The sequence below is a fragment of the Paenibacillus alba genome (assembly GCF_013204855.1).
In the GTDB taxonomy this organism is placed as follows: Bacteria; Bacillota; Bacilli; order Paenibacillales; family NBRC-103111; genus Paenibacillus_E; species Paenibacillus_E alba.
Genome location: NZ_JABMKZ010000007.1, coordinates 115,344 through 230,686, shown reverse-complemented (window position 1 = coordinate 230,686; position 115,343 = coordinate 115,344). Strand labels below are relative to the sequence as shown.

Genomic DNA, 115,343 nt, shown 5'->3' with positions numbered 1-115,343 from the left:
TTCCAGTAATATTGATATTTTCCCGACGGTGGCTGCCATTTGCGACGTAGAGCTGTCGGAGAAAACAGATGGCGTCAGTTTGCTGCCGCTGGCCGCAGGAGAATGCGACACTGTCCGAGACGTCGTATGTTCGGTGTACAAAGATATACAGCGGATGGCAACGGACGGGCAGTGGAAGCTCATTCGTTACTACCGCTCGCCGATCTCCGATACGGGGACGGATTGTGTGCAGCTCTTCAATCTTCGAGACGATCCTTGGGAAACGACGGATCTATCAAGCCGTGCTGACTGCGCCGAGCCGATGGAGTGGCTAACTGCTGCACTTGAGAACTGGATGCGGGAAATGAGCGACTTTTTGGGCTAGTTCAGTACTGAAATTGACTAAAATATTTTGCTACAACAATGCTAGAGTCTGGAGGATATACGAATGGTGGACAATTGCTTCATTTCCTTGAGAGAATAATTCTACGGAATGCTTCGCAATTAATGTATTCAATCATGAATTTATCTTCCGACGGCATTGATATTATAGATCTAGATGGGATGATCACAAACAATTATTGGAAAAGCGAAAATCCATACTTATGGTTAAGGCCAAAGGTTATGAGATTTTCGCTTTTTTACGTTGCTTCCCCGAATAAAGGCACGAAGCTCGCGACATTCGCCGCTCGTTGCATCGAGAATGAGATCTTGATGCATCTGCGCTCATTGAAAAAGACGCGTAAAGATGTGTCCTTGCATGATCCGATCGGAACGGATAAAGAGGGGAACGAGATCACTTTGATCGACATCCTCGGCAGCGAGGCGGACGAAGTGGTGGATGCGATGATTAAAGATTTTGACCAAATTTTAAAGTACCATATTCATAGAAAAAGACTTATATTAAAGTATACATGGGAACTTAAACCAATTACATTGGGATGACACACTACATAATTCTGGTGGCACGGTGGGACTGATACATGCTAGTCTCTTTCACTTCGAATAAAGGAGAATATGAAGGCATGAACATAAAATCTTTTTTAGGAGCTAAAGCCTATTTTATAAAAATGGTTCTTTGGATTAGCATGGCTATTTTGATTCTTGTAGTTGTTCTATCTACAGTTGTATATATTAATTCTCAAAATCTTTTGGTCAAAAATGAGTATGCAGCCAATCAAAAAATACTTTTTCAAGTCAAGTATAATATGTCGTTTATGGATCAAACGATTACCAATTTATCTAAATTTCTTTACTTAAACAGCGATGTAACCGCTATTATGTATGCAAAGAATGAAGATATGATTGAGGTGTCAAGCCATTTGACTAAAGTCGTTAGCTCTGTTACTTCGGCTATTCCTTATATTCACTCTGTTGGCATTTATAATCGTAATCTGGATCAAACATATAGTTCGGGTTTTCCTTTATTTTTTAAAGATCAGATGCTCTACGAATTTATTAATTCGGATCAAGCGCTTCCTAAGCTTAAACCGATTTTCCGTGATATCAAAAAACTGGTAAACGGAGTAACCGAGCCTGAGTATGTATTCTCCTATTTTATATACGAAACTCCGGCTAGTGGGGCTAAGCCGGATGGCGTTGTAGTAATTAACGTTAAACCGGAGTGGTTGCTAGAAAATATTAATCAAATCAATATGATAGATAAACAAAAGGGAGATAACGTATTCATTCTGGACCAGGCTGGCGAGTACTTGGATGATGGAACCAATGATTCTGCAATCAAGAATTGGCTGAAAACAGATTTTTTGGCAAATAAAACAGCACATCCACAGGCTGAACGAGAAGGGTTTTTTCAAAGCAAGCGTGGTGGAACGCAATATTTAGTTACTTACACAAATGTCGACAACACGGGGATGACGCTGCTAAAAACGCAGCCTGTTCTTGAAATCTATAAGTATATCAACAGCTTAAGAACGAGTATTATCATAATTACACTCATTTTCTTGGTCATGGCTTTGGTGATATCCATAAGCATCTCTCGAAAGATATATCGACCCTTTGGGAAGTTGGTGAATTCGATCATGTTAGATCGGATTCGGAGATCGGACAAAGACGAGGTCGTTGATGAAATCTCTTATTTGAACACCGTTTACAGACAATCCATGGAAATGCTCGATCATTTTGATAAGGAAAAGGTGCAGTACAAAGATGTTATGAAGCACTATTGGTTAAGCAGATTGATTACGGAGAGTTTATCCATCGGCAGGGCAGAATTGGAAAGCATTTTTAAAGAAATGAGGATTTCTTTAGTCAGGGATGCTTCCTTTGCCATTTGTTTATTGAAAATTGATAACTATAAGGAATTTCAGCATGCGTTCCATGCCAAGGATAAAGATACGATTCGCTTTGCTATGATCAATATTGCATCAGAAATTATGGCAAAAAAATATCCTAACGAAGGATTGGATATGAAGGACGATCATGTCGTATTGATTGTAAGTATTCCGGAAGAAGATGAACACTTTCAATCACATATCCACGCTCTTATAGAAGAAGCTCAAGAGAATGTCTCTCGTTTTTTTAAAATTTCCTTTACGGCATCGATTAGTGAAAAGACGAGTCACATACAGGAATTGAATAGTATCTATAATCAGGCTCTCGATCAGGCTATGTATCGTTTATTATTAGGGCATTCCTCCGTTATAACATACGAAACGATTAAAAAAAATGTGGAAAGTAAAAAAACGGGCTATTCCAGAAATTATGAGGAGTGGCTTGTGGAAGCAATGAAATTGAGCAAAACCGAAGCGAAAGAGGAGGTTTTGGGGAACATTTTTGAAGAGGTGGGCACGCTAAACTATCACAATGCGTTAGTCTCCATCATAAGACTCGTGGATAAGGTTATAGAGACGTTGGAAGAAATGAAAGTGACTACTGCGCCATCTTTGCATATCTCTTCGATCAGTCGCAATATCTTGGAGATGGAGACGATTGCCGAGATCCATCGGATCATTGTAGGTGCCCTGCAAGACTCGTTCAAAAAAGATTTCCAGGGTCATACCACTAAACTAAACTACTTTTTGGTAGATGCGGTCACGGAATATATTCAAAACCATTATCAAGACCCTTCCTTGAGCTTGACTTCCATTGCTTCGATTATGAAAATATCCACAAGAAATTTAAGCAAAACATATAAGGAAGCAACCCATATCTCGATTCCTGATTATATCAACGAGTTTAGGTTAACAAAAGCGGCAGACCTTCTTATCCAAGATGACCTTAGTGTGTATGAAATTGCTGGGAAAGTCGGGATCTTGAATGAAACCTACTTTTTCAGCATGTTCAAAAAGAAATATAAGGTCACACCGAAGGAATATGCCTTGCGGAGAAATATGATTAATTTGATTCAATAGGATTTGAAATCAGCCTGGCATCGGGTGAATATGATTTTACAATTGAAGGAGCTGCGTGCCCATGAATCCAGTGACCCGCCGACAGACTGCGGAAGCATTCATTTTTGTAAAAGAAGAGAACATGTCTATGCGATACCGTCCATTAGCCAAGCTGGCTATGGTATTGCGGAGTCATGCAGATGAGGATCATCCGGGCAATATCATTTACGCAGAGGGAATAGACTATGTCGTCGATTACGATCGGGGTGTCATTCACCGGACGAAGCAAAGCCGGATCCCAGATTGGTCCCGTCACGAATTATACGGCCAAGTGGTGTTTGATCATGCAGCGTTCAAAAACTGCAGCAATCGTGAATTTACCGTGTATGGGGATTATGTGTATGATAACGATCAGTTTAAGGACTGCTTCGTTGCCCACGATAGTGGAAATCGAGCCGGGGTGGAGCGCTGGCTTTCCAAATTGCGAACCAGCGAGGAGAGTTCAATCGTTGTTTTTGGTGACAGCATTAGTGCAGGTGGGGATGCGAGCGAAGAAAAGTTTATGTACTTCAACCGGGTTCATCAATTTCTCAATGAATACTATCCGCGCAGCCGAATCAGTCTGTTGAACAAATCAGTCGGCGGTGAAACGAGCAAAGATGGAAAGAATCGCATACAGCGTGATGTCATTCCTTTGCGCCCCGATCTCGTGATCATCGGATTCGGCATGAACGATCAGAACAAACATGGTGAAGGGGTGGGCGTTTCGCCGGCGGATTTTGAAAGCAATCTATGTCAAATGATCGAGGCCGTCAAGAAGTTGGACAACAGCGATCTTGTGCTCGTGACGCCTTGCCTGCCGAATCCGAAATGGTGGTATTCCAGCGGATTGACTGGCAGGTATGCGGAAATCATCCGCCAGCTTGGCCGGGAATACGGTGTCGGCGTAGCTGACGTCACTGCAGTTTGGGAGCAGGAACTGGCAGCCGGCAAATCGGCGGAAAGTCTGCTCCTGAACAACATCAATCATCCGAATGATTATGGGCACTGGCTTTATTTCCAAGCTTTTGTCCCGCTGTTGAGGGATAACCTGGAAATAATTGAAACGATAAAAGCTTGAGAAATCAAGCTTTTTTGTCATTGGAGTACTTCACAAAACCCGCCGTCCAGCATTGGGAGACAACCCATATTTACTTTTAAAACAACGGATGAAATAAGGCCAGGAATTAAAGCCGGAAGCCATCGCTATGTCCGTAACAGGCAAGATTAAGCGCGTTCGGTGGAGGATACAACTATGTATCCCGTTGATCATAACCAAGGTTAGCGGAACTTACTTGATTTGCAGTGTTCTATCCCCTTTGGAAGAAGCTTTCCTACACATTTTTGAAGGAATATACCTAGATTACAATATACATTTCCTAGGGTAACGCCTACAGTTGGGATATCAACAAAGATGGCCGTCAAAATTTACAAGCTAGGAAGTGTTGAATGGATGGTAAGAATATTCAAGAAAAATTTCGGAGTGACGCTGCTGGCACTGCCAGGATTCCTGTTGATTTTACTCTTTAATTATGTACCGCTTTACGGATTGCTGCTTCCTTTTAAGAATTATAAGTACAATCTTGGCATTTGGAACAGCCCTTGGGTCGGGTTAGACAATTTCGGCTTTCTATTTAATGGGGATGTGCTGTATCGCGTTCTACGCAATACGATCCTGTATAACGCTGTTTTCATTACCTTGGGTACGTTTCTCTCTATCGTTATTGCCCTATTGCTATTTGAACTGAGCCGGAGATTCGTTAAGGTGTATCAAACGATCTTGTTCATCCCTTACTTTATATCGTGGGTGGTGGCTGGATTTGCCTTTCGGGCGCTGTTCGATATGGAGCATGGCGTTATCAACAGTATCTTAGTTGCAGTAGGGAAAGCACCGATCCTCTGGTACAGCGAGCCCCAATATTGGCCGTACATCCTAGTGGCTGCCGCTGTTTGGAAGGGACTTGGCTATGGATCTGTAATCTATTACGCTGCTTTGATGGGCATTGATGCCGAGTATTATGATGCAGCCAAAATTGATGGAGCAAGTAAAATTCGGCAAGCGTTTTCAATATCCGTGCCGATGATTAAACCGATGATTATCATGTTGGTGATCCTGCAAATAGGAAGTATCTGCTACAGTGATTTCGGTTTGTTTTACAATGTGACGTTGAATTCATCCTTGATCTATCAGACAACAGATGTCATTGATACATTCGTTTATAGATCTCTTATTGATATAGGTGATATTGGGATGGCTTCAGCAGCAGGTTTTTTCCAATCGATTGTTGGATTCTGCCTAGTATTGATAACCAATTTTACCGTAAGAAGGATAAATCCAGAAAACTCACTTTTCTAAGGAGAATCGACTATGCATCCTCAAAGATCAATACGAATACGGCCTACCATTACAGCGGGAAAATTAGTAATCCATATCCTATTTATCTTGTTATGTGCGGTATGTATATTTCCTTTTCTTGTCATTATCGGAACCTCCTTTCAAACGGAAAATGACATTATTAAATTTGGATATTCCATGATTCCCAAAAACTTTACTTTCGATGCCTATAAGGTGATCCTGCACGAGCCTAAAGTTCTGCTCAATTCTTATCTGGTTACGATCGGAACGACGGTCATAGGTTCTTTGATTGGGATGTGGGTAACCACAACCTACGCTTATGCCATTTCGCGTAAAGATTATTCTTACCGTTCGTTCCTTGCCTTTTTCATCTTCTTCACGATGCTCTTTCATGGGGGGATGGTTCCTTCTTATATCCTGATGGTGAAATGGTTGGGACTCCGCAACAACATTTTGGCACTCATTTTGCCATATCTGATTAGCGGCTGGTTCGTGCTGCTGATGAAAGGCTTCTTGCAAACGATACCGGAAGCGATTATCGAGTCAGCGAAAATGGATGGCGCAGGCGAGTTAAGAATTTTTGCTCAAATTGTTCTGCAGATATCCAAACCAGCACTGGCGACATTAGGTCTGTTCTTTGCACTCCAATACTGGAATGATTGGTGGCTGACCTTGCTTTATATGGATCAGGATAATTTAATGAAGCTGCAATATTTACTTATTCGTGTTCTCAAAAATATGGAGTATTTAAATTCGAGTGAGGCCATTCAATATGGACTTGTGAAACCAGGTATGCAAGTACCTTCTTTAAGTGCTCGCATGGCGATGTGCATATTGGCTGCAGGACCGATGCTGCTTGTTTTCCCACTGTTTCAAAAGTATTTCATACAGGGGTTAACGGTAGGTTCGGTAAAGGGTTGATAGTTTCAGATGCAGGAAAACCACGCTGCGTCTGTAAATTATATACAAAGACGATATAAGGGAGGTAATCTACGTGAAAGGTCAAAGGACAAAAGCTTTAAAATGGTTTGGACCAGGAACATCCGTCTTGCTTGCAACAACGATTGTGATTAGCGGCTGCAGCACAACTGAAAAAACGAAAGAAACAGCTAGCCCAGCTGCTAGTACGGTGGCGGCGACTACGAATCCAACGAAAGATTTCGTCGATATTAGCTGGTTCATGCCAAAGCCAATCGACAATTTGAAGGACCAAGAAGCGGTCGAAGCGGTAGCGAACAAACTAATTAAGGAAAAACTAAATGCAAACCTGCACTTTAACATGATTGATAACGCAGGTTGGGAAGACAAGATTAAGTTGAAGTCAGCTGCTGGTGAGCCCTACGATCTCGTATTTACCTCAAACTCATCCAATAATTTAAATGCGAATGTGCAAAAAGGCGCCTTTATGCCACTTGATGATCTACTGCAGAAGTATGGACAAAATATTTTGAAGAAAGTAGATCCGCGTGCTTGGAAAGCTGTTACTTATAAAGGGAAGATCATGGCGATTCCTGCTCAGACACCTTACAGTCCGGCATCTTCTTATGTATTTAAAAAAGATTTAGTTGAGAAATATAAATTCGATTATAAAAGTGTCAAGAGTCTCAGCGACTTAGAGCCATTCTTGAAAACGATTAAGGAAAATGAGCCGAACATGATTCCAGTCATTGCAACGGCTAATGGAGCGACTTCTGGCATAGGGTTACCCGACTATACAACCGTCGTAGGTGGCATATCTTTCAGCGAGAAGGAAGGTAAATTCGTCAAAACCCTTGATATCCCGCAAAACTATGAAAATTATAGAGTCATGAATGATTTCTATAAGAAAGGCTATATTGCCAAGGATGCCGCAATCAAAACGGATTATCTGGCTGAAGCGAAATCAGGGAAATATGCAGTGCTTCGTGATTCAGGCGGTTATACCGAGGATGGGTCGAAATCGACAAGCACTTATGGATTCCCAACCGTTGAAACATTCAGCTCACAGCCGACCATTTCAACTGCTTCCATGACTGCTGCTGCGACAGCGATTAGTGCAACTTCGAAGAATTCAGAAAGAGCCATGATGCTGCTCGATTATATTTGGAGTGATAAGTACTTATTGAATACACTTGCTTATGGCGTTGAAGGTAAAAATTACACGGTTAAATCGGGTACGGTTAAAGATCCTAACCCAACAATCGAAGCCAAAAGCGGTGCGGAACAAACATGGGCGATTTGGCATAACTGGCTCGGGCCGCTTTGGGATCAATGGGATTCCAACTGGAATTCAACGAAAGCTTTGGAAGCGATGAGAAAAACGAATGAAAACGGCAAGGCATCTGGTCTGCTCGGATTTGTCTTTAATAACGAGCCGGTCAAAACGGAGATTGCGCAAATCGGTGCTGTCAATAAAGAGGCGAATCCGATCTTTACGACGGGATCCATGCCGGACTACGCGAAATACGTTGAGGATACGAAAAAGAAACTGGTAGACGCTGGCATAGACAAAGTAATGGCAGAGATTCAGAAGCAATATGATGCTTGGAAGGCAGGAAATTAAATAACGACATGATCTTATGAAACAATAACACTGCTGACTGGAGCAGCGTCATTGTTTCCACAAAGCAAATTCATTGGAAAAGGGAGTGTAATGATGGTTAAAAAGCGATTAGGTATTCTCCTTACCTCATTCATTGTGTGCGCTTTCATATTTGTTTTTCAGTCAGCGGATGTTAGCGCGGAAGCCACCAGACCTGATGCAGGTTATGTAATTGATGAGGATTTCTCGTTCTTATCAGCCTTGACACCAGGGAATAGCCAGCCGTCCGGCTGGGATGTTCGCGCTGCAGGAGGGGCGCTGGTCTCCCTATATAACACGAATTTCAAAATCAGCGATACGAGCAAAGACCTGCCCGTTTCAATGAGTAAGAAATTTGTTGCGCAAAGTGCAGGTAATCTGACCATGGAATTTCGCATTAGGCCTATGTCAGTCATTGACGGCTTGAAGTGGCAGTTGCTCAGCAATGATGTCGTAGGCGTCAGCTTAATTACACAAAACAATATGCTTAGTCTGGAAACGTCCCCAACCACTGTGCTTCCCTTGCAAACCTATGTGGCGAACGTAGAGGTTGGGATTAAGATCGACATCAACCTGAGCACGCATACCACAGATGTGTACATCAATGGCGTAAAAAAGGCGAACGGGGCTACTTTCAAGAACGCAGTCTCGAACCTGAACCAGTTTCAAGTGCAGACAGGCGCTGCCTCCTTGGGGGACTTCTTCTTTGGTCCTTTGAAAATGTATAGAGGGTACGCTGTGAACGAAAGACTTATTTCCGTCGTGGCCGGCGGCGCCATCCCGCAGGATTGGTCCGCGGTTACGTCAGGCGGCGCCATCACCGTCGGTAGCATGCTGGGTTCGCCGCAGCCGGATATTAACAGCATGAAGCTGAGCGCGGCTAGTAGCACCGGCAGTATGAGTCTGTCCAAAGCGATATCGCCAATGGCGGATAATTTTACCTACGACTTCAAGGTTCTATACAAGCAGAAAGCGGATGGATTGGAAGCTGAGCTAAAAAGCGGAACGACGAGCGTCATCAAACTAACGACGTTTGGCGATGATTTGGCTTATGTCAACAGCAGCGGGCAACCTGTCTCGCTGAAATACAAGTATTTAGCGAATCTGTGGACGCACATTCAGATCAAAGTGAACTGGGCGACGGCTACAGCGGATATCTATATCAACGATAAGCGCAGCGATCAAGTTGTACCACTGGCTCCGGGCGCGGTTTCCGTCGACACCCTCAAGTTCACGACCTCTTCTTCGTATCGGGGCGAAATGTGGCTGGATGACATTCTTTTGTATAAAACAGTTTCCCTCCCTGCCGATTATGTGCCGGCTCCCCAAGCGGTCAGTAAGGGCGAGGACGATCCGGTTGTAGGCGTCCAAAGCTGCCCGATGTGGCGGGAAGGCCATCACCTGGGCTGGGATATGATTCAGCCTTACCCGGATCGGACGCCTCTTCTAGGGTTCTACGACGAAGGCAGCCCGGAAACGGCGGATTGGGAGACGAAATGGCTGATCGAGCACGGCATCAATTTCCAGATGTCCTGCTGGTTCAGGCCACTTGGCGGAGACACCGATCGGGTGCCGATTAAAGATTCGTATTTATCGCATGCTTTGGATAACGGCTATTTTAATAGCCAATATAGAAATCAAATCGATTTCGCGATTATGTTTGAAAACCTCAATTCCAAGGTCAAGGATGCTGAAGATTTCCGAACGAATCTGATTCCGTACTGGATTGAATATTATTTTAAAGATCCGCGTTATTTGAAAATCGATAATAAACCTGTTTTCACGATCTACAATTATGACGAGTTAGTAAATGCTTTTAAAGGCAGCGAGAACGTGAAGCCGGAGCTGGATAACTTGCGAAGCGAAATGGTAAAAGCGGGGTTTAAGGGTATTATCCTGCTGAACGTGTATAACGGGACGGACCCCCAGCAGTTGGCTAAACGCAAAGCTGCTGGTTTTGATGGGGTGTATGCGTATTCCTGGGGCTCCTTCGGCGGTCATCCGGAGTTTCAGAAGCTGAAGATGACGCAAGAGAAAGACGCAAACGCCATCGATATTATCCCCGGTTTGAGCATGGGCAGAGATGATACGGCTTGGGGTTTGAACTTTGGTTATTATGCGACGCCGTCGGAATTCCAATCCTTGGCGCAGTGGACGAAGGATAGCTTCATGCCTTCGCTGCCGGCAGGCAGTCTAGGTAAGAAGCTGGTTATGCTGGACAACTGGAATGAGTTCGGAGAAGGCCACTTCATTATGCCTGCCGGGCTGGCCGGCTTTGGCTACGTGGATGCCATTCGCAATGTATTTGGCGATAGCGCGTCGCATATCGACAGCGTGCCGACGCAGGCCCAGAAGGATCGGATTAATACCCTGTATCCCGCGGGGAGAGTGGTTCCTAATCTGAACCAACCCCAACCCGTGATGACCAATGTCTACGGGAACATGTGGGAGTTCAATACCCCGGGCGATGCGGAGGGCTGGACCGTCGAGAAACAGATTGTGGGCGTGACTGTGCAGGACGGCACTTTTTCTGGCTTAACGAACAATACCGATCCCGGCATTCGATCCGCAGATCACCTCGGGATTAAGGCGGAGGATATTCCATATCTCGTCATTCGCATGAAGAACGGTACGAACGATATCGATGGCCGATTCTTCTTTACGACGGAGGCGGATGGGACCTGGAATGAGGCCAAGGCCGTCGGCTTCTATGTGAAACCGCAGGATAATGAATATACGGAATACGTGATTGAGGCGTGGCAAAACAAGAACTGGACGGGGACCATCCGGCAATTACGCATCGATCCGACTTCCTCCGTCGGGCCAATCAGTATCGATTACATTCGAACGATTTACTCGCCGCAGCCCGGTATTCGGACTTACGTCGACGGCGTTTACAAACCGTTCAGCCAACCGGCTCTCCTGAAGGACGGCATCGTGATGCTTCCTATGAAAGAGACCTATCTGCAAATCGGGGCGAAGCCGGAATGGGATCCATCGAATGATACCTTGGTGGCCGTGAAGGATAACGTTGTGTATCGACTGAAGGTTGGCGATAGCGTTGCCTATAAGGGAAGCCAAGCGATTACGTTAGAACATGCGCCCGTCAAGCTTGCCAATGGAACGGTGATGGCACCGCTCAGCTATCTTCGTCAAGCATTTGGCGCGATTGCCAAATGGGATGCGCCTTCGCAAATCGTCCGTGTGTACCCGACAGCGATCACTTGGGATTTTACGACGAGCAGCGGTTGGACGGCCAACAGTCAGATCGCGAACCCCGTCGTGGCGAATGGCGTCTTCAGCGGAACTTCAAAAGGGACTTCGGGAAGTATCCAGCCAGCGATTCTTTCACCGGATGATTTGCAAGTTGCAGCTTCGGATATTAGGCGGATTCGCGTCCGAATGAACAACATGACAAGCGGCGATGAGGCGAAGATTTATTTTACGACGACCGCGGACAGCAATTGGAATGAGGCGAAAATGCTCTCGTCTTATATCCTCCCGACCGATGCTGTCTATCGTGAATATGTCTTTGATACGTCGAGTCTAGCTACCTGGACGGGGACCATTAAACAGCTTCAAGTGGTGCCGACGACGGCATCTGGAGCCTTCAGCCTGGATTCCGTTCAATTGGAAATTACGCCGACGGTTGCTGTCAAAGGGGATAATCTGATTGATGATCCGGGTTTTGAGGGAAGTAAAGCATCTCAATTCGCGATGTCGGATGCGACGTATGTCAAAGATCCGAGTCAGTTTCATAGCGGTCATCAGTCGGTTAAAATCATCAAAACGACTCGTTACGGAGGCATTAAATTTCCAGTAAGTGTGGAGAAAGGCAAGTCGTATACGTACTCCGCATGGGCGAAGTTGGCAAATGGTGCGTCAACGAGCGAACCTCTGAGGCTCGGGCTCCAATATAATCTGGACGGGGTCACCAAGCAATTCATTATGTTTACAAGCCCTGGCTTGAAGGCGGGAGATTGGACGCAGGTCGAAGGCACTTACACCATTCAGGAATCAGGGGAAGTAACCAATGTCTTGATGTACCTCTACACAGAAGCCAATAATCCAGGCAGTGTATATTATGTCGATGACGTTGCGGTCAAACCGATTACAAATACGGGAAGTTCAGTTTGGGTTCATCCATTAAGCGTAAGCTTGAATGCAACGTCACTCGCGGTAGGTCGGGATAAAACCAAGGCATTGGTTCCTGCGTTCACACCAGCAAATGTCAGCAATAAAGAGCTGATATGGCGTTCGAGCAATCCAAGTGTCGCAACGGTGGATGTAAATGGAATGGTATATGGCGTAAGCTTGGGTACAGCGACCGTCACGGCAACGACAGTAGATGGCGGAAAAACGGCATCCGTGCTTGTCACCGTAGATGCAACGGTTGCGGTTACGGGACTGTCGCTAACGCCAAGCACGCTTAGCTTGACGCTGGGCGATAAGCAAACGCTTGTCCCGACGGTAACACCGGCCAATGCAACCAATAAGCTCATCAAATGGGAATCCGTGATTCCGACTGTGGCGGCCGTCGATGCCGATGGGACGGTGACAGGCGTGGGCACGGGCTCAACTCAAATTAAAGCAACCTCGGACGATTCGGGCATCCAGACCGTGGCCACAGTTACAGTAACAGCACCGACGAGCGTGGTGAAAGGCAGCAACCTTATTGTAGATCCGGGCATGGAAGGCAGTACATTAGCGGCTCCTAACTACGCTTATCAGGCCGTGCCAACGATGACTTCGGCGGAACATCATTCCGGTCAGCAGTCGTTGCTGTTGACGAAGACAGATCGCTACGGAGGCGTTAAATTTCCTGTCCCACTTGTAAAGGGCAAACCCTATTACTATTCGGCCTGGGCGAAACTAGCATCTGGTTCTACCACGACCGAGACGATCAGAATCGGCTTGCAATATAAGGTAGATGGTAAACCTATTCCTACGCAGTATATTATGTTCACCAGTCCACCCCTAAGTGCTACGGAATGGAAGCAAGTTCAAGGGAGTCTCATCATTAATGAAACAGGTGTTGTAACCGAAACGACCATGTTTTTATATACGGAAATTATAGGTACCGGCAACCCGTTTTATGTCGATGATGTGGAGATCCGACCGTTAACGGTGGATAATATCCCTCCCATTACGGTCAGTGACGCTCCTTCCGGTTGGGTAACGACGGCTCAAGTCGTTCATCTGACGGCCACCGATGGGGAAAGCGGCGTCGCAGGGACGTTCTACAGCTTGGATCATGGGGTCTATACAAGCGGAAATACCGTGTCGATTGCAGGGGAAGGCGTACATACGCTGGACTTCTATAGCAAGGACGTGGCCGGCAATCAGGAAGCGGCGCAAACGGTAACCGTGCGCATTGACGGAACGGCTCCCGTCACGACGGCTGCCGTCCAGCCGTCAACGCCTGACGGAGCGAGCGGCGCTTACGTCAGCCCCGTTACGGTTGCATTAACCGCTGCAGATAACGCGTCTAGCGTAGCGGGAATCGTTTACAGCACCGATAACGGAACAACATGGCTGCCTTATACGGCTGCACTTACCTTCGATAAGCAAGGGGCCTATACGCTCTTATACCGAGCGATCGATGCTGCCGGAAATAGCGAGACAGCGAAGAACGTAAGCTTCAATCTGGCTGCTACAACAGTTAAAGTCCAGCTGAAGGATAGTACCGGCAATCCATTAAGCGGCGGTATTGTGAAATATTTGGACGGTACTTGGAAGGAGTTTGGCGTAACCGATGCCTCCGGCTATGTCTCTAAGTCGTTAGGGGAGAAGAGCTATCTCTTCTCAATGACGTATGAAGGGAAAGCGCAAGAACTTACGCAAAATATTGGTATGAGTGCAAGTGTTGTATTTCAAACGCAGTTGGTTCAAGTACAGCTGCAAGATAGCCAAGGGAACCCTTTAGATGGCGGCAGCGTGAAGTTTTTCTCCTCTGGCAGTTGGCGGGCAGTGGGTACTACGGCAGGAGGGAAAATCAGCATGGAAGTGTTCCCTGAAACGTATACGTTTGGGTTGACGTTTGAAGGGAAATACAAGGAGATTGTTCGAAGTACAGCAGCCAGCAGTACCGTTGTTTTTAACACGGTGAAGGTGAATGTGCAGTTGAAGGACAGCCAAGGCAATCCACTTGATGGAGCTGTTGTCGACTATTATTCAGGCGGCAGTTGGAGGCCGATGGGCACAACGGTTAGTGGAGAAATTAGCCGGGAATTACTTGCCGATTCGTATACGTTCGGTTTGACGTATGCAGGCAAACGCAAAGAAACGATCCAAAATGCAGTCACGAATTCAGTCGTCAGCTTTCAAACGGTGAAGGCTATCCTGCAAGTGAAAGACAGCTTAGGTAATCTGCTCAGCGGTGGTAGTGCAAAGTTGTACTCCGGGGGGAGCTGGCAGAACCTCGGACCTGCAACGTCGGGAGAAGTTAGCAAAGAATTGCTGCCCGGAAGTTATTCGTTCAGCATGACGTATGGCGGTACGACAAAGGAAAGCACGTGGGATATTAGTGTTGATCCGGTCGTTGTTTTTCAATATTGATGTAGGGTAACTGCATAGGGAACTATCAAAAAAGGAGCTTATCAAAGTGACCAAGATAAAAGTAGGAATCATCGGATTAGGAGAAGTTGCGCAAATGGTTCATTTGCCGATTCTAGAGTCTCTGTCTGAACTTTATGAGATCGTAGCATTATGTGATATTTCGCCCAAGCTGTTAGCGAAGATCGGCGAGAAATATCGGGTGGAGCATTTATTTCTGAACATGTCTGATATGCTTGAACAATCTGAGCTTGATGCTGTGTTTGTGCTGAATAACATGGAATATCATACCGAATGTACCGTTGCGGCCTTGAAGAGGAATGTTCATGTTTTCGTTGAGAAGCCAATGTGTGTGACACCAGCGGAGGTTCATGAGATCATTCAAGCTCGCGACGCTTCAAGTGCACAGGTCATGGTAGGTTACATGAGACGGTTTGCTCCCGCATACCTTCAGGCTCTTGAAGAGGTAAAGACGCTAGGACCAATTATTTATGCCCGCGTGCGGGATATCATTGGCCCGAATCCATTTTTCACGCGTCAATCCAGCCCTATCTATCGTTTCAATGATATCCCCGTTGAAGCTGTACAAGATCGCAAGGAGCGGAATGCCAGATTGATGAGAGAGGCGATTGGGGAATTGCCAGATGACATGTATGGCGCCTATGGCTTATTACTCGGATTGAATAGTCATGACATTTCGGCGATGAGAGAGTTGATTGGGATGCCGATTGGGGTAAGGGCAGCATCCGCTTGGCTCGGGGGAAGATTCAAGAATGCGATCTTTGAATATGAAGGTTTTAACGTGACATTTGAAACGGGTATGGATCAACAAGGCAGATTTGATGCTCATATCGAGGTGTACGGCGAGAATAAGTCTATCCTTGTTCAGTACGATACCCCGTATATCAGACAGTTGCCTACGACGCTGCAGATCAGCGAGACGATTGGAGACAGCTTCGATCAATCAACGGTTCGACCGACCTATAAGGACGCTTATGTGGTTGAGCTGGAATATTTCCATGAAGTTGTCTCGAAGGGAACGCTGCCCAAAACGACACCTGAGGATTACTTGCAGGATCTTATCATCTTTCGAATGATAATGGATGCCATTCAGAAGTAACTATGAAAAGACCGAATTCCACCCCATATCAGGTGGTTTCGGTCTTTTATTTAACCCTTTTTAGAAGAATCGACGTAATTCAAAGTATACATTTAGGAGCATAATAGCTACTTTTAAATAAGGACTTGGGCTGCTGCGCATTTGGTTCACAACATACTCGAAATTCAAGTGGAGATGAATGTAACATGGAGACGATTCAGGTTCGAAATGGTTTATCGCAGGTTAGAAATAAGCTGGAAACAGGTCAATTGACATTGGGTTTCATTGGTGGATCTATTACAGAAGATAGCAGCGTGTTGTGGAATTGGCCAGAGCCAGTCGCACGTTGGTTTGTCGAATCGTTCCCCCATGCACGCATTACGGTGGAGAATGCTGCGATTGGTGCGACTGGGAGCGACTTGGCTGTATTTCGTGCAGAGCGAGATTTGATCAGCCGCCAATGTGATCTAATTTTTATTGAATTTGCTGTCAATGACTACCTGACACCATCCGAACAGCGGATGCGGGCAAGAGAGGGATTGATCCGTAAACTGCTGGCAGATGGACGCAGTGAGCTTGTAATTATTTATACTTACAGCCAGAAAATGTACGAGGAGATGTCGCAGGGTAAGGCCCCTGCCAGCATCGCTGAATTCGAACAGTTAGCACAACATTACAGCATCAGCTCAGTTTGGGTGGGACAGCACGCCTGGCAGGAAGTGAAGAAAGGCCGAATGACCTGGGATGAATGGCTGCCGGATGGGCTGCATCCTAACCACAGAGGCAGTCTGAGTTATGGACAGTGTGTAATTGCCTATTTGGAAAAGGAATTGATAACGGCTCCAGATCGGGATAGTGAAGTGACCCCTAGATCGCTCACATCACCGTTAAATGCGCATCATTGGGGGAATGTGAGTACACTCTCCTTCGAAGAGGTCCAATTGGAAGGCCCTTGGCTAATAAGACGAGCAGCGGCTCATATGCCTAGGGTTGATCAGATTTTGACCACAGCAGCAATCGGCGCGAAGCTTTCCTTTTCATTTACAGGTAAGGGATTGGCGTTAGCCTTCGATTTTGGCAAAAAGTCCGCTGAATTCACATATCGGCTCGACGGAGGCCCTGCCATCACGACTCATCGGGATCGGCCTAGCTGGTGCAATGACGGAGGATGGTTTCACATCTACTGGATTGCGGATGATCTGGAGGATGGGCTGCATCATGTTGAGCTGGAGGTTGTTCACGGCAATAGAGAGGACTGCACGGGGACGAATTTTCATTTGGGACTTATCGGAATCTTAAAGTAAGAGGTGCAGGACGATGAAACTACTTATAAATGAAGACTGGCAGCTAACGTCGGAGCCGCTCTATCGTCAGGCTGCCGATCTCTGGTACGTTAAACAGAAAGAGCAGGATTGGCTGCGAACCAATTTACCCTGTGATGTGCATATGCCGCTTATCGAGCAAGGGATTATTGCGGAACCGCTGGTGGCTGATCAGTGCTTTGCGAGTGAATGGACGGAGAACCGCTCTTGGTGGTTTAAGAAAACATTTGTGCTGACGGAGGAACAGTTGTGTTCAGAGCAAATGCTCCTTCAATTTGACTCTTTGGATGTAGAAGCAGATATCTGGTTGAATGATTGTCATCTGGGCCATCATCGCAGTGCTTTTTATCCGTTTGCTTGTGATGTAAAAGGAAAGGCGCAACCAGGAGTTAATCAACTCTTTGTGCGCGTTACTTCTGGTTTGGAGCACTATTCGGAGAACGATCTTGCCCTCATTCGCGAGGCCAAAGTGGTGTATAAGAACGAGCAGATTGGGCATAGAGGCGACCATCGCCGTGGCATGCTGAGAAAACCGCAATATGTATGGGGTTGGGATTGGGGACCAAGGGTAGTGACGTGTGGGATCATGGGTGAGGTTAGTATCACATGTATCCACAGTTTCCATATTCGAGATATTCACGTCACAACGACAAGATTGGATGCTGAGGACACAGCTGCATCCTTACAGTTTCAATTGGAACTGGAGAACCTGCATCCTTTTCAAACCTTAGAAACGGAGCTGAAACTGGAACTGCTTTTCCAGGGGGACCAGGTACAAATCATTCAAAAAGATTGTTGTCTTCGTTCTGGGCTGAACTACGTCACAATCTCGATGCAGGTGTTTGATGCCAAGCTTTGGTGGCCCAATGGGATGGGGGAGCAGCCGCTGTATACGATTCGGGCATCGCTGCAGACTTCCAAGCATGCAGTGGAATATCCGTCCTTTTCATTTGGGATACGCACACTGCACCTTAATATGGATAAAATCCCTGAGAGTGAGGAAGAACGTTCATTCACTTTTGAGATCAACGGTGTTTCCGTTTTCAGCAAAGGTGGCAATTGGATACCTGCTGATGCCATCTATGCGCGGGTCACGGATGCCAAATATAAGGCATTGCTGAGTGAAGCGAAGGAAGCCAACTTCAATATGCTGCGTGTGTGGGGAGGAGGTATCTACGAGAGGGATATTTTCTATGACAAATGTGATGAGTATGGGATTCTCATTTGGCACGACTTCATGTTCACCTGCGCGAAATATCCAGATCACTTGGCTTGGTTTCGGGACGAAGTAGAGCGAGAGATGGACTACCAGACTCGGCGTCTGCGCAATCACTGCGCGCTCGCGCTTTGGTGCGGCAACAATGAGAATCATTGGGGCTTTGAGGAATGGTGGAATGAGACGGAAGCTGCCGACTTCTACGGGGGAGCGGCCTGTTACAATGACATCGCGCCCCGCATTGTGCAGCAGAACAGTCCGACGATTCCTTATTGGAATAGCTCACCATACGGCGGTGCGCACCCGAATGGCACCCAAGCTGGTGATACACATCATTGGAATGATTGCATGATGCATCCCGACATGGAGAGGCGAATTACACCTGAAGAATATGACAAGGTGACCGCTAAATTCGTCTCGGAATATGGTTACATCGGCCCCTGCCGGAAGGCTTCCACAGCTATTTACCATAATGGTCAGAAGCTGGATCGTGAGAGCAAGCTTTGGCAGCTTCATAACAATATTTTCGAAAAAGATACCGTACTTGCTGGCATTAACAAGCACTATGTAGATACCGTACACTTGGAAATCGACGATTACTTGTTGTACGCAGGATTATGTCAGGGCTTCATGCTTGCTTATTCACTTGAGGCGATTCGTGCCAAATTGTTTTGTTCTGGCGCTTTATTTTGGATGTACAATGACTGCTGGGGGGAAGTGGGCTGGTCAATCATTGATTATTATGCAACGCGGAAGATATCGTATTATTTTGTGAAACGGGCATTAGCACCGGTAAAGCTCCTGATCCGCGAGCAGGATGGGATGATTCAGCTTACGGCAATCAATGAAACTAGCACGGTTATCCGTGAAACCCTAGAATATGGACTTGTCTATTATGATGGAAGCGGAATGGAAGCAGATGAGGCAGAAGTTGAACTTTCTCCATTCTCGCGGGAGGTTGTCCTGCAATGGCCTTCACCTTCCTATCCTTCGAGAGAGGCGTGTATCTTCATTAGAGCATTAAGTGAATCCAGCGAGATAATGCCTGCTATCCTGCACAGCGAAGTGTTTCGCAATCTCAATTTACCTGATCCACAATTACAAGTGTCCAACATCCAAGTCATCGAACCTGGGCTAACTCGCTGCACGGTTTCAAACAAAGCCTTTGCGCATTCGGTGTATTTCGGTTTGGATGAGACGATTCAGTTGAGTGACGAATATTTCGATTTGCTCCCAGGTGAGAAGCGGGACATTACAATACGGCACGGGGAGATTGCCCTCATACCCGATCAGATCGTACCACGATCGATCATACTAAATCATAGCGAAGGCGGCCTATAACATGAAACAGAAATTTGCTGTACAGCTGTATACCCTGCGTAACGAATGCGAACAAGATTTCCCAGGCGTACTAAGAGAACTGAAGCAAATGGGTTGGGCAGGGGTTGAACTGGCGGGACTGCACAGTTATTCAGCTGAAGAGATTGCCGAAGTGCTGCAAGAAACAGGCTTACAAACGGCCGGTATGCATGTTTCGTTTCTGCGTTTAAGCAGTGAACTGGAGAGTGTGCTTTCGGAGGCACGACGATTGAATACGACAACTTTGATCTGTCCTTCCGTCCCTCATGAGCTTCGAAACGAAGAAGGTTACCAGCAATTTCGCAACCAATTAAATGATATTGCGAAGGACATACAGCCAGATGGTTTTACACTTAGCTTCCATAACCATGCATTTGAGTTTGAAACAAACGTTAATGGAATGAACGCGTTGGAGTATATACTTGAGCCTTCTGCGGATAATGCTGTTTTGGCCGAAGTTGATGTGTATTGGGTGAAACATGCAGGGCAAGATCCGGCGGCATTTATTCGTCCGTACAGCCATCGGATGCCGACTATGCATGTGAAGGATATGAGCAACGATGAGAGGCGAACGTACGCCGAAATTGGCACGGGAGTAATCAATTTCGATCCTATTTTGATATGGGGAGAGCAGAATGGTGTTGCATGGTATGTTGTGGAGCAGGATGTGTGCCAAGGGAATCCAATGGACTGCGTGAAGCTTAGCTTAACGAACTTACACCGAATAGCGGAAAGACTTGCCGCAAATATATAGTCTTGAAGAGGCTTTCCCATAACGATAAGGGAGAGCCTCTATTTTGTCGTGGATTGGTGTTCTATCGAACAGCCTAAGATTTCCATACCTGAACCTTCTCTTTCCTATAGGTCGAGGGCAGGGTGCACGTACATTTTTTAAAACTTTGTTGAAATAAGACTGCTCATAGAATCCGAGAAAATCGGAGATTTCTCCTACATTCATGCTGTAATAATTCGCTCCTCGGTCATAGCAAGATGCGTTTTGTAGCCGAAGAATGAGGAATCCGCACTCTTGTGACCGACTTTTGCGTCTAGGTCTTCCGAGATCCGAAGCTGTTCGAGGTCATCTGCGACTGTTTCCTTGAGTAGATGTAGTGGTTCTTTGATCTTGGGTAGAGCGCAGACACCACCTTCCGTTTCAATGACATCAATCCGACATGTCCAACACGAACCGTGAGGGAGGATGAAGACGAGATAAACTCTGCGGAAGGCCTATGGATGGCAAGAGGTTAAACCCAATTAGAAGATGAGGAAGTAGAGGAAGAAGGCACATTCATTTTCCGAAGCCAGTATTTTAATTGGTGAATAGTTTGGGTAATGTCTTTGGGATGTATATAGCAACAGAAATGAGAGGGCAAGGTTTAAGAAAATCACTAATCCTTGAACTAATTAGGATTCAAGGTTTATGGTGTGGAACATAACGCATTAAAATACAATGGGCATTATTATGAGGATTTTATGGTTCTAAAAGTTTAATTTTCTTTGAACCACCTCGGACAGTTAAATAAAAACAGGTGATTTTTAAAGGATTATGATATAATAATCGCAAAATTATGGTAGGGGTGTATGTAAATGGGATGCATACAATTAACAAAAAACAATATTGAAAATGAACACATATGTTGTGCTTTAGGTGCTAAACAATATGAGAAAGCAGTAAATGAGAAGAAGAAATGGTTGACGGAGCGTATGGATGAAGGATTAGTTTTTTATCGTTTAAACGAACGTGCAAAAGTATTTATTGAATATTTACCTGCTGAGATGGCATGGATTCCTATTCAAGCACCTAATTATATGTATATCAATTGTTTATGGGTTTCTGGAAGATATAAAAATAGTGGATATGCAAAACAATTATTAGAGTACTGCAAGGAAGATGCAATAGCTCGTGGGATGGATGGGATTGTACATATCGTAGGAAAGAAAAAGTATCCTTATTTAAGTGATAAATGCTTTTTTGAACATTTAGGTTTTGAGGTAGTAGACCAAGCAGAACCCTATTTTCAATTAGTTGCATTAAGGTGGAATGAACGAGATATTGTACCATCATTTAAAAAACAGGAGAGGACTTTCTCGATTGAAGAAGGTATATCCATTTATTACACATCTCAGTGTCCCTTTGCTGTTGGTACTTTGGAAGAACTAAGAAAAGTGGCGGAAAATAGAGGTATTATCTTTACTGCTCATAGGTTAACAACGAAAGATGAAGCACAAAATTCACCTATTATATGGACAACTTATGGTCTGTTTTATAATGGGAAATTCATTACACACGAAATGATGAGTTCAAATCAATTTGATAAACTATTATCAAAACTAATATTAGAAGAATGATACTCTTTGTTCTTTATGAGTCCGTAAAATAGACTGTGTAAACTCCAACACACATGGGACTATAGTCTAAACAGCAGCTTCGTCAGTTTATTAAGGAGAACAAACTAGTCACGGCAAAAGATGCGCAAAATGCGTTGGGAATGAAAGTTAATTATAGTATTCTGACGAGAGAATGCTATACATTTTTGAATCAATATACTCGTTTTCATACTTGAAATCTTCTCTTAAAATTCCTTCTTGGACAAATCCATTTTTAAGGTAAACATGTTCACTACGTGGATTGAAGCTGAAAACCTGTAGTGTTATTTTGTGTAGTTTAAGAATGTCAAATCCATACTTTATAAAAAGCGCAGTAGCTTCACTGCCCAAACCTTTGTTTCGTCCATCTGGTCCAATCAGAATACGGAAATTAACTTTGTTGGCATTATCGTCATATTCATTGAATACGACTTCTCCAACAATTTTGTTTGAAGTTATTTCTACGATTGCTAAGTCAAGGCGGTCACATTGATTATTAAGTGTATGGTACCATTGCGTTGTTTTACGTATTTCTTCTGGAGATGCAGGAGTGTAGGCTTCTTGATCAGTACAAATGGAACCGGTTAGTTTACGAACTTCGTAATCAGACAATATGTTAAGCATAGGTTGAATGTCTTCGGATTGAAACGGGCGAAGTACTATTTTATGGCCCTGAATAGTCGGTTTAATTGAAAAGTCCGGATTAGATTTCATATTCGTTTTCCCCCTCTTAAATATGCAACCAATTTAGTATATCATGCTTCATACCACATTCCTATTTCCGCTAAAAACTGCAGAACCGCAGTGAACACGGTCTCTAGCAGAGCTTTCACAGCCGTACTCAGTCACAGCGAATGAAGTCCTGAATCGTCTATTCGTCCAGTTCCGAAATCCCGGTTGTATCTCGCATTTGCAAAGCCGCCGAATCTTGAATTACATTAGCGGGCATGGTATTCTTACTTTAATTTGAACAGCGGACATCAATTATATGTTCTGAAATACCTAATGACCGCTAATGTTAATTAGCGGTCATTACTATTGTATTAACAGTTGTAGAGAAAATATTACAGAAGTATTCTTTCAACAGGGAGAGATCTAATGAATGAAGCTTTTATGGGTAGAAGACGAGTACCGAATCGTTGAAGAGGTAATACCCTTTTTGGAGCAAGAAGAATGCAAGGTGACCCATGTTCCCAACTCCAGTGAGGCATTATCTATTCTTGAGAAAGAAACGTTTGATTTACTTTTGGTTGATTGGATGCTTCCGGGAATGTCAGGGACTGAATTATGCAAAGAAGTGCAGCGTAGACGGAAAGTTCCCGTTATTATGTTGACTGCCAAATCCGATGAATGGCATAAGGTGGTCGCCCTTGAAATCGGGGCGGATGATTATATCGTAAAACCTTTTGGAACGAGAGAATTGATTGCCAGAATTAAAGCTGTTTTGCGAAGATCAAGATCCGTCAACGTAGCAGAAGATCGTGTTATACAAATCCAATCATTGACGATTGACATGTTGCGTCATGAAGTAAGAAAGAACGACAAGCCTATCACCCTTACTCCTACGGAATTTGATATCTTGGTAACTTTAGCTCAACAACCCGGTCGTGTATTTAGTCGATTACAGCTAATAGATGATGCTTTAGGAGATTCTTTTTACGGATTCGAACGAACGATTGATTCGCACGTCCGTAATCTAAGACGAAAAGTGGAAGATGATCCCGTTGACCCGCAATATATATTAACCGTATACGGAGTCGGTTATAAATTTGGAGGAGGCATTCTATAACATGTGGTTAACCCTAGTTAGGAAGCGCGCTCTCCTAACAGCACTTTTCACAGCTGTTGCCTGCTCGTTGCTTATATTATCTTTTACCACGTGGATACAATTACAAGCTAATCAAAATTATAAACTGCAGCAGACGATCCAAACGGAGACTTTTCTCAGCTCCTATTACGAGCTTTATGGAAACTGGGAAAATGTCATCGATAAGCTTCTAGTGTCCAAATTATTGCAGGATAGCGACCTACAGATATGGTCGTCCACGAATCAACCCTTAAGGCCCCATAAAACGCCAGATCATGGGTCGTATGAGACAGCTTCCCGAAACGCCGATGGGAGTCAACGTCATGTTTTGTTGCTAAATGGACAAGTAATCGGAACCTATGAAGGCTCCTTTGGAAAAGATGTAGCAACAGTTCCTTATTTGATCCTTTTCTCCTTTATCATTGGTTTGATCCTATTTATCATCATGTATAACATAATATTAAAAAAAGAAATAGGTCATAGACAGTCACTTAAGCGAGTATTAACTCAACTAGCCTTTCTTGAACCGCCACAGAGTGAAAATAGCCTTGATTCCTATTCAGACATGGAGCAAGTAGTGGAAACAGAAATAAATAAGATTGCTCAGCGTCTATATCTCCTTGAGACCATTCGGAAATCGATGGTAGCGGATATTGCACATGAACTGCGAACTCCATTAGCAGTGATGCGGGCTAAGCTTGATAATACTTTATGCAACCAAATCCCATTGGAACTTCCCCAGGCTTCATTGCTTCAGGACGAAATATATCGCATGAGTAAGCTTCTTGGCGATTTACAGCAACTTGCCTTGGCGGAATCGGGCCATCTTATATTAAATAAAACTTGGTTTTCGTTACGAAGCGTACTCGAAGGACTGACCGTTTTATTAGCAATGGATTCGGAGGAATCAGGGATTACGGTGAGTTTGCATTGTAAAGATGCTATTCGAGTGTATGCGGACGAAAATCGACTTAGACAAGTATTTATCAATATAATCGGAAATTCATTAAGATATGCTCGCTCTATGGTCAGCATAACGGTGTCTTTTGAGTCCTCTATCTGTATCGTTACGGTAACTGACGACGGAGTAGGGATAGAGCAAGAAGAAATCCCCTATTTATTTGAACGTTTCTATAGGGGAACAGTAAACCGACGGGAAGTACCAGTCGGTTCTTCATCTGGACTTGGTCTAGGGCTTCCCATTGCGAAACAGTTAATGGAAATACATCGTGGAACGATAGATGTAACCAGCAGATGGCAGGAAGGAACCACGTTTCAGATTAAATTCCCTATTTTTTACGAAGCAACTGCAACTTGATCTGCACAACATCTTCATAATTCCTCCATAACCTCTGCAAAATTGTTTGCTACATTGGTAGTACTAATAGGAGAAGAGGTAGGAAGATGATTCAAGCCAAACAATTAACCAAGACATTTGGAGCTGGCGAATCCTTGGTTCGAGCCTTGAAAGAAGTGAATCTGGTCATTGAGCAAGGTGAAATGGTCAGCATTGTAGGTCCATCAGGATGCGGGAAAACAACACTGCTCCATATCCTTTCCGGAATTGATAATCCTACGGAAGGGAAAGTCTATATCGATGGATTTGACCTTTATGGCGCCAAAGAAAAAGCGCGTTCTGCGTTCCGCTTAACCCAAATGGGCTTTGTGTTTCAATCGTTTCATTTGATTCCAGTGTTAACCGCTCTCGAAAATGTGGCGCTTCCGCTCATCGGACAAGGTCTGTCAACAAAGAATGCAAATGATAAGGCGCGAGCAGCGTTAAAGCAAGTGAGCCTTGAAGATAAATTGAATTCTCGCCCCGCTCAATTATCGGGAGGACAAAACCAACGTATTGCGATTGCCCGTGCGATTGTCTCGAAGCCTACCGTGATTTGGGCAGATGAACCTACCGGGTCTCTCGACAGCCATACTTCACAGCAAATTGTCGGATTGCTTCGTCATATTAATGATACGATGGGAACAACGATTGTCATGGTTACACACGATCTGAGCATTTCCAAACAAACCGACCGCATTATTCACATGGAAAATGGGCGAATCATTAATATAGATGCAGATAACAACTCCGATTTATCTCCTTCGGCAAAGTTGGTGCGGGAATGAGGGGTATATCCGCTCTCACCGTCTCTTGGAAAATGGCTTGGCGAAACCTAATGTCACAACGCCGACAGACGCTGTTAACGATAGCGGGGGGCTGTATCGGAGCAGCCCTTATTATGGCGTCTATCGTTTTTTTTCAATCATTTGATGAGAGCGGCAACCGCTGGCTGAAAAAACACTATGGTCCCATTGATTGGGAGTTGCGCCCTCCTACCAACAATCCCTTTTTTACAGCCGAAGAATTGCCTGCCATTGAACAATATTTAAAACCACATAAACTGCAACAATTATCAGCCGTTACATTTGAGACCCGTGTCAGCAAGGTGGACGGTAATCTTCAATCAGTTCGAACGGGAATGCGGTATCTTGGCATTGGACTGGATTTTTCGCAAGCCTCCATATTTGATAAAGATAATTCCCTGTGGAACCTTTCGCTTTCCCCTGATCAGATTGTTCTATCTGATGCGATCGCAACACCACTCGAACTTATCGAAGGAGATACGGTAGCATTAACAGACGTTAAAGGAGAGAAACACCTTTTTCAGGTTAAGAAGATTGTCAAGGAAAAAGGAATTTCGGGTTATAGAGGGAGTTCCTCTACAGAAGGTACGTTATTAATAGGGCTGTCAACTGCCAGGCTTCTTGCCGGAATTCCGGATCATGCGATCACCTCTATTTTAACTGGTATGATCGACAATTCATTGAAAAACACAGAGCCTTCTCATTTTCCAAGCCCATCGCCGTTATTTGAGGTAAGGGAGCAAAAACAATCCGATTTTAATCAAGTCCAACAAATGAAAAAGAAACATGGATTTACCTTTGTCCTTTGCAGCCTAACAGCGGTTATGGCGGGAGCCTTGCTGATGATACAAATCCTTCTTATGCTTGCAGATGCTCGTAAAGAAACAACAGCTGTACTGCGAGCTATTGGGTTTCAACGTAGGCAAACCGAAACTATTTTTTTCATCGAGGCTTTATTAATCAATCTGCTCAGCACAGGTATAGGGCTTGTTTTGGGAATTCCGCTCGGTTGCGGCATCATCGTTTTATTTGAGTGGCTCAATCGTGATCTTATATTCGCCTACAGTGCACATACCGTTCCGATAACACCTTATATTTCTCTGTGGAGTATTTTAGTAACAGGCATAATTATTCTTTGTCTATTGATGCTAACTTCCGTTATCGCTTGTTACAAGCTGGGCAATCTGAAAATTGTATCTGCTTTACGGGGGGATGCGAATAAGGTCGAACCGCGAATGGCTTTTAGGCATGTGAAAATTCGAATCGGCTTAACGTTATGTTCAGCAGTTATCCTGGGGATACACATCGTACAACTAGTGACGGGAAAGGGTATTGCGATAATAATAGGTGAGGGTGATTCTTCCCTGATCCAATCATTATCTGTTTTAGTTTTGTGGTTTGTTTCTTCCCTCTCATCATTATATATAGTCGTACAGATTCTTCCTTTTATTCAAAAGCTGTTAAAACCCTTATTGCAACGATTGGGAATAGGAGAAGCGGCACAAATTCTTGCCTTTCGCTATCCTGCGGGAAACTATCGCCGCACATTTGTCGTGACTCTGTTATTTAGCTGTTGTTTCATGCTACTAACACTTGTTGTCATCATCACACAGCATAATTACCGAAATATAGAACAAAAACCGTATACGGTTCTCGGATATCCTGCTTATATCAAATATGGAACCGATAGCGAAAAACAACGGATTCTATCCATTCTTAATCAGGACCAGGAACTGGGGGGAATCACGCAAAATTCCTCTATTATGGAACCCTATATGATCCAAACAGCCTCAAATGGAGCAATTCTTGCAAAAAGTCAATTGAATTTGACGAGTCCGAGCGATGCTTTTCTTAGCGGCGGCACTCCCAAGCTTTCTGAGCGTTCCGCTAATTTTGCTTCAGATGAAGAGGCTTGGAAAGCAGTGATGAGCAATCCGCAGTATGTCATTTTAGATAAAAAATATAGTTATGCACCTGAGGAGTGGCCTTCCGTATATGGAATGGGAAAGCAGATTTCGAGGAAATTAATCGTGGGTGAACATTTGAAGTTGGATGTATATGAAAAACCTGCCGGGCCGAACACACCTGGGTTTGGAAAGGAACCCCGCACTGTGGATTCCATAGATATCCAGATTATTGGCTTTGCAGATACTTCAACCGGCTTGGAATTTTATAATGTTATGTTCGTTCATCCCCATATTTATGACAAGCTGAAGGCACAAGGATATCGTTGGGAAACTACTCCTGAAAAAGGTTATATTATGCTCCCTCTGCTTTCCAAAGAAACGAGTTATCTACGTAAAATAGAAGAACATGTCGTCACTCTGGGTATTAACGGCTTTACTGCTCCCGGAATCTCCGAAGCCTCAGAGGATATAAGCACCATTCAGATGTTGTGGGTTTTTAACGGTTTCATGATCTTGGCTATGGGTATCGGATTGGCAGGCCTAGCGATTCTTCAGTTTCGTGCAGTAAAGGAACGATCCAAAACAATTGCAATGCTGCGATGTATAGGACTAAGCACACGGTTTGTTCGTCAAATGCTTCTTCTCGAAGGAACAATGATAGGGTGGACTGGTCTCCTTAATGGTTGCTTGTTCGGCTCAACAGGAGGATACATGATCGTAAAATTACTTGAGTCTACCAAAAAACCAACGGACCCTGCTCTATCTTTTTATTATCCCTGGGAGTTTGTTTTACCCATAGCTTGCACTCTCATGCTCTTAACACTTCTGCTAAATTTAGAACCATCAGAACGAATCCTGCGCCTTTCACCAAGTGAAGCGGTCCGTTCAGCAGACGAGTAGGGGAGTCTTATTTCAATGCGAAATAAAAGTTGAATAATTAAAGCCTGTCGTGACGGCTCTCGCATCGGTCAATATGTGCGAACAAGGGGTTGGAGAGTGGGGCCGCATTCGTCATAGTCTTTCGGATTATTCCGATATGTGCAAGATAGTGAAAGAATAATTACTATATTTTCCAATAAAAACACTATGGAGGGAATCAAGTGAAACGTTGGATGTGTACACTTGCTGCCATTACGGTAATGGCTTCGCTGACAGGGTGTAATTTTTCGGTGCAGGCTGATGGTACTTCAAGAGAAGCCGGATCGCTTAAGAAGCTGGGGAAAGACGAGAAAGCAACGATTAAAGTGATGTATTATGACAAGAATTCCTTTTATCAACAGTACGGTAATCTTTTCATGGCCAAAAATCCGAATATTGACGTAGAGGTTATCTCGAATCAAGGCATTTATGGATCTGGTCAAGATCCTCAGGAAGCACTTGATAAACTCATCGATGAAGAAAAACCGGATATTCTCCTTGTTAACGGTACCGACCAGCTTGAAAAGTTTGTACAAAAAGGACGTCTCTATGCACTGGACGATATCATTAAACAGGATAAGTTTGATGTGGAGAATATTCTTCCAGCTACACTGGAAACGATTAAACTCAAAGGCGAAGGCAAGTTATACGGACTTTCACCGGACTTCGACAGTCAGGCTCTTTACTATAATAAGGATCTCTTCGAGCAGTATGGCATAGAACTTCCGAAAAATAAGATGAGCTGGGAAGATGTCATGAACCTCGCCAAACGATTCCCGACCGACGGTCAAGGGGATCAGCGAATTTATGGATTTTCCGCTTATTCTTACATGCGCGAAGGAGTCGCCTATCAATATATGAGCAGCATCGGCACGACGCTGGGTCTGGATTACATCAATCCTGAGCAAATGAAGCTGACGATCCAGACAGATGCCTGGAAGAAAGCTCTCCAGCTTACCGTCGACTCTCTGAAATCAGGTGCGTTGTACATGCCCAAAAATCAAAACACCGATTCTAATGCGCCGCGCATGTACGAGGATTATCTCAAAGAAAATCTGTTCGCTATGGGCAAGGTTGCAATGACGATTGACGGCAACTATATGATGCAAAATCTGCAAGAGGCTAAAGACCGCCTGAAAGATGTGAAGTCTGTCAATTGGGATATCGTCACGGTTCCCGTTGATCCACAAAATCCGGACTTTTCTAACACGGTTTCCGTATCCAATGTATTCGGTATCAATGCCCAATCACCGAATACGCGTGCAGCTTGGGAATTCATTAAATATATCAACAGCGATGAATTCGCTAGAGTCATGTCCAAATCTTCAAACAGCCTGCTGACTCGCACCACATACTCCAAAGAGAAAGACGGCCATAATCTGGAGCCATTTTACCTCCTGAAACCTAATCCTGACAAGAGCTATAAAGGTTACGAGAAAATTCCAGTTGGCTTCTACCAAACATTCAGCACGCTTGCCAATCAAGAAATTCAAGCCGTCATCGATGGGAAGAAATCAGTTGATGAGGCACTTAAGACGATTCAAGATAAAGGACAAGAACAATTACTGCAAGCCAAACAAGCGGATGATGCCCAGAAAGAGACTCAGTCCAAGCAGAAATAAAACTGAACAAAGATATCCGCGATTTTGGTTTGCTTATGCTGTCAAACCAAACAATTTATTGATTAATTCAACTGCAGTGAGGGCAAACGAATGATTGTATTCGACCTGCCCTTTCCTCCTCTGACCCCGTCCGTCCATCATCTCTACTAAATCACGATAACTTAGATTATATTTCAAATACCATCTTACTGTTAGCAAAATTATCTCTGATTCATACTGCTTCCACTTAAACAAATCTAATTCCTTTTCCAGCAATAATCCCTACATTTTTCACGCTTCTCATTTGTTCCAATTTTTTCCATCTCCATTGATTCTTGCCCATTCTAAAATTACAGGTTATTGTAGAATTGGGTCGTTTTTTGTCAAAGAAGGGGGATGCAAATGATCAAATGGATCACAAGTAGCATTCGCAAAAAGCTTATAGTCAGTTTCACGAGCGTCATCTTGCTGCCGTTGATCTTGTCTATTTATTTGTCATATCAAAATTTTGCCCGTGAGCTTGAGCGTAGCTATATTACGGACAATACTGTGATTTTAAACCAGTTGAACAACAGAATGAACGATTATTTCAAACAATTAGAAAATATTGGATTCACATTTTATTCGGATTTGCTTTTTTCTCAGGAGTACCAACTGGCTAACAATGAATTTATTCAGCACAATTTGAAATTGAAAAAGCTAATGAGCATTTACCTTGGAAGCAAGGAAACAAATTCGGTGTTATTTTACACGCCTTCGACGCAAGAAGTATATGTCATCAACAAAGCATTGAATACCTCTTTTTCGAACGCCGCATTCATTGAAGATAAAGTATGGTTCAAGAATGCCCTTCAATCCAAGGGAGATTTGGAGTTGGAGCCTTCTCACCGGCTGCAAGGGTACCCGGCTGACTATCGGATCAATGCGAATGCGAATGTGTTTTCATTAAGCCGAACGATTACTGGATACACCACGGAAATAGGCGTTTTGACGATTAATTACGAGATGGATCAGCTTCGAAAAATTAGCGGCGAAGGAATTATGAATCCCGACGAAGAGGTCACGCTACTCAACAGCCAAGGAGAGCTGATTTACAGCTCCAACCCTGATTTTACGAAGTCCGATGACGATCTTTTGTCACGGATTCAAAGCTATCCTCAGGCCAGTGGCGCCTTCGAATACAAGGAAGCGGGCAGCCGTTCAACCAAACTGCTCGTATACACCAAGTCTGATCAAAATGGAAACATCCTATGCAAATTTATCCCGCTGCAAATCATACTGGCGCAAGCCGAAAAAACAAGGACGATTAATTTACTGCTCGGGCTTATGATTATTGTTATCATTATCGCCACGACGATGTACATTTCCTTCAGACTGACGAAGCCTCTGTTAAAGCTGAAGCGCTTTATGGTCAGAACGGGAGAGGGCAATTTTCAAATTCATATTCCTGTGACGCAGACCGATGAAATCGGACAAATTTCTAATGCCTACAACAAAATGATTCAACAGATTGATACGCTTATCACTGAAAGATACAGAATGAAGCTGGCTAATCAGGAGTCGCAATGGAGGGCGCTGCAAGCCCAGATTAATCCCCACTTTATGTACAATACGCTTCAGACGATTGGCAGTGTCGCTCTTGATGAGGGGATTGACGAAGTGGAAAAAATGACGCACGCTTTATCCGACATGCTGCGCTATAGCATTAAAGCCGGGGGGAAAACGACCATTCAGGACGAAATTCGGAATGTGCAGGATTATTTATACATACAAAAGTGCAGATTCGAGGAAAGGCTCGAATATCAAATCGAGGTTCCAGAAACGATCGGGCATCTGCAAGTTCCCAAGCTTCTGCTCCAGCCGTTGGTTGAGAACGCTATCATGCATGGGACTGAGCCAATGAAGTATACAGGGAAAATATCCATTCAATGCGAATTGGAACAAGGCTACTTGCAAATTCGCATTCGCGACAACGGACTCGGTATCGAGCCGGTCCGTCTTAAGGAAATTCAAAACAATCTGGCTTCGCCCGATGTCATTGAAAATGATGAACGTGACAGCATCGGAATTGTCAACGTTATGCAAAGGCTGCGGTTGATGTTTGGCGGCCAATGCCGAATGATAATTGACAGCCGCCCGTACGAAGGAACGAAAGTTGAAATCTGGATACCGATTTAAAAATGGAGCGCAGCGAAAGGATGTCGGCTATGCATAAGGCGATACTTGCAGATGATGAGAGAAGGATTCGAAATGCGATTCGCAAACTCGGCGATTGGGAGGAAATAGGCATTCAAATCGTCAAGGAGGTTCAGGATGGAGACGAGCTGTGGGAATCCGTAGCGAGCGATGCGCCCGATCTGGTCATAACCGATATGAGAATGCCCGGTCTGAGCGGTGCCAATCTGATCAAAAGGCTGAGCGAAGCGTACCCGGGCATGAAGCTCATTGTGATGAGCGGTTATGACGATTTTGAATATATGAAGCAGGCCATTGCCTCCAAGGTGATTGATTATTTGCTGAAGCCGGTTCATAAAGACGCGCTCAATGAAGCGTTAAGAGCCACCGTCAAAGAAATAGCCTCAAGGAACGACAACCGACAAGCCAGCCTCGATGTGCAGAGGAAGCTGAACGAAAGTTTGCCTTTACTGAATGAGAACATATTGAACCAATTCCTGAACGGCTCCAAAGGGAATGAAGAAGAGTTCATCCGCTGTTTGGACATTTCAAATCTGCCCAGCAAGGAACTCGGTTTTACAACGGTAGTGCTGGCGATCGAAAATTATAAGGACGTAGCAGACCGGAAATTCAGGTCCGATCCTTATTTACTGCTGTTTGCGATTGTGAACATGGCCGACGAAGTTTTGAAGGGCTGGGGGAAATCTTTCCGCAGCAGGCAGGACGATAATGAAATCATTATGATCTTTTACAAATCAACGGCTCATGATGAACTGCTGCAGTTGCTTGAAGACGTGAACGATAAACTGAGGCAGTTCTTGCACGTTTTCGTTTTAATTGGTGTCGGCTCTTCTTACCCGAGTCCCATCGATTTGAAGCATTCACTGAATGAAGCGAGAGCGGCGCTCTCCCAGTTAAATACCAAGGAACAGTCATTCCGAATCTCTGTTTACGATAAAATGAAGCTGCATGCGCGGGCTCCCCGGATACCTGCCGGCATCAACGATAAACAACTTGGCGCCGCCCTCGATACCGGTAATGTCGGTTTGATCAAGCAAACCGTGGAACAGGCTTACAGAGAGCTCTCGCTATCGGATTACATGAGCATCAGCGACATTCGTAAGCTGAATGCCGACTTGCTGTTTCAGATCGAAAGATTGGTCGATGCGATTGAAGACAAGTCGGGTTTTATTAGCGAGCTGACCGCTTTGCGCCATAAGATCGGAAATGAGTTGAATTTGCATTTTGTGCAATCGAGCATCCTTCAATTTATCGAATCGCTCTCAAGGTACGAGGTAACGCAAAGGAAAGAACGAAGAGTCATTTATGTCATTCGCGATTATTTGGATCAGAATTATACCCGGAAGCATTCCTTGAAAGAGCTGTCCGATACTTTCTTTCTGAGCAAAGAGTATATATCTAGAATATTCAAGGAAGAATTTGGTATGAACCTGTTTGAGCATATCGCTGCGTTGAAAATTGAAAAAGCCGGGCTGATGTTAATTTCCGGCGACCGGAAAATCCGCGAGATCGTTGATGAACTCGGGTTCAACGATGAAAGTCATTTCAGCAAGGCGTTCAAAAAACATACCGGGCTGTCGCCTCGCGCTTATCGCGATCAATGGAAGTGAAGGCATTACCGATCGGGAACCTGCCCTGCCTTTTTTGTTTAATTTCATACAAGTTGAGTCCAATCGCGTACATGTAATTTCGGTGAAAACAGCTCTATTATAATAGTAAGGGATGCGCAGACCCCAGCAACAACTTTTAAGTTTAACTTCCTATTGGACATTCGGAGAGGGGTTTCACTATGAAAAAGAGCTTTACCATGTTGAGTATGTTCACAGCTGCAGTGCTTTTGCTTTCTGCTTGCGGCGCATCCACAACGAAAGAGCCTTCCGGCAAAACTGCAGGGGCTGCCGAAACAGGCAAGAAGCAGGATGCCAAATCCCAAGTCAAACTGAAATTTCTGACTCAAGTCGTCGACTATCCCAAGTATCAGGATCAAATTAACGAGGCTCTTCATAAAACGTACCCGAATATTACCGTAGAGTTCGAACATGTTTTTGACAACTACGATTCTGTTCTGAAGACCAAAATAGCGACCAAGGATGCGCCTGATTTGTTCAATTATGCAGGCTATCTGGCGATGAAGCCTTTCGTGGATGCGGATCAGCTGCTCGACTTGTCCAATGACAAAATCGAGGATTTGATTTTGCCAGGCTTCCGGGATGGCGGTAAGTACAACGGTAAAACTTATGCGATTTCGACGCAGGTGCTCGGATACGGATTAATTTACAACAAAGAGGCTTTTAAAGATGCCGGAATCAGCGCGCCTCCACAGACGTTGTCCGAGTTGAAAGAAGATGTGGACAAGCTGAAAAAGGTCGGCATTACCCCGTTTGCTTCAGGCTTTAAGGATGTTTGGCTGAGTTATCACATGTTCTGGGCTATGCAAGGGGCGACTTTGGACAACTTCCAGCAATTTTACGACGATATGAATGCAGGCAAGACGACGACGAAAACGGATAAATTGGTCAAGGCGTTCGAATTGCTCGATATTTACAACGCGAATGACGGAGAGAATCCTCTATCTAGCGATTTTTCCAATATGAGTCATCTGGTCGGGACGAAAAAGGCGGCGATGGCGTTACAAGGCGTTTGGTCCTACGATGAGATGACCAAGCTGGATCCGAAAGTTCAACTGGGTCTTGCGCCCATACCGGTTTCCGATGATCCCAAGGATGCGACTATGCTCGCTGATGGCGACGGTTTTATTTTCATCTCCAAGGACAGCAAGCATCCCGAAGAAGCGAAAAATTTCCTGAGGTGGATGGTATCCAAAGAAGGTGCTGAAGCAACGGTAGGCAGCATCCTCAAGCAGCAGTCCACATCTGTTGCCAATCCGCACAGCGATCTGAACGCGCTTAGCGCCGATGTGGCGAAGTACATTGCCGACGGCAAAAAAACCCGGGGATTCGTCATCAATTTCTGGCCAAGCGGTCTGGCGGATATTATCGGCAAAGAAGTCCAGGATTATATCGTGAAACGAAAAACGAAGGATCAATTGTTTGAAAATCTGGATGCTTCCTGGAAGAAGCTTTCCAAAAAATAAACAGCGTAAAGAAGCTCGGGCTGCATTCGTATGTTTTGGCGGCGGATGCAGCCCGTTCTAAAGCCGCTTATTTCAAGGGAGAGAAACATATGAACAGTCGCCTGTACGCGGAAAGAAAACAGACCGGATCATTACTGTTGTTCATCGGCCCCTTTCTGATCGTATTTGCGGTATTTTTCCTGTACCCGTTGGCCAGAGGGGTAGTATTATCTTTCACCGATTGGAACGGAATCGAACGGACCGCTGCTTTTAACGGGATTCAAAACTACGTAGAGCTTTTTACCGACGATAACCGCTTTCTTCACTCGTTATGGATAACGTTTATTTTCACCGCTTGCACTGTCGTCATTTCAAACTTTGTGTCACTGCTCCTCGCCGTGGTGATCGAAAGCGGAACCAAGTTCAAAAATACGCTGCGCACCTTGTTTTTCCTGCCTTATATTTTTAGTCTTGTTGTCGTAGGTTTTACATGGAAAATTATGTATATCGAAATTGTTCCCGATATTGCAAAACTCAGCAAGCTGCTTCAATTCTTGAACCTGGATTACATCGGGAATCCCTACCTTGCGCTATATTCGGTCATCATTATGAATATCTGGTTCGGTATCGGTTACTATTTGATTATTTATTTAGCGGGAATTCAGACTATCGACAGCAGTGTTATGGAAGCCGCTTCGATTGACGGAGCAGTGGGGTGGAGGAGGTTCTCCTCGATAACGGTGCCATTGTTAATGCCATCCATCTCGATCTGCGTCTTTACGAGCATTACCGGCTCGCTGAAAATTTTTGACGCCATCTTCGTATTAACTGGCGGCGGACCCGGTTATTCGACGGAGTCGATTGCCTTAAACATTTATTATGAAGCGTTCGGAACAGCCAATCGCTTCGGTTATGGAATGGCCAAGTCGGTCGTTCTGGGAGCTGTTATTTTGATTATTTCCTACTTTCAGCTGAAGTTTTTTTCATCCAGGGAGGTTGAAGCTTAAGTGCATAAGACCCGACACAATCGTCTTCTGGAAGCTTTTCTGTTTATCGTGCTGCTTCTATATCTGTTTCCTGTGTATTTGATCGCATTGAATTCGTTGAAACCGTTTCGGGAAATATTCGAATCATTTCTGGCGTTTCCCCAGACGCTGTATCTCGACAACTATGCGAAGGCATGGGCTTCGACAAATTTCGCGGCTGCTTTTCAAAATAACTTGATCATCACGGCCGTGTCCGTTATCGGTGTTATCCTAATTGCGGCTTTGGCCGGGTATAAGCTGTCACGGGACAAAAGCAGGCTAAGTTGGTTTTTTTATCTATTGTTCACATTCCCATTTCTGATCCCATTTTATACGTATATGATTCCTCTGGTGCAGCTTTCCAAAACTTTGCACATCACCAACAACCCTTTAGGGCTTTCCTTGATCTACATGTCAACGGGAAGTTTCGCGGTGTTCTTGTTTCACGCATTTGTAAAAAGCATTCCGCGTGAGATTGACGAATCGGCATATATGGACGGGTGCTCGCAGTTAGGCTTGTTTTTCAAAATTATTTTTCCGCTGCTCAAGCCGGCTGTAAGCAGCGTGGCGATTCTCTACTCGCTCTGGACGTGGAACGATTTTCTGCTCCCTTTCCTCGTGCTGACGGATAAAGAGTCTGCTACGCTAACGATCAACGTATACAAGTTGTTCGGTAAATTCGGAAGCGATTGGGATATTATTACGGCCAGTCTCATTCTGACCTCTCTGCCGATCGTTCTGCTTTATATCGCGTTACAAAAATATATTATTAGTGGTATTGCGGCGGGAGCCGTGAAAGGATGACGAGGAAGGGAGGGAATACCGCGATGTGGAGTCCTGACTACTTTTTGGAAAAGCTTTATTCAGTTACGGCAGGGAGCGGTTTTGATGCCTCAACCGGATCAGAATCGGTCTTTGCCGGGCAGCAGGCACTTAGAAAAAGAGTGATGGCTTCATTGGGGGCGTTCCCTGAATGCCGGGCGTCCCTCCAATCGGAATTGCTGGAGGTCGCAGAGCATGGGGGTCTGATCATCGAGAAGCTTGCTTACTCGACATACGAAGGGATGAGGGTACCGGCCTATGCCCTTTATCCGAAGGATCGAAAGAACAAGCTCCCGGCGGTGCTCGCTTGCCATGGGCACGGGATCGGCCAGCGCTCGGCACTGGGCATGAATCCTGACGGCACTTTTGCGGCCGATCCGGGCATCCATAATCGATTTGCCGTGGAGCTTGCTCAAAGAGGGATGTTCGTGCTCGTACCGGAAATTATCGGATTTGGTGATAGAAGGCTCAGGGCTAGCGTCGAATCGGATTCGTCGGCTAAAGATTACAGCTGCGCGCCCATTGCGATGCAGCTCCTGATGTGCGGGATGACGATCGCAGGGTTTCGCGCGTACGAGGCTGTACGAGGGCTTGACTACTTGTCCTCCCGCGGAGAGGTCGATCATGAACGGATAGGAACGTTTGGATTTTCCGGAGGAGGCCTGATCGCTTCCTTGACTGCTGCGGTGGATGAACGTATTCGCGCAACTGTGTTGTGCGGGTATGCGAATACTTACAAAGGCAGCATTTTGCATAGGCTCCATTGCGTGGATAATTATATTCCAGGTATTCTTTTGCACGCAGAGCAGCCGGAAATTATCGGCTTAATTGCTCCCAGACCTTTGTTCGTAGAATCCGGCGAGCAGGACGAAGTATTTCCGATCGAATCGGCGAAGGAGGCTATCCGTCGTCTTACCGGCATCTACCGCAGCTTCGGTGCGGAGCACCAGCTGGATTTCGATTTGTTCTCCGGTGGTCATGAAATATCGGGGAGAGAGTCCTTCGATTGGCTAAAGAGCAGGCTTTCTTCTTAACGGGCCTGGCAGGAAAGGAGATTTTCACATGATCGTGGCAGCGGATGGCACCGGAGATTTCACCCGCATCCAAGATGCTATAGACCGTATTCCGGCAAACAATCAAGAAGAAGCGATTATTTATATAAAAAAAGGCATTTATAGAGAAAAGTTGAATATAGAGATACCCAATATTAGCCTGTTTGGAGAAAGCGCTCAAGAGACCATCATTACTTTCGATGATTATGCCAAAAAAACGTACGGCAATGGAGAGCTTTATCACACTTTTAATTCCTATACTGTATTTATTGGGGCAAACCGTTTTACTGCGGACAATCTTACCTTTGAGAATAGCGCAGGAAAAGGGGAAGTGGTCGGTCAAGCTGTTGCTGCATATGTCGACGGAGACAGAGTGGTATTCAGAAACTGCAGATTTTTGGGCAATCAGGATACATTATTCACAGGACCTCTTCCAGAAGTTCCTTTGGACAGGTCTACTTTTGGCGGACCGAGAGAAGGAGCCCCTAGGCTTTACGGGCGTCATTACTATGATCGCTGCTATATTGAAGGCGACATCGATTTTATTTTCGGCTCTGCAACTGCGGTATTCAATGATTGTGAAATCTTTTCCAAAAAACGGGATTCCCATGCGGATACCCATGGGTGGATTACAGCAGCATCTACACCAGAAGGCGCAAAGTATGGTTATGTATTTTTGAATTGCAAATTAATCGGCGATGCCCCGCCTCAAAGCGTTTATTTGGGCAGGCCATGGAGAATATACGCGAAGACGGCCTTTATTCATTGTTGGATGGGAGCGCATATTCAAGCGGAAGGCTGGAACAATTGGAACAAGCCGGAGAGCGAGCAAACCTCCTTTTATTGCGAATATAACAACTCCGGGCCGGGATATGCAAAGGACAAGCGCGTCAGCTGGGCGGCAATATTGACGGATGAACAGGCTGCCAACTTTACCGTATCTTCGGTTCTGGCAGGGCAAGACGGTTGGAATCCCGTAGGCAAATGAGGAGGTAACACTTTTGAGCACATTATGGTCTGTCGCTATGTCCGAATCTTTCATGCGTCAATATCCGCTTGTGTCGGACATGCCGTTCCAAAAGCAAAGATGCTGGAACTATGAGAATGGATGCATCCTGACTGCCTTTGAAAGCGTATGGCGTAGAACGGGAGACGAGCGCTATATCCGCTATATTCAGGAGAACATGGATTTGTTCGTTCAGGAAGACGGCAGCATCAGTACGTATTCGCTGAATGAATACAATGTGGATATGATTAATCAAGGGAAGGCGCTATTTGTTCTGCACGAACTTACAGGCAGGGAGAAATACCGCAAGGCGATCGAACGGTTAGTGACCCAATTGAAGGGGCATCCCCGCACAAGCGAGGGAGGACTGTGGCATAAAAAGATTTATCCGTTCCAGATGTGGCTTGATGGCGTGTATATGACGGCTCCGTTCCTAGCTCAATACGCGCAAAAGTTTCATGAATCCGAGTGGTATGACGATATCTCGAACGAAATTTTGCTAATGGAGCGTGTCTCCCGTAATCCGAGGGCAGGTTTGCTGTATCACGGTTGGGACGAAAGCAGAGAGGAACGCTGGGCCGATCCCGAAACCGGGTGCTCCCGGCACTTTTGGGGACGCGCAATAGGATGGTATATGATGGCTATTGCGGATGTTCTTGATTATTTGCCGGAGAATCATTCGAAGCGAGGCCAGATCATAGGGATATTTTACAGGTTGTCCAAAGCCATTGCTCGGTTTCAGGACAGCGATAGCGGACTTTGGTTTCAAGTGATGGATCAAGGCGGCCGTCCCGGCAACTATTTGGAAGCCTCCGCTTCTGCCATGTTCGTATATGCGTTGGCTAAAGGGGCAAACAAAGGATATCTGGACGGCTGGGCGCTGGAGGCAGCCAGGATAGGCCATCAAGGATTATTGAACCGCTATATAGAGAAGGACGAGGAAGGCTCGCTTCACTTGAATGGTATTTGCAGCGTTGCTGGGCTGGGGAATTCCCCTTACCGTGACGGATCTTTCGAATATTACATCAGCGAGCCGGTCCGGCGCGATGATCCGAAAGGCGCTGCTCCGTTTATTATGGCATGCCTGGAAATCGAAGAGGCGGGCCGATAAGCAGGCACATACTTTTTTAGTAAACGGAGTTATGGAGTAGTATTAAGTTATTAAAGGTGGTGATTGAGAAATGAAAAATCGTACAACGACTGGAAAGATATTTGCATTTATGGGTATATTCATATTTGCATTAGGTTTTGCTTTTAATCGTGATTTAGGCATTATCGATACACTTGAGCCTTACTCTTCATTATCTATTCCTTTGATTGCCATAGGTATAATATCACTTATTTCTTCAAATTTTTTCAAGAAAAAAAAGTAAAGATTTACAACTCTTGAGCTGATATGAACGAGGCGGTCAATACCTCTTTTAATAATTAAATGTGTTTTATTTTTGTTGAAAAAAATACACTTCTAACCATTCACGGCTTAACATGAGGATTCTCCTTACAGTGGCCGCGGTAACCGAAGAACCAGCCTGTTGATTCAACAAAACAGGCTGGTTCTTCGGTTTTTTAAGTTGTACAGGTTAATATTCATCAACCATTTCGCTTTGTTTAATTTCTTGAAAACCAGTGTCGACCCATGTAGAGGCAGGGGCATTTTTAGAAGCTGCGAGTAATTGATTAATTATTTCCTCTCCCCATAGATGTTCATTCTCAGAAATCACGGAGTTTATTTGACCATTTAATAAGGCTTCTTTGACATCAGGAGTCATACCGAATGTTATGGCATAACGCTTTAATCCTTGGGATTTCCAAACGAGGATTGCATTCGAACTGGAAACAATATCCAAAGGCACAAGTGCGTCAAAATGAGGATGCTCATTGATCATTGATTCCAGGTCAGCAATTGCTTTTTCGTTATCCCCATCATGATATCTCATTTCGAGAACTTGTATTTCCGTGTTTTTTTTTAGATATTGCAGTAAACCCTCAAGTCGGTGGATGATTTGAGGTGATTTGGATAAGCTCCCCTCAATCATGATCATTCCTCTACCTTTAAGATTTCTTTCAATAATTTGTCCCATGAGAGCACCTTCTTTCAGCGGATCACTTCCTATGAAGGTATATCGTTTACTGTCAGGAACATCGGAATCGAAACAAATAACGGGAATACCAGATTGTACGGCTTTATTAATTAAAGGTGCCAGAGCAACCGGATCGATTGGATCAATGGCAATTCCATTTACCTTCTGTGTAATCAGGGTTTCCATCATTCTCATTTGCTGTTCCAGATTAATTTCATCAGGTGCTTTGACAATTAATTGAATGGAATAAGGTTTGCTTGCTTTTTCTATGGAATCGGTAATCATCTCATAGAAAGGGTGTGTCATCGGATAAATGATACCAAAAATGAGTTGATCGGAATGTTTTGTGTTGGACATCGTTGATTTTGGCGTGCTTGACGTAGATAAAGATAATTCCGGTGTGGATGGCATTGATCCCTTACATCCAGAAAATATTAGCAACATCATACAGCCGATCGTCAGCCATTTAATCATCCTCATGAAGAGAATCCCCCTTCAGGATATCGAGTGCTTCATCGGCAGTCCCATTTTTTCTGAATTCTTTTGGTGTCAATCCTGTTAATCGTTTGAACAAATTTGAAAAATAATGGGGGTCATTATAGCCAACTAAAAAAGCGATTTCATAAGATTTTGCTGATGTACTCTTAAGCAGATCCATCGCTTTTCGAATACGGACTTGTGTTAAATATTCAATAAAGGTTTGGCTTGTTTCCTGACTGAATACTCGGCTCAAGTAGTTTGGACTCAAATTTACATACTCGGCTGAATCTTGTAAAGAGAAGTTATCTTTTTCAAAATTCAATTGGATGTATTCTTTAACTTTTGCAATCATATCGCTATATTTATCGTAAATACGAGAACGCCACGTCCAAAACTGTTCAATTAAATGGATTAAATAGGAACAGGTTTCCTCCCAAGTACGGATTTTACCTATCATTTGCTGGAATTGTTGAAGCGCCTTTTCAGGCTCTGTAAGGTGGCGATACATATCTTTATTCGAACGAAAAGCTTCGATGGTCACATCATTTAAAATGTAGAAACCGATTGAAGATGTATGCCAATTGATATCGACTAACGCAGCGGCATAATCTGCGACAAATGAACTTAATTTGTTGTGTGACCCAATTTTCAAAAAATCCATAAAAGCACCGCGATCTAAAAAAAGAGTGGGATCTAAGGTGGCTGTCTTCATCTCACTTAGCACATTCCGATTTTGACGGGATAACCTTCTCCAATGAACATCTTCCATGGCATCAAGAAAGGATATATGTACTTTTTGAAGACGATCTTGTACACTACCAATGCCAATAGAGACAGGGAGTGAATGGGCTTCTTCTGAGATTGCTTTTTGCAAATCCTGAAATAGTTGTAATTCGAGCTTTAAATTCTCTAAGGTATCGCCTTTAATAATCCAAACACTTTCAGAGCGGCTGCGCTGAAACATCAACTGTTTGTAGTTCTCCTTTAGTATTTTGCATTTGTCCAAAAGTAAGCGCTCATTGTCATGCATAACATTCATCTCTTCATGCTTGTCTGCTTCTGCTTCACGTAAATCTAGTACGGTAACTATGTAATAATGAGCTATAATGTTCAATTGAATGGAGGCACTATGATGCATCACTTCTGAAGTGGTCATGAAACCACTACATAGATCATTCAAGAGCTTGTCTTGTGAAATTGTATTACTTTCATGTTCTTTCGCTTTAAGTAGTTGGAGTTGCATTTTTATTTCTCGTTCTTTGTCAATTTCAGCGCTGACTTTATGGAGCACCTTCAGGAGCTCAGCAGGACTAATTGGTTTTAAGCAGTATTCTTGCACACCAATTTGCATAGCTGATCTCGCATACTCAAACTCGGCATGGCCGCTAATAATAATAATCTTCATATCCGGAAACTGTTTGCTCATAATGCTGCTCAGCTCAAGACCGTTCATGAAAGGCATTAAAATATCCGTAATTAAGATGTCCGGCTGGACTCTTTCAATAATAGGAAGTGCGACCTCTCCATCTGAAGCATCGCCACTGTAAATAAACCCTTCCTTTTCCCAATCAATACTATCACGAATGATTTCCCTAATTAATATTTCATCATCGACAAGCAGTATTTTTTTCACGCAACATCATCCCCAATCACACGGTATTCGAATGCTAACAATGGTTCCTTCACTTTCAATGCTGTCTATTTGTACGCCGTAAGATTCTCCATAATATAAGCAAATCCGCCGATGAACATTGTGCAATCCGAACCCTCCGGATACTTCATTCCCAGTTTCCTTGGGCGTATGTGGTTCCATTAAATCTTTGCGCAGCTGCCCAAGCCGATCTTCAGAAATGCCCTTACCATTATCCTCTATCACAATAAGAAAATTATCTTCATCCTCAATCCTTGCAGTAATTCGAATTAATCCTTTGCCACGCTTGTTTTTAAGCCCATGATAAAGGGCATTTTCAACAATCGGTTGTAATGTCATTTTGAGGATAAGTAAGGAATATAAGCTTGAATCTATGGCAATTTCATAATCTAAAATATCGCGATATCGCATCTGTTGAATGGTTAAATAGCTCTGAAGATGCTCAATTTCTTTCTCAAATGTGATCGAATCCTTTCCTTTGCTTAAGCTAATACGAAACAGTTTGGATAAAGCCATGACCATCTGGACGACTTGATCTTTTTTTTCAGATTGCGCCAGCCATAGAATGGAATCCAATGTATTGTATAAAAAATGCGGGTTAATTTGTGCCTGTAAAGCTCTGAGCTCCGATTTTTTGATTTCTTGCTGTTCATTAATACTCTGGTCAAGCAACATCCGAATTTTCCCGAGCATAATATTGAAGCTGTTTCCCAAATCTGAAATTTCATCCGTACCAGCCAGGACAACTTTAGCTTCAAGAAAGCCAGATGCAGCGAGTTGCATTTTATTTTTGAGTATTCGAACCGGTCGAGTCAAGCGATTAGTGACAAAGAAATGCAAGGTTATAGCAAAAATGATGCTGAGCATAACGCTAATGATGATGAGCTGACGAATGGAATTGGCTTCCTCAACGATTTCTTGCAGTGGTACCACACCAACGATATTCCAACCCGTGGACATGGAAGGGGATGTCACAATAAATTCTGGTTTACCTTCAGAAGAATCAACATATTCTTTGTTTTTGTTTTCGATAATAGACGAAATCGTTTTATTCTGAGTCCACTTCGTATTGTGAGCGGCTTTAGATGGTAAGAAAATGGAATTTCCTTTGTTGTCTGCGACATAGAAAAAGCCGCTTTGTCCTATAATGACGTTGTCACAAAACTGTTTCACGATACTGTCATCAACATCGATAATAATGAATCCGATGACTTCGTGGGTAACCCGCTGTTTAACTGTGGAAACAATCGAGATAATATTATGATTTTTGTATAGGAATCCGTCCAATGGATCTAATGAAGCTGAATCATCTGGCGGTATATTCAAAACAGCCTCAGGATTCTGAATCAGATATTCAAAATGCGGATTACGCAATGCGTTTTTATTAAGTTGAAACACACCCTTCCTCTCACTTATCCCCCGGCCATACAGATTAATCATCGTTATGTTCAGCACACTATCATATTGATATGTCTGTCTATAAGAGGACATGGTTTGTAAAATTTCTCGTGCATCTAAATTCGAATCTGTTTGTGAAAATAAAAAGTGCAAAACATTTGGGTTTTTCTCGAGTTCGAGGAGTTTCTTTGTATCTGTGAATACATTATCCATGTCTGTCGCGAGTTGTGTAGCAAGCATCATCGTCGCGGCTTTGCTGTTATTAAATACGGTATTGTAAGATTTATTATATGAAATGAGACCAACAACAATTAATGGAAGACATGTGAGTATAACAAACATTGTTAAAAGTTTGGCTCGAAGGCTAGAAGTTATTTTCCGATATAAGCCCATAGTAAGATAACCTTTCATTGGTTCCGATTTGTCAAATTCTTAGTATAAATTATGAATCAATTGTTTTGAAAACGCAATCATGAAACAAAAAACTACACTTTTGGCATAGAAAATTTAAGTTTTAAATCGGGTTGATCAAAAAATGAATAATAATTTATAAGAAGTGTCAATGAAACTCCGTATACCCTCCCACAATTCGTATCCTATAATTTAGCTACACCGAAACAAACAGGTGAATAAGGGAGGAAAAATAAATGAAAAAGTCTCTAGGGGTAGTTTTAGTAGCTTCAGCAATGATGATGTTCACAGCAGCGTGTGGTAATTCAGGAGATAGTAAGACAGCGAGCAGCACTAGTGCGGCAGCGACTGTAAGCCCAAGCACAGCAGCAGCAGCTACAGCTAAAGCTGACAAGAAAATCACAATGGGTTTTGCTCAAGTAGGTGCTGAGAGTGGATGGCGTTCAGCGAATACGAAATCCGTTCAAGATTCTGCTAAAGAAGCTGGAATTGAATTGAAATTCTCCGATGCACAACAAAAACAAGAAAATCAAATTAAATCTATTCGAACATATATTCAACAAAAAGTTGATGTGATCGCGTTCTCACCGGTTGTTGAATCCGGTTGGGACACAGTATTGAAAGAAGCAAAAGATGCTGGCATTCCTGTTATCTTAACAGATAGAGCTGTAGATTCGAAGGATACTTCGCTTTACAAAACATTCATTGGTTCGGATTTCGTGGAAGAAGGCCGTAGCGCAGGAAAATGGTTGGTTGACAAATATAAAGATGCGAAAGAAACAGTTAATATCGTAGAGCTTCAAGGAACTACAGGATCTGCTCCTGCAAATGATCGTAAAGCTGGATTTGGTGAAATTATTAAATCAAATCCAAACCTTAAAATCATTGCTTCACAAACGGGTGATTTTACACGTGCCAAAGGTAAAGAGGTTATGCAGGCATTCTTGAAAGCTAATAAGAACATTAATGTTCTCTACGCACATAACGATGATATGGCACTTGGCGCAATTCAAGCGATTGAAGAAGCAGGTCTTAAACCAGGTAAAGATATCATCATTATCTCAGTTGATGGTGTGAAAGACGGCTTCGTAGCGGCAAGCGAAGGGAAAATTAACTTCATCGTAGAATGTAACCCACTCCTTGGTGGGCAACTGATGCAAGCAGCTAAAGATGTACTGAGCGGTAAAGAACTTCCGAAACGAATTGTTACAAAAGAAGGCGTATTTACTTCCGAAGATGCGAAACGTGAATTGCCGAACCGTCAGTACTAAGAGATTGTCTACAACCTATTTAGCATAAATAAAAGGGCAGAACTGCTCCATCTTGTTTGCATGGAGCAGCTCTCGTTCATATAGGAGAGGAGTGGCATGATGAAACAAGGTGGTCCGGTATTGCAGATGACCGGAATTCATAAGCAGTTTCCCGGTGTTAAGGCGTTAACGAATGTTAATTTCAGATTGTTCCCTGGCGAAGTTCATGCATTGATGGGTGAAAATGGGGCGGGGAAATCTACTCTAATTAAAGTACTTACAGGTGTTCACTCCATCGATCAAGGTGTCGTTGAGATGGATAATCAGCCAGTTCGAATTCTTAGCCCGCTTGATGCGCAAAATGCAGGTATTAGTACGGTTTACCAAGAGGTTAACCTCTGTTCAAACTTGTCCGTAGCTGAAAATATTTATATTGGACGTGAACCACGTCGTTTCGGTCGCATTTTATGGAAAAAAATGAATGAAGATGCTGCACAATTACTGAAGAAGAGAATGAATCTTGAAATCGACGTTACGCAACCTTTGCATGTGTATTCTGTAGCTGTTCAACAGCTTGTAGCGATTGCCAGAGCTTTAAGTATTTCGGCCAAAGTGTTAATTCTAGACGAACCAACCTCCAGTTTAGATAGGGGCGAGGTTGTACAATTATTTGCTGTCATGACCAGATTGAAAAATGAAGGGCTTGCGATTCTATTTGTCACTCATTTCTTGGATCAGGTTTACGACATTTCAGATCGAATAACCATACTCCGAAATGGAGAATTTATTGGGGAATATTTAGCTGCAGAGCTTCCTCGTATAGAGCTGGTTTCCAAGATGATTGGGAAAGACCTTGAGCTGCTAGAAGAGTTGCCTAAAGGTGATGCAACTGCTCAAGTTCATAATGAAGTTTTAATCCAAGCAACTGATTTTGGGAAGAAAGGTTCCATTGAGCCTGTTGATCTCACGATTCATAAAGGAGAAATTGTGGGTTTAGCGGGCTTATTAGGTTCTGGAAGAACTGAATTAGCTAGATTATTTTTTGCTGCAGATAAGGCCGATTCTGGTGAAATGACAATTGCTGGTTCAAGTGATGCGATTCATTCACCAAGACAAGCGATTGATCAAGGCATCGCATTTTGTTCCGAAAATCGTAAATTGGAAGGTATTATCGATGATTTAACTGTTCGAGAAAATATCATTTTAGCCCTTCAGGCGTCACAAGGGTGGTTTAAAACCATCTCAAGAAAACGTCAAGACGAAATGGCAGATGAATATATTCGCGCATTAAACATTAATCCACCTAACCCAGAACATCTAATTAAGAACTTAAGCGGCGGGAATCAACAAAAGGTATTGCTAGCTCGCTGGTTGCTCACGGATCCTAGTTTATTGATTTTAGATGAACCGACTCGAGGAATTGATATTGGCGCCAAAGCTGAAATTCAGAAATTAGTGTTATCTTTAGCGCAAAAAGGGATGTCAGTTCTATTTATTTCATCTGAACTCGAGGAAGTTTTACGTGTCAGTCATAAAATCGTCGTGCTGCGAGATCGTCACAAGGTGAAAGAGATGGTTGGCGATGAGATCAGTCAGAAAAATGTCATGAAGGCAATTGCGGGAGGTTGATAGACATGGTGAAGCATCATTTGTTTTGGCCACTAATTTTTTTAGGCGCATTATTAGTATTTAACTTTATCTACTCTCCTGACTTCTTTGCGATAAAAATGAGGGACGGTCATCTTTACGGCAGTCTAATTGATATCTTAAACTTTGGATCTCCGCTAATGATTGTATCCATTGGTATGACCTTAGTAATCGCTGCTACGAAAGGGGTGGATCTTTCCGTAGGTTCAGTCGTTGCTATTTCCGGAGCCATAGCGTGCCTTATGATTAGTAACGGGGATGGCAGCTTAGTGAATGTCATTATTTCAGTAGGGACAGCGTTGTTAATTTCCCTTGTTCTAGGTGTGTGGAATGGTTTCCTTGTTGCCAATATTGGCATGCAGCCGATTATCGCGACGCTAATCTTAATGGTTTCTGGTCGCGGTGTGTCTCAGTTAATTACGAGTGGACAAATTATTACCATTTCTAACCCGCACTATAAGTTCATTGGCGCAGGTTCCTTACTGACTCTTCCTTTCTCCATATTCATCGTGGCTATCGTATTCCTCATTGCATATCTCTTAACTAGAAAAACTGCACTCGGTTTATTCATTGAATCCGTTGGTTGTAAACCAACGGCAAGTAAGCTTGCTGGCGTGAAATCGAAAACAGTTATGTTCTTCGTATACATGTTCTGCAGCTTATGCGCCGCAATCGCGGGTCTGATTCTAAGCTCGAATGTATCAAGCGCGGATGGAAATAATGCTGGTTTATGGTACGAACTAGATGCGATCCTAGCTGTAGTTATTGGCGGAACAGCACTAACAGGCGGACGCTTTTACCTAGCAGGAACATTAGTTGGAGCGTTGATCATTCAGACGCTGACTACGACGATTTATATGATTGGTGTACCGCCAGAAATAACACTGGTTGTGAAAGCTTTCGTAGTTCTAATTGTTTGTTTAATTCAATCGGAGTCTTTCCGGAAATCAATTGCCTTCCGCTGGAAAAAGCGCCATTATCCTGCGGAGAGGGAGGTCAAACAGCATGCTTAAGAAACAGCATATTCCCATTCTAGTGACCATTGGATTATTCATTCTCATGTTCGCTATCGGTTCTTTTCGTTATACAGGATTCTTTTCCTTACAAGTGCTGATGAATCTACTGATCGATAATGCTTTTTTATTAATAACTGCCGTTGGAATGACATTTGTTATCGTATCTGGAGGCATTGATTTATCGGTCGGCTCAGTCATTGCTTTAACCACGATGATCTCAGCTAGTTTAGTCCAAGCCGGTTGGCCGCCTGCCCTTGTCATACCAATGGTATTGTTAATAGGAGCTTTATTTGGTTGGGGAATGGGGGCCATCATTCATTATTTCAAGATTGAACCCTTCATCGTGACACTATCAGGGATGTTCCTTGCAAGGGGATTGTGTTACATCATTAGCATTAATACAATTACGATCGATAATGCCTTCTATACAAGTGTGGCTCAAACGAAGATAAGATTACCAGGTGGTAACTTTGCTTCCATTAGTGTTATTATTGCCATATTGGTTGTGTTTCTAGGCTTTTATATTGCACATTACACGCGTTTTGGCAGAAATACGTATGCATTAGGTGGAAGTGAGCAATCTTCCTTATTGATGGGATTACCCGTCGGACGTACCAAAATGTTAATTTATGCTTTCAGTGGTTTCTGCTCTGCTCTAGCGGGTGTGGTCTTTACCTTCTACATGCTTTCCGGCTATGGCTTGCACGCAATGGGGATGGAATTGGATGCGATCGCAGCGGTTGTCATTGGTGGCACACTTCTCACAGGAGGCGTTGGATACATTGTAGGAACTTTCTTCGGTGTTATGATTCAAGGTGTCATTCAAACGATTATTAGCTTTGAAGGAACTTTAAGTTCCTGGTGGACGAAGATTGTGATTGGCGTTTTATTGTTTATGTTTATTATCTTACAACGTTTACTTAGTCAACGAAGCTGGGCGCAACGTAGATAAAAGTTGAGGGAAGGGCATTAATTGACAAGTTTTGTCGAGTAATGCTCTTTTTTTGTTCGTTTTAACCTGATATCTATGTAAATGCAATTACTCGGAGGAACTTACATGCAAAAATTAAAAATCATGGTGCGTATGCTCTTTCAACTGCCAAGTCGATCTATAGGCACAAAATTATTCCTCATCTTTTTTTGTTCCCTAGGCATCTCTGTTGCAGGTATGGGTGTATTTTCTTCAAATATTGCTGAAAACGCAATCATAGATCTAATGAAAAAAAGCTCACAGGATTTAGTCACAACTGCTGGTGAAAAATTAGATATGAAGCAACAGTTTTACGTAGATCTATCGAATCAACTTATAAGTGATAGCACTTTTGCTAAAAATTTATTTCAAATTTCTAATGCAGGGATAGGTAAGGCTGAGCTTCAACGAAGAACTTCCGAAATGAGAGATCTATTCGATCAGTTAGCGTTATCTGATCAGAGTATTCGGGATATCACACTCGTACCCATTCAAAATTCACTTGAAATCATTAGTACGGAACGAGAAGGGTTGAATCCAGAGCTAAGAACGGCTAATTGGATTCAAACTATTCGTAGTGCGAACGGTAAGCCTGTCTGGATGCCCATTGAAGAAAAAGGGTATTTAGGCGATTCGCCCAAACCCCTCTTTGCTTATGGGAGATTGCTAGGGAAAAATAATGTTGGCTCCGATGATTTCATCTTACTTGTTCAAATAGAAGTTAACGTTTTACAATCGATGGTAGACGGCTTTAAACTTAGTGAAGGTGCTGAAACCCTTATTACAACGCAAACTGGTAAGATGATCTTGAGCAATAACAGGGTGTCGAACCTTCATGATGTTTCTTTACCTGCGAATTCAACAGCTTCAGGTAGTTTCATAGATAAAAGCACCAGCGGGTTGAATAAATTGCTTGCTTATCGCCAATCTGCAGTCAGTAATTGGACCTTCATAGCGATTGCACCGTTAGGTGAGTTAACCCATTCTGTTAGTAAAATTCAAAATATGACTTATTTATTTATTGGGTTGAACATTTTCCTCGCATTGATGATTGGATTTTGGATTGTATTTATGGTGGGTAAGCCCTTATCACACATGATGCGGTTTATGAGGCTCGCAGCCAGCGGTAATTTAACTGGAAGATTATCTGTCCATAAGAGAAAGGATGAAATTGGACAAGTAGAAATGGCATACGACCAGATGATGGAGAATATCGGTGTTCTCATCCATAAATCCAGGGAAAGTGTAAACGAAGTAGCCGAATTTAGTCGACGTATGACCAATGCAGCAGAGGTAACTGTAACGTCAGCAAGAGAGATACATACAGCTGCAGATCAGATTGCGAATGGCGCGATTGACTTGGCTTCCAACGCGGAGGAAAGTACTTCACGTATGGAACAAATGGGTAGGTCCTTATCGGATGTATTGTCGCTTCAACATAAAATGGCAAGTTCAGCGTATGAGGTAGATCATGTTTGTAGTGCGGGAGGGAGCTCGGTAACTGTTCTTTTACGTAAAGCTGAGGATACCGAAGCAAGCTTTCGTAACGTAGCACGGAAAGTTACCAGTCTTCAGGAATCGGCAAGTTCCGTTCGCTCCATTTTGAAATTATTGAAAGAGATTGCAAACTCCACGAAAGTATTGTCGCTAAATGCATCGATAGAGGCAACTAGAGCGGGAGCCGCAGGTGCAAGTTTCACAGTCATTTCGAACGAAATACGTCAGCTAGCAGAACGATCAAATGCCTCCATAGGTGAAGTGGGGCAAGTTACGGATATTATATTACAAGAGGTAGAATCCACAGTAGGAGCGATATCAAATACACTTCCCTTTTTTCAAGATATGAATCAAGAGGTACATGGTGTATATAAATTATTTGCGAGAATTCAAGTAGAAATGAATCAGTTAATAACTCGTTCATCGGATGTTACAGTTTCCCTGGATAAATTAAACGATGTACAAACGATACTTGGACAAGCTATATTCGAAGTATCTGCAGTATCGCAACAATCATCAGCTTCAACAGAGCAAGTCGCTTCACTTTGTGCAACGCAGTTAACAATTGGTGATCAATTGTTGGAACTCTCCGCTAGGTTGAAACTGATATCTGGCCAATTAGAGAGACAAATGTCTTACTTTCAGACGGAATAATTTTGTAGGGGGAACATAAATTTATGCATTTCAGTAAACTGAAAACGACGTTATTTGCGCTTACGAAACTTATCATGACAATGAGCTTTCTATTGCTGTTCTTTGGTTGCGAGCAAGTTCAAGTAAAGGAGTCTGCTAATCATGTGGAGGAAGATAGTCATGTTGTTTCCATTGCGACTCCCATCAGTAAGGAACCCGTCTTAGGATTTTCACAACTAGGTTCAGAGAGTGAGTGGCGTATTGCTAATTCGTCCTCCATTAAAAATTCCGCAATCGAGTCAGATGTTAAACTTATCTTTCAAAATGCAGAGCAATCGCAGGAGAAGCAAATAGAGGCCATTCGAGAGTTTGTCAAACAGAAAGTCGATGTCATCGCCATTGCCCCTGTTGTAGAAACGGGATGGGACTATATATTAAAAGAAGTTAAACAAGCAGGAATTCCAGTCATTATTATTGATCGGCTTGTCGATGTCACTGATCCATCGCTGTATGTGACACATATTGGTTCTGATTTTTATGAGGAAGGTCGGAAAGCAGGGAAGTACTTATTGGATAAACTTCCCAAATCGAATAAACCTATAGGCATTGTTGAATTAAAAGGTACGGAGGGATCAACGCCATCCATTGCTCGGGGGAAGGGATTCCGTGACGTCATCTCTTCACGCTCTGATTTACAATTTTTGAAGAGTGAGAACGCGGATTTCACCGTTGCGAAGGGGAAAGAAGTAATGAAGAAATTTCTGAAAGAAAAAGGAAGGGATATTCGTGTTTTATATTCCCATAACGATGATATGACGTTCGGTGCCCTAGAGGCGATTGAAGAATACGGGTTAGTTCCGGGCAAAGATATTGTAGTCATCACCGTAGATGGAACTCGGAAAGCGCTCGAGAAGATGAATGAGGGTAAAATTAATTTAGTCGTTGAGTGCAATCCGTTGCTGGGCCCTAATCTTATTCAAGCGGTGAAGGAAGTTCTGAAAGGCAGCACACTGCCTAAGCGAATTGTTACGCCTGAAAATGTATTCACACAAGTAACAGCAGAGAAGGAGATCGCTTCTCGTAGTTATTAAAGACAGACGAAGGGGCTTCAGGCTGTACTAGCAAATTATACAGTTGCAAATTATATTTTCATAATCATGGAATTAACAGGAATTTAAATGATAAAAGAACCAAAAATAGGTTTTTTTTAATAAGAAATTCGTGTAAAAAACGGAATTATTCAATTGAACAAGCCTCCAATAATCTCTATGATATGGGTATGCATTGTGGGTGTTTACAAAAAAGACCTTTACTGCTATAGGAGTTGTAATGATGCAGCATAGAATTTCCAAGGGGGGACGATTATCAATGAGGAAAAAAGGTATTCCGGTTTTTATGATTTTAACATTATTAGTCAGCATGTTTGCCAGTACGCCAGCTAAACAGGTAGAGGCAGCTCCCTTCGAAGCTTACGTAATGCCCTATTATACGAGCGCTACTTCAGGAACGAGCATGACGTATATGGATGACAGTTTGCATCTTGCGTACAGCTACGACCAGACGAATTGGACAGCGCTGAATGACAACAACGGCATACTATTCAAAAAAAATACTGGCTATGGTGCGTCGCCTTCTAATGGGCTGCAGATGCGTGATCCTTTTATTCTAAGAAAGCAAGATGGGACGTTTGTGCTTCTGGCTACGAACACGACGAGTGCGGGCGCAACAACCAGTGCCAGTATTTTTGCATGGGATACAACGGATCTCATTCATTATACGAATGAACGTACCCTTTTGCTGAACAGCACCAGCCTTGCAGCAAAAAAGCCACAAGCTGTCTATGATTCAGCTGCGGGAAATTACGTCATTTACTGGACGGATGGAACGAATAAATATGCCAATACAACAGCTGACTTTATAACGGTTTCAGCTCAGACGGTCTACGGAGGCTCGGCATATCCGGTAACGTCGCCCGATGTGACCAATAAGCCTACAGGCGCGATTGCGGCAAGTGCGATTGCAGTCAGCCAATCGGAGCTGAATATGGTGTTGGCAAGCTTGGGGACTCCCAAAATTCCAACAGGAACTAAAGAAATAGCGGTTAGCACAACGGCCGATCAAGCACCTGATCTCCCGGCAAAGGCTGATATTACCTATAGCGACGGAGCTACGGCGCAGAAAACAGTGAAGTGGGAGCCGATTGACTCCAATGCATACTCCATGCCTGGCACGTTTACAGTTACGGGGACGATTCCTCAATCATCGATTTCTGATGTGCCAGTATACAGCAATCCACTGATCAAAAATGGAGCTGACCCTGATATTTATAAAGGGCCTGATGGCTACCACTATTATACGAGCTCTTACATGGACGCGAGCAATAATAATGTCGCTGCCAATCAGTATGATCGCATTACGCTAAGAAGAGCTACGACCATACAAGGACTTGCGACTGCGGAAGAAAAACAGATTTTTTATAAAAATACATCTGGTGACGCATCGTACCACATCTGGGCGCCAGAGATTCATAATATTAACGGCAAATGGTATGTTTACTTTGCTGCCGGTAAAGCAAGCGCAACCTTTGATCTTCGTGTTTATGTCATCGAGTGCTTAGGCAGCGATCCGATGAACGATGCATGGGGGGCGCCGGTCAAAGTGGCGATGAATAATGAGTCCTTTGATTTGGATGCTACTGTTTTCGAACACAATAATGAGATGTACATGGCCTATGCCTACAAATACGCAGCTGGATCTGTTAATTCCAGCATACGCATTGCTAAAATGACAAGTCCAACTACGCTCGACAGCAACCAAGTAACGATATCTTCACCGGAATTTACGTGGGAGCAGCGTAAAGACAATGTGGAAGAAGCGCCGTCAGTCATGAAGAAAAATGGGAAAATTTTTATGACTTTCTCGGTGGGATCTACGGATTCCACGTACGCCATTGGTTTGTTATCCGCTGTGGATTCACCGAATACGAATCTGCTTGACCCAGCCTCATGGATCAAAACACCGTATCCAGTTATGGCGACCAGCGCTGCCAACGGACAGTTCGGACCTGGGCATTCTACTTTCACGATCTCCGAGGACGGAACAAGGGAGGTTCTTTCCTACCATGCTCGTGAAAATCAGCAATATTCAGGAGTAAACTCGTATGCACCACTCTACGATGCATCTAGATGGGCGCGTGTGCAATATATATATTGGCACGAGGATGGTTCTCCCTATTTTGGCGTACCGGTAGCCGATGGTTATTTGCCTGGTGAATCGGTGAAAGCAACCGTCACTGTAACGGCACCTAATGGCTATAATTATTTGGATTCCTATGCATATACAATCAATGCGAATACGACTCATCCTACGGTCTTAACGGCCGTCGACAATAACGGAAATCAGCATAATGTAACAGCCTTGGCGGCGTATACTTCATCCGATCCTCTAGTTGCATCGGTAAGCTCGACTGGTGTGGTGACAGGAGTAAATGCGGGTGACGCTGTGATAACCGTTCAATATTTAGGGAAAAGCTATCAAGTTGCTGTGCAGGTTTCGACCCCTCTTGTGCAGGACGACTTCGAGGATGGCAACTACACCTCTAATCCGACTTGGACGGTCACTTCGGGAACTTGGTCAGTCGGTATAGATCCGACTAACGCAAGTAATAAGGTTTTGAATCAGACTGATGCCGGCGAAGGAATTATTAGTGTCGGGGATACTTCATGGAAGGATTACACCGCTGTTGCACGGTTCAACACGAAAGCGGGAGGAGCGTATCCCGGATTTTATTTCCGCTATCAAGATACAAACAACTACTACTATTTTCAGATGCAATTGTTAAATACACTGGCACTTTCCAAGAAGGTTGCCGGAACCGCAACAACGATCTCGACGAAAAGCTATACAATGACTGCCAACACTTGGTACACCTTGAAGACCATTGTAAAAGGCAGTTCTATCAAATGCTATATCATCAATAACGGCGTGGAAACACTTGTGTTTGATGTAACAGATACGAGTTTAACACAAGGGAAGCTAGCTCTTCGAAACAAATGGCAAGCATTCTCTATGGATGATGTCAATGTAACGACACTGGCGCCTGCAGTGCCTTCTAATCTTACGGTGACACCGTCGCCTTCCACGACGACCTTGTCATGGAGCGCAGTTGCCGGAGCAACTGGGTATCATATTTACCGATCCTCCGCTTTGAACGGAACGTATACGAGGATTAAAAGCAATGCAACAGGTACCTCCTACGTGGACACAGGACTTGCTTCGCTCAGTACGTATTATTACAAGATTTCGTCGATTAATGCTGGCGGGGAGCTTAAATTATCTGATGCCGTGAGCTCAACGACGACCGTTCAGACCACTAACTTGTCGAATCTGATACTTACAGGAAAAACGAGCGCGACAGCATCGCTAAGCTGGGACTCTGTAACTGGGGCTACCGGATATAAGCTTTACAGAGCAACGAAGGCTGATGGAGCTTATACCCAAGTCTACAGCGGTACAAGTACCAGCTTCACGGATAGTGGTCTTACCAGCGGACAGGCTTACTATTATGTTATGACTTTTATGCAAAATGTAGACGAATCCAAAATATCGAACCAGGCAGGCGTGATTGCTTCTGTACCAGGCGGTCTTTCCGCATGGTTGGATGCGAATGCCTATACCGTACAAATGACGAAAACACATACGACGACACTGACCCTATTTAATAACGATGGAACAACTACGAATGTGTCTGGGCAGGCTGTCTATACATCCTCGAATTCCGCAGTAGCAACTGTGAATGCATCCGGGGTTGTTACAGGTGTTAGCGAAGGCAGTGCAATCATTACGATTGTTTACCAATCTTTAACTTATCAAGCAGCTGTAAATGTCGTGCCAGACGGAATGCTGCTTTGGTATAAAATGAATGAGATTTCCGGCAGCAAGGTTGCCGACTCTTCCGGAAACGGCTTGACAGGATTGCTTAAAGGCGACGCTACGTGGTTAAACGGCAACGGTGTCAAGCTGGACGGCAGCAGCGGATATGTGCAAATGCCGAATGGTATTTTTAACGGACTGAGCAGCATTACGGTGGCGACAGATGTTTTTGTAGATACAGCCTCTTCCAATCCGGCTTGGGTCTACACATTTGGTTCTTCGACAGATCCATTAAATGACGCCAATGCTCATTATTTAAGCTTTTTGTTTGAGGATAGCAAACCACGCTACAGATCAGTCATTACGAAGACACGTTACTCGAATGAGCAAAGCGCAACGGTCTCCTCGGTTTTCCCAAGAGGGAGTTGGAAACACATTGCTTATACACAGACCGGAACGACCGGAACCTTGTTTGTAAACGGAGTTCAAGTTGCGCAAAACACAGCGCTCACGTATACGCCTAACGATATGGAAACGACAATTGCCAACTACATTGGCCGTCCTGCCTATTCTGCTGACAAATACATGAATGGTAAAGTGAAGGACTTTAGAGTGTATTCGAAGGCTTTGAGCGCTTCCGAAATTCTAGCGTTGGCAGTGAAGCCTGATGCTTACTATGTCGCGCTGGATAAAGAAAGTTTGCAGCTTGGCGATACGAGTGCGGTCACAAGCAACCTCGTACTGCCGACAGCAGGCGAAGCCGGTAGCGTGATTACGTGGGAGTCCAGTGACGTGACTACGATTAGTCCTGTCGGTGTAGTAACCAGACCTGCTTTTTACTTAGCAGATAAGGTAGTTACGTTAACTGCGCATCTAACGAAAGCAACGGCAACAGACAGCAAGTCTTTCGTAGTAACTGTGAAAAAGTATCCAACAGATTCTGATCTTTTGAGAGCTGATACACAAGCTTTGCGCGTGTATAACATCGACGATGTAAGGGGCAATCTTACCTTGCCGATAGTGGGAGCCAACGGCTCGGCTGTCACATGGAGCTCCGAACGCTCTGATATGGTAACATCCACAGGGGAAGTTAAGCGCCCTGCCCATGGTAATGGGGATGTAACCGTGAAGCTGACGGCAACCTTGACACTTCGCGATGCCGTTTTAACGAAGGCATTTGCTGCTACTGTCAAAGAAATGCCTGCTGTGCCTGATTACCAAGGATATGTATTCCCTTATTTCGCAGGTGAAGGCTACTCGAATGGCGAGCAAATTCACTTTGCTTTAAGCCAAGGGAATGATCCTCTCCACTGGACGGAATTAAATGGCGGCAATCCGTCGATTACGTCCAATCTAGGGGAAAAGGGATTAAGAGATCCGTATATTATTCGCTCTCCGGAAGGCGATAAGTTCTATTTGATTGCTACCGATCTAAAAATTTATGGGAACAATGACTGGACCGCAGCCCAGAAGACGGGCAGCCTCTATATCATGGTTTGGGAATCGACAGATTTGGTCAATTGGTCCGAGCAGCGGATGGTCAAGGTGTCACCTGATTTAGCTGGAAGCACCTGGGCTCCGGAAGCATTTTATGACAAAACAACAGGTGAATATGTCGTGTTCTGGGCTTCTAAAATTTTCAGCGATGCCACCAAATCCGACAGTCCGAACCAAAGAATCATGTATGCGAGAACAAGAGACTTTTATACGTTTACCGATGCTAAAGAGTACTACAATCCGGGATATTCGGTTATCGATACAACGATGATTGAGCATAACAACAAGATCTACAGATTTACCAAAGATGAAAGAAGCTACAATGCCGCAACAGCGCCTAACGGCAAAATGGTGTTTGAGCAAGTCAGCGATTCAATCTTCGGGAACTACTCCCTGATTACAGAAGGGATTGGCAAAGGGTCCATATCTGTTGGTGAAGGGCCTTTGGTGTTTAAAGCAAACGGGCAAAACAAATGGTATATGTTTATTGACTTTTTCAGTGGAGGCGGGTATAAACCATTTGAAACAACAGATCTAAATTCCGGCAACTGGACGCTGTCTACAAACTATTCATTGCCTTCCAAACCACGCCATGGAACCGTACTTCCGGTGACGATATCCGAGTATAATCAACTATCGGCCAAAGTTCCGGCTGTAGCTAGTGCGAATCCTGGCATTAAAGTAACGGGAGTGACGCTGGGCAACGGCGATCTGGCTATTGCCAAAGGAGAGGAAAAGCAATTAACGGCAATTATAGCTCCTATTCATGCAGCGAATCAAGGTGTCGTATGGTCAAGCACAGATGAGCAAAAGGTGACTGTGAGCAACGAAGGCTTGTTGAAGGGCATTCGTGCCGGAACAGCAACCGTTACAGCAACTACCAAAGACGGCGGATTTATTGCCACATTTGACGTCACTGTGCAGGAGGCACCGGCAACAGGAGTGACGTTGAACAAACTGTCTGCGACATTAAGCGTCGGCGCTGCAGACAATCTGATAGCCACCGTGAATCCGGTTAGCGCGACGAATAAAACCGTGATCTTTACCGTTGTAGGAAACGCGGCTACCGTGTCAAGCGCAGTTTACGATGCAGCAACGGGTACCACGCATGTCATCGTAACGGCTGTGGCAGGCGGAACTGCGGTAATTACGGCGACAACAGCAGACGGAGGTTATACAGCGCAATATGTGGTTACTGTAAATGGGCCAACGGGTGTGCCTGCTCAGGCAATCTTATTAAATAAGGAAACGGCCAATTTGGATATCGGTGCCATTGATACCCTGGTAGCAACGGTAGTACCTTTGGATGCGACGAACAAAATGGTCAACTTCGCGATAACCGGAAGCGCAGCAACGGTGTCCAGCGCGGTTTACGACACGGCAACAGGAAAAACAAATGTAATCATAACTGCGATAGCAGCGGGCACGGCAACGATTACAGCAACGACAGCCGATGGCAGTTACATGGCGCAGTATGTTGTCAACGTGAATGGCAGACCTGCTGTGGAGTTGACAGGGATTGTATTGGATGCTGCTAACTATTCATTGAAGCTAGGAGAACTTCATTCGACAGCAGTAAAAGCGAATTATAGTGACGGAACGCAAGTGGATGTCACCCATCAGGCAACTTACGAAACGTCGAATCCTTCTATTGTCACAGTGAACGTGAACGGGGTCGTTCAGGCTATTAGCAGTGGGACAGCTATTATAACTGTCAGCTTTAACGGTAAAACAGCAGTGATCCAAGTAACGGGGTACCGTAATAGCGACAATGATAGCCCGTCTACGGAAAATGGGAGCGGTACGATTACGAATCCAGGAACTACGCCAACTAAGGATCCAACAACAAGCACGCCAACTCAGCCTGGAACCAAGCCAACGAATCCAACTGAGCCTACAGAAACACTTGCGAAGAAGTTTACAGATATCAGCAGCCATACATGGGCTGAGACAGCTATCGAGGCATTGGCGAAGCAAGGTATCATTAACGGCATGACCGACCAAACCTTTGAGCCAGGAAAAAATATGACAAGAGCAGATTTTGTTGCGCTGCTTGTGCGAGCGCTCGGTCTTAAAGCGAATGTCAGCAGTAACTTCGAGGATATTAACCAAGACGATTATTTCTATGAAGCTTTGGGCATCGCCAAAGAATTGGGCATTGCAACGGGAACAGGAGAGGGAACATTTCATCCACGAAAGGAAATATCAAGACAGGATATGATGGTGCTTGTCATACGCGCGCTGAAAGCTGCCGGCAAATGGCAAACAGGGAGCACAGGATCTGGCTTGAGCAGCTACACTGATTCTGCAGACATCTCCGATTACGCGGTAGAAGCGGTAACTGCCCTGATTCAGGAAGGTATTATTACAGGCAGTGCAGAAGGCATGATCAACCCGCAAGGCATGACAACAAGAGCCGAAGTGGCAGTCGTTGTCTACAGATTAATGAACAAGTATGAAGACAAGGTTCAAGTGAAACCTTAAGCAGCGGAACGTTCAGAAAGCATAGTTTAAGAAAAAAGTCGAGGTCAGGGCTGCATTAGCGGCTCTGGACTCGATTTTTTTATATTTCATGAAGTTGTCTTCTTAAGCAAATCCCTAAATTGCAGAGGCTTCTGGATACCGTTTAGTAAGTTTTGTGTTGTTATTTTACAGTAAAAGTATACTTTTCAACGATCAAATACGGGGGAGAATGTAGGGAGTCAATTCATAGAAATCTTCACTTTTCTAATAAGAAATTACATTCTGAAGTGCTTGCGTTTAAGTTAAACTAATCACACAGTAATTATCACAGTACAGTAAATTGGATAATTACAAATGACTGAAAGGAGTGTAAACAAATATGCAAACAGATAACTTTTCAAAACTGATGATGGTAGTTCAAATGTGTGGGTACTGAATGCCGCAATATGTGGGTCCGGGGATGGGATATTATGCATGCTAAGGAGATTAACATGAGAAAAGGGAAATTAACTTTCGTATTATATGTAATTGCAGTGATGATAGCTGCTTGCTTCCCCCGAGCAGGATATGCAGAAGGGGATGCCGTCTTCACGCTGAGTAAAAGCGTTGAAAGCGCTTTACTTGATCAAGAGCTGGAAGTCACGGTGAATGGAAACAACTTGAAAGACCTTTATGCTTATGAAGTACAGATTACATTCGATCCTGAGATCGTTGAGTTGGTTAAAGGGGAGTCGAAGCTGGAGGGTTTTTACATACCGCCCAAGGTGGATAACGGGAAAATGACGATAGCCTTTACACAGGTTGGGAAGAAGGCCGGAGTTCAAGGGAAATTAGCCTTGAGTACCATCAACTTCAAAGGGAAGGCCCAGGGCAATGCCAATATAAAGCTGGTATCCGTGAAGGCTCTGGATTCGAGTCTTGCAGCAACTGTATACAGTTATGGAACTGCCTTCGTCGATCTCCAAGGCTATGAGTGGGCAAATACGGAGATAGAAGCGCTAGCATCTGCGGGAATCATCAAAGGAACGTCGGCCACTACCTTTAGCCCGGGGGACAATATTACCAGGGCAGACTTCATTTGCTTGCTGGTCAGAGCTCTACATCTTAATTCTGAAGTAGATGGCAATTTCAATGATGTAGAACCGTCCGACTATTATTACCATGAGGTAGGGGTAGCCAGGAAACTTGGCATTGCTCAGGGAACGGGCGACAGCCAGTTCGAGCCGAGGCTAAGCATATCCAGACAGGATATGATGGTGGTGGCTGCACGAGCAATGAAAATAGCTGGAAAAATGCTGGATGAGTCAGTTTCAGACTTAACCAACTTTAGTGATTCGAGTGAGGTAGCTTCTTATGCAGCAGGCCCCTTGGCTCAATTATTCAAGAAAGGAATCATTCAGGGCTACAATGGCATGATCAAGCCAAATGATACAGCGATAAGAGCAGAAGCAGCGGTTATTATACACAGGGTATTGAACATGTAGATTAAAGATGGCGGCTTCCGGAGTTGAGTCAAATCTATAATTAATTGAAAATTCAAATAATAAATCGGAGGTTGCTCTATGAAGAAATTGAAGAAAATGCTAGGAATGACGATGGCTTTAACTCTTGCATTCACATTAAGCCCAGTTATGGAGAAGCAGGCAGCTGCTTCGACGCTCACTCCAGCGCTGGCTAAAACACCGGGTAATAACAATCCGCTATTTACGCAAAAGTTTGGTGCCGATCCCTATGCCATGGTTTATAACGGCAGAGTTTATGTCTACATGACCAATGATGTATTGGAGTACAATGCTGACGGGACAGTGAAGGATAACGGATACGGTAAGATTAATAAAATTACGGTTGTTTCGTCCGATGATATGGTGAACTGGACAGACCATGGGGAAATCCTTGCAGCAGGGGCGCAAGGTGTGGCAAAATGGGCCAACAACTCCTGGGCGCCGGCGGCTGCACATAAAACGATAGATGGCAAGGAGAAGTTCTTCCTTTATTTTGCGGATAATGGAAGCGGCATTGGTGTACTCACAGCGGATAGTCCGATCGGCCCATTTACAGATCCAATTGGCAAACAATTGGTAAGTAGAAGTACTCCAGGGGCTAGTGATGTCACGTGGCTGTTTGACCCAGCGGTACTGATTGACGATGATGGAAGCGGTTACTTGTATTTCGGCGGCGGTATTCCCACGGGGAAAGATGCTGACCCGGGAACCGCACGTGTTGCAAAGCTTGGGGCGGATATGATCAGTTTGGATCTGACTGCTAGTGGCGGAACTCTGGGTCGCATCAATCCGCCATGGTTGTTTGAGGATTCAGGTATCCACAAATACAATGGGAAATACTATTACTCCTATTGCACTAACTTCTCTAGTGGACATCCGTCGGATATACCTACAGGGGCTATTGGTTATATGGTAAGCGACAACCCGATGGGGCCATTTACCTTCGTCAAAACAATACTGCCAAACCCTGCTACTTTCTTTGGTGTTGGAGGTAACAACCACCATGCGATTTTTGAATTCAACGGCCAGTGGTATGTCACCTACCATGCTCAGACCGTTGCTAAGGCTATGGCAGAAAGTGGTATGTATCCACAAATGGGTGGGCAACCGCATGGATATCGTAACACACATATCAATAAAGTAAGTTTTGGTGCAGACGGAGTTATCCAGAATATTACTGGCGATTATGCAGGTGTTCCACAGCTGAAAAATTTGAATCCTTATACAAGGGTTGAGGCTGAAACGATTGGTTGGAACGGAGGAATATCCACTGAAACCACTACCCAGCCAGGAGGCATGGTAAGCAGTATAAACCTCGCTGTCAGCGATATCAATGATGGGGACTGGACTGCGGTATCCAAAGTTGATTTTGGATCTACAGGCGCCGGAACATTTAAAGCTAATGTTGCGAGTGGTTCGAGCGGCGGAAACATTGAACTTCATCTTGACAGTGCTGCTGGCACATTAATCGGGACACTTCCAATTTCCAACACAGGCGGAGACAATGTTTGGCAGACAAAAACAACAAGTGTTTCTGGTGCTGCAGGAGTCCATAATGTATATATGGTATACACGGGAGCATCAGCAGGCAATCTCTTCAAGGTAGATTCTTGGCAATTCGAGCAAAAGACAGCTGCTCATGATCTAGTTGCAATCAACGCATCCATTGATAAACAAAAGATTGATATTGTTTCCGGAACCAATCAGGCTAACATGAAGGTTTCCGCCATATATGCCGATGGAACAAGTGCAGATGTTACTGCTCAGGTCGTCGTTGCAACATCGGCACAAAGCAGTATTGTAAGCGTAAACAAAGGAGTTGTCACTGGGGTGGGCTATGGCTCCACAAGCATTGACGTAAGCTATGGCGGAAAAACAGATACACTTCATATGCTTGTAAAAGACTTGAACAGCGAACTGACGGTGAAGAAGATTACCATTGACAATGGTTCAGTTACGCTGGATTCTGGCAAAACTGCAACATTTAAAGTAACCGCAGAATATGTTGACGGACACACGGAAGATGTAACAAAAATAGCAACGTATACCAATCCAAGTCCTGCTGTTGCAGAAGTTGTGGGCGGTACAATAACGGCTAAAGCAAGCGGAACAGCCAATGTTACTGTAAGTTTTAAGGGAGCATTAGGCGCTGCCGCAACATCGCAAATTAGTGTGCTTGTCAATACCCCTGCCGTAGTGGCCATAGAGGCCGAGACAGCAGCAGAAAACACAGCCAATGCCTATGTAAATGGCACCATAAGTGGTCATACCTGGTCGCTTGTTGACGGACAGACCACGAAAGCTATGCTTTTTGGGCCTAATAATGGGTTTACTGCGTCAGGTACGGATGCAACCTCTCTCGCTGCCAATTCGAGACTAGGGTATAAAATCAATTTTACGACTGCAGGAACCTACAATGTTTGGATTCTTGTCAAGACGCTTGGTTACGATTCGGACTCCGTCCACGTTGGATTAGATAATCAATATAAATTCACGACTAATGGTATTGAAGGTGTTAGCGGTGGTCAGTATAAATGGGCTAATATCAGTGGTACTAGTGGCGGAATGTTTGGCGGAGCTACTTTGAATGTTACCGCTGGCGTGCATGAATTGAACTTCTGGGGAAGGGAAGATGGACTTGCAATTGACAGAATCTATCTAACCACAAGCAATGCAACGACAGATCCTGTTTGGCCGCAACTGCTTGTACCTACAGCTGCCATTTCAGCAGACAGCAGCGTGCAGCCTGGAAGCAGCTTTACAGTGGCCGTTAGTGCGGACAACGTGACACAAAGTGTTTATGCCCAGGACATCACCTTGTCTTATGACTCCAACGTATTTGACTATGTGAGCGCGGCAGGGGCCAATAACAACATCCAGATCGTGACAGAGGACAAAGCTACCGCCGGAAAAGTTAGACTCATAACCGCCAGTACCGGAGTTGGGATATCTGGAGCCAGTACACCGGTGCTGAATCTAACCTTCAAGGTAAAAACCGGTGTTCAGAATACCAACGGAACGATTGCAGCTACACAGGCAAAGTTTGGTGTGGCTCCGGAAGGAACCGTGATTGAGGCGGCTCTTGGCAGTAAGAGCATTTCAGTAGGCGCCATTGTAGTGGTTGTTGATAAGACAGCTTTGACAACAGCTATTGCGAGTGCACAGAGTCTGTATGACACAGCAGTCGTTGGTACAGCGGCCGGTCAATACCCGCAGGCAGCTAAGGATGCAATCGGTGCAGAACTCACTGCAGCAAAAGCCGTAAGAGATAGCGCAAGTGCGACACAGTCCCAGGTTGATAATAGCGTAACGCTACTTGGCAGTGCAGTTGCTGCCTTCAAGGCAGCCGTAATTAAATCTGCAGACCTCAATAATGATGGAAGCATCGATGTAGGCGACCTTGCCATAGTAGCTTATTATTACGGTAAGGATTCCAACAGCACAGAATGGACAAAAGCGAAGAATGCTGATATGAACAACGATAATAAGATTGATATTTTTGATCTTGCGTATGTGGCATCCAAGATACTTCAATAAGTGACCCGCATATGCGTAGTAGATCGTGATCGCTAAAAATTACTAAATCCAAGAAACGAGCGATAGGAGACGCTTGTCTCCCATCGCTCGTTTCTTATAATGAGGGATCGTGAACATGAAACACAAATTCCAATTTTTCTTCCTAGCTATGATGTTCATTGCCACGCTACTCCCTTTGACGGTGGCAGCGCAAACAACAGATGAAGTTGTATTGCGCTCTTCGGCTACAAGTGTCGAGTTAGGAAACAACGTAACGATTGTCGTTGCAGGTGAAACCCTTACAGACTTATATGCTGCCGAGATGGAATTAACGTATGATGAACAGCAACTGGCGTATACGGGATACACAAGCAGCCTGAGTAATCAAGCATACGTGCTTGAACCTAAAGTACAAGGGAACAAAATATTGCTGGTTTTTACGTTAACAGGAAACAAGGATGGGCTAAGAGGGGATAAGGATTTATTTACGCTTTCGTTTAAAGCTTCCAAGGCAGGGGCAGCTTCCGTTTCCTTAAGTTCTTTGACCACAGTCAATAGTCAGTTAGAAAAAATGAATGGGAAGATGGGTAACGGAATGACGTTATCGGTCAGTGATCATTCAAACTCTGGCTCCAATTCCGGCTCCCAACAGAGGGAAACTTCGTCAACGCCGAGTACCTCAGGTACATCTATTTTGCTAATTGACGCGTTGAATGCTGCTAATGGTGTTGCTTCTATTGATGTAGAGTCAAAAGCTCTTCTTGAAGCGGGCAAAAATTCCAAAGATGGATCGGTAACGATTAAAGTCAACTCAGGCTCTGACGTTAAGGAACTTCAATTGAATCTGCCGGCGATGCAGCTTCAGCAGCTCCATTCAGATTCGGGTGACGTCAAGACGCTAAGGGTGGAGACTAAGCTTGCTACGGTTTCCATTCATCGAGCTGTTCTTGATACAAGGACCCTGTCGGATACATCCAATTTGCAATTAAGTATTGCGACAATAGACCCTGCCAACCTTTCGCAGGATATAAGAGAGGAAATCGGAAATTCTGTTGTGTACGATTTTAATCTGAATTTAGATGGCAGCAAAATTACAAACTTTATCAAGAACAGTGTCATTGTAGAGTTGCCTTATGAATTGGGACCTAATGAAAATCCTCATCAGGTGGTCGTCTACTATATAGCAGAAGATGGCAAACTGGAAGTAGTCAGGAATGGCAAATACAATACCGATACAGGTAGAGTACGATTTCTACCAACACACTTCGGCAAGTATACGGCTAACCATGTTCAGGTTTCCTTTAGTGACATGAATGGGTATACATGGGCAAACGAAGGTGTTCTTGGCTTAGCAGCTCGTGAAGTAGTGAACGGTAGAAGTGAGGGCCATTTTATTCCGGCTGGGGAGGTAACAAGAGCAGAGTTCGTTAAGATGCTGATTCAACTCTTCGATCTAGCAGATTCTTCAGCAACTGCAGCCTTCACAGATGTTGACGCGGGTGCATGGTACTACAATTCCATAGCCTCAGCACAGAAGATCGGCCTCGTTCAAGGCAAAGATGACGGCAGCTTCGGTGTGAACGACCAGATCAGTCGTGAAGATATGGCGGTGCTTATTTATCGGGCTTCCAAGATTATTAGTTCTACGACTGCACAAGCCAATGGTGCAACTTCAAATTTCCTTGATGTGGATCAAATCTCTACATACGCCAAGGATGCTGTTTGGGCTGCAACAAAGGCAGGCTTAATGGACGGAGTGGCAGAGGGCTATTTCGAACCAAAAGGGAAATCGACTAGGGCACAAGCAGCTACAGTCATCTACAGACTCTATATAGGGTCATTTTAAAGAAGGGAAGAGAAAAATGGAGAAAGAAAGGGTTGAATCAAGAGCTGCTTTAATAACTTCTATCTGTCTTAGCCTTATAGTAACATCCCTGCTTAGTTTTCATAAGAGTACCCAAGCCGCATCCATCCCAACGGTTAATATTGATTATAATATTGAAAAGCAGGAAATCGACGGCTTTGGTGCATCCAACGCTTGGTCGACAGGGATTGTACAAAATCTCGCAAACCCACCACAGAAGGAAATACTGGATGCGCTTTTTAGTACCTCTAATGGCGCAGGACTTAGTATGGTAAGAAACAGGCTTCCTTATGACATCGTATCGGAATCAGGCACATGGAATTGGAATAATTGGGATATTAATGGTACAACCTGGATTTTTAATAAAATAAAAACGGATTATAACGTAACCAAATTTTTCACTACGCCCTGGACACCTCCGCCATTTATGAAGACTGGCAGCACAGGAACATACGGAGAAATCGGTGGCAAGCTCAGAACTGATAAATATCAGGCATATGCTGATTTCCTAGCAGACTATGTGACTGGATTTAAGACCAATAAGGGAATCGATATCTCAGCCGTATCTATACAAAATGAGCCAAACTGGGCGCCGAATTATGAATCTAGCAGTTGGACAGCGGATGATTTTCATAATTTTGTAAAGGGCTATCTTAAACCTACTTTTGCACAAAAAGGTGTGACGGCGAAGCTTATTATGCCAGAGGGGTTAAATTTCAGTGAAGAGCTGGCTGTTCCAACCTTGAATGATGCCGCTAGCAGGGATCGCGTAGACATCGTTGGTGTACACCAATATGCCGTAAATCAGCAGGACCCCAATCTTGGCGCGAAGTGGCTGACGCAAACAAAGCTTTATAATAAAAAATTATGGGTGACAGAAGCATCTATAGGTGAACCCAATGATCCAACCATAAATGACGGCATTTATTGGGCGAAAATGATCCATAAGGATATGACGGTAGCAGAAGTCAATGCGTTTAACTACTGGTGGCTTTGGAATAACACAAAAGACAGTGCAAATTCTGTTGGAGATAAAGGCGCACTGATTACATTTCATACGGATGATAATGGTGCTGTCAAAAGTTACGATTTGAATAAAAGATTGTTTACTCTTGGTCAATACAGCAGATTTGTCAGGCCGGGTTATAAAAGAGTCAATTCGGATGTAAGCCCAGCAACGGGTGTATATACGACAGCGTATAAAGACCCTACCAATGGAAAGTTAGTTATTACAGCTATAAATGACAACGACACTGACACTGCATTAACGTTCAACGTAAATGGTAAAGCTGTAAAATCGTTTACTGCTTATAGAACTTCGTCTAGTGAGAATATGGCAAATTTAGGCGATACCACTGTAAATGGCAGCTCACTTCGAACCACGCTTAAGGGGAAAAGTGTTACAACTTTCTATGCAGATGTGTATACACCGATTGCAAAGAACCCAATCATATGGGCGGATGTACCGGATATTGATGTGATCAGAGTAAATGATACTTATTATATGACCAGTACTACCATGCACGTGAACCCTGGTGTTCCTATCATGAAGTCCAAGGATCTCGTAAATTGGGAAATCGTCAATTATGTGTATGATATTCTTGCGTCTACGGATAAACAAACGCTTTCGAATGGGCAGAACATATACGGGCAAGGCTCATGGGCAAGCAGCATAAGATACAATAATGGCAAGTTTTATGTCGTATTTGCTTCCAATGATACGGGTAAAACGTATATCTTTCAAACCACCGACATAGAGAAGGGCACATGGGAGAAGTATGAGCTTGCTGGTGGCGTTTATCATGATATGTCATTGCTGTTTGATGATGACGGACGTGTATATCTGGTATATGGCAGCGGAGCCATTAAGATTATTGAACTTACTTCAGATGCCACAGCGATCAAAGCAGGCGGAATGAATAAAACAATCATTCAAAATGCGAGCGCTCCCGGAGGCTCCGGTGGTCTTGGAGCTGAAGGCTCGCACATTCATAAAATTAACGGTAAATATTACATTTTCAATATATCCTGGCCATCAGGAAGCATTCGTACTGAATTAGTACACAGGGCTGATACAATAGATGGCACTTATGAAGGAAAGATTGCTTTAAGATCGGGTAGTACTTCCAACAGTGCTGGTGTAGCACAGGGGGGGATTGTTCAAGCGGCTGACGGAAAATGGTACGGCATGTTGTTCCAGGATTATGGGTCCGTAGGACGTATACCTTACTTTGTGCCGATGACTTGGAGTCAGGATGGATGGCCTCTATTCGGGGATGTCAATGATACAGGGATTCCTGCTGTACTGTCAAAATCATGGGTTTCATCAGATAACTTCGATCAGAGAACAGAGAAAGTTGGAGCTTATCATACAGAGGTAGCAGGCGGAGAAAATGACTACAATGGATCCAATCTGGCATTCGTATGGCAATGGAACCATAATCCTGATCATAGATTCTGGTCTCTTACCAATCGGTCAGGGTATCTAAGACTCACTACCGGAAGAACGAGCACTAGTATTCTTGATGCCAGAAATACGCTTACACAAAGAACCTTCGGACCGGAAAGTTCAGGAACTATTGCTATCGATGTTAGCCATATGAAAGACGGGGATTATGCAGGAATTGCCGCATTCCAACAGAACTACGGGTTTGTTGGTATTAAAATGTCCGGCACTACAAAGTCCGTTGTTATGGTGAATGGAAGTTCAGGGTCAGCAGTGGAAGTAGCAAGTGTCCCCCTTACTCAGAACACCGTATATCTAAGGACTGAGTTGGACTTTAAGAATAGGACAGATAAAGCAAAGTTCTATTTCAGTCTTGACGGTGAGCGTTGGGCATCCATAGGAAATACACTTCAGATGTCATATACACTACCGCATTTTATGGGCTACCGTTTTGCCTTATTCAATTATTCAACAAAGACAACAGGTGGTTACGTTGACTTCGACGATTTCAAATTAGATGACAAGTTGGTTGGTTCAAATTTTGATACGAATTTGAAGTCACTCCAGGTAAACGATACACAAGTGAATGGGTTTAGTCCAAGTATATACACCTATTCTCTAGATGTTTCTGCAGGATCGGTTCCGCCGCAAGTTACTGCTGCTTCAAATGATCCTGGCGCGAGTGTTACGATTACACAAGCATCGGCGGTACCAGGAAAGGCCACGGTGATTGTAAGCAGGGAAGGCTTACAAGCTGCGGTTTATACCATTAATTTTAATACACCAGCCATCGTGGCCGTTGAAGCAGAAGCTGCAGCAGCAAACTCAGCCAATGCCTATGTATATGGCACCACAAATGGCCATACCTGGTCGCTTGTGGACGGATTGTCCACGAAAGCTATGCAATTTAGTCCAGATGATGGTATTGCCGTCACACCAGGTACTGATGCTGCCAGCCTCGCTGCTGGTTCCCGACTGAATTACAAGATCAACTTTACGACCGCAGGAACCTACTATGTTTGGATACTTGCCAAGAGTCATAGTTTCCAAACGGACTCCGTCCACGTTGGATTGGATAATACATATAAATTCACTTCCAACGGTATTCAGAACGTGAGTAACAGTCAGTTTAAATGGGTCAATCTCAGTAATGGGGGTACACTTGTAACTGGTGGCACTCCATTGAATATTACCGCTGGTGTGCATGAATTGAACTTATGGGGAAGGGAATCTGGCTTAATTATAGACCGGATATATGTAACCACAAGCGATGCAACCACAGATCCTGTCTGGCCTCAGCTACAAGTACCTACAGCTGCCATTTCAGCAGACAGCAGTGTGAAACCTGGAAGCAGCCTCACAGTGGGAGTTAGTCTGAACAACGTGACACAAAGTGTTTATGCCCAGGACATCACCCTGTCTTATGATCCCAATGTATTTGATTATGTGAGTGCGGCAAGTGCAACGGGCAACATCCAGATCGTGACAGAGGACAAAGCCACTGCCGGGAAAGTTAGGCTCATTACCGCCAACACTGGAGGGGGAATATCTGGAGCCAGTACGCTGGTGCTAAATCTAACCTTCAAGGTAAAAGCCGGTGTTCAGAATACCAGTGGACCCATTGCAGCTACCCAGGCAAAGCTTGGTGTGGCTCCAGAGGGAACTGTCATTCAGGCGGTACTTGGCAGTAAGAGCATTTCAGTAGGCAATATTGAAGTGGTTGTAGATAAGACAGCGTTGACATCAGCCATTACGAATGCACAGAGCTTGTATGACGCAGCAGTCGTTGGTACAGCGGCGGGTCAATATCCGCAGGCAGCCAAGGATGCATTGGGTGCAGCTATCAATGCAGCAAAAGCCGTGAAGGACAACCAAAGTGCGACACAGTCCCAGGTTGATAATAGCGTAACGCTACTTGGCAGTGCAGTTGATGCCTTCAAAGCAGCAGCTATGAAATCTGCAGATCTTAACAAGGATGGAAGCATCAATGTAGGTGACCTTGCGATGGTTGCTTATTATTACGGTAAGAATTCCACCAGCATAGACTGGGCGGCAGCCAAGATTGCAGATATGAACAACGATAATAAGATCGATATTAGTGATCTTGCGTATGTAGCGTCCATGATACTTCAATAATAACTGAATGCTAGTTATGCCCTATCCCGATTGAAATCTTCATAGGGATAGGGCATAGTAGTATTTGTCGATTTTTATTGGAATTTACGAAGTTAATTCATAGAAATCTTCACTTTTCGAATAAGAAATTACATTCTGAAATGATTACGTTTAAGTTAAACTGTAAACAGTAATTACTACAGCATAGTAATTTGCTACATACAAATTACTGAGAAGGAGTGTAAACAAGTGGGAGATAAGATGAAACATGAGAGGGGTCTTATGTATATGAGCAAGAAGCTAACCGTATTTTTATTAGCGCTTACATTATTACTAAGTGTTGTACCAAGTGCTTCGATATATGCGCAATCCAATGAAGACACCTTAGAGAACCCATTTATATGGGCTGATGTTCCAGACCTCGATGTGATCAGAGTAGGTGATGCTTATTATATGAGCAGCACAACCATGCATATGAACCCTGGCGTTCCTATTATGAAATCATATGATCTCAAAAACTGGGAAATCGTCAATTATGTTTACGATATGCTTGCTGATAATGATGAACAAGCACTTCGTAATGGAAAAGACAATTATGGGAAAGGTTCATGGGCAAGCAGCTTAAGATATCATAATGGCAAATATTACGTGGCATTTCCTTCCTATGATACCGGCAAAACCTATATCTATCAAACAACAGATATAGAGAAGGGGCCATGGACCCATTCAGAGCTTGATGGCGTTTATCATGATATGTCATTGCTGTTTGATGATGATGGACGTGTCTATATGGTTTATGGCGGTGGTGATATTAAAGCCATTGAACTGACTCCAGATGCAACCGCAATCAAAGCAGGCGGCCTTAATAAAGTCATTATTCCTAATGCAAGTCTAGTTGCAAGTACAGCGGAGAATGTCAATCTTCCTGCTGAAGGCACGCATATCCAAAAAATTAACGGTAAATATTACGTATTCAATATAACATGGCCTAAGAATTCTGGTCGTGTAGAAATCATGCATCGAGCAGACAGAATTGATGGTGTATATGAAGGCAAAGTTGCCTTAAACAATGCTGGTATTGCACAAGGCGGTATGATTGATACCGTTGATGGCAAATGGTATGCAATGTTGTTTGGAGACCGTGGCTCAGTCGGACGTATACCTTACCTAGTGCCAGTTACATGGAATGATGGTTGGCCCGTATTCGGCATTAACGGAACGGTTCCACAAAGTATGGCGATTCCCGTTCGTGGTGTAGCATCTAAGAACAATTTGGTAGCTTCTGATGAATTCTATCAAAGCTCCCAAAAAATTGGGGCTTCGCATACCGTTATTAATACAACTTCAACTACAGCACCTACAGTGACAACACCTGTGACACCACTGCCTATAAATGAGGGAACAGAACTTTTGATAAACGGTGGGATGGAAATCGGGTTAACACCGTGGGAGAAGCATGATACTGCAACGGTTGCGGTAACAACGGATGAGCATTTTAGCGGAACCAATAGTTTATATATTAGCGGCAGGGGAGCTACTGGTGCTGGTGTGCAACAATTTGTTACTGGAAAAATAAAAGCGGGGGCTATCTATAAATTTTCCGCGAAAGTGAAATATAACTCAGGTCCTGCTACGAAGCAGTTTAATCTCGATTTCCAAGATGGAGATTGGACGACGATCAAGATTCTTGGATCAGGCGTCATGACCAAAGGTGAATGGGGCACAATTGAAGGCACCTATACGGTTCCCGCGGATGCAACCTTCACTCAACCGCGTATATTTATTGAGACAATTTGGACAGCAGCACAAGATCCCACGAATGATTTAATGAATTTCTATGTCGATGATATTTCTTTCGTGGATGTTACACCTGATGGGAATCTTTTAACAAATGGTAAAATGGAAAAGGGCCTAACCCCATGGGAGAAACATGATACTGCAACGGTTGTGGTATCCACTGCAGAACACTTTAGCGGAACCAATAGTTTATTTATTAGTGGAAGGACAGCGACTGGAGCTGGTGTGCAACAGTCTGTAACTGGAAAAGTAACAGCTGGCAGTAAATATAAGTTTTCTGCCAAAGTGAAATATAACTCAGGTCCTGCTACGAGAGCATTTAATTTCGATATCCAAGATGGAGATTGGACGACGATCAAGATTCTTGGATCAGGCGTCATGACCAAAGGTGTGTGGGGCACAATTGAAGGCACCTATACAGTTCCTGACAATGCTGTTTTTAATCAACCGCGTATATTTATTGAAACTTCCTGGACAGCAGCGCAAGATCCGACGAATGATCTAATGGATTTCTATGTCGATGATATTTCCTTAATAGACGCAACGCCCGCTGGCGGTTTGGATAAAGCGAAGAACGGGGAATACGATTACAATGGGTCTAATCTTGGATTAGTATGGCAATGGAATCATAATCCCGATAATAACCGCTGGTCCCTTACGGAGCGTCCTGGCTATCTAAGACTTACTACCGGAAGAAAGAGTACAAGTCTTCTTGATGCCAGAAATACACTGACTCAGAGAACATTTGGTCCAGAAAGCTCAGGAAATGTTGCACTGGATATCAGCAAGATGAAGGATGGCGATTATGCTGGGCTCGCTGCATTCCAAAAGGAGTACGGGTTTGTAGGGGTGAAAATGATGGGGACTTCGAAATCCATTGTTATGGTGGATGGCAGTTCTGGAACGCCAGTTGAAAAAGCTAGTATTCCTGTCACTCAGGATAACGTATATTTTAAAATTGATTTTGACTATAAAAATCAGACAGATAAGGCTTATTTCTATTACAGCCTTAACGGCTTTACGTGGACTGCGATAGGGAATACGCTGCAAATGCATTATACATTGCCTCATTTTATGGGCTATCGTTTCGGTTTATTCAACTATGCAACGAAAACAACAGGCGGTATTGTTGATTTTGACTATTTTAGAATAGATGATAAATTGACAGGCACGAATTCGTCTGCAACAGTACTTCAAGCAAATTTAGCCAATGTACCGAATGTAATTGGAGTTCAGAATATCGAGCTGCAAGTTCCAGTCCAAATGAATGCCTTACCGAATGGGAATTATTCAGCAATCTCAGCTTCCTTAAATATACCGAAGGAGCTCACTGTAACGGGGGTAGACTTTAATACGGCTAATATTGTTGGAGATACTTCCTATACGTTTGCCAACAATCAATTGCTTTTAAATGTAACTGGAAATACCGTAAACTTTGCAAACAATCAATCTTCTGATGTGTTCGCAACAATTAAGCTAAAGGTTAATGGTTTTGTCCCTGCTGATCAAACCGTTCAGATTAAGACGGATTACATCAAAGTTGATGGTGGAAATGTTCGATACAATGTTAACAATACCGTATCAAACATTGGATTAAAGCAACTGCCTACAAATGCATATGCCAAGATTCCAGGGTATGCGAACCCGCTTATGAGTCATAAATTAGGAGCAGATCCGTTTGCTATGGTTTATGACGGCAGAGTATATATTTATATGTCAAGTGACGATTATGAGTATGATGCAAATGGAAAAATCAAAGATAATTCATTTAGCAATTTGAATAGAATATTTGTGATATCATCAGCTGATATGGTCAACTGGACAGATCATGGTGCAATCCCGGTAGCTGGAAAGAATAATGTGAATAATGGCGCGGGTGTTGCCAAATGGGCAGATCTATCTTGGGCGCCAGCAGCAGCGCATAAGAAAATTAATGGTGTAGATAAATTCTTCCTTTATTTCGCAAATGGTGCTAGTGGAATTGGTGTGCTCACTGCGGATAGTCCGATTGGTCCGTGGACTGACCCGCTTGGCCAAGCGTTGATCACTAGTAACAGCCCTGGAGTTCCAGGTGTAGCATGGCTATTTGACCCAGCCGTATTGGTTGATGATGATGGAACTGGTTATCTCTATTTTGGTGGGGGGATACCAGGAGATCCGAATCCAACCCCAGAGCAAATTGCACATCCGAAAACGGCTAGAGTAGTGAAGTTAGCTGATGATATGATTCATATGGCAGGGGCAGCTGTTACAATTGATGCGCCTTATATGTTTGAGGATTCAGGTATTCACAAATACAATGGCAAATATTATTACTCTTATTGCTCTAATTTCTCTGGTACACACCCGGATGGAACACCTCCTCCAGGAGAAATTGCTTACATGGTAAGTGATAGTCCGATGGGTCCGTTTACTTACGTTTCACCGATTTTGAAAAACCCGTCTGTATTCTTTGGCGTTGGCGGTAATAACCATCATGCGATCTTTGAATTTAATGATCAGTGGTATGTGGTTTACCATGCTCAAACGGTTAGTAAAGCTGTCGTAGGAGATGGCAAAGGATATCGTTCTCCTCATATTAATAAGGTTGAGTATTACGATAACGGATTAATTAAGGATATTAAGGGGGATATGAAAGGTGTATCCCAGATAGCAAATCTTGACCCGTATTCGCGAGTTGAGGCGGAAACGATTGCTTGGAACGCAGGTATACTTACTGAGGTGAGCACAGCGCCAGGTAACCCGCTAGCAAGCCTTAACCTTGATGTTACAGATATCAATAATGGAGACTGGCTTGCTGTGTCAAACGCAGACTTCGGTGACAAAGGAGCAGCTTCATTTGAAGCGAACATGGCATCCACAGTAGGCGGCAAAGTAGAAATACGTCTGGATAGTCCGATTGGTAAAGTGATTGGTACCCTTGATGTCGCTCCAACAGGTGGAGATCAAGTATGGCAGCTGCTGAAAACGGATGTGGAGAATGTCAAAGGTATTCATAATATCTTCTTCATGTTCTCTGGATCAGGAAGTAAGTTATTTAATATAGACTATTGGACATTCAACGTGAAGGCACCAGGGCCTGTGGTCATTCCGTTAGAATCAGTCCATATCATAGGGGGAGCCCAATCGGTTACGGTGAATGATCAATTGACTTTTAACTCCATGATCAATCCATCTAGCGTAACGGGGGCAACTTATCTATGGGAAGTTAGTGGCGGTATTAGCATCATAGGAGACAACAGCAAGGATTCGGTAACAATCAAAGGAACCAATGCGGTGACAGGTACACTTAAATTAACAGTTCTTGCGGGGGGGACGGAGAAGAAAGCCGAAACGACGATTACGGTATCTCCATCGAGCGTCGACCCTGTAGATTATTTACAATCAGTCACTATCACAGGCGGATCGCAATCGGTTACAGTTAATGATCAATTAACCTTTAACTCCATGATCAATCCATCTAGTGTAACGGGTGCAACTTATCTATGGGAAGCAAGTGGTGGTATTAACATTGTAGGTGAAAGCAACCAAGTTACGGTTACAATCAGAGGAGTTTCTGCCGGTACGGGAACGCTTAAATTAACAGTCAATGCCGGAGGCACGGAAAAGACTGCCGAAACGACGATTACGGTGTCTCCATCGAGCGTCGACCCTGTCAATCCTTTACAATCAGTCACTATCACAGGTGGATCGCAGTCGGTTACAGTGAATGATCAAATAACTTTTAACTCCATGATCAATCCAACTAGTGTAACGGGTGCAACGTATCTATGGGAAGCAACTGGTAGTATTAGCATTGTAGGCGACAGCAACCAAGATAAAGTTACAATTAAAGGAGTATCTGCCGGTACGGGAACGCTTAAATTAACAGTCAGCGCCGGAAGCACGAAGAAGACAGCCGCAACGATTATTACGGTAAGTCCTTTAAGTAGTGGTGGTGATGACAATCACAGTGGTAACAACGGTGGTAGCAGTACTACAACAACACCAGATTCTAGCCGAAAAGAGGCAGACATTCTAGTAAATGGTAAGGAAGAGAGTGTAGGAAGTACAGCTGAAACCCAAGTTAATGGCCAAACGGTCACGACTATTACAATCGACCAGTTGAAATTGGTTCAATTGCTCGCAGCAGTAGGGGAGAAGGCTAACATTACTATGCGAGTTGCTAACAATTCCGATATTGTGATTGGGCAACTGAACGCTCAGATGGTCAAAAACTTGCAAGAAAATAAAGCTATACTGGAGATTAAAACAGATCGTGCAACGTATACCCTGCCTTCACAACTGATCGATATTCCCGCGATCTCTGGTCAAGTCGGCGATTCAGTGGCTTTGCAAGACATTACGATACAAATTAAAATCTCGAAGCCAACAGCAGATATGGTTAAAGTGGCGGAGAATGCGGCAGGCAAAGATCAGTTTACGCTTGTTGCGCCGCCGATCGACTTTACAGTTGGAGCTACATACGGCGGCAAGATCATCGATCTATCTAAATTCAACGCCTATGTGAAACGTACGATTGCCATTCCTGATGGCGTAGATCCGAATAAAATTACAACAGCAGTTGTTATAGAGCCAGATGGAACTGTTCGTCATGTACCAACTAAACTTGTCATCATAGACGGCAAGTATTTTGCAGAGGTTAGCAGTTTAACGAACAGTACGTACTCTCTGATTTGGCATCCATTATCATTCTCTGATGTCTCGACGCACTGGGCAAAAGATGCTGTGAACAATTTAGGATCAAGAATGATCATTAGTGGGATTGGCAACGACCTATTTAATCCCGACGCAGATATTACTCGTGCCGAGTTTGCTGCCATCATAGTTCGAGGATTGGGCTTGAAGTTGGAGAATAGAACACCGAACTTCTCCGATGTAAAGGCTGCGGATTGGTATAGTAGTGCAATCATGACGGCTCAATCCAGCCATCTTATTGACGGTTTCGAGGATGGCACCTTCCGTCCTGGAGACAAGATTACAAGAGAGCAGGCCATGATTATTATTGCTAAAGCAATGGAGGTCACCGGTTTGAAAGCGAAACTCACAAACCATAATGCCGCTGATGTATTACGTGCTTACACAGATGCAACCGAAAGTGCACCTTGGGCAATGAGTGGCATTGCTGATAGCATCCAAGCGGGCATTGTAAGTGGAAGAGACGAAGCTACGCTTGCACCGAAAGCTTATATTACAAGAGCTGAGGTTGCTAAGTTGGTACAACTGTTGTTACGGAAATCTGATTTGCTTTCATGATCACATAAACTAATATTGCGCCCTATCCCTTAATCATTGCTTCCGAGCAAGGGATAGGGCAAATAATTGCACTAAGATGAAAGTACTTACTTTATTAGGGGAGGGATCTATTTATGTTGGAAATGGAAAATATCAAAAAAAAGCATCAATATACCGTATCAGTCAAAGTTGATAATAGTAACGCGAAAGGGCTTCTTCTCAAGATGAAGGAAAAGCTGATAAGTGAAAACGAGCTGTCCTCGGAAAACGGTCTCTCTTTTACTGCGTATGCTTGTATACAAGAGAATATCCTTGTAATCGCCGCCGATCAGATACAGTGCTGACTCGAACGGCTGAAGATGAAATGATCTGATCGATCAACAGAGAAGTAAATCAAAAAAAGTCATCTTTGCAAAAAAAACTGCAATGATGACTATTTTTTCTTTTTCTTAAATCGTATGTTTAATTGTACGAAGAACGCCATAGATGCCATTCTCCATTTCGCGCGGCATGAACTTAATGGTTATGGCTTCCTTACCTGCAGTTAATGAATCAGGAAGGACGAAGATTCGCTCGTAGAACATCCGCTTCCATTCTTTCGTGAACATCTCGGTGGCTAATAGCTCTCCGTCAATAAAGATGTCACAGCTTCTATTCGTGTGAAGTTGGTTAAAGGTCACGGCTAACGCAGCTCCAGGCTGAACCATCATCTGATAGCTGAACCACCCACCGGCTGCCGCCATTCTTCCGTTCAATCCTTCCCATGTACCGCCGTATGTTCGTTCTCCCTGTACCTGATGTTCTAATTCGTATTGGTCATTTCCAATTTGTATGGCATCAAGGGCAGCCTCTCTCAGATTCCGTTCCCGTTCCGCTTTCTCCACATGCTTCTTCAGCTCTTCAGACCCAACGTCTAGTAGGCTCCAGTAGATGCCGTATCTTTCATGATGTTGCTTATAGTGCGGTGTAAAGACAAGCCGCTCATCTTCATCTGTATGCTTAAGCGCAAACGCCAAATCTTCGCCTAGACGAATCACATGCTCATCGAAACGGCGAAGCCATTCCTCGACACTCATTCCTTGCGGGACGATATAATCTTTGAGGATCATTCGCCTGGTCGCAACGCTGACGATAACACCGGTTTTCGATTCGACCATATCTTCGGTGCCAAGTGCTGCGCTTAGAACAACCGGGCCATATTGGAGCCCAATGACATGAGGCGAGTCAGGCAGGCGGGAATAGGCAACCTTCATCGGAATTCGCAGCCCAATTGTATCGCCATCCTGCCAAATCCGGTTAATAATCGCATAGCCCCGCTGCATGACAGGTGAAACACCTTCTCCGTTAACTGTCATTTCAATCGCTTCTGCCGCCCAATAAGGGACACGAATGTGCAAGCCAAGCTGCTTTGGCTCCATCGTTTCGACTGTTAGATGAACCATATCGGTTTGGGGGAGTAAGGTGGACTGCGTAATCGTCACATGTTGCTCCTGCCACAGCAGCTTCGAGCTTACGAACTGATTGACATATAGCTGGTTATCGGCATAGAAATAGATACTATCATTAAGTTTGGTGAAACTTTCCATCCCCGTACCGGTGCAGCACCAGAAATGTTCGAACGGGGAGCTGTAGACTTTGAAATATCCGGTTGCCATGGGCTGAAAATACATCGTCATGCCGGTGTCCGGATTTTGGGATGACAAGATGGCGTTCAGATAGGTTCGCTCGTAAAAATCAGCATATTTGATATCTTGCGTAAGTTTGAACAGCTCTTTGGTCAGTTTCAACATATTATAGCTATTGCATGTCTCGCAGGTGACATCGGAACGTTTGCTGTCCAGCTCATCAGGTTCGCCGAAATGCTCGCATTCACTGTTACCGCCCGTGATGTAGTTATGATGGTAAACAACGGTATCCCAGAAGTTAACGGCCGCTTCAAAGTAGCTGCGTTCGCTTTCCCCAAGTGTCAAATACCGGTTCAATGCTCCGATAAACTTCGGAATCATCGTATTGGCATGTTTGCCCTTCAGTACATCTCTTCTCTCCCGAAGCGCATCGAACAGGCTGACCTCATCGAACCGATGGGAGGCCTCAAGATGGCGGCTGTTTCCTGTCAGCTTGTAAAGATCGTACAGGCAATCGTTCATGCCGCCATATTCCACAGCCAGCACGGTAGTTTGGACTTCGTCTGTCCATGCGAGGGCGCGGTTCGCCACCCAATCGCCCAGACGGTTCACGACATGAAATGCTTGCCGCAGCTTTGTAGCATGATAGACGGCAATCAGGCCTGCAATAATTTTGTGCAGGGTATACCATGGCACCCAAGCGGGCTTGCGATTCTCTACATTGTCAAACAACGTTTCGGGAAAAGCGGATAGATAACCGCTATCCTGTTGGCATTGGGCTAATTCTGCAACAAGGTATTCGATTCTTGCGAGCATATCCTTATCTTTTGTTTGCGAATAAGCTTGTGAGACAGCAGTCAAATAGTGGCCTAACGTATGGCCCCGAATTTCAGTGTTCTCCCACCCGGGGTATTTTTCTGCTTTCGGCTGCAAGCCCTTTGTTTCGCGGAAGCCGGCAAGTAGGCGGTCTGCTTCGTAGCTGGTCAAATAGTTCCATTCTTTCTTACATGCATTAGTAAGAATATCGTCCGATAATTGGACTTGATTAAGCCCGAAATGCCTTAAAGTGGTAGGGTTGGTGAGTGCTTTCAAAACGATCATCCTCTCGCAATGGTAATAAAAGCTTATTACGAGTGCGCAATTCAAGTAAATAGCATAAGGTTTGATTATGTGTCAAAAGGGAAGTTGTTTTGTACGCATTCTTTAACTTCTGCCTATTTTATTCTAAGATTAATAGTGAGAAAGGATGAAGGCTTATGACCTACTACAGCTTCCGTGTTGATACACCCGTATCTCTCGTTATGACCGGCAAATTCGTTGCTCCCTCTCCAGAGTGGAAGCATATGTACCGTGTATTATCGGAATTCGAACTTTTTATTCAAACAAGTGGCACGTTGTATATAGAGATGGACAAGGAACGGTATGTCCTGAATGAAGGAGACTTCCTGCTCATGCCGCCACAAGCCGTGCAATACGGTTATCAAGAATCGGACTGTAGCTTCTACTGGCTTCATTTTAATGTTCAAGAAGGCTATGAGACGTTACATAGCGACTCGGTGTACGAGCCCTCCGTATTAACGATTCCCGAAAAGGGGACACTTCGAAATCCCGATATGCTGATTGTGATGATGAAGCAGCTTCAGGATTCCATCCGCAGCTACAGGGAACAAACGTTGAACAACTATTTGACGACAAGTATTCTATGTGAATTGGTTAATCAGTTGTTTCTTGCCCACCAATCTGGGAAGAATCGCAAGCAGCAGCTGTATAACGACATCGTGGATTATGTGAAGTGGAACCGGAATGAGAATATGAAAGTGAACCAGCTAGCTGAGTATTTCGGCTATAATGCCAAGCATTTATCCTTTTTGTTCTCAGAAATTGCGGGAATCTCCATTAAGCAATTTATGTTGCAAGAGAAGATGGATGCCGCAAAAACGCTATTGGTGGATACGAATCAAAGTATAAAGGAAATATCTCACCACTTGGGTTACTCGGAAAGTCAACAATTTACGCATAGCTTTAAGAAAATCACAGGCCTTACACCAACCGATTACCGCAATGCATACGCCAATCGGTTGTTATTTTTTAAGTGACATCGGCAGCTGGCTGGCAAGCTTTATTTCAGGGGCTACCGGTGATTTTTTCTGAATTCTCTAGGTGTAGGCAAGCACTAATTAGCGTTTATGTTATTACCTAAAGACTGCTGAGGGAGTGGTTAAGTGACTGTAATTTCTAGGGGGAATATCTTTATTATGTGAATTGTAAGCGTATTCTTGATGCGTATAATAAATAGTGTAAGCAAACAAATGATTAACTTATACAAACATGTAAGATCATGGAGACAATAAGGGAGGATTAGAAAAATGGTTAAGCAAATAAAACGACCTGTTATAGCAGCAATGGTACCTGTTCTGGCTCTAGGATTAACACTGACAGGCTGCAGCGACTCGAAGGATGCGGCAAGCAGCACTACTTCGCCTAGCGGTAGTCAGACAACGCCTGCGTCAACGCAGAGCAATGCAATTAAACCAGTCACTTTGTCCTTATTCATTGATAGTCCCTATCAACAGCCGACTCCTGACAACAAGATATACAAGATGATTAAAGATAAGACAGGGGTTAGCCTTAAAATGGAATTCTTGGTCGGTGACCTACAGCAGAAGCTGGGCGTCATGATTGCCGGAGGCGATTATGCGGATATTATGACAGGGAACGATAAGCTAATTGCGGCGGGTGCTTTTGTACCCCTCGAGGATTTGATTGATAAGTATGCACCGAATTTGAAGAAGCATTACGCAGGTGTGTGGAATCAGATGAAGGATCCTGCTAGCGGTCACATTTTCGCGCTTCCAAACTACAACGTGTTTAGTGGTCAATTTAACGAAACAGCTTATGAAGGCCCAGGCTTTTATCTTCAAAAGGATGTCCTGAAGGAAATGGGGTATCCAACGCCTAAAACGTTGGATGAGTATTTCGATATCATTGCCAAATACAAAGCCAAACATCCGGACATGATCGGGTTCGAGACGTTAAACTTTGACTGGAGAAACTTCCCGCTGCTTAATCCACCTGAGCATTTAGCTGGTCACCCAAATGACGGCGGAGTTATCGTCGAGAACGGGAAAGCGCAAATCTTTGCGGATAAGGACATCGCCAAGACATACTACAAGAAGCTGAATGAGATCAATGCGCAAGGCCTAATGGATAGGGAAGCTCTCGTGCAGAACTACGATCAATACTTGGCGAAAATTGCTAGCGGCCGTGTCATTGGGATGTTTGACCAACACTGGAATTTCGGTGATGGTGAACGCTCGCTGATTTCACAAAACAAAATAGGCAGTACCTACGTCGGGTTCCCGCTCGTATACCCAGGCGCCAAAGAGTACTATCGTGACCGTCCAGTATTGAACATCAACCGTGGATACGGGATATCGACGAAAGCCAAGGATCCGGTTCAAATCATCAAATTCCTCGACTCACTAATGACCGAAGATTGGCAGAAGACACTCCAATGGGGTATTCAAGGCGAGGACTATTTGGTGAAGGATGGCAAGTTCGCTCGCACCCCTGAACAGCGCAGCAAAGCGGACGATAATACATGGAAACTTGCTAATAAAGCAGAAGCGTTCTTCGCTAATTTACCTAAGATGCAAGGGACATATAGTGACGGGAATGCAACCGATCCAGGAACACAGCCACAGGAATTCTATGATAGCTTGAAGCCGCAGGATCAAGAAGTATTGAAAGCCTACAACCATAAGACATGGGCAGAGTTCTTCAAAACACCAGCGGAGAATCCTATCTATTATCCAGCGTGGAGCATTGACCTGATGGATGGTTCTCCAGCCAAAGTAGCCAATACGAAGCTGAATGACCTTGCCGTCAAATATTTGCCGAAAGCCATAATGGCCAAACAAGAAGACTTTGAAGGTGTATGGAAAGAGTATGTGGATCAGATTTCCAAAAGTAATTTCAAAGCTTACGAAGATCGTATCAATGATCAAATCAATTGGCGTATTCAGAACTGGAGCAGTAAATAAAAGGATAGAATGTGTCGTAGAGTGGGGAAGATTTAGGTCTTCTCCGCTGTACTTCCAAGGAGGAAATGTCGATGGCCGAGACCATACTGTCTAAAAAATCAAAGAAAAATCAAAGAATTGATCCGGAAATCGGCGTCGGTTTCAGTTGGAAAACGATAAAAAACCAGAAACAGTTGATTCTGATGTCGTTTCCCATCGTGATTTATATTCTGATCTTCAATTATGTGCCGATATGGGGATGGCTGATGGCGTTCCAGAATTATCGCCCGGCTTTGAAATTTTCCAATCAACAGTGGGTAGGGCTGAAGCATTTTAAATTTCTATTTCAAGATGACACGTTCTTGACGGTGCTTCGCAACACGCTTGCTATGAGTGTAATTAATTTGGTTCTAGGCTTTGCAACAGCCATACTATTAGCTCTTTTGCTGAATGAGATCAAAGTTCGATTTTGGAAGCGTTCTATCCAAACGATATCGTATCTGCCTCACTTTCTGTCGTGGATTATTGCTGCGGGTATTGTAGCGACTTCACTATCCGTTGATGATGGAATCGTTAATCAGTTGCTGATGAAGATGCACATCATTACAGAGCCTATCATGTGGCTTAGCGAGGGGAAGTATTTTTGGGGGATTGTGGGCTTGTCTAATGTGTGGAAAGAAGTGGGATGGAATACAATCATTTACCTTGCAGCCATCACAACGATCGATCCATCACTGTATGAGTCTGCCGGAATCGACGGTGCCAACCGTTACCAGAAGATTCTGCATGTTACACTACCTGGGATCAAGTCCACTTTTATTATTCTATTAATTATGAACGTTGGGCACATCCTAGATGCAGGCTTTGAGATTCAATACTTGCTCGGCAATGGGTTGATCGTCGACTGGTCGCAAACGATTGATATTTTCGTTCTAAAGTACGGAATTTCTCTAGGAAACTATTCACTGGCAACTGCGGCAGGTATTTTCAAAACAGTTGTTAGCATAATCCTTATTCTGATTGCAAATTCTACCGCCAAGCGTCTTGGTGAAGAGCGGTTAATATAAAGGAGAGATGATGATGGGGACAACGACTGTTCGCAGAACACGGATTGAGCCGATTCTGTTCCATACGATTAACGGTATCTTCATGCTCGTTCTTGCTGTAGTTACGCTTTATCCTTTCCTTCACACCTTAACGATTTCATTCAATGAAGGCAATGATGCGCTTCGTGGGGGCGTTTATTTATGGCCGCGTTCCTGGTCTTTGCAAAACTATAAGGCGATTTTCATTTCCGGTACGATCTATCATGCGGCTTGGATTTCTGTAGCACGTACAATTACAACAACCGTACTAGGTGTGTTTCTCACCTCCATGCTTGCCTATACACTAGCACAGCCCCAATATATTTTCCGTAAAATAATAGGTTTAATATTTGTGTTGACGATGTATTTTAATGCGGGGCTAATTCCTAATTACTTTCTGATTAAAAGCTTGGGATTGTTAAACAACTTCTGGGTATATGTTTTTCCAGGGCTGGTAAGTGCGTTTAATCTGATTGTGATTCGGACGTATATTCGTACCCTCCCGTCGGGATTGGTTGAATCTGCGAAGATAGACGGAGCAGGCGATTTTACCATATTTGTACGAATTATTCTCCCGCTGTGTACGCCTGTTCTAGCGACCATCGCCCTGTTTATTGCAGTTGGCTCTTGGAATTCGTGGTTCGATACGTTCCTGTATGCTTCATCCGAATTGAAGCTGAGCACACTTCAGTACGAAATGATGAAGCTGCTTGGATCTACGATGAACAGCAACAATGATCCCGGTTTGATGGCTGGGGCCAACACGAATCAAACAAAGGCCATGGTTACGCCTGCTTCCATACGTGCGGCGATCACAATTGTAGCGGCGGTTCCTATTCTATTCGTGTATCCCTTCCTACAGAAGTATTTCATCGTCGGAATGAATCTTGGAAGTGTCAAAGAGTAAGCAGTAGCAAACTATGATGATAATCATTTTCCGTTTCAGCTCGGAGCTGGGACGGTTTTTGCTTTATTTAAACGCATCCTATCCTTTATAATAGCCATATCGACTCCCTGAAATGAGGTGTTTCCCATGTTAAGGGTCATGTTTGCTGATGACGAGCCCTACATGCTAGAGGGACTGCGGTTAATGATTGATTGGCATAAGTTAGGCTTTGAAGTATGCGGGGAAGCGTTGGATGGCGAAGACGCATTAGCCATGATGGCGTCGACACGGCCTCATTTGGTGCTGACGGATGTTCGTATGCCTGTCATAGATGGATTGAAACTGATTGAACTAGCTGCCACTCTACACCCTGAGGCGGAATTTATTATCTTGAGTGGATACGCAGATTTCGAATACGCCAAAAGAGCTATGCGTCATGGTGTGGCTAATTATTTGATGAAACCTTTAAATGAAGGGGAGCTTATTGCTGCAGTGGAAGCGGTTTCAAATACGATTCAAGCGCGTGAAACTCACAATCAGTACGAAAGTGCTGCCTTGGATCGTTTACGATTGGAAACGATTTCAAAACTGATGCAGGGAGAAATCGGACAGAAATGGATGGATCAGGCGAACGCCTTGTTGAATCTTCTTGAAAGTTCCAGCATTCGCTGCATCTTACTTGAACCTGACGTTCAGGCTCAGGTCCAATTGAATCTGAAGCAGGTTATTGAGGATATGATCAAGCTTCCTCAAGCGACATTGTTTCCATTTGGCGTTGGCAAAGAACGACAAGGTTTCTTGCTGGTCTCGGGGCCAGAGGAGCCTGATCTTGCTCCCGCAATAATTATAGAGTTAGTTGCTAGTGTCCGAAATAACTGGGGCAGTTCGCTCTCGTTTTCAGTAAGCGGCGAACACAAGGGACCGCTTGCGTTAAAAGAAGCATTCCATGAGGGACTTATGGCCGAAATGTGCAAGTTCCCTTCTGGAACTGAAGGGGTTTACTTCTATCAAGGAGAGTGGTCAGCAGAGCTGCCTGCCTTTGTTGGAATGACGGAATCCATCCTAGCTGCCGTCGGGAGTGGGTGTCCAGAAACGGTGCGAGCTCACGTGCACCACCTATTCATTGCCCTTTCGAGGCAGTCCGTTTCCGGATCTTGGGTGAGTGCTTATTTAGGCAACATTAAGCTTGAAATTCTTAAGGTTGTTACCCAATCTGGAGGTGAAGATGTGTTGGCGCCTAATTGGTTTTCTTCATACGTGCCAACAGATCTGGGTCTCTTGGAACGCAAGGTCTTGCAGGAATTCCTGCAAGCTGCAGAGTGGATTGGCCAGAAGAAAGGCATAGGGCCAGATGAAGTCATATCTGCTGCGGAAGACTACGTCAAATCACATTACAGCGAAAAGCTGCAACTCCAGCATGTTGCAGAGCATTTTCGGCTGAATCCGGCCTACTTTGGCCAGAGGTTCAAGAAACAAGTCGGCCTCACCTTTAATGAATATTTACATGTCGTAAGAATTGACGAGGCCAAAAAATTACTTCGTCGTGAAGAACTGAAAATATCTGATGTCGCCGATCGTGTCGGCTACTCGGATTCCGAACAGTTCGTAACCAAGTTCAAGGCGCTTACCGGCCTGTTACCTTCTGCCTACAAAAAGGGCTAATCTACGACTGACAAGGAGAACGAATATGAGCCGGAGATGGAATCTGCTACGTATAGTCAATGATATTCCGCTGAAATTCAAGTTTTTGATCATTTACTTGATGTGTGTGCTGCTACCCATTTTGTGTATAAACAGTTTATTTTATCTGCAGGATAGCAGGAATACGGAACGTAGAGTGATGGACAACTTGCGAATTTCCTTGGATCGAGTCGGCAATGAAATCATGCAAATGGTGAACGAAGGTGTGGTGATCGGCAACGCCGTATCCGCTGACCGTATCTTTAATGAAATGCTCGAATATACGTACTCGGATAATGTTGCCTACTACGAAGAATACGATAGTTACCTCCGAGACAAATTAGGACAGTATCCGAATATTTATCCTTACATCTCATGGATTGGCGTATACACCTCGAACCCAACACTATCCAATGGTGGAAGCTACTTTATGTTTAAGTCCAATGATTTGAAGAGTGAATGGTATCAGAAGATGAACGAAAACAAAGATAAGGTCACAGTGACCTCTTATTTGGATACGAATCCCATGAATCCCGAGGAGAAAATGGTATATGTCAGCATCATTCGAAAGCTGGACAATTTCCCTGACCTCATGAAATTCTCTAAATATCTGCGTATCGATATTCGAATGGATAAGCTGCTGGAGCTATTTGATAAAGAACACAATTACTTGCTAATCAAGCTAGTGGATGAGGAAAATCGGCTTGTTCTGGAATCGGCAGGTAAGTTTAAAAGTGCTGACCCTTTGCTGCCGACCCTGCCTGTCTCAAAGGAATTTCAGTTGACAGGCTTACCTGAGAAGAGCTTCATCATTCCTCTCGGTACGGCCAGTTACGTGTTTAATTGGCGACTAGTCGGGGTACCAGAGGGGAGTCGAATCGCAGAGGAAAGGAAAGGGGTTATCCACTTTTTTACCTGGCTGACACTCATCTCTACGATCATTCCGACGATATTGATTTATATCATTATGCATTCCTTTAATTTCCGGGTAAGAAAGCTCTCCAAGCATATGAATTTGTTGAAAAATGAAAGGTTTGAACCCATCACGATGTATGAAGGGAAAGATGAGATTGGCAATCTTCTTCGCAGCTTTAATCTGATGACAGGGAAAATACGCAATTTAATCAATGACGTTTATAAGCTCGAAATACAAAAAAAAGATTTGGAGCTCGAACGCGTGCAGGCAGAGTTGAAATATTTGCAAAGTCAGGTAGATCCTCACTTCTTGTTTAATACATTAAACGCGATTCTCGTCGTCTGTAAGAAATATCGCTATGAGCATGTGACGGAAATTATTCAAAACTTGTCTCAGCTTCTGAGAAGACTGCTAAGCTGGAAAGAGGATTTGGTGACGGTAGAAGAAGAGTTAAACTTTACTGCCATGTACCTCCAAATCGAGAAGTTCCGATTCCAAGATCGGTTTCATTATGAATTGTCCATTGACGAATCTGTTCTGTCATATCGAATCCCGAAGATGAGTATTCAATCGCTCGTTGAGAACTCTTGCAAGCATGGGCTTCAATCGGTCAAAGGGAATCGCAGAATTCGGATATCTGTAGAGAGAGCAGAGATGAACATGCTCATGAAGGTCGAAGATAACGGAATCGGAATGAACAATGAGAAGCTGGATGAGATTGTTCAGAGTCTATTTAAGGGAGAAGACAACGGCAAGAACATCGGACTTCGCAATGTGTACCGCCGCTTAAATCTGTTTTACGCGGAACGTTCTCTATTCCATATTGAAAGTGTTCCCTTCGAGAAGACAAGTGTTACCATACAAATCCCTCTGAGTTTAATCAAGATCCAGGAGGAGGCCCGTGGACATGTATAAGGTTATTTTTGCTGATGACGAGCCTTTCGCCTTGGAAGGAATAAAGCTTATGGTCGAGTGGGAAGAGCTTGGTTTTGAAGTTGTGGGAATGTGCGAGAATGGCGAAGAAGCATTAGCCTGCATTGAAGCCTGTAAGCCTGATCTTGTGGTGACCGATATTCGGATGCCGGTAATTGACGGCTTAGAATTGATCGATCAGGTGCAAAAGGCTGGCAGCGATCCGGTATTCATCATCTTAAGCGGCTACAATGATTTCGAATATGCGCGCTCCGCCCTGAGGTATGGGGTTAAGCATTATTTGCTTAAGCCGGCTTTGGATAGGGAGTGGGAGGCTGTCATTCAACTAGTTATTCAGGAGCTGCAGCACCGAGAAGAGCAAAAGGTGCGAAATGACCTTGTTGCTAATCGTCTTGTTCCGACTTTGCTTGCTCAGATGCTTCGGGGGGAAATTTCGGCAGCAGACGGGAACGTTGGGGAGATACTAGATCCCTTGGCACAAGGAGATCAAGGCTGGAGGTATATTCATGTCGAATGGCTTGGTAGCCCAGAACAGGAGCTGGATGCCCGTTACTTCCTTTCGCGGAAAGCTTATGCAATTGACTTGTTTGGGAGTCAGGACGGCCTTGTCATGGAGTCATTCCCCGAGATCGAGAAATGGGCCCAACAAGTATACGAAGATCTACGCGAGCAAGGTATCGAATGCTGCTTGTCGATAGGTCCGCGGGTGGACTCCCTTCGTCATATTGCAGATTCGTATGCAGGTTCTTTAGAGACTTCGGTGCATCATTTCTTTCATGTATCCGGTGGTCCTCTCGATTACGAAACGATCCATCACAAGCACATCAACTACGATCTCAATGCGGTTTCTACCGTAGACGACATTCACATTGCGATTGAGGCGCTTCAGGAGAAACGAGTTGGGGAGCTGATTAAACAAATGTTTGTGATGATATCTGATAATAAAACGGCTCGGGAGGTCGTCCATTTGTTGGTCATCCGCATTATTCTGAAGAGTGCAGCCGTCATGCGGGAGATGGGCATCGATTCAGAAGAGCTGCCTCGTATTCGCGATTTTTTAAGAAAGGAGCATCGGTGCTTAAGAGAAGTAGAACAATCCCTGCAGGATTATATGCAGCATTATTTGAGCCAGTTGAAGCAGCATAAAGACAAATTCTCGGGCCATCCCCTTCGGGTCATTGAGCGTTATATTCAAGAACATTATCGGGAAACGTTAACAATTAAAGAGATCGGAGAAAGGTTCTTCATGAACCCGGTTTACTTAGGCCAAGCGTTCATGAAACGGTGCGGCGTAGGCATGATTGAGTATATTCATGACCTGCGCATTCATGAGGCGAAGCGAATGCTGTGCGAATCGGATGCAACGATTCGCGTGATTTCGGAGCAGATTGGATATGCTAACTATCATCATTTCCTCAAAGAGTTTGAGAAACGTGTATCCGACAAGCCAGCCGTGTATAGACAATTATGCAAAACCTAACAGAATAGGGGGGAGAGATCTTTAATCTGTGAATGGTAAGTGCATTCAGATTCTATATCATATAACATAGAAGGCCTGTTTAAACAGGGGATGATGAGGAGGTTTGCCAATATCTATGAACAACAAGGTACCGAACCTGCACGAGGCTTATAATGGCATATTCAGAATCGGGGCTGCGGTTAGCACGAAGACCATCCGATCCGAGGGGGACTTCATCGCCCGGCATTACAACAGCATTACCGCGGAGAACCAGATGAAGTTCGAGGAGATCCATCCAGAGGAAGAGCGGTATACGTTTGAGGCGGCGGATGAAATAATGAATTTCGCCTTGCAGAACGGAATTGCCGTTCGGGGGCATACGATGGTCTGGCATAATCAAACCTCCGATTGGGTATTTGAAGGCCCTTCTGGCGGTCCTGCCGACAAAGAATTGGTACTCTTGCGGATGCAGGAGCATATCCGTACGGTTGCCAGTCGTTATAAAGGCAAGGTTTATGCGTGGGACGTGGTTAATGAAGCAATCGAAGACAAGGCGGACTTGGTGATGCGAAGTACCAAATGGCTGGATATTCTCGGGGAGGACTATATCCGCCATGCCTTCGAGGCAGCACATGAAGCCGATCCGAATGCGCTTCTATTCTATAACGACTACAACGAGACAGAGCCAGTCAAACGGGATAAGATTTATAATCTCGTCCGTTCATTGAAGGAGAAGGGGGTTCCTATCCACGGGATCGGCATGCAGGGACATTGGAATATCTATGGTCCTTCCTTGGATGAAATACGGCAAGCGATCGAGCTTTACGCATCCCTCGATCTGGAGCTTCACATCACCGAGTTAGATCTTTCCATGTTTCAATTTGAGGACAGGCGGACCGATCTGTTGGTACCCACTGAGCAGATGGTGGAGCTGCAGGAGCAGCGGTACGAGGATATCTTCAGGCTATTTAAGGAATATCGAGAAATCATTACGTCGGTAACTTTCTGGGGAGCGGCTGACAACTATACTTGGTTGGACAACTTCCCAGTTCGCGGCAGAAAGAACTGGCCGTTCCTATTCGATAGGGAATTACAGCCTAAAAAAGCATTCTGGCGCATAATCGGATAAGCAAACTGAGTTGGCAATTGAGAAGGTTGCTGTGGAGGATTTATAAAGGGTTATTTGCTTCGTGTGCAGATCCTCCCTGTTCTAGTAACGGGGAGAGCAAAAATAGTCAAGAGAAACATATAGAAATTTACTATACTTACTTTGAAACTAAAGAATAATATCTGAATAAAAGGCGGGAGTAAGGATGGAGTTTAAAGAAATAATAAAGGATTCATTTGTTATAGTAGGTTATAGTGCGGCAGGAAAATGGAGTGATGGTATAGATTATCCAATTCCAGGATTATGGGCGAAAGCGTATAAGTTTATTTCTGAAAACAATGCAGATAAAATTGTAGGAGTGTGCCTCCCCCCAAGAAGTAACCATTACTTTTATACCTGTGGAATTGAGATAGAGGCTGTCGATTACGACACAGTTGAAAAAGGAATGACTTTACATACCTTTCCCAAACAAAAATATGTTGTATTCAAACATTTTGGTCCTTCTAATGAAATTCCAAATACTTATGGGGAGCTATGGAAGGTATTTGACAGGGGAGGGTATAAAATAAAAGTAGGAATGCCTGAAATTGAAATCGTAAAATCTAATATGTTTGGAAAAGAAGAAACTGCTGAATATGAGATGGAAATTTGGTTGCCTGTGCAATAAGTAGATACGTGGGTGTCATTTCTTCCAATTTTCTACAAAATGATCTACCGCTGCCTGCTCAATTGCGAGCCCTTCCGTGTAACGCTCCATAAACAAGGCAAAGCCATTCACATCTGCGCTGTCAGGATAAACCTCTTGTCCTTTTGCATCATTGAACACTTTAGTGGTAAGGTAATCAGCCAAGCCCTCGTGCTGCTCCTTATTAACCATATATGAAGCCAAAATTGCCATCCCCCATGCGCCGCCCTCACCAGCCGTTGACATGACCGAGACAGGAACATTCAGTGCTGCGGCACACATTTTTTGACCGACTAGCGGCGTTTTGAACAATCCGCCATGCGCCAAAATACGGTCAATCGTTACATTCTCCTTTTGTGTCAAAATATCCATCCCGAGCCTTAGTGCAGCAAACGCGGTAAACAGATGTACTCTCATAAAATTAGCCAGATTGAAGCGGCTTTCTGGAGAACGAACGAACAGCGGACGACCTTTTGAAAGCCCGGTAATGTTCTCGCCTGAATAGTAGCCGTAGCTTAGCAATCCGCCGCCATCAGCGTCTGCTACCAGCGCTTTGTTGAACAGGGCGCTGAATAACTGGTTCATATCGGGTTTCAGCCCCATTGCTTCATAAAATTCGCGGAACAAGCCCACCCATGCATTAATATCACTGGAGCAGTTATTAGCAAGAACCATGCCGACAGGGCTGCCATCAGGTGTAGTCACGATGTCAATCTCAGGGTACACGGATATATCTTTATCCAGTACAATCATGGCAAAAATCGACGTACCTACGGAAATGTTGCCGGTACCCTTTTTGACACTATTCGTAGCGACCATGCCTGTTCCGGCATCGCCTTCTGGAGGGCATAGCGGAATACCTGCTTGCAGGCTGCCTGATGGATCTAATAGTCGGGCACCAGCTTCATTGAGATATCCAGCATGTTCACCAGCAATATACACTTTAGGTAAAATATCTTTAAGATTCCACGGGTAGTCTTTATCGGCAATTAATTCGGCAAACTCCTTGACCATATCTTCACTATATTGCTGAGTAGATTTATCGATTGGGAACATACCCGAGGCGTCCCCCATCCCAAGAGCCTTGCTGCCAGTCAACAGCCAATGAATGTAACCCGACAAGGTTGTAATATAACCTATGTTAGTGACATGCTCTTCATCGTTTAAAATCGCTTGATACAAATGTGCTATGCTCCAGCGCTCTGGAATTTTAAATCGGAATTTCTCGGTTAGCTCCGATGCAGCAGTACCCGTTGTGGCATTGCGCCATGTACGGAACGGAACCAACAGCTCCCCTGCTTGATCAAGTGCAATATAGCCCTGCATCATGGCAGAACATCCGATTGATCCGATTTTTTGCAATGTTATGCCATAATTATTCTCAACCTCTTGCTTTAATTCGTGATAGGCTTCTTGCAACCCGTTAATCACTTCATTGAGATCGTAGGTCCAATAACCGTCGATCAATTGATTTTCCCACTCATAGCTGCTGGAACTGATTGTTTCAAAATTGTAGTCAATCAGTACAGCCTTGATTCGTGTAGATCCAAATTCGATGCCAAGCGAGGTTTCTCCCTTGATTATTGCTTGTTTAATAGTTTGATCCATGATGGCTATACTCCTCCTTTAGAATGTTCGAGTATAAATTTTGGTTATCATGGTGTGATGATAGCACTTGTAACTTAGTTTGTAAATTAAACAAACAAAGTATATTTATATGTTTTATTAATGAATTAGAAGAAATGAAGTGTCCTAGTCACCTACAGGAATGTTAAGGACAGGATAACGCATTGAATAACAACTCCTATATTTTACCATATCATGGTACAATATTTTTAATCTTATGATTATTAAGGAGTGTGAAAAATGTGAGTATTATTTTAAGTAAAGTAGGAGCCATTTTTATTCCAGTGAGTAATATTAGAGAGGCAAGGGAATGGTATTGCTCTATTCTTGGACTGGAGCCTATGTTTGATATTATTGCGGGACATCTTTGTTGTATACCATTGGTTAATAATGGATTAAACCTTGTTTTAGACAGCAAAATTCACCATGAGGATTCATACTTTAGAACTCCTATCGTCCATTTTAACACTGATGATATACATAAGGCTTACCAATTCATGAAAGACCGTAAAGTTGAACTTGTTACCGATATAGAGAATGGGCATTGGTTCAATTTTAAAGATCCAGATGGAAATATGTTGATGATTTGCAAATGCTAGAGCCAATATTGCATACGAAAAGGAAAGGGCAGGTCGAATGCATTCATTCGTCTGCTTTCTTTCCTCATGGTCCTGCTTGTCGGGAAATGTGAACGCACGCAAAATTAAGGTGCTATTTTCTGCAAGTTGTTCTAAAACGTTATCACGCATCTTTATTAAAGGGGGGATAGATCTTTAATCTATTTATTTTGTAATCGCATACAAGGTCTCATAATAAAGTAGCAAGACAAAATCAAATTCATAAAGGTGAAGCGAAAATGGGGGGGAGGGCACGAAAAAGAAGTTATTGGTATCCATGCCGCTTGCATTTACCGCAATGAAAAGTAAATGAACAACTAAAATAAATAAAATGGAGGAGCACATGTATGCACAATTTACCGAAACCTCATCACCCGCTTGTCACCCATATCTTTACTGCTGATCCTTCGGCACACGTATTTGAGGGGAAAATTTACATCTACCCGTCACACGATCTTGATCATGACGGCACCGATAATGACAATGGGGATCAATATGCAATGGAAGATTATCATGTTCTATCCATGGATGGCTTCGAGTCCCCCGTTATCGACCATGGCCAAGTCCTTCATCTAAAAGATATTCCCTGGGCTTCCAAACAACTCTGGGCTCCTGATGCTGCTTTTAAGGCCGGAACCTATTTCTTGTACTTTCCTGCCCGGGATCATGATGGGATTTTTCGAATCGGTGTGGCGACAAGCACTTCGCCGGCTGGTCCTTTTCTTCCTCAACCGTCTTATATCGAGGAAAGCTTCAGTATCGACCCAGCCGTGCTTATTGATGACGACCATCGGGCTTACATTTATTTCGGCGGTCTTTGGGGTGGTCAATTGGAAAAATGGCAGACCAATACTTTCGAGCAGGAAGCGGTGGGACCGGCGGCGGAGGCGCCTGCGATTGGCCCTCGGGTCGCTCTGCTGAGCGAGGACATGCTGTCATTTCAAACCGCTCCTCTAGAAATTTCGATTGTTGACGAAAACGGCAGCCCGATTCTCGCTGGAGATGAGGATAGGCGCTATTTTGAAGGACCGTGGGTACACAAATATAACGGATGGTACTACTTGTCCTACTCCACGGGCACCACCCATAAATTAGTATACGCCGTCAGCCGGAATCCGTTGGGACCGTATACCTTCAAGGGCACGATCTTAACTCCGGTTATAGGCTGGACAACGCATCACTCCATTGTCCAGTTCGAAGACAAATGGTACTTATTTTACCACGACAGTTCTTTATCCGAAGGCGTTAACCACAAGCGCTGCGTTAAATATACGGAGTTACACTATAACGAAGATGGAACGATTCGGACGATCAATCCTTATTAACGAAAAAAAATTTGGCCTTGGCCCTTAAAAACTGCGGGCGGGACATCTTGTTCTCCGCCTGCAATTGGGGAGCCGACAACGTATTACCTAAGTTGTAGAATGAAATCGGAATAAATTTGTAAGCGATTGCAGAAAGAGGAGGATGTTTGTGAAACAAAATTTTAATGTATGGATGGTCATCGTTCTGTTGTTCGGGATGATCGCTCCCCATCTGCTAGTACCATTGATGGCATCTGCTGCTAGTAATACGATTGTTTTGTCCCAAAGCTTTGAAGACGACCAAACTGGCGGTTGGGTTATGGTATCCTGGATGGGAGACGGAACGATTGCCGTAACATCGGCAACAGCCTCCGAAGGCTCCAAATCTTTGGCAATGACGAACCGTGCTGCGAGGAACAGCAGCCCGTTCCTGGATTTGACTTCGTATACGCAAGCCGGCCATACGTACGATTTATCACTGAAGCTTAAAGTCGGAGCAGGAACTGATAGTTTCCATATTGCTTCCAATGTCGATGCTGACTCGCTAAGCAACAAATATCCTTGGTTGGTGGGGAATAAATCGGTTAGCTCCACCGATTGGACTACCTTTGAACTGAAGGGATACGAGCTTCCGGGCGATACGAAGGCGTTCAAAATATGGGTGGAGTCGGATCCAGCTTCCACCACTACGGAGGACCTCTATATCGATGAAGTGAAGTTAACGGACGTCACACCAGCTGCAACAACGGATTCGGGAGTTGTTGACCAAACTGGAATTCAATCCTCCTTTGAGGAAGGGCTAGGAAATTGGGTACGCAGAAACGGCTCCGGCAATATCGATATATCGACGGCTGACAACCACACCACAGGCGGCTCCAAGAGCTTGCTGACCACGGTATCAGAGCAATATGACGGACCTTTGTTGAACGTCCTTGGTAAGATGTCCAAGGGTTACAAGTACAATTTGTCCGCATGGGTAAAAATGGCTTCGGGGCAGTCTCCCACTATATTGCGACTCTCTGTACAGAGCGGTGACAGTTCTTATGCCAATGTTTCGTCTAACGTGACGGTAACATCCGACGCTTGGGTAAAGTTGACCGGCACATTTACATTAACAAGCACTCCAACTGTTTTGAATGCATACGTGGAAGTAGCCAACCCGTATAGCGATGCAAGATCTTTCTATATGGACGATTTCGAATTGTCCTATTCGGGTCAAGTATCCGGACCGAAGCCGGTTCAAACGGACATTGATCCTTTGAAGGACATCTATGCGGACAACTTCAAAATTGGTGCTGCCATAACGGGAGATCAGCTTACTTCCGATGTTCACAACCTTCTGGATTATCACTATAGCTCCATCGTCGCCGAGAACGCCACAAAGCCGGGCTCTCTGGAATCGGCAGAAGGGCAATGGAACTGGGCGGAAGCAGACAAAATCGCACAATATGCCAAGGCTCACACTATGAATTTCCGGCTGCATACCCTTGCTTGGCATTCGCAGGCTGCAGAATGGATGTTTAAGGATGCCCAGGGTCAGCCGCTTGCAGCTACAGCGGAGAATAAACAGTTGGTGCTTGACCGTCTGACGACTTATATCCAAACCGTGGCGCGTCACTTCAGTGCTATAGCCGTGCCGATCGATGCCATCGACGTCGTAAACGAAGTCATTGACCCTGGGCAGCCAGACGGCATGCGGAAGAGCGAATGGTATACGTTGACTGGCTTGGACTTCATCCGTACAGCCTTCAGAGTTGCTCGTCAAGAGCTGCCGAACGCAAAACTGTATATCAACGATTACAGTACGCAGGATCCGGTCAAACGCGATTTTTTGTTTAATCTGGTGACGAAGCTGAAAGGCGAAGGAGTTCCGATTGACGGCGTGGGCCACCAAACGCACATTAGCATTGGCGGTCCCTCTATCGATCAAATTTCCGAATCTATCCGGAAATTCGGAGAAGCCGGATTTGACAATCAGATAACGGAGCTTGACGTTTCAGTATATACGGACAATTCCACCAGCTTTGATGACTCCATGCTTGTGAAACAAGGCTACCGTTACAAGCAATTGTTCCAAGAGCTGGTGAGGCTGGACAATGAGGGGAAAAAAGCTAATACGAACACTCCGGCTTATAATCCTGACGGATGGGTCAGCAATGTCACGATATGGGGGATTGCAGACGATCATACTTGGCTCGACAACATCAATAATATAACCCGTAAAGATGCTCCTCTTCCGTTCGATGTGCAGTATCAAGCCAAATATGCTTATTGGGGAATGATTGAGGCAGTAAAGACGCTGACGCCTACCCATCTTCCTATAACTGCTCAAACAGCACTTACAGCTCAAGGCACACCTGTGAATGCCTCGGACTCGGTTTGGAATACAATTCAGACCATAAAGACTCAGCAGTCAGGTATGCTGCAGGCTCAGGTGAAAACCTTGTGGGATGAACATAATCTCTATGCCCGCGTAGCGGTCAAAGACATTACCAAAACCACAACGGATAAAATCGAGCTCTTCGTGGATGACAATGGAATCAAGAAATATACGTTCGCACGAAATGATGCTCAAATTACGGAAGGTTCTGACGGTTATGTGCTGCAAGCATCTATCCCGTTGGCAGGTATCTTAGGCAAGCAAGTGAAGTTTGATGTAAGAGTGACCGACATGGGGATTAATGATGGTACGGAGCATGGCAGCAACGGTATTATCGTTTCCTGGAGCGATCCTCGGAACGTCCAGGGCGACGACAGTCTCGGCTACGGGGCCTTGACTTATATCGATGCTACCAAAGTGGCAAAATCTCTTTATGGAACCCCCGCTATCGACGGTAAAATGGACAGTATGTGGGCAGACGCTCCGGTTAATACGACCGATGTAATGGTAGAGCAACATAACAACACAATCGCTAAAGCGCAATTCCGTACGATGTGGGATGAGCATAACCTTTATGTCTATGCTGTTGTGAAGGACAGCGTATTGAATGATGCCAACGTCAATACATGGGAGCAGGATTCAGTGGAAATTTTCGTTGACCAGAACAACGGAAAATCGGAGAACTACCAAGATGACGATGGCCAATACCGAATCAACTTCAAGAACGTAAAGACTGTCGGCGGCCATGCAGCACAAAACAACTATACATCAGCCACCAAAAGAATTGATGGAGGCTACGTCGTAGAAGCAGCAATCTCACTGGATTCAATCACTCCAACTGCAGGAACCATGATCGGATTCGACCTCCAAGTCAACAATGCTCAGGACAGTGGAAGCCGGGACAGCGTCTTTTCTTGGAATGACCCAACAGGTCAATCCTATCAGAACACCTCGAGATTCGGTGTTCTGACGCTTCAGCCAAAGCTTGCACCGCCTCAGAACGACACGACCCCGACCCCGACCTCTACACCGGAGGAGTCAATGAAAGGTGAGGAGCAAAAGGGCGGCAAAGTGGAACAGAATGGAGCGACCATTGATCGGGTTCCGGCCTTGATCGATATTCAAAGACACTGGGCCGAAGCAGGGATCCAAGAACTTGTAAAAGCAGGAGTGATCGACGGCTACCCGGACGGCACATTCCAGCCTGATTCAACCCTAACAAGATCCGAGTTCGTATCCATGATCGTCAAAGCTTTTCACCTGAAGGCAACAGGCGGAGCTGGGTTCTCCGATACCGGTAGCCACTGGGCAAAGGAGGCAATTGAAATAGCATCCGCACTGGGGATTGTAGTCGGCTATGAGGACGGAACTTTCGGCCCGGATGACAACATCACCCGGGAACAAATGGCCGTAATCCTTGCACGTGCAGCCCACCTGACTGCGGCCAGCGGCAGTCTGGATTATAAGGACAGGAGTGACATCTCCACGTGGTCCCAAGGACCACTTACGGCTTTGACCGTCAAGGGTGTGCTGAACGGCTACGAAGACGGTACGCTGAAGCCGAAGGCTTTTTGCACCCGCGCAGAAGCGGCGGTTAGTATTATTAGGATTTTGGGATGGGGTTAACTGGGAATAAATATATATATCTTAAGGGGGACTAAAGAGCCATGAGCAGCATGAATGTGACGGCAGTGCCTGCCGAATATTTTAGGTCAGCTAATGAGGGGCTTCAAGGTACGATTCAAGAGGTTTCCTATAAGGTAAGCAACTATATTCATTTGACTCGGCAGCTTGTAACAAATCGGATCATCGATAGCAGTGAAGCAGGAAGAGAAACCGTTGCGGGAGATGCCATATTGAAGAAATGCAACGTCTACTTGCCTGCTGCTTATGACCCAAACGACAATTCTGTCAGATACAATGTATTGTATTTGCTTCATGGTGTAGGCGGGGATCAATCTGAATGGTTAAGCAGCAACGGTAAAGCAGACGGACAATTTATCATTTGCAATCTATTTGACAATCTCATAGCAAACGGTGATATCGATCCGTTGATTGTCGTATTTCCCAACGGAAGAAGCGCGTATGACTGGACAGACACTTCCTTCAATCCTGAAGGAACCAATATGCTAGGATTCTATTATTTTGATTATGAGCTGAGATACGATCTGATTCCATTTATAGAATCGAATTACCAAACCGCAGCAGATATAACGGAAACCTCACAAGAGGGGATCATATATAACCGTACGCGCAGAGCGATCGCTGGGCTCTCTATGGGGGGAATGCAAGCCCTGAATCTGATCCTCGGCGGTTACCGGCATGATTCGACGCGAATCACTCGCACGGAGAGTCCTTGGAACAATGGGTTGGATAAGACTGTGCTCGCACCAGGTATGATAGATTTGTTCGCTTATGTCGGAGCTTTTTCAAACGCTCCTACGTCGAGTGATGGCAAAACGCTTGGAGTCAGTATTGCGTCTTGTGTTCATAATCTTCATTTGCTATATACCACCTGCGGCGATGCGGACAGAGTAGCAATTGGCAGCTGTATAAAATCGATAGATGGGCTTATCAACCAATCGGAAAATCATCTTAATTATTTTTATCAAATTCTGATTAAGGATGGTCATCATGATTTCCATGTTTGGAATAACGGTGCTTACAATTTTAGTCGATTGATATTCAAAAATTGTGATGATCATGTAAGGTCCCATGTTGTGATGAAAACACTGAAATGAGTATTGTAGAGCATCACGTACAGATTCTTCGTTACGATCTCCGTTTGGCAGTTCTAAGATGTCTAATCGTGAGAAAACCAGAAGTGTTCTTCAGCATAAGGTCGAGGAGGATTGAACATTGCGTGGTTTCACGTGTAAACGAATTCAATCGAGTATTAAGCGTTTGCAAGTGATTTTTCCATCTTTTTATAAGTAAGTTAAAAATAGGGGGTGATATTCTTTAATTTGTTAAATAGTTATGTATGCGCTTACGTTCTATAATTTACTTAGGGAGGAGGTAATTTACAAAGGGTAATACTCAAGTAGTATGTAGGTGCGTTGTGACAAATAAAATATTTTAGGAGGTAGACTATGTCAAAGTTTAAAAAGAAGTTCTTGACGTTAGTTCTTGCAGCTACAGTAGGTTGTACCAGCATGTTTGCAATAACCGCAAGTGCAGCGACAGATTACTGGCAAAATTGGACAGATGGCGGTGGAACTGTAAATGCTGTGAATGGATCTGATGGTAATTACAGCGTCAACTGGACAAATTCAGGGAATTTTGTTGTCGGTAAAGGCTGGAATATCGGATCAGCAACTAGGACAATAAATTACAATGCTGGCGTCTGGGCACCGTCCGGCAATGGGTATTTGACTCTCTATGGGTGGACTAGAAACTCACTCATAGAATATTACGTCGTTGATAGCTGGGGGACATATAGACCTACTGGAACGTATAAAGGCACTGTGACCAGTGATGGGGGCACTTATGACATATATACGACTACACGAACTAACGCACCTTCCATTGACGGTACACAAACTTTCACCCAGTTCTGGAGTGTCCGACAGTCGAAGAGAGCGACCGGTAGCAACGTCGCAATCACTTTTAGCAACCACGTTAATGCATGGCAGAGCAAAGGAATGAATCTAGGGAGTAGTTGGGCTTACCAGGTATTAGCGACAGAGGGATATCAAAGTAGTGGGAGCTCTAACGTAACGGTGTGGTAACAACTCACCTGCAAGCAGGGCAACTGACGGGTACCTGACCGTTTCTAGAATATTGAGAAAGTTTTTCAATCATTGATACTGCTAAGGCCGGCCGGCCTTACAGCCGGCGGTCTTATATACCTTTCAGAGAAGTGAAGGGGGCGCGAGGGAACCGATCCCTTTTTCCTATCAGTTTAAAGGAGATAATCTATGAGAAAGCTATTACCTTTCTTTTTAATGGGAATGATGGTTGCTGTCAGCGCTTGTTCGCAAGAAATACCTGAAAAGAATAATAACTTTGTACTAGTCAAAGGCGGGACTTTTATGAACACAAAGTCCAACTACTACGGAAAAAGTGTAAAAATATCGAATTTTTTTATCGGCAAATATGAGGTAACTCAAAAAGAGTGGATTGAGGTAATGGGAAGTAATCCCTCCGAATTCAAAGGCGACAATTTGCCGGTAGAAATGGTAAGCTGGTATGACGTTGTTGAGTACTGTATTAAAAGAAGTATAAAAGAGGGCTTAAAACCGTATTACAACATAGACAAGAATAAAATAGACCCGAATAATAAGAGTGATAACGATAATATAAAATGGACAGTGACGATCAATGCGGAAGCCAATGGTTACCGATTGCCGACAGAAGCGGAGTGGGAATATGCTGCAGGTGGAGGTCAAGTGAGCAAGAGTTACACTTACAGCGGAAGCAATAATGCAGATGAAGTAGCATGGTATTGGAAAAACGCTGGAGATAAATACTTATCAGGCGATTGGAACTGGCCTGCGATAGAAAATAACCATAATAAAACAAAATCTATCGGTGACAAGAGACCCAACGAGTTAGGACTTTTCGATATGTCAGGTAATGTAAGGGAATGGAGCTGGAACTGGTACGGAGACTTGGATAGTAATAGCGGGTCTTACCGGGTTGTGAAGGGCGGCGGTTGGATCGGCGACGTCAGCAACAGCCAGTTATCTTTTCGAGGCAAGTTCGAGGCAAATGGCTTAGGCCCCGATCAAGGTTTTCGTGTGTGTCGCGGCGAGTAATCGGGAACAAGCGAATAATTACTCTAACGGTTCCATGTTTAATTGTACATGGAGACAAAATAATGCCAATTTCACCAGTGGCGGACAATTGGAACTAAAGATCACCAGTCCACCTTACAACAAATTCGACTGTGGCGAATACCGTTCCACGAACAAATACGGCTATGGTAAATATGAGGTCAACATGAAGCCTGCTAAGAATGTGGGTATTGTCTCCTCATTCTTCACTTATACCGGTCCGAGCGATGGTACCCAGTGGGATGAGATCGACATCGAATTCCTTGGCAAGGATACAACGAAAGTGCAGTTTAATTACTACACGAATGGTGTGGGCGGCCATGAGAAGGTCGTTGACCTCGGCTTCGATGCTTCTCAAGGATTTCATTCGTACGCGTTCAATTGGCAGGCAGGCTCTATTAAATGGTATGTGGATGGCGTTTTGAAGCATACAGCCACCTCCAACATTCCAAAGACACCGGGCAAGATCATGATGAATATATGGAATGGCACGGGAGTGGATTCCTGGCTCGGGACTTATGACGGTAAAAATCCTCTATCTACTTACTACGATTGGGTAAAGTATACGAGTAATTAATAATGACTTAATACTGAAAAAGTCATCCTTCACGCCAGTTTTTTTGTAAGCGCTTGCTATTATCCTCCGGGCTTTCATCATATTGTTTTAGATGACCTATGATGCCGGGCGTACAACAGAATGGCTGCCGATGATCTAATTCATCGGCAGCCATTTGCATTTTCGGCTTAGTAATCGACTCCACATTGAATATTTGTTATTCAGATTTATGATTTGGTATTTCTGGCAGCAAGGGGCAAGCCTATAATGGAGACAGCCCGCAGCCAGCTTTACCAACTATCGTTAATAGGAGGAGTCAACGTGTATCGGAAAGTATGTTCTACACTTTTAAGTTTTAGTCTTGTTGTCCCGTTCTTCTCTTCGGCAGCGCCAGTTTTGGCCGCTTCTGCAGAAGAAAAGCCATCATCAATGGCTGCTAATTTCGAGGACATGAATGGCCACTGGGCGAATCTTGCTGTTGCTAAATTTGCGCAGGCTGGTATTGTAACCGGTTACGAGGATCAAGAGTTTCATCCTGACGAGCCGGTAACGCGCGCTGAATTTGTCACATTCCTTAACCGCGTGTTCCGGTATGAGAGTGATGGAGCGTCATTGTTTACGGATGTAAAACCTTCCGATTGGTATAAGGAAGCCGTTTCCAAAGCGACGAATGCCGGACTGATCCAAGGGTATCCGGACGGAAGGTTTATTCCGAATGAGCGGATTCAGCGTCAGGATGCCGTACTTTTGCTAACACGGGCATTTCAAATTAGCAATAGTACCAATGATTCGATATTCCGTTTCCATGATGCTGCAGATATCGATGATTATGCCAAGTCAGCTATGAGCAGTCTAATCTCGGAGGGATATCTAACAGGGGACGACGGGCAAAATTTGCAGCCAAAACGTGCAATGACGCGTGCTGAAACCGTCGAATTGCTGGGTCGCATGATTGCCTGGATGAGCCCGGATTTTGGCGATATCACAACAAAGGAAATCAAAGGGAATGTAATCATCAATCGCCCTGGAACGACGCTTCAAGATGTGAAAATTGATGGGAATCTTTATGTTACGGAAGGAGTAGGCGAAGGGGAGGCTACATTCAGCAACATTACGGTTGCAGGTGACACATTTATTAATGGAGGCGGCACACATTCCGTCATATTTAATAAGTCGAATCTGTCTCACGTGGTCCTGAACAAGAAGAATAACCTGGTAAGGTTTGCTTTAAACGACAATTCTTCAGCTAAATTCATCGAGGTCAATCATCCATCTATCGTGGAATTATCTTCAGGTACTACAGTGAAGGAATTACATATTGGAGAATCGGCTTACGGCTCCAAGATCGTGAACAAAGGGACGATTGTTCATATGAAAGTAGGGGCTGCTGGTGTTACGGTTAACGATAAACCGGTGAACAAAGGCGACGATCTGAATTTGCCCGAAGATTCAGGAGTTAAGCCTGGTACGCCAACCAGTTCATCAAGTAATTCAAGCAATTCAAGTAATTCATCGCAAGAAAATCCTTGGCAATTGATCTGGAATGACGAGTTTAACGGTAATACAATCGATTCGAGTAAATGGAACGTTCAGGATACTGGAACAGTTTACAATAATGAGTTGGAATATTATAGTCCTAACAATGCAAGCATTGAGAAAGACGGTAACGAAAACGTACTTGTTCTAGAAGCAAAAAAAGAATCTCACTCGGGCCGTGACTATACGTCGGGTAAGCTGACCTCCCAAATGAAAGGCGACTGGACGTATGGAAAGTTCGAAGTTCGTGCCAAATTGCCTATTCAGCAAGGCATGTGGCCTGCCATTTGGATGATGCCTACAGATGAACTCAAGCAATATGGACCATGGCCAGGCTCCGGCGAAATTGACATGATGGAGCTAACGGGGCCAGTAGCGTCTGATCCCGCTAATGCGGATGTGTATCCGAGGAAGGTTCAAGGCACTATTCACTACGGTAATCCTCACGAGCAGCAATATAATCATTATTTACTGCCGCAAGGACAGACGTTTGCCGATGATTATCACGTGTTTTCGGTGGAATGGCTGCCTGGGAAAATCAGTTGGTTTGTGGATGGACATAAGTTCCATGAAACCAGTGATTGGGGTTCAAGGGGTGACGGGCAGGCGGAAAATTATACGTATCCTGCGCCTTTCGATCGGCCTTTCTACATGATCCTGAATCTGGCTGTCGGTGGCGATATGCCGGGAAATCCGAAGGGCGATTTCAAGTCCGATAAAATGTATGTCGATTATGTCCGTGCCTACAAGTACAAAGATTTGGATAAATTGCCTGACGTGACTGGAAAGCGCCCAGAGTCATCAAGTCTCAACTTGCCACAGCGTGATCCGATGCCGGACGGGAATCAAATTTGGAACAACAAATTCGATGGGGGAATTGACGATAAGGGCGTTCCTCACAAATGGGAGTTCCTTAAGAACGTCAATGGCGATGGGAATGTTAGTATCGCCCAAGACCCAGTCAAGGGAAATGTAGCGAAAGTCACTGTTACGAATGCAGGCGACCAACTTTATTCGATTCAACTAACGCAAATGCCTCTCATGTTGGAACAAGGTAAGGCATATAAGGTCACTTACGATGCCAAGGCGGATGCGCCTCGTCCGATTATGTCGAAGGTGTCGCAATATCAGGGAAGTTGGACGCCTTATTCGGGAGAAGTGACTGCACAACTCACCGATCAATGGCAGTCCTACGAGTACTCCTTCAATATGAAGAGTAAGACTGATAATAATACCCGTTTCGAGTTCAATCTCGGAAAGACGTCTACCGCGAACGTTTATTTTACAAATGTAAGGGTGGTTGAGATTCCGTGGATTCCGGAGCCGCCAAAGGTAAGGCAGCCGCTTAATGACGGCAATCTGGTCTTTAACGGGGGATTCGATCAAGGCAGTGACAGAATGGCGTTCTGGCATATTACAAAAGCTGTAGGGGCAGTTGCAGCGGCTTCGGTAAGCAATGATCTTGTACCTTCCACCTACATGATGGATCGTAAGCTTAATGTAACCGCAGCAAATGGTGGTACCACTCCTGAGAGTGTATATTTGTCGCAATCAGGGCTTGTGCTCTCCAAAGGGGCTACGTATACGTTAACGTTTGATGCTAAGGCAGATCACAACCGTTCGATCGCAGTCGGTCTCGATACAGGAGTGAGTGGCGGTGTAACCTATACGGGAGGACCGACCGTGAATCTGACTGATGCCATGAATACTTATACCAAACATTTTACGGTAAATGATACACAAACTGACTCTAACCTGAAGTTTCTGTTAGGCGGTGACACGGGAACAATTGTATTGGATAATGTACGTTTGATTAAACGTAATGATTCCCCCACAGTGAATAATTATGTTCATATTCAAGCAGACCAATATTGGGAAACGCGAGGAACAACGTTAGAAGCAAGTGGGGAGGGCGCGAAAGACCTTACAGGAATGGCCCCGGGCAATTATACTGATTACAAAATCAGCATCGTGCAGCCAGGACGCTATGTGCCATCAGTAAGGGTCTCAAGCGTCAAAGACGACTCTGTATTGAACTTTACGGTTCTGGACGAATCCTTGCATGCAGTGAAAACGATCGCAGTTGCCGTTGGCAATACTGGGGGCAGGCAATCGTATACAACGATTTATATCGAACAGTTGGATCTGCATGCAGGAACCTATTACTTGCGTTTGGCAGGGCAGGATTATAGCACCGTATGGATCGACTTCTCTCGGGAAATGATTCAAAACGGGGATTTCAGCAACAATGATACAAGTGGATGGACACTGATGAAAAATTCAGCAGACGCTGGCGTGCAGTCCACCGCAATTTCTGCAGCCAATGGGGAATTAAGCGTGGATATTGATGGACCTGGTGCGAACGAATACGATATCCAAGTTAAACAAACAGCAAATAAGGCGCTTGCGAGCGGAAAGACATATCGTTTCAGTTTTGATGCTTCAGCGTCAGTTTCGAGGGATATGAAAGGAATCGTACAGTTAAAAGAGGCTCCATATACGCCTTATATGGATCAAAGAGTAAGTTTAACTGGCAATAAGCAGCATTTCGAGAAAGTATTCACGATGACAGCCGATGTTCCGGACGCAGTACCTCTGTTTAGTTTAGGCAAACTCAGCGATATTTCTGTCACTCATTCCGTTTATCTGGACAATGTTTCTCTGGTGCAGGTGATGTCACAAAAGGCGAATTTGATTCCCAATGGCGATTTTGCTTCGGGCTTATCGGGTTGGACAATATTCTCACAAGATAGTGGCCAGCTTGCCATCTCCAATGACAACGGTTCGTTAAGGGCTAATGTCGGAACTGTTGGGACAGAATCCTGGCAGCGCCAAGTTTACTATGAGGGAGTCGGTTATAAAAACGGCAACCAATACACGCTGTCATTCAAGGCGCATTCGACAACACCGCGTAAGATGAACATCAGTATCGGTTGGTCGGATGATGCCGCTCATAACTACGCATGGCATGGTTATGGCAGTAAAATTATTGATTTGGGTACGACCGATCAGACATATACGTTTACCTTTATTGATGACAAGGATACTACGGATAAAGGACGAGTGAGCTTCGAGCTTGGGAATATTACCGGAGGCAATGCCGGGGACTTAAGCGTATTTATCGACGACATTATCTTAGTCAATGACGGCGCGATTACCCCTTGATAACTCGTATATTGCTTTTTTGTTATCAATACTGTCGATTTGTTATTTAAGGCCTATTCTCTCAAATTTATAATAAAGGAGTAACAACGGTACCGGTTACATACAAATACTTATTTAGGGGGACTATCAATGCGTCTGCTTGGCAAAAAAGGATTAACTGTATTGACTACCTGTTCAATGGCACTTGTTTTCACGGCATGCGGCGGCAATACGGCAACGACAGACAGTAAACCAAAAGATAATCAAAGCACCACTTCTGCGCAAACAGCAAAAGCTGAAAAACCGATCACGTTGAAACTGGCTACATGGGAACAGCCAACGAATATTGCGGCTTTGACGAAAGTCAACGAAAAGTTTCATGCGAAATATCCAAACATTACAATTACGTTAGATACATCAAAACCTGACGCCGCATATCAAACTTTACTGCAAACCCGCTTAAACGCTAACGATGCGGATATCATAACGGATTTCGCGATCAACCCAAAAAAAGATTGGCATAAAGGCGCAGCCGTTCCTCCGCTGCAGCAATACATCGATGCCGGCCTGATTGAGGATTTGACGGGAAAACCGTATTTGAATAATTACTTCCCGGAAGCTTTGAAAAATGCCACTACATACAAGGATAAAGTTTGGGGTGTCGATATCGGTACCGTTACTTACACAGGCGTATTTTACAACAAGGAATTGTTTGAGAAAAATGGCTTAAAAGTACCGACAACTTGGCCTGAGATGATGGACGTCTCTAAGAAGCTTAAAGATAGCGGAGTTTCTCCGTTCACACTCGCAGGCAAAGATGTGTGGCCGCTTGGAATGGTAGCTAATGGATTTATTCAGGCTATTGAGCCTAATGTTGAACAATTAGACAAGAAGTTATGGTCTGGTGAAACTAAGTTCACCGATCCGGTATTCTCGGAGATATTTACTAAATATCAACAAATGTTGAACTATACCGAGAAGGACTTTATGGGTATCGACTATGCTTCGGTCGTTGGACGGTTCGCAACGGGGAAAGCGGCTATGATGCCTGACGGGATTTGGAATTCAGGTGCCATCGAGAAAGCGAATCCGAATCTGAAATTTGGATACTTCCCGATGCCAGCCAGCGATAAAGCGGAGAATAATAAAAATTTCTTCGGTAAATATGACATGTCTCTATTAGTCGCCGCAAAATCGGCCAATAAAGAGGCCGCATTAAAGTATCTCGAATTTATCTCTCAACCAGATATCTATAACGAATTTATTAATACAGTTGGTTTCTTGCCTACTCAGCCAAATGTCAAATTCACGAATCCGTTTATGCAGGAAGTTGCTCCGCTTGCAAGTAGTTTGAAGCTGGCCATGGATGTTATTTGGCAAGCACCGCAAGGAGCTGGCGATTACACGGGCAGTCCCACACCTGTTCAGTTTCTGAAGCCGGCAGGCAAGGAAACTCCTGAAGAAATTATGCAAAAGATGCAAAAAGAGTGGGAAGTCGAAATGAAAAACGCTAAATAATTGAAGACAAACACTTGGGGGTAGTCCTGCTTGCGCGCCTACCTCCATTTTTCACTAGACAGGAGTTGCTGGAGATGTATCCATTCGGTAAAAAGTGGCATAAATGGGCTCCTTACGGATTCCTGCTGCCGGCATTAATCATTTACATTGTATTTTCTTTTGGACCCTCAATGGCTAGCATTATATACTCATTTACCGATATTTCGGGAGTTGCAGGAGTGAAGTGGCATTTTATCGGTCTCGATAATTACAAAGAATTTTTTCATTCAGGCAGAACGGCGGCTTATTTGGCTTCGGTCAAGAGAACTGTCATTTTTTCTTTTGCTGTCACGATTGTACAGACAGCTATCGGGCTTCTTCTCGCTATCATTATTAATTCGAAATTGAAAGGCCATTTGTTTTACAGATCGCTTATTTTTATGCCGGTCGTGTTGGGCGTAACGGTCTTCGGATTGATTTGGTCGCTCATGTTTAATCCGATGGATGGTCCGGTTCAGAAGCTGTGGGGGATATTCGGCAGCTCTTCCACTTTTTTGGGCTCCTATGATTTGGCATTCTACATCGTTGTTTTTATACAGATATGGGGCTCGCTGGGGTATACGGTGGTCATCTTTCTTGCCGGCTTGCAGGCAATTCCGGGCGACCTTTATGAAGCAGGTCATATTGATGGCGCTAGAGCATGGCAATCGTTTGTTCATATCACATGGCCAATGCTGGCTTCGACAGCCACAGTAAATTTACTTTTGGCCATTATTGGATCGCTGCAAACATATGACGTAGTTTTTGTTCTGACTCAAGGCAATTTCAACACAAGTGTACTTGGTTATGAAATATATCGTGCCGCATTCGGAGGTACGCCGGGTGCTTTAGGACTCCGACAAGGATTTGCTTCAGCGGTAGCTGTTATTCAATTCAGCATTGTTCTGGTCATAGCAGTAATTGCTCAATATTATTTACGGCGAAGAGAGGTGCAGTTGTAATGAAGATCCATTTGGTGCCCAGACCTCTCGGCTATCTCCTCATGCTGATCATGGTGATACTTTACCTGTATCCCCTTTTATATCTGTTTAATGTGTCCTTTAAGCCAGACGTTGAGTTTATTGTGGATCCGGTAGGCATTGTCAAGCATTTTCAACCTGAAAATTATGTGAATGCATGGAAACAGGGGAATTTTAGCACGTACATTTGGAACAGTATACTTTACACCGGGGTAGCCGTCGGGGCGTCAGTTCTGATTTCCGCTCTGGCTGCTTTTCCTGTATCCCGCAGTTATATCAAATGGAGCAACTTTGTGTACGTATTTTTTATGATCGCGATTTTTTTGCCGAATAATATGATTCCGCAGTGGAATTTGATCCATTGGCTAGGTTTGTATAATACCAGAATCGGGTATATTTTGGTGAACACAGGGATTGGTCTCGGATTTATGCTCATGACGGGTTACATAAAGGCGGTCCCGAGAGAATTGGATGAAGCGGCCAGCATCGACGGCTGCAGCTATTCCAGATATGTGATGACGATAATTATGCCCCTAATAAAACCCGTATTGGCGACAAGCGCGATTTTGCAGGCAATAGGGGTCTGGAACAACGTGATAGGGGCGACCATTTATCTTTCCGATAAGAAGCTATTTCCAATTGTACTGGGGTTATTCAAATTCTACGGCCAATTCAGCAATCAATGGACTTTATTGGCTGCGGCACTTGTCATTGTGGCAAGTCCAATGATCATCCTGTATATTTTCTTGCAGCGGTATATTATTGAAGGCGCCATGACGGGAGCAGTTAAATCATGATCGATATACAGAAAGGGAAATGATCAATGGCACAAATACGATTTCCGCAAGATTTTCATTGGGGAGCGGCGACAGCTGCTTATCAAATAGAAGGGGCCACGAAGGATGACGGGCGAGGCCCCTCTATATGGGACACATTTTCGCATACGCCTGGTAAAGTGATGAATGGCGATAATGGCGATATAGCATGCGATAGCTACTATCGATACAAAAAAGATGTCGCACTTATGAAAGATTTAGGAATTACGATGTACCGTTTCTCAATTGCCTGGCCCAGGATATTCCCGAGCGGCACTGGAGAGATAAATTTGAAAGGCCTCGAATATTATTCCAATCTGGTTGATGAACTTTTAGCAGCTGGAATCGAACCTGTTTGTACGTTATATCATTGGGATTTGCCGCAAACGTTGGAGGATCGGGGTGGATGGGCAAACAGAGATACAATTGATGCGTTTGTTGCCTATTCAGAAGTCATTTTTCGTAAATTTGCAGGGAGAATCAAGTATTGGATAACTATAAACGAACCATGGTGCGTTTCATTTCTCTCCAATTATATGGGTATTCATGCGCCTGGGAATCGGGACTTGCAGCTCGCCGTTACGATTTCACATCATCTCCTGATTGCTCATGGCCGAGCCGTGAAACGATTCAGGGAACTGGGGATCTCAGGACAAATAGGTATTGCTCCTAATGTGACCTGGTTGGAGCCGTATTCCAATCGCAAGGAAGATGCGGATGCATGCCGCAGAGGCATCGCTTTCTTTTTGGAATGGTTTATGGATCCGGTTTTATTAGGAAAGTATCCGCAATTTATGCTCGACTGGTTTGCCACGAAGGGAGTCTCTCTGGAAATAAAGGAAGGTGATATGAAAGATATTCACTATCCAATTGATTATGTGGGAATTAATTATTATACGGGCAACGTAGGCAGATATAAGCAGGATGAAGGCTTATTCGACTATGAGGATGTCGATACCGGATATGTTAAAACAGATTTTGATTGGTTTATTTATCCCGATGGATTTTATAATGTGCTGTGCTATATTACGCAAAGGTATGGGAATATCCCGCTGCTAATCACTGAAAATGGAGCTTGTTATAACGATGATGTAGAGGAAGGGCGCGTAAACGATACGAAGCGAATTCAATATCTAAAGCAGCATTTGATCCAACTGAATCGTTGTTTGGAGAGCGGTGTGAATCTGATCGGTTATCTCACCTGGTCATTGCTGGATAATTTTGAATGGGCAGAAGGATACGGCAAACGATTTGGACTCATACATGTCGATTTTCAAACGTTAGCCCGCACGCGAAAGAACAGTTTTTTCTGGTATAAGGAAGTCATTCGCAAAGGCGGATTTGATTTGTAGATTACAAAAACGCAGAGCGTCGTAACGAAGCTCCGCGTTTTTGAATTTTTAAAAATCCCCTCAATTTGACCGTTCTCTGAATTCCTGGGGAGTCATATGACTGTACTCTTTGAACAGCTTAATAAAATAGTGTGCAGTCGAATAACCAAGCATAGTTGAAATCTCATAAATTTTAAGCTGGCTGTTAGTCAGTAAGTGGGCTGCTTTTTCCATCTTAACCTGAAA

Annotated in this window: 67 protein-coding genes and 4 pseudogenes (2 of these 71 cut by a window edge); 61 read left to right on the top strand and 10 right to left on the bottom strand. The window is 44.2% G+C overall.

Features of this window, described 5'->3' with window-relative positions; genetic code table 11:
* The 4 genes and pseudogenes from HQN90_RS12710 to HQN90_RS12695 form a co-directional block, all read left to right on the top strand.
* Window positions 1-364 carry the end of a sulfatase family protein gene (locus HQN90_RS12710; RefSeq protein WP_173218707.1) on the top strand. The gene continues 998 nt to the left of window position 1, outside the view, so 364 of the gene's 1,362 nt are visible here — the last part of the coding sequence; the start codon falls outside the window, past its left edge; the stop codon is at window positions 362-364.
* A 269-nt stretch (window positions 365-633) separates the two neighbouring features.
* A pseudogene (locus HQN90_RS12705) lies at window positions 634-822 on the top strand (RNA polymerase subunit sigma-70); the annotation flags it as partial.
* Between the two features lie 182 nt (window positions 823-1,004).
* Window positions 1,005-3,353 carry an AraC family transcriptional regulator gene (locus HQN90_RS12700; protein ID WP_173218706.1) on the top strand — a complete coding sequence of 783 codons (2,349 nt, stop codon included), beginning with the start codon at window positions 1,005-1,007 and terminating at the stop codon, window positions 3,351-3,353.
* Between the two features lie 61 nt (window positions 3,354-3,414).
* Entirely contained in the window at window positions 3,415-4,452 is a 1,038-nt protein-coding gene (locus tag HQN90_RS12695) for an SGNH/GDSL hydrolase family protein (RefSeq protein WP_173218704.1), read from the top strand.
* Between the two features lie 30 nt (window positions 4,453-4,482).
* On the opposite strand, the gene HQN90_RS39935 is transcribed toward HQN90_RS12695, so the two are convergent.
* On the bottom strand, window positions 4,483-4,644 hold the full coding sequence (locus HQN90_RS39935; protein WP_420851048.1) for an AraC family transcriptional regulator: 162 nt from the start codon (window positions 4,642-4,644) through the stop codon (window positions 4,483-4,485).
* Between the two features lie 141 nt (window positions 4,645-4,785).
* Here HQN90_RS39935 and HQN90_RS12685 point away from each other — a divergent pair, with 141 nt between their 5' ends.
* From HQN90_RS12685 to HQN90_RS12650, 8 genes are all read left to right on the top strand, one after another.
* A complete protein-coding gene (locus HQN90_RS12685; RefSeq protein ID WP_246362251.1) occupies window positions 4,786-5,727 on the top strand; it encodes an ABC transporter permease in 942 nt (313 codons plus the stop codon).
* A 12-nt stretch (window positions 5,728-5,739) separates the two neighbouring features.
* Window positions 5,740-6,648, top strand: a complete 909-nt coding sequence (locus HQN90_RS12680) for a carbohydrate ABC transporter permease (RefSeq protein ID WP_173218700.1) — start codon at window positions 5,740-5,742, stop codon at window positions 6,646-6,648.
* Window positions 6,649-6,721: 73 nt separating this feature from the next.
* Complete coding sequence (locus HQN90_RS39580) at window positions 6,722-8,269, top strand: DUF3502 domain-containing protein (protein ID WP_173218698.1); 1,548 nt, start codon at window positions 6,722-6,724, stop codon at window positions 8,267-8,269.
* A gap of 90 nt (window positions 8,270-8,359) precedes the next feature.
* Window positions 8,360-14,845 carry an OmpL47-type beta-barrel domain-containing protein gene (locus HQN90_RS12670; protein WP_173218696.1) on the top strand — a complete coding sequence of 2,162 codons (6,486 nt, stop codon included), beginning with the start codon at window positions 8,360-8,362 and terminating at the stop codon, window positions 14,843-14,845.
* A 46-nt stretch (window positions 14,846-14,891) separates the two neighbouring features.
* The gene (locus HQN90_RS12665) at window positions 14,892-15,962 is read left to right on the top strand and encodes a Gfo/Idh/MocA family protein (protein WP_338042309.1); all 1,071 of its coding nucleotides are present in this window, start codon (window positions 14,892-14,894) and stop codon (window positions 15,960-15,962) included.
* A gap of 185 nt (window positions 15,963-16,147) precedes the next feature.
* A complete protein-coding gene (locus tag HQN90_RS12660) occupies window positions 16,148-17,245 on the top strand; it encodes an SGNH/GDSL hydrolase family protein (RefSeq protein WP_173218694.1) in 1,098 nt (365 codons plus the stop codon).
* 13 nt (window positions 17,246-17,258) lie between these two features.
* A complete protein-coding gene (locus HQN90_RS12655) occupies window positions 17,259-19,820 on the top strand; it encodes a glycoside hydrolase family 2 protein (protein ID WP_173218692.1) in 2,562 nt (853 codons plus the stop codon).
* Window position 19,821: 1 nt separating this feature from the next.
* Window positions 19,822-20,592: a sugar phosphate isomerase/epimerase family protein gene (locus HQN90_RS12650; protein ID WP_173218691.1), complete on the top strand. Its 771-nt coding sequence runs from the start codon at window positions 19,822-19,824 to the stop codon at window positions 20,590-20,592.
* A 203-nt stretch (window positions 20,593-20,795) separates the two neighbouring features.
* On the opposite strand, the pseudogene HQN90_RS12645 reads toward HQN90_RS12650, so the two are convergent.
* Window positions 20,796-20,996, bottom strand: a pseudogene (locus HQN90_RS12645) (IS5/IS1182 family transposase); the annotation flags it as partial.
* 429 nt (window positions 20,997-21,425) lie between these two features.
* Here HQN90_RS12645 and HQN90_RS12640 point away from each other — a divergent pair.
* Complete coding sequence (locus HQN90_RS12640; protein WP_173218690.1) at window positions 21,426-22,187, top strand: GNAT family N-acetyltransferase; 762 nt, start codon at window positions 21,426-21,428, stop codon at window positions 22,185-22,187.
* A 147-nt stretch (window positions 22,188-22,334) separates the two neighbouring features.
* Here the strand turns inward: HQN90_RS12640 and HQN90_RS12635 are convergent, their stop codons facing one another.
* Complete coding sequence (locus HQN90_RS12635) at window positions 22,335-22,919, bottom strand: GNAT family N-acetyltransferase (protein ID WP_173218689.1); 585 nt, start codon at window positions 22,917-22,919, stop codon at window positions 22,335-22,337.
* Between the two features lie 388 nt (window positions 22,920-23,307).
* Here HQN90_RS12635 and HQN90_RS12630 point away from each other — a divergent pair, with 388 nt between their 5' ends.
* The 5 genes from HQN90_RS12630 (at window position 23,308) to HQN90_RS12610 (ending at window position 30,601) form a co-directional block, all read left to right on the top strand.
* Window positions 23,308-23,994, top strand: coding sequence for a response regulator transcription factor (locus HQN90_RS12630; protein ID WP_173218688.1), 687 nt, complete (start codon window positions 23,308-23,310; stop codon window positions 23,992-23,994).
* Between the two features lies 1 nt (window position 23,995).
* Window positions 23,996-25,330: a sensor histidine kinase gene (locus HQN90_RS12625; protein ID WP_173218687.1), complete on the top strand. Its 1,335-nt coding sequence runs from the start codon at window positions 23,996-23,998 to the stop codon at window positions 25,328-25,330.
* Window positions 25,331-25,416: 86 nt separating this feature from the next.
* Window positions 25,417-26,136 (top strand): ABC transporter ATP-binding protein, encoded by a 720-nt coding sequence (locus HQN90_RS12620; RefSeq protein WP_173218685.1) that lies wholly within the window; start codon window positions 25,417-25,419, stop codon window positions 26,134-26,136.
* 113 nt (window positions 26,137-26,249) lie between these two features.
* Window positions 26,250-28,961: an ABC transporter permease gene (locus HQN90_RS12615; RefSeq protein WP_173218683.1), complete on the top strand. Its 2,712-nt coding sequence runs from the start codon at window positions 26,250-26,252 to the stop codon at window positions 28,959-28,961.
* Window positions 28,962-29,161: 200 nt separating this feature from the next.
* On the top strand, window positions 29,162-30,601 hold the full coding sequence (locus tag HQN90_RS12610; RefSeq protein WP_338042308.1) for an ABC transporter substrate-binding protein: 1,440 nt from the start codon (window positions 29,162-29,164) through the stop codon (window positions 30,599-30,601).
* A 123-nt stretch (window positions 30,602-30,724) separates the two neighbouring features.
* Here the strand turns inward: HQN90_RS12610 and HQN90_RS12605 are convergent.
* Window positions 30,725-30,853: pseudogene (locus tag HQN90_RS12605) on the bottom strand (IS6 family transposase); the annotation flags it as partial.
* Window positions 30,854-30,982: 129 nt separating this feature from the next.
* On the opposite strand from HQN90_RS12605, the gene HQN90_RS12600 reads away from it, so the two are divergent.
* The 9 genes from HQN90_RS12600 to HQN90_RS12560 all read left to right on the top strand — a co-directional run bounded on the left by HQN90_RS12600 (window position 30,983) and on the right by HQN90_RS12560 (window position 41,127).
* On the top strand, window positions 30,983-32,758 hold the full coding sequence (locus HQN90_RS12600) for a cache domain-containing sensor histidine kinase (RefSeq protein ID WP_173218681.1): 1,776 nt from the start codon (window positions 30,983-30,985) through the stop codon (window positions 32,756-32,758).
* 29 nt (window positions 32,759-32,787) lie between these two features.
* On the top strand, window positions 32,788-34,386 hold the full coding sequence (locus HQN90_RS12595; RefSeq protein WP_173218679.1) for a response regulator: 1,599 nt from the start codon (window positions 32,788-32,790) through the stop codon (window positions 34,384-34,386).
* 179 nt (window positions 34,387-34,565) lie between these two features.
* A complete protein-coding gene (locus HQN90_RS12590; RefSeq protein WP_173218665.1) occupies window positions 34,566-35,870 on the top strand; it encodes an ABC transporter substrate-binding protein in 1,305 nt (434 codons plus the stop codon).
* Window positions 35,871-35,959: 89 nt separating this feature from the next.
* On the top strand, window positions 35,960-36,856 hold the full coding sequence (locus HQN90_RS12585) for a carbohydrate ABC transporter permease (RefSeq protein ID WP_173218663.1): 897 nt from the start codon (window positions 35,960-35,962) through the stop codon (window positions 36,854-36,856).
* Complete coding sequence (locus HQN90_RS12580; RefSeq protein WP_173218661.1) at window positions 36,857-37,678, top strand: ABC transporter permease subunit; 822 nt, start codon at window positions 36,857-36,859, stop codon at window positions 37,676-37,678.
* Entirely contained in the window at window positions 37,675-38,730 is a 1,056-nt protein-coding gene (locus HQN90_RS12575; RefSeq protein WP_246362248.1) for an alpha/beta hydrolase family protein, read from the top strand. Before HQN90_RS12580 ends, HQN90_RS12575 begins: the two co-directional genes overlap by 4 nt.
* Before the next feature lie 28 nt (window positions 38,731-38,758).
* Window positions 38,759-39,736, top strand: a complete 978-nt coding sequence (locus HQN90_RS12570) for a pectinesterase family protein (RefSeq protein WP_173218659.1) — start codon at window positions 38,759-38,761, stop codon at window positions 39,734-39,736.
* Between the two features lie 13 nt (window positions 39,737-39,749).
* Complete coding sequence (locus HQN90_RS12565; protein WP_173218657.1) at window positions 39,750-40,865, top strand: glycoside hydrolase family 88/105 protein; 1,116 nt, start codon at window positions 39,750-39,752, stop codon at window positions 40,863-40,865.
* 70 nt (window positions 40,866-40,935) lie between these two features.
* Window positions 40,936-41,127 carry a hypothetical protein gene (locus HQN90_RS12560; RefSeq protein ID WP_173218655.1) on the top strand — a complete coding sequence of 64 codons (192 nt, stop codon included), beginning with the start codon at window positions 40,936-40,938 and terminating at the stop codon, window positions 41,125-41,127.
* Window positions 41,128-41,334: 207 nt separating this feature from the next.
* Here the strand turns inward: HQN90_RS12560 and HQN90_RS12555 are convergent, their stop codons facing one another.
* The 3 genes from HQN90_RS12555 to HQN90_RS12545 are packed head-to-tail and all read right to left on the bottom strand — an operon-like array spanning window position 41,335 to window position 45,607.
* A complete protein-coding gene (locus HQN90_RS12555) occupies window positions 41,335-42,315 on the bottom strand; it encodes a sugar ABC transporter substrate-binding protein (RefSeq protein WP_173218653.1) in 981 nt (326 codons plus the stop codon).
* Entirely contained in the window at window positions 42,302-43,948 is a 1,647-nt protein-coding gene (locus tag HQN90_RS12550) for a response regulator (RefSeq protein ID WP_173218650.1), read from the bottom strand. The genes HQN90_RS12555 and HQN90_RS12550 overlap by 14 nt, the downstream gene beginning before the upstream one ends.
* 6 nt (window positions 43,949-43,954) lie before the next feature.
* The gene (locus HQN90_RS12545; protein WP_246362247.1) at window positions 43,955-45,607 is read right to left on the bottom strand and encodes a cache domain-containing sensor histidine kinase; all 1,653 of its coding nucleotides are present in this window, start codon (window positions 45,605-45,607) and stop codon (window positions 43,955-43,957) included.
* 404 nt (window positions 45,608-46,011) lie between these two features.
* Between HQN90_RS12545 and HQN90_RS12540 the strand changes: the two genes are divergently transcribed.
* The 13 genes from HQN90_RS12540 to HQN90_RS12465 all read left to right on the top strand — a co-directional run bounded on the left by HQN90_RS12540 (window position 46,012) and on the right by HQN90_RS12465 (window position 80,439).
* Window positions 46,012-47,046 carry an ABC transporter substrate-binding protein gene (locus HQN90_RS12540; protein ID WP_173218647.1) on the top strand — a complete coding sequence of 345 codons (1,035 nt, stop codon included), beginning with the start codon at window positions 46,012-46,014 and terminating at the stop codon, window positions 47,044-47,046.
* Window positions 47,047-47,142: 96 nt separating this feature from the next.
* Window positions 47,143-48,654 (top strand): sugar ABC transporter ATP-binding protein, encoded by a 1,512-nt coding sequence (locus HQN90_RS12535; RefSeq protein ID WP_338042307.1) that lies wholly within the window; start codon window positions 47,143-47,145, stop codon window positions 48,652-48,654.
* Between the two features lie 5 nt (window positions 48,655-48,659).
* A complete protein-coding gene (locus HQN90_RS12530) occupies window positions 48,660-49,685 on the top strand; it encodes an ABC transporter permease (RefSeq protein WP_173218646.1) in 1,026 nt (341 codons plus the stop codon).
* Window positions 49,678-50,640 carry a galactofuranose ABC transporter, permease protein YjfF gene (gene yjfF, locus HQN90_RS12525; RefSeq protein WP_173218645.1) on the top strand — a complete coding sequence of 321 codons (963 nt, stop codon included), beginning with the start codon at window positions 49,678-49,680 and terminating at the stop codon, window positions 50,638-50,640. Before HQN90_RS12530 ends, yjfF begins: the two co-directional genes overlap by 8 nt.
* Before the next feature lie 105 nt (window positions 50,641-50,745).
* Window positions 50,746-52,809: a methyl-accepting chemotaxis protein gene (locus HQN90_RS12520; RefSeq protein WP_173218644.1), complete on the top strand. Its 2,064-nt coding sequence runs from the start codon at window positions 50,746-50,748 to the stop codon at window positions 52,807-52,809.
* 23 nt (window positions 52,810-52,832) lie between these two features.
* The gene (locus tag HQN90_RS12515) at window positions 52,833-53,879 is read left to right on the top strand and encodes an ABC transporter substrate-binding protein (RefSeq protein WP_173218643.1); all 1,047 of its coding nucleotides are present in this window, start codon (window positions 52,833-52,835) and stop codon (window positions 53,877-53,879) included.
* A 277-nt stretch (window positions 53,880-54,156) separates the two neighbouring features.
* Window positions 54,157-61,641, top strand: coding sequence for a family 43 glycosylhydrolase (locus HQN90_RS38705; protein ID WP_173218642.1), 7,485 nt, complete (start codon window positions 54,157-54,159; stop codon window positions 61,639-61,641).
* Window positions 61,642-62,111: 470 nt separating this feature from the next.
* Window positions 62,112-63,104 (top strand): S-layer homology domain-containing protein, encoded by a 993-nt coding sequence (locus HQN90_RS12505; protein ID WP_173218640.1) that lies wholly within the window; start codon window positions 62,112-62,114, stop codon window positions 63,102-63,104.
* A gap of 78 nt (window positions 63,105-63,182) precedes the next feature.
* The gene (locus HQN90_RS39325) at window positions 63,183-66,659 is read left to right on the top strand and encodes a carbohydrate-binding protein (protein ID WP_173218638.1); all 3,477 of its coding nucleotides are present in this window, start codon (window positions 63,183-63,185) and stop codon (window positions 66,657-66,659) included.
* A gap of 115 nt (window positions 66,660-66,774) precedes the next feature.
* Window positions 66,775-68,484 carry an S-layer homology domain-containing protein gene (locus HQN90_RS12495; RefSeq protein WP_173218637.1) on the top strand — a complete coding sequence of 570 codons (1,710 nt, stop codon included), beginning with the start codon at window positions 66,775-66,777 and terminating at the stop codon, window positions 68,482-68,484.
* A gap of 16 nt (window positions 68,485-68,500) precedes the next feature.
* Window positions 68,501-73,084, top strand: coding sequence for a beta-xylosidase family glycoside hydrolase (locus HQN90_RS12490; RefSeq protein ID WP_173218636.1), 4,584 nt, complete (start codon window positions 68,501-68,503; stop codon window positions 73,082-73,084).
* Window positions 73,085-73,351: 267 nt separating this feature from the next.
* The gene (locus HQN90_RS38690; RefSeq protein ID WP_246362246.1) at window positions 73,352-80,116 is read left to right on the top strand and encodes a family 43 glycosylhydrolase; all 6,765 of its coding nucleotides are present in this window, start codon (window positions 73,352-73,354) and stop codon (window positions 80,114-80,116) included.
* A gap of 113 nt (window positions 80,117-80,229) precedes the next feature.
* Window positions 80,230-80,439, top strand: a complete 210-nt coding sequence (locus tag HQN90_RS12465; RefSeq protein ID WP_173218635.1) for a hypothetical protein — start codon at window positions 80,230-80,232, stop codon at window positions 80,437-80,439.
* A 105-nt stretch (window positions 80,440-80,544) separates the two neighbouring features.
* On the opposite strand, the gene HQN90_RS12460 is transcribed toward HQN90_RS12465, so the two are convergent.
* A complete protein-coding gene (locus HQN90_RS12460) occupies window positions 80,545-82,821 on the bottom strand; it encodes a glycoside hydrolase family 127 protein (RefSeq protein WP_173218634.1) in 2,277 nt (758 codons plus the stop codon).
* Window positions 82,822-82,976: 155 nt separating this feature from the next.
* Between HQN90_RS12460 and HQN90_RS12455 the strand changes: the two genes are divergently transcribed.
* The 9 genes from HQN90_RS12455 to HQN90_RS12415 all read left to right on the top strand — a co-directional run bounded on the left by HQN90_RS12455 (window position 82,977) and on the right by HQN90_RS12415 (window position 94,476).
* Complete coding sequence (locus HQN90_RS12455; RefSeq protein ID WP_173218633.1) at window positions 82,977-83,816, top strand: helix-turn-helix domain-containing protein; 840 nt, start codon at window positions 82,977-82,979, stop codon at window positions 83,814-83,816.
* 270 nt (window positions 83,817-84,086) lie between these two features.
* Window positions 84,087-85,763: a type 2 periplasmic-binding domain-containing protein gene (locus HQN90_RS12450; RefSeq protein WP_173218631.1), complete on the top strand. Its 1,677-nt coding sequence runs from the start codon at window positions 84,087-84,089 to the stop codon at window positions 85,761-85,763.
* A gap of 71 nt (window positions 85,764-85,834) precedes the next feature.
* Window positions 85,835-86,809: an ABC transporter permease gene (locus HQN90_RS12445; protein WP_173218630.1), complete on the top strand. Its 975-nt coding sequence runs from the start codon at window positions 85,835-85,837 to the stop codon at window positions 86,807-86,809.
* Between the two features lie 13 nt (window positions 86,810-86,822).
* On the top strand, window positions 86,823-87,734 hold the full coding sequence (locus HQN90_RS12440) for a carbohydrate ABC transporter permease (protein WP_173218629.1): 912 nt from the start codon (window positions 86,823-86,825) through the stop codon (window positions 87,732-87,734).
* A gap of 126 nt (window positions 87,735-87,860) precedes the next feature.
* On the top strand, window positions 87,861-89,375 hold the full coding sequence (locus tag HQN90_RS12435; protein WP_173218628.1) for a response regulator transcription factor: 1,515 nt from the start codon (window positions 87,861-87,863) through the stop codon (window positions 89,373-89,375).
* 25 nt (window positions 89,376-89,400) lie between these two features.
* Complete coding sequence (locus HQN90_RS12430) at window positions 89,401-91,224, top strand: sensor histidine kinase (protein ID WP_173218627.1); 1,824 nt, start codon at window positions 89,401-89,403, stop codon at window positions 91,222-91,224.
* Complete coding sequence (locus tag HQN90_RS12425; RefSeq protein ID WP_173218626.1) at window positions 91,217-92,722, top strand: response regulator transcription factor; 1,506 nt, start codon at window positions 91,217-91,219, stop codon at window positions 92,720-92,722. The genes HQN90_RS12430 and HQN90_RS12425 overlap by 8 nt, the downstream gene beginning before the upstream one ends.
* 115 nt (window positions 92,723-92,837) lie before the next feature.
* Window positions 92,838-93,830 (top strand): endo-1,4-beta-xylanase, encoded by a 993-nt coding sequence (locus tag HQN90_RS12420; protein ID WP_173218625.1) that lies wholly within the window; start codon window positions 92,838-92,840, stop codon window positions 93,828-93,830.
* A gap of 184 nt (window positions 93,831-94,014) precedes the next feature.
* The gene (locus HQN90_RS12415) at window positions 94,015-94,476 is read left to right on the top strand and encodes a GyrI-like domain-containing protein (protein ID WP_173218623.1); all 462 of its coding nucleotides are present in this window, start codon (window positions 94,015-94,017) and stop codon (window positions 94,474-94,476) included.
* A gap of 15 nt (window positions 94,477-94,491) precedes the next feature.
* On the opposite strand, the gene HQN90_RS12410 is transcribed toward HQN90_RS12415, so the two are convergent.
* Complete coding sequence (locus tag HQN90_RS12410) at window positions 94,492-96,102, bottom strand: xylulokinase (RefSeq protein WP_173218621.1); 1,611 nt, start codon at window positions 96,100-96,102, stop codon at window positions 94,492-94,494.
* A gap of 260 nt (window positions 96,103-96,362) precedes the next feature.
* Between HQN90_RS12410 and HQN90_RS12405 the strand changes: the two genes are divergently transcribed.
* The 12 genes and pseudogenes from HQN90_RS12405 to HQN90_RS12350 all read left to right on the top strand — a co-directional run bounded on the left by HQN90_RS12405 (window position 96,363) and on the right by HQN90_RS12350 (window position 115,118).
* Window positions 96,363-96,719 (top strand): VOC family protein, encoded by a 357-nt coding sequence (locus HQN90_RS12405; RefSeq protein ID WP_173218619.1) that lies wholly within the window; start codon window positions 96,363-96,365, stop codon window positions 96,717-96,719.
* 365 nt (window positions 96,720-97,084) lie between these two features.
* Complete coding sequence (locus HQN90_RS12400; protein WP_173218617.1) at window positions 97,085-98,062, top strand: glycoside hydrolase family 43 protein; 978 nt, start codon at window positions 97,085-97,087, stop codon at window positions 98,060-98,062.
* Window positions 98,063-98,210: 148 nt separating this feature from the next.
* Window positions 98,211-102,047, top strand: a complete 3,837-nt coding sequence (locus HQN90_RS12395) for an endo-1,4-beta-xylanase (RefSeq protein WP_173218615.1) — start codon at window positions 98,211-98,213, stop codon at window positions 102,045-102,047.
* 41 nt (window positions 102,048-102,088) lie between these two features.
* Window positions 102,089-103,162 carry an alpha/beta hydrolase gene (locus HQN90_RS12390; protein WP_173218613.1) on the top strand — a complete coding sequence of 358 codons (1,074 nt, stop codon included), beginning with the start codon at window positions 102,089-102,091 and terminating at the stop codon, window positions 103,160-103,162.
* Window positions 103,163-103,513: 351 nt separating this feature from the next.
* Window positions 103,514-104,152, top strand: a complete 639-nt coding sequence (locus HQN90_RS12385) for a glycoside hydrolase family 11 protein (protein ID WP_173218611.1) — start codon at window positions 103,514-103,516, stop codon at window positions 104,150-104,152.
* A gap of 189 nt (window positions 104,153-104,341) precedes the next feature.
* Window positions 104,342-105,181, top strand: coding sequence for a formylglycine-generating enzyme family protein (locus tag HQN90_RS12380; protein ID WP_173218609.1), 840 nt, complete (start codon window positions 104,342-104,344; stop codon window positions 105,179-105,181).
* A gap of 4 nt (window positions 105,182-105,185) precedes the next feature.
* Window positions 105,186-105,776, top strand: a pseudogene (bglS, locus tag HQN90_RS12375) (beta-glucanase); the annotation flags it as partial.
* A 300-nt stretch (window positions 105,777-106,076) separates the two neighbouring features.
* The gene (locus HQN90_RS12370) at window positions 106,077-110,456 is read left to right on the top strand and encodes a carbohydrate binding domain-containing protein (RefSeq protein ID WP_173218607.1); all 4,380 of its coding nucleotides are present in this window, start codon (window positions 106,077-106,079) and stop codon (window positions 110,454-110,456) included.
* 129 nt (window positions 110,457-110,585) lie between these two features.
* On the top strand, window positions 110,586-111,953 hold the full coding sequence (locus tag HQN90_RS12365; protein WP_173218605.1) for an ABC transporter substrate-binding protein: 1,368 nt from the start codon (window positions 110,586-110,588) through the stop codon (window positions 111,951-111,953).
* Between the two features lie 74 nt (window positions 111,954-112,027).
* A complete protein-coding gene (locus HQN90_RS12360) occupies window positions 112,028-112,933 on the top strand; it encodes a carbohydrate ABC transporter permease (RefSeq protein ID WP_173218603.1) in 906 nt (301 codons plus the stop codon).
* Window positions 112,933-113,748: a carbohydrate ABC transporter permease gene (locus HQN90_RS12355; protein ID WP_173218602.1), complete on the top strand. Its 816-nt coding sequence runs from the start codon at window positions 112,933-112,935 to the stop codon at window positions 113,746-113,748. The genes HQN90_RS12360 and HQN90_RS12355 overlap by 1 nt, the downstream gene beginning before the upstream one ends.
* Before the next feature lie 26 nt (window positions 113,749-113,774).
* Complete coding sequence (locus tag HQN90_RS12350; protein WP_173218601.1) at window positions 113,775-115,118, top strand: GH1 family beta-glucosidase; 1,344 nt, start codon at window positions 113,775-113,777, stop codon at window positions 115,116-115,118.
* 60 nt (window positions 115,119-115,178) lie between these two features.
* Here HQN90_RS12350 and HQN90_RS12345 read toward each other — a convergent pair whose 3' ends face one another.
* A protein-coding gene (locus HQN90_RS12345) for a response regulator transcription factor (RefSeq protein WP_173218600.1) crosses the window boundary here: on the bottom strand, window positions 115,179-115,343 show its end. The gene runs 1,431 nt beyond the window's last position; 165 of the gene's 1,596 nt are visible here — the last part of the coding sequence; the start codon falls outside the window, past its right edge — the gene reads right to left on this strand; it ends in the stop codon at window positions 115,179-115,181.

Bases quoted from the DNA above. Each gene is read 5' to 3' on its own strand.
- HQN90_RS12570 (WP_173218659.1), top strand. From the start codon at position 38,759: ATGATCGTGGCAGCGGATGGCACCGGAGATTTCACCCGCATCCAAGAT.
- HQN90_RS12465 (WP_173218635.1), top strand. From the start codon at position 80,230: ATGTTGGAAATGGAAAATATCAAAAAAAAGCATCAATATACCGTATCA.
- HQN90_RS12700 (WP_173218706.1), top strand. From the start codon at position 1,005: ATGAACATAAAATCTTTTTTAGGAGCTAAAGCCTATTTTATAAAAATG.
- HQN90_RS12495 (WP_173218637.1), top strand. From the start codon at position 66,775: ATGAAACACAAATTCCAATTTTTCTTCCTAGCTATGATGTTCATTGCC.
- HQN90_RS12620 (WP_173218685.1), top strand. From the start codon at position 25,417: ATGATTCAAGCCAAACAATTAACCAAGACATTTGGAGCTGGCGAATCC.
- HQN90_RS12450 (WP_173218631.1), top strand. From the start codon at position 84,087: ATGGTTAAGCAAATAAAACGACCTGTTATAGCAGCAATGGTACCTGTT.
- HQN90_RS12590 (WP_173218665.1), top strand. From the start codon at position 34,566: ATGAAAAAGAGCTTTACCATGTTGAGTATGTTCACAGCTGCAGTGCTT.
- HQN90_RS12435 (WP_173218628.1), top strand. From the start codon at position 87,861: ATGTTAAGGGTCATGTTTGCTGATGACGAGCCCTACATGCTAGAGGGA.
- HQN90_RS12540 (WP_173218647.1), top strand. From the start codon at position 46,012: ATGAAAAAGTCTCTAGGGGTAGTTTTAGTAGCTTCAGCAATGATGATG.
- HQN90_RS12355 (WP_173218602.1), top strand. From the start codon at position 112,933: ATGAAGATCCATTTGGTGCCCAGACCTCTCGGCTATCTCCTCATGCTG.
- HQN90_RS12535 (WP_338042307.1), top strand. From the start codon at position 47,143: ATGATGAAACAAGGTGGTCCGGTATTGCAGATGACCGGAATTCATAAG.
- HQN90_RS12430 (WP_173218627.1), top strand. From the start codon at position 89,401: ATGAGCCGGAGATGGAATCTGCTACGTATAGTCAATGATATTCCGCTG.
- HQN90_RS12560 (WP_173218655.1), top strand. From the start codon at position 40,936: ATGAAAAATCGTACAACGACTGGAAAGATATTTGCATTTATGGGTATA.
- HQN90_RS12670 (WP_173218696.1), top strand. From the start codon at position 8,360: ATGATGGTTAAAAAGCGATTAGGTATTCTCCTTACCTCATTCATTGTG.
- HQN90_RS12635 (WP_173218689.1), bottom strand. From the start codon at position 22,919: ATGAAATCTAATCCGGACTTTTCAATTAAACCGACTATTCAGGGCCAT.
- HQN90_RS12400 (WP_173218617.1), top strand. From the start codon at position 97,085: ATGCACAATTTACCGAAACCTCATCACCCGCTTGTCACCCATATCTTT.
- HQN90_RS12445 (WP_173218630.1), top strand. From the start codon at position 85,835: ATGGCCGAGACCATACTGTCTAAAAAATCAAAGAAAAATCAAAGAATT.
- HQN90_RS12425 (WP_173218626.1), top strand. From the start codon at position 91,217: ATGTATAAGGTTATTTTTGCTGATGACGAGCCTTTCGCCTTGGAAGGA.
- HQN90_RS12505 (WP_173218640.1), top strand. From the start codon at position 62,112: ATGAGAAAAGGGAAATTAACTTTCGTATTATATGTAATTGCAGTGATG.
- HQN90_RS38705 (WP_173218642.1), top strand. From the start codon at position 54,157: ATGAGGAAAAAAGGTATTCCGGTTTTTATGATTTTAACATTATTAGTC.
- HQN90_RS12350 (WP_173218601.1), top strand. From the start codon at position 113,775: ATGGCACAAATACGATTTCCGCAAGATTTTCATTGGGGAGCGGCGACA.
- HQN90_RS12490 (WP_173218636.1), top strand. From the start codon at position 68,501: ATGGAGAAAGAAAGGGTTGAATCAAGAGCTGCTTTAATAACTTCTATC.
- HQN90_RS12390 (WP_173218613.1), top strand. From the start codon at position 102,089: ATGAGCAGCATGAATGTGACGGCAGTGCCTGCCGAATATTTTAGGTCA.
- HQN90_RS12680 (WP_173218700.1), top strand. From the start codon at position 5,740: ATGCATCCTCAAAGATCAATACGAATACGGCCTACCATTACAGCGGGA.
- HQN90_RS12650 (WP_173218691.1), top strand. From the start codon at position 19,822: ATGAAACAGAAATTTGCTGTACAGCTGTATACCCTGCGTAACGAATGC.
- HQN90_RS38690 (WP_246362246.1), top strand. From the start codon at position 73,352: ATGAGCAAGAAGCTAACCGTATTTTTATTAGCGCTTACATTATTACTA.
- HQN90_RS12360 (WP_173218603.1), top strand. From the start codon at position 112,028: ATGTATCCATTCGGTAAAAAGTGGCATAAATGGGCTCCTTACGGATTC.
- HQN90_RS12600 (WP_173218681.1), top strand. From the start codon at position 30,983: ATGATCAAATGGATCACAAGTAGCATTCGCAAAAAGCTTATAGTCAGT.
- HQN90_RS12615 (WP_173218683.1), top strand. From the start codon at position 26,250: ATGGCGTCTATCGTTTTTTTTCAATCATTTGATGAGAGCGGCAACCGC.
- HQN90_RS12630 (WP_173218688.1), top strand. From the start codon at position 23,308: ATGAAGCTTTTATGGGTAGAAGACGAGTACCGAATCGTTGAAGAGGTA.
- HQN90_RS12530 (WP_173218646.1), top strand. From the start codon at position 48,660: ATGGTGAAGCATCATTTGTTTTGGCCACTAATTTTTTTAGGCGCATTA.
- HQN90_RS12575 (WP_246362248.1), top strand. From the start codon at position 37,675: ATGACGAGGAAGGGAGGGAATACCGCGATGTGGAGTCCTGACTACTTT.
- HQN90_RS12655 (WP_173218692.1), top strand. From the start codon at position 17,259: ATGAAACTACTTATAAATGAAGACTGGCAGCTAACGTCGGAGCCGCTC.
- HQN90_RS12380 (WP_173218609.1), top strand. From the start codon at position 104,342: ATGAGAAAGCTATTACCTTTCTTTTTAATGGGAATGATGGTTGCTGTC.
- yjfF (WP_173218645.1), top strand. From the start codon at position 49,678: ATGCTTAAGAAACAGCATATTCCCATTCTAGTGACCATTGGATTATTC.
- HQN90_RS12520 (WP_173218644.1), top strand. From the start codon at position 50,746: ATGCAAAAATTAAAAATCATGGTGCGTATGCTCTTTCAACTGCCAAGT.
- HQN90_RS39325 (WP_173218638.1), top strand. From the start codon at position 63,183: ATGAAGAAATTGAAGAAAATGCTAGGAATGACGATGGCTTTAACTCTT.
- HQN90_RS12695 (WP_173218704.1), top strand. From the start codon at position 3,415: ATGAATCCAGTGACCCGCCGACAGACTGCGGAAGCATTCATTTTTGTA.
- HQN90_RS12660 (WP_173218694.1), top strand. From the start codon at position 16,148: ATGGAGACGATTCAGGTTCGAAATGGTTTATCGCAGGTTAGAAATAAG.
- HQN90_RS12585 (WP_173218663.1), top strand. From the start codon at position 35,960: ATGAACAGTCGCCTGTACGCGGAAAGAAAACAGACCGGATCATTACTG.
- HQN90_RS39935 (WP_420851048.1), bottom strand. From the start codon at position 4,644: ATGATCAACGGGATACATAGTTGTATCCTCCACCGAACGCGCTTAATC.
- HQN90_RS12625 (WP_173218687.1), top strand. From the start codon at position 23,996: ATGTGGTTAACCCTAGTTAGGAAGCGCGCTCTCCTAACAGCACTTTTC.
- HQN90_RS12460 (WP_173218634.1), bottom strand. From the start codon at position 82,821: ATGATCGTTTTGAAAGCACTCACCAACCCTACCACTTTAAGGCATTTC.
- HQN90_RS12385 (WP_173218611.1), top strand. From the start codon at position 103,514: ATGTCAAAGTTTAAAAAGAAGTTCTTGACGTTAGTTCTTGCAGCTACA.
- HQN90_RS12545 (WP_246362247.1), bottom strand. From the start codon at position 45,607: ATGATGCTTGCTACACAACTCGCGACAGACATGGATAATGTATTCACA.
- HQN90_RS12415 (WP_173218623.1), top strand. From the start codon at position 94,015: ATGGAGTTTAAAGAAATAATAAAGGATTCATTTGTTATAGTAGGTTAT.
- HQN90_RS12440 (WP_173218629.1), top strand. From the start codon at position 86,823: ATGGGGACAACGACTGTTCGCAGAACACGGATTGAGCCGATTCTGTTC.
- HQN90_RS12410 (WP_173218621.1), bottom strand. From the start codon at position 96,102: ATGGATCAAACTATTAAACAAGCAATAATCAAGGGAGAAACCTCGCTT.
- HQN90_RS12685 (WP_246362251.1), top strand. From the start codon at position 4,786: ATGGCCGTCAAAATTTACAAGCTAGGAAGTGTTGAATGGATGGTAAGA.
- HQN90_RS12640 (WP_173218690.1), top strand. From the start codon at position 21,426: ATGGGATGCATACAATTAACAAAAAACAATATTGAAAATGAACACATA.
- HQN90_RS12365 (WP_173218605.1), top strand. From the start codon at position 110,586: ATGCGTCTGCTTGGCAAAAAAGGATTAACTGTATTGACTACCTGTTCA.
- HQN90_RS12420 (WP_173218625.1), top strand. From the start codon at position 92,838: ATGAACAACAAGGTACCGAACCTGCACGAGGCTTATAATGGCATATTC.
- HQN90_RS12595 (WP_173218679.1), top strand. From the start codon at position 32,788: ATGCATAAGGCGATACTTGCAGATGATGAGAGAAGGATTCGAAATGCG.
- HQN90_RS12555 (WP_173218653.1), bottom strand. From the start codon at position 42,315: ATGAGGATGATTAAATGGCTGACGATCGGCTGTATGATGTTGCTAATA.
- HQN90_RS12455 (WP_173218633.1), top strand. From the start codon at position 82,977: ATGACCTACTACAGCTTCCGTGTTGATACACCCGTATCTCTCGTTATG.
- HQN90_RS12515 (WP_173218643.1), top strand. From the start codon at position 52,833: ATGCATTTCAGTAAACTGAAAACGACGTTATTTGCGCTTACGAAACTT.